This is a genomic window from Gemmatimonadota bacterium (genome assembly GCA_016712265.1).
In the GTDB taxonomy this organism is placed as follows: Bacteria; Gemmatimonadota; Gemmatimonadetes; order Gemmatimonadales; family Gemmatimonadaceae; genus RBC101.
On the sequence record JADJRJ010000031.1, the window covers coordinates 1267317 to 1382659 of the forward strand.

The following is a 115343-nucleotide window of genomic DNA, read 5'->3' on the forward strand; positions in this document are numbered from 1 at the left end:
TCGACGTCGGCGTCCGTCATGATGATGATCTTGTGGTACCGGGTCTTCTCGAGATCGAACTCGTCCTTGATCCCGCTACCGATCGCGGTGATGATCGTACGGATTTCCTCGTTGGAGAGGACCTTGTCGATGCGAGCCTTCTCGACGTTGATGATCTTCCCCCGGAGAGGAAGAATCGCCTGGAACTCACGATTGCGCCCCTGTTTGGCCGAGCCGCCGGCGGAGTCGCCCTCGACGAGGAAGACTTCACAGAGGGCCGGGTCGCTGAGGGAGCAGTCGGCGAGTTTGCCAGGCAACGTGCCGATGTCGAGCGCCGACTTCTTGCGCGTCAGGTCGCGCGCCTTGCGCGCGGCTTCCCGCGCGCGGGCGGCCGACACTGCCTTTTCGACGATGATGTTCGCGACACGCGGATGCTCATCCAGGTAGGTGCCGAGCCAGTCGTTGACCAACGTCTTGACCGCGGATTCGGCCTCGGAGTTCCCCAGCTTGGTCTTCGTCTGTCCCTCGAATTGCGGCTCGCGCACCTTGATCGACAGGACCGCGGTCAGCCCTTCGCGCACGTCCTCGCCGCTCAGGGTAAAGTCCGCCTTCTTGAGGAAGCCTCCTTTCGCCGCGTAGTCGTTGATGCGCCGCGTGAGCGCCGCCTTGAAGCCCGTGAGGTGGGTCCCGCCCTCGTGTGTGTTGATGTTGTTCACGAAGGTGAACACGTTCTCGTTGTAGCCGTCGTTGTACTGGATGGCCACCTCGATCCCGATGTCGTCCCGCTCGGTATCGACATGGAGCACCTCGGTGTGCAGCGGCTTCTTGTTGCTGTTGAGGTGCTGCACCATCTCCTTGAGGCCGCCCTTGGCGTGGAAGGTCTCCACCTTGGCCGGGTCGTCCCGCTCGTCCCGCAGCGTGATGGTGACGCCCTTGTTGAGGAAGGACAGCTCACGCAGGCGGTTCGCAAGGGTAGCGTAGTCGTAGTTGAGCTCGGTGAAGATCTGCGGGTCCGGCTTGAAGTAGACCCGCGTCCCACGTTCCTTCGCCCCGACCTTGCCGGTCACCTTGAGCTTCGTCGTGGTCGTCCCACGCTCGAAGTCCATGTAGTACTCCTTCCCGTCGCGCTTCACCCACACCTTGAGTTGCTCCGACAGCGCATTCACAACCGAGACGCCTACGCCGTGCAGGCCGCCCGACACCTTGTAGCTGTCCTTGTCGAACTTGCCGCCCGCGTGGAGCACCGTCATCGCGACTTCCAGCCCCGGCAACTTCTCGGTGGGGTGGATGTCCACCGGAATCCCGCGACCGTTGTCCGAAACCGTGATCGAGTTATCCGCGTGAATCGTCACCGCGACCGTGTCGCAATGACCGGCCAGCGCCTCATCGATCGAGTTGTCGACCACCTCGTACACGAGATGGTGCAGCCCGCGTGACGACGTGGAGCCGATGTACATCCCGGGCCGCTTCCGCACCGCCTCGAGCCCCTTGAGGACCTGGATATTCTGCGCGTCGTAGTTCTTCGACATGTGTGCCCGGACAAGGAAATGGGGCGAACAGATGCGCCCCGAAGATCCGCCGAAACGAAGGACGGACTGACGGGCGAAAGCTAGTGGAAAACTCCGGAGCAAGCAACCACGGGGCGTGCGGCCTAAATGTCTGGCCGATAACGCTTTAGCGCATGATCGCCCAGCGAATCCGACGCAGTGGTTTGCTCCCACTCACGCGGTTCAGGTTCTCCAGCAGCTCGCGTTCCATGAACGTCAATTCGTTCAGCCAACCAGCAGTCCTGGCCACGGCGAACAGGGTCCCATCTTCCGAGATGGAAACAGCTCGGGTCGCGGCCGCGAGTTCCGGACCCACCAGCTCGGACCAGCGCGAAATAACATCCGATTGCTGCACGCGTTCGCCCAGGCCGCTGCGGCGCAAAAAGGTCGCCAGCGCCTCGCCCAGGCGCTCGGCGTCACCCCCACGCTTCTTACTGTCCGCCATCAATCACACCTTCGCGAATCGTCCACCGTTCCAGCGGTGTGAAGTCGGGTGGAACCTCGTCCGCACGCGGGACCACCAGGATGCGCTGCACACCTTCCATGCGCCGCAACATCGCCAGGATACGCTCCACACGCGAGCGATCGAGCTCGGCGAATGGATCGTCGAGGAGCAGGATCGGGCGCCGGGCCAGGCTCGCGCACAACGTCTCCCAAGCGATGAGTCGCAAGGCCAGCGCCATGGTGCGCTGCTGCCCCGCACTCGCAAAAGCGCGCACCGACCTCCCGCCGTGCAGAAGGCGCACGTCATCCCGATGCGGACCTACCTGCGTCATCCCGCGTCGCACGTCGTCTTCGCGGCCCGCCGCCAGGCTCCCCCGCAGGTGCTCGACCAGGTTGGCCTCCTCGTGCTCCAATGCGTCGCCTTGCCCCGTGTGGTGGCGCATGTTGGCCGCGGCAGTTTCTCCCATCTCCGCGCAGTACTGCGTGAAGGTCTTTGCCCACGCCGAGGTCCAGTCGCGACGCATGACCCACAGGACCGCGCCCGCCGTTGCAAGCGGTCCTTCCCACACGGAGGCCTCGGTTCCCTGGCTCGAGGTCGATGGTCCTCGCAGGACCACGCTCCGTTGCGCCAGGGCGTGCCGGTAGCGCTGCAGGGCCTCCAGGTACCGCGGTGAAGTCGCTGCCAGGAGGGCGTCGAGGAAGTGCCGTCGCTCCCGCGGGGCGCCCTGGACCAGCTCGGCGTCGCGCGGTGAGAGCACGACGGACGGTATTGCCGCGAAGGCATCGGCCAGTCGAGCGACGGGAGCGCCATCCATCACGACACGTTTGGCCCGCGATCCACGTTCGGCGCCAATCCCCAAGGTGTGACAGCGAGCCCCTTCCGCGCTGTAGCCCAGGTGAAACGTGTCCTGATCGAACTGAACCACCTCGCGGTCCGGCCCCCCACGGAGCGGCCGCAGCGCATGGGCGTAGTGGATCGCTTCCAGCAGGTTCGTCTTGCCGTGGCCGTTGGCACCGACGATGACGGCACCGGCGGCGGGCCACGTGAGGTCGGCCGCGCCGATGTTCCGGACGTTGCGCAACGCCAGAGACCGTAGGCGCACCGCAACGCCGGCCGTCGGCGCGTCCTCCGCCATGTGCGCCTAACGACCCGTGAAGGCGGGCGCGCGCTTGTCCAGGAACGCCGCCGTTCCTTCGCGCATGTCCTGCGTCCCCGACAGGATCGCGAAGTGGTTCGCTTCCAGGTTCAGCGCCTCGTCGAGTGGCGCGTCGTACCCGTACTGCACGGCCTCGATGCACATCGCCACGGCCAGCGGGCCGTTCGCCATGATCTGGCGCACCAGTGCGTCGGCCCGCGCCAGGAGGTCAGCGGCGGGTAGCACCTGGTTGACCAGCCCGATCCGGAGCGCCTCGGCGGCATCGATCATGTCGCCGGTCAGAAGCAGCTGCAGCGCGCGTCCCTTGCCGACCAGGCGCGGGAGGCGTTGGGTGCCGCCGTACCCGGGACATATCCCCAGCTTCACCTCGGGCTGCCCGAATTTCGCGAACTCCGAGGCCAGACGAAAATGGCAGGACATCGCCAACTCGCAGCCACCGCCGAGTGCGAACCCGTTCACGGCCGCGATCACCGGCTTTCGGGAGCGCTCGAACATCGCGAAGATGCGCTGGCCGCGGAGGGCGCGACCCTTCGCGGCTACGGGGGTCTGCGTGGCCAGCTCGGAGATGTCGGCCCCAGCTATGAATGCCTTGCCCGCCCCCGTGACGATCATTCCGCCGATATCGTCCCGGGTGGTAACCTCCGTGATCGCCTGCTCGAGTTCGCCAATGGTCGCGGCGTTCAAGGCATTCAGCTTGTCGGGCCGGTTGATCGTGAGTGTGGCGACGCGATCGTTGACCGTGAACGTGCAGTTGGTGTACATGCGGAAGCGCGGCTGGAGTGGAATCCGGTAATCTAGGCGAGCGCCCGGTCGCCGGACCCCCGTCACCGCCGCGCCTGGCCTCTCCTGACGAACCGTGATCACACCCATTGAAGCTGTCCGCTGGAACCCGACCGCCGACGCGGTCCGCATCATCGACCAGCGCCGCCTGCCGGAGCACTACGAGGAACGTGACCTTCGCACCCTCGACGACGTGGTGGAGGCCATCCAGACCCTGAGCGTGCGGGGTGCACCGGCGATTGGGGTGTGCGGTGCCATCGGTCTCGCCGTCGTGGCTTCAACCGCCGCCAGCGGAGCGGCGGCGACCTTTCACGAGGAACTGGGGCGTATGGCCATCGCCATCCGCGACGCACGGCCGACCGCGGTCAACCTCGCATGGGCCGTGGACCGGGTCATGTCGCGAGTCGACGCACAGTCCGACCGAGCCACCGTCCTGGCGGTGTTGCGGGACGAGGCGACCCGGATCCTCGACGAGGATCGCGCGATGTGTCAGGCGATCGGGGAGCATGGGAGTTCGCTGATCCGCGACGGCTCGCGCATTCTCACGCATTGCAACGCCGGCGCCCTCGCGACCGGTGGCATGGGAACCGCACTCGCGCCCATCTATGTAGCGCATGGCCGCGGCCAGCGCGTCGCCGTGTTCGCCGATGAAACGCGCCCCCTGCTCCAGGGAAGTCGCTTGACCGCCTGGGAACTGGCCCGCGCTGGCGTGCCGGTGACGGTGATCTCCGACAACATGGCTGCGAGCATCATGCGGAGTGGGATGATCGACCTGTGCATCGTGGGCGCCGATCGGATCGCCGCGAATGGCGACGTGGCGAACAAGATCGGGACCTACGGCGTGGCGGTCCTCGCGCGCCATCACGGGATCCCGTTCTACGTGGCAGCGCCGACATCCACCATCGATCCCGCCACTGCCACTGGGGCGGATATCGTCATTGAGCAGCGCTCCCCCGATGAGGTCGCGGTGCCCTTTGGCCACCGCATCGCCCCGGTCGGGGCGGCGATCCACAACCCGGCCTTTGACGTTACCCCAGCCGAGCTGGTCAGCGCCATCATCACCGATACCGGGATCTTCCGCGCACCGTACCGCTTCGGCTGATCGGCGCATCGGTCACGCGGCAGCGCTTGCGGTTCGCGCGCGGACCCCGCCGATTTCGCGCGACACTTTGCCGAGCGCCGCATGCGACATGTCCTCGCGATCGACCAGGGAACGACCGGAAGCACCTGCCTCGTCGTGCGCGACGATGGCGCGATCGTTGGGCGCGCGTATCGCGAGATCACACAACACTTTCCCGCGCCGGGTTGGGTGGAGCATGACGCCGACGAGATCTTCGAGCGAACCCGGGATGCGGCACGCGAAGCGATTGCGGCCGCGGGGGTGGTTCCCGATTGCATCGGCATCACCAACCAGCGGGAGACGATCGTCCTCTGGGACCGGGCGTCGGGCCGTCCGGTGGCGCGCGCCATCGTGTGGCAGGACCGGCGGACGGCGGCACGCTGTGCTGAGTTAGCGGATCGCGCCGTCGAGGTCATGCAGGCCACGGGCCTGGTGGTCGATGCCTACTTCTCGGGGAGCAAGCTGGAGTGGCTCCTGCGCGACGTGCCCGCGCGGGCCGCCAGCGCGGCATCTGGCACCCTGGCGGCGGGTACGATCGACGCGTGGCTCATCTGGAAGCTCACCAACGGGGCGGTACACGCGACAGACCCGACCAATGCGTCGCGGACCATGTTGTACGACATCAACACGCATGCGTGGAGTCCGGCCCTCTGTGAGATGTTTGGTGTCTCCCGGCAGCTCCTGCCCGAGGTCCGTCCCTCCTCCGGGGATTTCGGTGTGGCGCACGCCGACCACTTTGGCATGGCGATCCCGATCCGGAGTGCGGTCGGCGACCAGCAGTCCGCATTGTATGGTCAGGGGTGCTGGGCGCCCGGAGAAGGCAAGAACACATATGGAACGGGTGCCTTCCTTCTCTTCAACGCCGGTGCCGCGCGTCCGGCATCCGGAGGCGGATTGCTCACCACGATCGCGTGTGACGAGTGGGGGAAACCCGCGTACGCAGTGGAGGCCTCGATCTTCATCGCCGGCGCCGCCATTCAGTGGCTGCGCGACGGCCTGGGGATCATCCAGACAGCCGCGGAGACCGAGTCGCTGGCACGATCCGTCGAATCCACCGATGGGGTGTACTTCGTCCCCGCCCTCGTGGGGCTTGGTGCCCCCCAGTGGGAGCCAGAGGCCCGTGGAACCATTGTGGGGCTGACGCGCGGCACGACGCGCGCCCATCTCGCTCGCGCGGCCCTGGAGGCCATGGCATGGTCGACGGCGGACGTCGTCGACGCTGTGCGCGAGTTCGCCGGTGTGCGTGTGGACCGTTTGCGCGTGGACGGCGGGGCCTGCGCCAACAACTGGCTCATGCAGTTCCAGTCTGACGTCCTCGGCGTCCCGGTGGAACGCCCGGCGATGCTCGAGACGACCGCGTTAGGTGCGGCCGGACTCGCGGGGATCGCGGCCGGGGTGTGGGCGACACCGGAGGCGTTCCTCGCCGCCAGGGCCTTCACCCGCTTCGCGCCGGCGCACCGTCCGGAGCAAGGGCGGGCGGAGTGGCAGCGCGCCGTTCGGGCCGCGTTAGGGTGGGCGCGGGATCGATCGATCCAGTAGCGGGATGCGCCGCGCCGGTGCATCATTGGCGCTCTCGCCCTTGCCATGACCGACGACACTTCCCGCCCCGAGCGCAAGAACGTCCTGCTCCGCATGCTCATCAACGAGATGCTGGACCAGGTGCGTGAATTGCAGCGGCATGCGGCCGGCCCGTGGGACCCGAACGAGCGGGCGCGCGCCGAAGACACCTTGGAACGCGTGATGATGCAGGTGCGGTCCGAGGCGGTGCGCCGCGGCGGCGATTGAGGCGTTGATCTCCGCGAATTCATGAGTGCGGGAACGCTCGCGACCTGGATCGCGGCGGCGTTTGCTGTGGCGGGGGCAGTCGCCGCCTGGATCGGGCGGGGTGAGGTGGCTCGGCGCTCCGTGGCGATGTGTCTGACCTTCAGCGCGGTCGCGACCACTTGGCTCCTCCGCGCCTTGTGGGACGCCGACCATCGCATGACCTTCGTGGCTCGTCACGTCCTCCTCGCGGACGATCCACTGCCTCGCCTGCTCGCGATCTTCGCTGAACCGGCAGGCGCCGGTTTGGTGGGCTGCGTCGCCGTAGCCTTTGCCGGTTGGTGGAGCAGCCGCGAGGATCCGGGCGCCCGGATCGCGGGCACGGCGTCCGTCGTGGCGTTGGTGCTCCTCGCTGCGCCGCTGACGGGCCGACCCTTGGATCTGCTACCGTATCAGCCGGCGGACGGGGCGGCCACCTGGCCCTTCTTCGCTCACCCCGCGGCGCTGGTGACCGTGCTCGCCCTCGTGGTCCAGGTTGTCCTGGCCACCCTCGCGTGCGCCCTGGCGCTTGCGCAGCTAAACGGAGGGCCGCCTCGCTCCCTGGTGCCCACCCAGCTGGGCGTCCTCATCGCCGCTGGCGTGCAGGCGCTGGCGTGGATGGTGGCGTCCATTGTCACCGGTGGCAGCGACGACCTGGCCCCGCTCACGTCCCGTGGGGGGATATGGCTGGCGGTGGTGCTTGGGAGTGCGCTGGCACTGCGCGTACACGCCCACGGGGCGGCGAGCGCGCTTGGCCGGGCCGAGGCCAGCCTGGCCGCACTGCTCCTCGCGATCGGGTGCGTCCTCGGTACCGGTGGTGGCGCGCAGCCTGCACCCCCCGCGCAGGCACTCGTCTCCTTCGCGCTCGTGGTCCTCACCTCGGCGGTGTGGCGTGGGTTCCCCGGTGATCCGCGCCGTTGGACCGGTCGCGTTGCCCGGATGGGAGTGACGGTCGTGCTCACCTGCACGGTGGTGCTCCTGTGGTATCCCGAGGTGCCAAGCGCCGGCACGCTGCGTTTTGTGAGATCCCTGGGGATGGTGACGGTGTTCAGCTGGTCACTGCTTCCGTGGCGCCGCGCCGTTGGTGCCGCCGGGCTCCTCGCCCTGGCCGGCGGGCTGCTGCTTCCCCTCGGGCGCGGCACGCCCTTTGTCCCCTTCCTCGTGGGGTCGGTGTCGGCCCTGGTCGGAGTGGTCCTGGCGTGGCGGAGCGGCCAGGTTGTGCGGGCCTGGATGGTCGCGTCCCTGGCCTTCGCGTCGGTCGCGGCTGGGATCGGAAGCCTGCAACGCGTGATCGTGGCGACACCGGCAGCCGGTGGCTACCTCACTACCGGCGGCGCGCGACTCGCGCACCAAGGGGTCTCGTCCTACGTGGAGGGCAACGCGACGGTGCTTGCCCTGACGCTGGAGCGCGTGCCTGGCGGCACGGTGGCGCGGGCCGAACAGCGCGAGTACGTCGACGCGCGCGGGGCGGTCCTGCGCCCGGTGTGGCGGCGGCCGGCGCTCTTGGTCTCGGCGGCGTGGATCCATGCCGCCTGGCTTGATCGCGTCGGCACCGACGACGAGGTCACGGTGCGGGTCGCCGCTGTGTCAGGGGCCTGGGGCTGGGTCCTGGCCCTGCTGTGTCTCGCGGCCGCGATCGCACCGGCTGGGATGCGCCGCGCCGCGAACTAACGCTCGAGAGCCTCCAGCCGCTTCCGCGCGAGCGCCAGGGGGACGAAGGTCGCCGTGAGGCAGAGCGCCGCCGCGCCGCCAAATCCCAGGAGGAGGGACGTCGTGTCCGGGGTCTCTCCGGCTGTCCGGGCAAACAGGTAGGCGTAGACCGGTCGGGCCTCGATGGCAATGATCCCGCCGATCAGGCACACCGAGGACATCATGAACATCAACCCGCCGAAAGAGGTCGGGATCTGGGCGGCGTTCTCGGTCTCGAACCGCGGATACAGGGTGCCAAAGCCCACCGCCAGGGACGCGATGGCAAACGTCATGAGCGTGATCGTCCCGATCGAGACGAGGAACATGAACGGTGTGACCTGCAGCAAAGTGTTGGTCACCCCGACGATCAGGAGCGCGAGCACGAGCAGCGGCACGGTGCCGACCCAGTACTTCGCCCACAACAAGTCGTGCATCTCCATCGGGCTGGACCGCACGAGCCACCAGGAGCGCCCTTCGAGGCTCACGCCCGGAAAGAGGAACCGGGCCGCAATCGAGGCCAAGACAAACCCGGCGAGCGCCAGGTTCAGGAAGGGGATCAGGTTCACGATGAAGAAGGTGATCCCGTCGCCGGACAGGGGCAGGAACTTGATGTTCACGACGTAGACCACCAGGAGCACGCCGAGCAGGATCAGCTGCGACCACTGCGTGGTGTCCCGGAAGAACACGCGGAGTTCCTTGGCGACCAGTTCGCGTCGGCGCACGCCAAACGGCCACAGCGCCCGCAGGCGGGACGGGCCGCGCTCCACGGACTTCGCGGCGAGCGTGGCGCCTTCCTGTGCCTTGCTGAACGCGACCGGGTAGAGCGACCGGTGCAGCAACGCTCCCAGGACGACGAGCGCCCCGGCCGTGGTCCACAGCAGATACAGGGCGAGGGGATCCACGTCAAAGGTCAGCCACCCCATCAGCGCCCGCTGCATCCACTCGCTGGGGAGGGCAGGGGAAGTGGGACCGCGCAGCACCGCAATGAACTCCACCAACGAACGGAAACCTTCGGGGCGCGCCAGCTTCTCCGGCCGCATGAGGCGGAACAGCACCACGACCCCGGCGCCCGCCAGGACAGTGATCACGCTAAGGATGTCGCGCGTCCGCCGCGCCGGGAACACGTTGACGAGCAGCAGGGTGACCGCCGTCCCGATCGCCGCCGGGATGACCAGGAACGGCACAAGGGCGGCCAGCACGACTCCGACAAAGCCGATGCCGCCCTCATACACCAGGCCGTAGGCGGCAAAGATCGGCACCGACAGCAGCAGGACCATCCAGCTGGAGTGCACCGTGGTCTCGAGCAATTTCGCGCCATACAGCCGCAACCAGTCCACCGGGGCACTCACCAGCATGTCGAGGTCCCTCGCGAGGAAGAAGCTCGACAGGGCCGTGATCACATTGGACAAGAGCAGGATCGACGAGAACGAGAGCAGCAGGATCCCCAGCAGTTTGCCCGCGAGCAGCGGCCCGATCTCCGGGACGCCCTTGAAATACGACAGGACCCGGTAGGTGGCCCCGAAGGCAAAACTCCAGAACAGCAGCCCAACCAGGGAAAGCAACGTATACCGGGCCACGCGCCCCTTCTCGCCCTGCGCGGCGCGTGCCCGGGCCGTCATCCACTTGGGTGAGAGCAGGTGCCACAGCGACACGTCCCCGCTGGCCCGCGGCGGAACGATGAGCCCGCCGGACGGCGTGTAGCCCGGTCCGCGGGGGCGCACTGTGTCGTGGGCACCGGACAACATGCGGTGGCGCGCGACCAATCCCGGGTCGGGGCCGACCGGCAGCGAGGAGGCCATGGGGTACCTAACCAGCGCAGGCGCCAGAGGCGCGTGAGGAGTCAACCATCGAGGACGCCCACCAGGTCCCGCGCCACCGTGTCCCCGGTAAGCCGCAGGAAGATGTCTTCCAGCCCCTCGTCCCCACGCTCGGCGTTGGCCCGCAACTCGGCCATCGTCCCCTGCGCGCGAATGATGCCCCGCTGGATGATCGCGATGCGGTCGCACATCCCTTCCGCCACCTCCAGGGTGTGCGTCGACATCATGATCGTGTGGCCGCGCCGCGTGTACTCGCGAAACAAGTCCTTCAGCGTCCGTGCCGCCTTGGGATCGAGGCCCACCATCGGTTCGTCCACGACGATCACGTCCGGGCGATGCACGAACGCACTGGAGATGATCAGCTTCTGGCGCATCCCGTGGCTGTACGACTCCACGAGCTCGTCGCGCCACTCCGTCAGGTCAAACGCCTCGAGAAGTTCCGCGGCACGTCGCTCGATCACCGGACCTTCCTGCGCGTACAACCCGGCCACGAACCGCATGAACTCGATCCCCGTCAACTTCTCATAGATGAACGGTCGATCGGGGATGAACCCGAGCCGCGCCTTCGCCGCCACCGCGTCGGTCGCAAGGTCGAGCCCGGCCACGCGAATCGATCCACTGGTCGGGCGGAGGATCCCGGCCACCATCCGCATGGTGGTGGTTTTGCCCGCGCCGTTCGGTCCGAGAAAGCCGAACAGCTCACCCTTGGGGACCACGAGGTCGAGCCGGTCGACCGCCGTGAACGAGCCGTACTTCTTGCTGAGCTGGGAGATCTCGATCATGGCTCCGTGCGGTCGAGGACGGTCAGGGTGGCGCGCGACAACAAACGTTCGAACTCGGGGAGGAGGGTCGGGCTCCCGAACTGCAGGCGCAGGTGAGAGGCATCGGCAGGAACCACCCCGCGCTGGAGGTCCACGGGAATCCACGTGCCGCCGAGCCATGCTTCGGCCCAGGTGTGCGGCACCAGGCCGTCCGCTGTCGCCAGGACGCCCAACACCGGGCGTGCCGGCACCCCGCTCGCCCTCGCGAGGGCAATCCAGAGGTTGACCCGGTGGCCGGCCTGGCCGGCGCGGGAACGCAGCGTGGCCGCCGCACTGGGCGGGGTTGGCGTGACATCGAGTGCGATGGAATCCACCACCCACCGAGCCAGCACCCGCGCCGTCGTCAGGGGATCCGGCTCCCGCGCGCGCAGCTGCCTCGCCGCCGCGATCACCACCGGGGCCTCCACCTCGATGAAGGGCTCCACTTGCAACTCCCGCGAGAAACGCGCGCGATGGTCCCGATGGGGTGGGAGCCAGTATCCGCTGGCCTTCGCACGCACCGGGGCGTCCGCCACGGTGACCGTGTCACCCATGACGTGCTGCCAGTCGTTGGTTGCCTTGAGCCGTTCCAGCGGCAGGCCCCGGGCGAGGACGACCAGTCGCGTGAGCGACACGCCGCGCCGGTCGATGCGCGCGAGCGCGGGGTCGGCGATTGTGCTCGCGCCACTGCGCCAGTTCTCGAAGGCGACCTCGTAGGCCGTGCGTCGTTCCTCCCCCCGTGCGCTCCGCGCCGCCACCAGCTGGCCCGTTTCGTCGACCCAGCTCTCGATCCTCCCGGTAACTGCGGGATCCTCGACCACGTGCCAGGCGGTGACCGTGTCGGCATGGACGCCACGCCACCGGCGGGCGCCGGCATCAAACGCTGCGGAGTCCACGACAACCCAGGAACTCTCCGCCCGAATGTGCGTTGTCGCTCGCCGCACCCTCAGCGTCGCGGGATCAAAGACGTCCCAGGCCTGACGATCACCGACGGACGGGGCCGCGCCGAGCGCAACTACCGTCGGAACCAGGAAGGGGACCAGCAGTGGTGGGCGGAACGTCAGCCTCGTGGTGTCAGATCCGTCCGTGCGGGGGCGCACCACGCGCAGGACCGAGTCGTCGATGACCGTGGCCGTCGCCGTGAGCTCGCCATCCCGAACGGCGATGCTGCGCAGGACGAGGGAGCGCGAGGCGTGCACCACGACCTGCTGCACCCGGCGTCCACCGGGAAGGCTGCTGTCGGTGGTCACGGAGTAGTCGGTCAGCTGCAATCCGGCGGGGACGGTGTCGGTCGTCAGCGACGAGAACCCGACGTGCCGGCCATTGCGCTCCACCATCGAGTAACTCGTCACCGGTGACACCCGAATCGCCGCTTCTGCGAGGCGTTCGACGTCGGATCTCGACAGTTCGCGCTGGGCCAGTGCTCCGAGACCGATCCCCCACGCCGCGAGCACCGAGACGGCGATCAACCCGCGGCCGTTCATGTGCGACCCCCCGTGGGAAAGGCCGCCGCTTCGTCGCTGGTCTCCACGACGAACGTGACCTGCAGGGGTGCTTTGGGTGCGACGCGTGGCCGCCAGCCGGTGATGGCATCTACCATGGCATGGGCGGCGCGGTCGATGTCGAGATTGCCCGCGCCGAGGCCGAACGGCATCACGGCGACGTGGCGCAACCCCCAATCCGCGGCGCGTTGCAGGACGCCGGTCATGGCGCGCTCCACCCCGTGGACGCTCACCGGCTCGTCCTTCGTCATCACGACGGCATGGATCAGCAACTTGGCCTCGAGCGCCCCCGCCGGTGTGACCACGGCAGCGCCGACGTCCAGGCGATCCGCGCTGCCGGAATGGGCGAGGATCTCCGGGCCGGCGCACGTCTCCACCCGGCGACCGAGCGTCGTGGTCGCGCGCAGCGCCTCGTTCACCGGGCGGGCGAGGGCGTCGCACGCGACAAAGGCGGGGTCCTCGACGATGACGGACCAGCTGACGTTAGGCGCGGCGGGGGGGCGCGCCGCAAGTGAAGCACTCACAACGGGTTCGTTGGGTCGGGGGTCCGGATCAAGACCGCTGGCATCCCCCGCGCGTCACGTCGGACGGCTCCCTTGCTGACGGCAGGGGTTTCGGTCACTATTCGGGCCCATGGCAGACGACTCGCTCATCGTTCGCGGCGCCCGCGAGCACAACCTCCGCAACATCGACGTCACCATTCCCCGGGACCGCCTCACGGTGGTCACGGGGCTGTCCGGCTCGGGCAAGTCTTCGCTCGCGTTCGACACGATCTACGCCGAGGGACAGCGGAGGTATGTCGAGTCGCTCTCGGCGTATGCGCGCCAGTTCCTGGGGCTCATGGAAAAGCCCGACGTCGACACGATCGAGGGACTGTCGCCGGCGATCTCCATCGAGCAGAAGACGGCGGGGCACAATCCGCGGTCGACCGTAGGGACGGTCACCGAGATCTACGACTATCTCCGGCTCCTTTATGCGCGCGCGGGCACGCCGCACTGCCCCAATTGTGGTCGTGGCGTGGAGCGCCAATCCCCCGGACAGATCGCCGATAACGTCCTGGCCTGGCCGGAGGGGACGCGCATCGAGATCCTCGCGCCGTTGGTGCGTGGCCGGAAGGGTGAGTTCAAGGACCTGTTCGAGGCCGCACGCAAGCAGGGGTTCATGCGCGCCCTCGTCGACGGTGCACTCATTGAGCTGGCCAAGCCACCCGCGCTCAACCGCCGGCAGAACCACGACGTCTCGATCATCGTGGATCGTGCGATGGTGCGCGCGTCAGATCGCTCCCGGCTGGTCGATTCGCTGGAGACGGCCCTCAAGCTCGCCGAAGGGCTGGTCGAGGTGGTGCGGCACAACGAACCGAAGGAGACGGTGTTGTTCTCGGAGCGGTATGGGTGCCCCACCTGTGGCATCTCACTCCCCGAGCTCGAGCCGCGGCACTTCTCGTTCAACTCGCCCTTTGGCGCGTGCCCGTCGTGCGGCGGACTTGGGACGCGCCGCGAGGTGTCCGAGGAGCTGATCCTCGGCGATCCATCCCTGTCGCTACTGGAGGGGGTCGTGCTTCCCTGGGGCGAACCCGATGGCTACCTGCGTCGTGTGATCCTTCCGGGGCTGGCGAAGGAACTCAAGTTTGACCTCAACGCCCCGTGGGGCAAACTGCCCAAAGCGGTCCAGCGAGTCCTGCTGCATGGCACCGTGCCGGAGGGCGGCCGCAAGGGAACGCGGAAGGCCCCGACGCCGACCGGGTCCGCGTGGGAGGGGATTGTCGCCGCGATCCAGCGTCGATACCTCGAGACCGAGTCCGACGCCATCCGCGTGGAAATGGACGGCTACATGGTCGTCAAGCCGTGCCAGGCCTGTGACGGGCGCCGCCTAAAGCCGGAGTCCCTGGCCGTCACCATCACCGGAAAAAACGTCGGGGACCTGGTCGAGATGTCGATCGCGGAGTCACGGCGGTTCTTTGATGAACTTCCGGTGCGGGGCAACGGCCGCCCGGGGCTCGATCCGGAAATCGCGGGACCCATCCTGAAGGAAGTGCGGGAACGCCTGCGGTTCCTTGACGACGTGGGGCTCGACTACCTCACCCTCGGTCGGTCCGCCGAGTCGCTCTCGGGGGGCGAGGCGCAACGGATTCGGTTGGCCACGCAGATCGGTTCGCGACTGGTCGGGGTCCTCTACATTCTGGACGAACCGTCCATCGGACTGCACCAGCGCGACAACGCGCGACTCCTCGACACGCTCAAACAGCTCCGCGACCTGGGGAACACGGTCATCGTGGTGGAGCACGACGAGGATACGATCCGCGCGGCGGATCACGTCATTGATCTGGGGCCTGGGGCCGGAAAACATGGGGGCCACGTGGTGGCCGAGGGCTCACTGCAGGACATCGAACGCGCACCCACGTCGCTCACCGCGCTGTACCTCACGGGGAAGCGCCGGGTGGAGGTGCCGACGCGGCGGCGTCCGGTGGATCCGCAGCGTGTGTTGCGGGTCCACGGGGCGCGCGAGAACAACTTGCGAGACCTCACGGTGGACTTCCCGTTAGGCACCTTCATCGCCGTGACGGGGGTGTCCGGGTCTGGCAAGTCGACCCTGGTGGAGGAGGTCCTCCAGAAGGCGGTGGCGCGCCACCTGCATCACGCTCGTGTCATCCCCGGTGCGCATGACCGGGTGACCGGGTTGGACCACATCGACAAGGTCATCGACATCGACCAGACGCCCATCGGGCGCACCCCGCGCTCGAATCCTGCGACGTACACCGGGATCTTCACTCCGGTGCGCGAGTTGTTCGCCGAGATGGAAGAGTCGAAGATCCGCGGGTATGGGCCGGGGCGTTTCTCGTTCAACGTGAAGGGCGGGCGGTGCGAGAGCTGTCAGGGCGATGGGCTCGTCAAGATTGAGATGCACTTTCTCCCTGACGTCTACATCCCGTGTGATGTCTGCAAGGGGAAGCGCTACAACCGGGAAACCCTCGAGGTTCGCTTTCGGGGGCTCAATATTTCGGAAGTCCTCGACCTGACAGTGGAGGACGCCCTCGCCTTCTTCGAGAATCAGCCCCGCATTGCGCCGCGGCTCCAGACGCTGAACGACGTCGGGCTCGGGTACATCCACCTGGGCCAGAGCGCCACCACGCTCTCCGGTGGTGAGGCCCAGCGCGTTAAGCTGGCCACGGAGCTGTCCCGTCGCGACACGGGGCGAACCTTGTACATCCTCGATGAGCCCACAACCGGGCTGCATTTCGAGGACGTCCGGTTGTTGCTGGACGTGTTGCATCGCCTCGTGGACCGGGGCAACACCGTCCTGGTGATCGAGCACAACCTGGACGTCATCAAGACGGCGGATTGGATCGTCGACCTCGGCCCGGAGGGCGGGGCACGTGGCGGTGCCGTCGTGGCCGCCGGGACTCCAGAGCAGGTGGCGCGCGTGCGGACGTCGCATACTGGTGCCTTTCTCAAGGCGATCCTTACGCGCAGATAACAGGACGCCTGTGGCGCGTCTTCGTCGTGTGTTTGTTGACGCGGCCCGGTCCGGCCCGCATGCTAGCCCGCGTTTCGCGCGATAGGCGCGGTGTGCAGGCCCCAATCAAACTAACCGGAGGTAACATGTCACGCCGAGCGATCCCGTGGCTCCTTGCTGCGCTCGTGTCGCTGCCAGCGGCCTCGCACGCGCAGGCCACAGGCAGCATTCGTGGGCAGGTCAGAGACTCCGCCAGCCAGCGGCCGCTCGCTGGCGCCGAAGTCGCCCTGACGGCCGAGGGCGCCCAACGTGCCCTCGGTGCCCGGGTGGGCGACGACGGCTCGTTCACGATTGCCAATGTTCCGGCGGGCGCCGTTGTGATCCGGGTCCGGTTGGTCGGCTACGCGCCGATGCAGCGTACCGTGACGGTACGCGCCGGTGAAGCGCTGACGGCGGATTTCGCGATGACCCAACGCCTGCTCCAGCTCGACCAAGTGGTGGTGACGGGCACCGGGGGCGTGACGCAGCGTCGGGCGGTGGGCAACGTCATCGAGTCGATCAGCGCGACCGACGTGCTCCAACTCGCCCCGGCTCGAAGTGTTGAACAGCTCATGGGGTCGCGCACGTCGGGGTTGATCGTCCTGCCCGCCTCGGGGCAGGTCGGTACGGGCGCGCAGCTGCGCGTCCGCGGCGTCTCCAGTCTCTCGCTCTCCAACGAACCGCTGATCTACATCGACGGCGTACGCGTGGACGGCAACGTCTCGCGGGGGCCGACCCAGCGCGGCGGTGGCGGCGCCAGTCGCCTCAACGACATCAACCCGCAGGACATCGAGAGCATCGAGGTGATCAAGGGACCGGCCGCCTCCACCCTCTACGGCACCGAAGCCTCAAACGGCGTCATCCAGATCATTACCAAGCGCGGAAAGTCGGGGAAAACCAACTTCGACTTCACGACGCGCCAGGGCACCAACTGGATGATGGATCCGGAAGGGCGTGCGGGGTTCCTTTACGCGCTCAACGCGACCACCGGGGCGATGGACAGTGTGAACCTGTATGAGTACGAGAAGACCAACGGCAACGGGCCCATCTTCACCAATGGCATGAACCAAGGGTATATCGGGTCGTTGAACGGCGGCACCGACGCCAACCGGTATTACCTCTCCGGTGCCTGGGACCACGACGTCGGGATCGTCAAGCACAATTGGGACAAGAAGTTCACGGCGCGCGCCAACATCGATGTCCTCGCCATGAAGTCGCTGCGCATCCAGGGGACCATCGGGCACATCCGAGACCGCGTCCGGCTCGCCCAACAGGCCATCGACATCGACCCGTTCAGTAACCTGGTCTGGGGGACGCCTCGCTCGTTGAGCACGGTGCGTCGAGGGTTCGGCTTCTCGCCACCGGAAGAATGGGAGACGGCGGAAAGCCACGCGGACAACGATCGCACCACGACGTCCATCACGATGCAGTACACGCCGCGCGAGTGGTTCACCCATCGCCTGGTGACCGGCCTGGACGTCAGCGCGGAGAACAATTGGAACCTGTATCCACGACAGCCCCTGGGGTCGCTCGATCCGCTGGGCCAGAACGGGCTGGGCAGCAAGTCCGTCTCACGCGCCAATCGCACCTTCCTCACCCTGGATTACGCGGGCTCGCTCAAGTACGGGTGGCGTGATGACCTGCGCTTCACCTCCTCGGTGGGGCTGCAGCACTATCGCAATGAGTTGAGCAACATCACGGCGAGCGGCGTCACCTTCCCCGCGGGGCCGATCACCACGGTGTCCGGTGGGGCCACGCGCAGCGGGGATGAGACCTACGTGGCGAATGCCACCGTCGGCGTGTTCGGCCAGCAGGAAGTGGCGTGGAAGAACCGACTCTTCGTGACCGCCGCCCTGCGCGGGGACGACAACAGCGCCTTCGGGCGCGACTTCAAGGCGGCGTATTACCCCAAGCTCAGCGGCTCATGGGTCGTGAGCGAGGAGCCGTGGTTCAAGGTGCCGGCGCTGCAGACATTCCGGCTTCGTGCGGCGATGGGCGCCGCCGGCACACAGCCCGGGACGTTCGATGCGGCTCGGCTCTACGACCCGAGTGTCGGGTACCAGAACCAGCCTGGCCTGGTGCCGGGATCCTTTGGCAATCCACAGCTCAAGCCCGAACGCAGCACCGAGTTGGAGATGGGCTTTGAGGCCACGTTGTTCGACGGGCGGATCGATGCGTCATACACCCACTATGGCCGGGACATCAGCGACGCCATCGTTAACTCGCCGATCGCGCCTTCGGTCGGATTCCCCGGATCCCAGGTGATCAACATTGGCAAGGTGAAGGGATGGGGCGATGAACTCACCATGAACGTGCGTGTGATCGAAGGGCGACGCGTCGCGTGGGAACTGGGGACGCAGCTCGCGTCAAACGGAAATCGCATCGAAGACATGGGTGGGACCACGTTCCTGACGGTCGGTGGGGGTGGCCAGGCGCAGAACCGGGTCGGCTGGTCGATCGCGGACTTCTTCATGTACAAGGTGCGGACGGCGACCCTCAGCTCGACCGGCGCCGTCCTGACCTCCACGTGCGATGGCGGGCGTGGACTTCAAGGCTTGGAACAGGGTGGTGCGGATACGCCGTGTGGCGCCGCGCCTCGGGTCTTCTGGGGGCACTCGCAGCCGACCTGGCAGGCGGGACTCAACTCCACACTCACCCTGTGGGGAAACCTCCGCCTGTATGCGCGGGTCGACGGGAACGGCGGTCATGTCCAGTCGAATACCGAGATCCGCGCCCTGCATAACCAGGGCTCCTCCAAGGCGGTGATCCTGCGCAACGATCCGCTGCTCCAGACCTATCGTGCGATCGAGGCTGATGCGCCGGGCACCTACAAGGCCGGATTCCTCCGACTCCGCGAGCTCTCGGCGGCCTATGCACTCAATCCAAACTGGGTGAAGCGGTTCGGTGCGTCCGGCGGATCGGTCAATGTCGCGGGGCGCAACCTGGCCATGCTGTGGACCGCGCAGCACGGGTGGAGCACGCCGCGCAACGGACGCATCAACGTCGATGTGGCTGAACGTCACACCTGGGATCCGGAGATTCGCGCGGTCGGTCAACTCTCCAATGGATTCCAAACGATCATGCCACCGACCGCCTCGTTCGTCACCACCTTCCGCCTCAGCTTCTGAGGGAGACGCTCCCATGACTGCTCTCATGACCCGGCGCGCCTTCCGCCGCCGCATCACGCGTGTTGGAACCCTCGCCGTCACCGCCCTCGGCCTGGCGTGCGACTCCCTCCTCTCTGTCGAGAATCCCGGGCGCGTCGAAGAGGCGGCGCTGGGTGACCCCGCCATCATGCCCATCCTCTCCGCCGCCGCGCTGCAAACGGCGCAGTGTGCCTTTGCGGAATTCGCCGCCACCGGCGGGGTGCTCTCCGGCGAGTATTGGTCCGCGAACGGCTTTGTGAACAACCACATCTGGGAGTGGCGCGGCGTCGTCGAGATCAAGGGATCGCCCGGCGGCTGTAACAACGGCCGCGCCACGACGTCCCTTGGGTTCTACACCCCGGCCCAGCAGGCCCGCTTCCAGCTCGACGATCTGGCCAAGCGCCTCGCGGATTTCACGGATGCGCAGGTCCCGAATCGACAGCGCATGCTCGCCGAGGCGGCCGCCTACTCCGGTTACATGCACACCCTGCTTGGGGAGGGCATGTGCGAGATGGCGATCGACAATGGCCCTTCGATGACTCCCCAGCAGGTGTGGGCCATCGCCGAAACGAAGTTCGCGACCGCACTCCAGATCGCGACCGCGATCAACGACGCGAGCCTCCGCAACATGGCGACCGTTGGCCGGGCACGGGTGCGACTCGACCTGGGGAACCTCACCGGGGCGGCGGCAGACGCGGCGTTGGTCCCGACCGGGTTCGTCCGGAATGCCGAGTTCTCGGAGACCACCCCCGCGCGCGAGAACCACCTCTACAACCTCACGGTGCGCAACGACTTCCTCTCCGTGGCCCCGGCCTATCGGGGGCTCACGGTCAACGGGGTCGCGGACCCGCGGGTGCGGGCAAACGACATGCGGCGCGTTGGTCCGGACAACTCCACCCCGATCTGGCAACAACAGAAGTTCACCGGGAGCGGCGGGGCCAGCCTGCCAATTGCCTCGTATGCCGAGGCACAGCTCATTCTGGCCGAAGCCGTGGGCGGCCAGGCGGCCATCGATGCCATCAACCGCGTTCGTGCCCTGTCAAACATCGCGCCCATGCCGACGCCGCCAGCAGGGACCAACATCACCGACCTGGTGATCGAGGAGCGCCGTCGCCAGCTCTTTAGCGAGGGCCACCGCTATGTGGACATGTTGCGCAAGCGCATTCCATTCCAGAGTGGGGTGAACCGCAAGGGCCAGACCTACAGCACCCTGACGTGTATTCCGCTCCCCGATGTGGAAACGCGGAACAACCCGAACTTCAAGAACGGCTGATCTCGCACATGGGGCTCGCACGGAGCGAGCCCCGCAACCGGAATGGAATGATGGCGTCACCGCTGCAGTGGATTGGCCGGATCCTCAAGTACGGCGTTCTTGGAATCGGAGGCTTGCTAGCCTGTGTCGCCGTGTGGGCGCGAGTCGCGCGGCGAAGTGACGCGAAGCTCCCTGCTCCCGGCCAACTCGTCGAGGTCGAGCCGGGCCGCCAGATGCACATCACCTGCCTCGGAACTGGGGCGCCCACGGTTGTCCTGGAGGCCGGGCTCGGGGACTACGGCTGGTCCTCATGGTCGACGGTCCAGCCACAGATCGCCGCCACCACACGGACCTGCTCCTATGATCGGGCCGGGACCGGCTGGAGTGACCCACCGCGGCGGGATCCCATGCCCAGCGCCATGGTGGATGACCTGCGGACCTTGCTGACCGCGGCGGGCGAGCGCGGTCCGTATGTGTTGGTCGGGCACTCGCTCGGTGGCCCCCTCGTACGCCACTACGCCAGACGCTTCCCCCGCGAGGTCGCTGGCATGGTGCTGGTGGACGGATCGCACGAGGATCAGTTGACGCGCCTGCCCCCGCTGCCCAAGGCGGCGGAACTGGTGATCGCGGCGCTGCCAGCACTGCACTTCCTGGGCCTCGATCGACTCGCGGGCGCCTTCGCGGCGGACACCGCGGCGAAGACGCAAGTGGCCCGACAGACCTCGGATCTCGCCACCGCGAACACGACCTGGATCTACGAGCACCTGGCCCCCTTCCTGGCCCAGGCGCGGGACTCTGGATCCTCGTTAGGCGACGTCCCGCTCGTCGTCCTCACGGCCAGCACCATGCAAGGACCAGGCATGCCACCGGAGCTGGCCGAGCGGTTCCACGCGGTGTGGGTCACGCTCAACCAGGAGATTGCGACCTACTCCACACGGGGACAGCAGCGGACGGTACCTGGCACCACGCACTACATCCAGCGCGACCAGCCGCACGCGGTGATCGACGCGGTCAACGGGATGGTCCGCGAGCTTCGCGCCGCGACGACCCCGGACACGGCCTCGTCGCCGTCGGCCCGCTAGTCGCATGGCGCGCGCAGTGCCGCAGCTCCCGGCCGACGACCTCGCCGTCGCTCGCTCCTTCTACGTCGCTGGCCTCGGCTTTTCGGTCACGTTCGAAGCCACGGAGGACGACCGGTCCGGCCTGCTTGGCCTTGCCCGGGACGGCATCGTCATCACCGTCGACGCCCCGATGCATGGGCACGGCCGGGAGGCCTGCGTGGTCGTCGAGGTCGAGGACGCAGATGCCTGGTTCGCCGAGTGGAGCGCGCGTGTCCCGGTCCTCCGCCCCCCACGGGACGAGCCATGGGGCGGGCGCACCTTCGATCTCGTCGACCCGTCCGGCAACACGATTTTCGTCATCGGACCCGCGCGCCCATAGCCCGCGCCGGGTCGGTGCCGCTTATCTTGCGGACGGCGGGAGGAAACCCCCGGCCAACTCCGCCCGTAGAGGTCCCACACACCTCCTGTTTCCAACGGCATGGCCACCAAAGACGATATCGAGTCCTTCCTTGACCGGATGTCCGCCAATGGCATCTCGTACTTTGCCGTGGACGACAACACCTGGATCGTCCAGCCCGGCGGGGCGCTGGATGTCGACCTCGTGGTGCACCACAATCCCCCGGTCGTGGTGTTGCGGGTCAAGGTCATGAACGTCCCGGTGAAGAATGGCCGGACGGCGGACCTCAACCGCCGCCTTTTGGAACTCAACGCGTCGGACCTCGTGCATGGCTCGTACGGCATCAGCGACGGATCCATCGTCCTGACCGAAGCCCTTGAGCTGTCGCACCTGGACTATGAGGAGTTCCAGGCCAGCTATGAAAGCATGACCCTCGCGCTCGCTACACACCTGCGCGAACTCACGTCCTACCGCGAGGACGCCTAAGCAATGGGCATTTTCGATCGTCTGGCTTCCCTGCTGAAGTCGAACATCAATGACATGATCTCCTCCGCGGAGAACCCGGAGAAGATGCTCGACCAGATCACGCGGGACATGCGCGATCAGCTGGTGAAGGCCAAGCAGCAAGTGGCCGCCGCCATCGCCGATGAGAAGCGCTTGCGCGACCAGGCCGATGCCGAACAGAAAGCGGCCGCGGATTGGGAACAAAAGGCCATGCTGGCCATCCAGCAGGGGCGCGATGACCTCGCCAAGCAGGCCCTCGTGCGGCAGAGCGAGCACATCGCACACCATGCGCAGCTCGAGCAGACCTGGCAGTCCCATCAACTCGAGACCGAAAAGCTCAAGCACTCCCTCCATGAGCTGAACGACAAGATCGAGGAAGCCAAGCGGAAGAAGAACCTCCTCCTGGCCCGCCAGCGGCGAGCCCAGGCGCAGAAGCGGATCCACGAGACCATGTCCGGGCTCTCGGAGAAATCCGCCTTCGAGGCCTTCGCGCGCATGGAGGAGAAGATCGAGCAGAACGAGCGCATGCTGAAGGCAAGTGTCGATATCGACCAGGAGTTCTCGGGCGACCGACTCCAGGCGGATTTCAAGCAGCTGGAGAAGGCGGCCGGCGGCCTGACCGCCGACGCACAGCTCATGGCGCTCAAGCAGAAGATGGGCATGCTCGGTGCCGGCTCAACAGAGAAGAAGCAGATCGGGGCCGGGAAGCCTGCCGCCGAGGATGTGCACGCCGAGATCGAGGATGGCGACGACAAGGCCTAGCTGGTGATGAGCAGCCGCGACCCGGGGGTCGCAGCGCTACGGATCGCGCCCGCGCGCGCCGCGACGGTCGCGACCGTTTTGCTTTTGTGGCTCCTCGCCCGCGCCGCTGACATCTTCCTGCTGCTCTTCGTCGCGATCATCTTCTCGCTGTACCTCGGCGCGGCAAGCCAGGGCATCGAGCGGCGCACCGGGCTCCCCCGTGGCGTGGCATTCACGGTGGCTTTTGTCGCCACGCTCGCCGCTGCCGTCGGATTGGTGACCCTGCTCGTCCCTCCCGTCGTGGAGCAGACCCAGCAATTGGTCGCGAACTTGCCCACGTATCGCGATGCCTGGCAGGCGTGGGTGGAGCGCCTCCTCGCGCGGTACCCCGTGCTGCGCCAGGTGTGGGCGGACGAGTCGGGCAAGATGGTCGGGACGCTCGTGCAGCAAGCGGAAGCAGCGTTAGGCGGTGTGGTGCCTCGTGTGGTCGGCCTGGGGCATGCGGTCGTGAACATCGTCTCCATTCTCGTGATGTCCATCTTCCTCGCCCTGCATCCCGGGACCTACCGCGAGTGGCTCATCGCGCTGTTCCCGCCCGTGCGGCGTGACCTGGCGCGAGATGTCCTGCGCGACCTCGCCAATACCCTCCGCTCGTGGATCGTCGGGCAGCTCTGGGCCATGGCCATTCTTGCAGTGCTGACGGCGGCTGGGCTCTATGTGCTGGACGTCCCCTATTGGCTCACCTTCGGGGTCTTCACCGGGGCCGTGGCGATCATCCCGTTCTTCGGAACCCTGATCTCCTCGACGATTCCCGCGTTGTTTGTGCTCGGGGGGGAAGGGGTCTTCGGCATGGGACCAGGGGGACACGCCGTGGCCGTGGCCGCGCTCGGGTTCCTCATCCACATCGTCGAGGCCAACCTCGTCATCCCGCTGATTACGCAGAAGCAGGTGGAGATTCCGCCCGTGTTGAGCATGATGGCCGTGCTGCTCGTGGGCCGACTCCTCGGTCCTGCGGGGCTCCCGGTGGCGGTCCCGATGCTCGCGGTGGCCATCGTCCTGGTTCGGCGGATCCTCGTTAACCGCGTCTACGAAGGGGAGAGCCTGCTCCGGCCGGGGCTCGACCGGGTCATGGTCCTCCGCGTCCCCGCCGCGGACAACGGGGTGATCGCCGGGGCGGGGGCCCCAATCGACGTCCTGCGATTCTCACCGACGAGATCTCCCTAGGCCGAGTGGCTTGACCCCCGTACGGGCTTCCCATTCCATTCCGGGATGAGCTTCCGCCTGTACAACACGCTGTCGCGTTCCGTCGAACCCTTCCTGCCGGCTGACGGCCAAACGGTCCGCATGTACACCTGCGGCCCAACGGTCTACGACCCGGCCCATGTCGGGAACTTCCGGACCTTCCTGTTCAACGACCTCATGCGGCGCGCGCTCCGCCTCCAGGGGTGGAACGTCGTCCAGGTGCAAAACCTCACGGACGTGGACGACAAGATCATCCATCGTGCCGCTGCGACCGGAAAGACGATTGTCGAGGTGACGGAGCCGATCACTGAGATCTTCCACCAGGATCGCAGGTACCTTCGCATCGAGGACGCCGAGGTCTATCCCAAGGCGACCACGCACATCCCCGAGATGGTGGCCCTCGTCCAAACGCTCCTGGACAAGGGGGTGGCCTATACCGCCGAGGACGGCTCGGTCTACTTCGGGATTGATCGGTTCCCCGGCTACGGCAAGTTGTCGAGGCTGGACACGCGCGAAATCCGGAGTGGGGCCCGTGTCGCGCAGGATGACTACTCCAAGGAGAACGCCCAGGACTTCGCGCTCTGGAAGGCCGCGAAGCCGGAGGATGAAGCGGCCGGGGCCGCCTGGGATGCGCCGTTCGGCCGCGGTAGGCCTGGCTGGCACCTCGAGTGCTCGGCGATGGCCATGAAGTACCTCGGCGAGACGCTCGACATCCATGGAGGCGGGATCGACCTCGTCTTCCCTCACCATGAGGACGAGATCGCCCAGAGCGAGGCGGCCACAGGAAAGACGTTCTCGCGCTTCTGGTGCCACGGCGAGTTCCTGCAGATCGACGGGACGAAGATGTCCAAGCGGCTGGGGAACATCACGACGGTCAAGGACCTGCGGGAGCGAGGCATTTCGGCTGCGGCGCTTCGGCACTTCGTCTACAGCACCCACTACCGAAAGCAGATGAACCTGTCCGGGGAGGGGCTGGAAGCCTCCCTCGAGGCGGTCCGTCGGGTTGGGGAGCTCGCCCACCGGCTGGAGACGGCCCGGGGCGGGACTGCGGAGTTGGCCGTGGCCGCCGGGGAGGGAGAGGCGGCCTTCAGGGCGGCCCTGTCGGACGACCTCAACGCGCCTGAGGCGGTCGCCGCGCTGTTCGGGTTCCTCCAGAGGGCGAACGCGGAGCTGGATCGGAAGGGATCTGACCCCGCGGCGCTGGCGGCGGCACGCCGGACCTTTCTATTGATGGACGGTGTGCTGGACTTCACGCCGCGGGTTACCCGGGTGGTCGTTGGCGCGGAAACGGTGGAGCCAGCGCTCGACTCCCTGGTCGATCTGGAGGAGGTGGAAAAGGGGGTTCTGGCGTGGGGTGCGGAGCGGCTGCAGGCGCGGCTGGCCGCGCGGAAGGCCCGGGAGTTCGCCACGGCAGACGCCATCCGGGCGGAGGTGGAGGGCCGGGGGCTGGTGGTGAAGGACATGCCACAGGGGACCCAGCTGGAGCGGTGGAGGTAACCCCTTCTACGCCAACGGATTGACACCCTCTGGAATGACAGCTAGCATTCCAAGCTCGCGAAAAATGGGCAGTCTGCTGACGTAGCTCAATTGGCAGAGCAGCTGATTTGTAATCAGCAGGTTGCGAGTTCGATTCTCGCCGTCAGCTCTGCAAGAGGGGTGCGACAGGACGGTCCGTTTGAGCGGTGGGGTACCCAAGTGGCCAACGGGAGCAGACTGTAAATCTGCCGGCTTATGCCTTCGAAGGTTCGAATCCTTCCCCCACCATGCGGGCGACCCACGGGTCGTTAGGTCAGGCGTGGCGATGCGGGAGTAGCTCAGTTGGTAGAGCGCAAGCCTTCCAAGCTTGATGTCGCGGGTTCGAGCCCCGTCTCCCGCTCTTGTGATGTGGTGCAGGTGGCTGAGTAGCGGGGCGGGGTGCTGGTGGCAGGGTGCAAGCGTCGCTGACGTAGCTCAGTTGGTAGAGCACATCCTTGGTAAGGATGAGGTCACCGGTTCAATCCCGGTCGTCAGCTCTGGAAGGGTGGTGAGGATCGGCGCACGCGTGATGGCAGGTGCGCTGGTGGAGGCCTTATCGCAGCAGTCGGTCTTTATTGCCGCCTGCCGTCTACCGTCTGCCGTTTTCAGGAACTGACATGCCCCGCGACAAGATTATCCTCGCGTGTAACGACTGCAAGAATCGCAATTACTTCACCACGAAGAACAAGCGCACGCATCCCGAGCGTGTGGAGTGGAAGAAGTTCTGCCCGCGGTGCAACAAGCACGTCGTCCACAAGGAAACGAAGTAACCGTGACCACTGAAGTCGTCGCATCCCAGAGCTTGCCGCAGCGCGTCGTGCGTTTCTACCACGACGTGATGGCGGAGATGAAGAAGGTGACGTGGCCGGACCAGCCGCAGGTGCGGTCGCTGGCCATCGGCGTCATCGTCCTCTCCCTGTTCATCGGCGCCGTCATCGGCCTGATGGATCTGCTGTTCCAGTCGGTCCTCGTGCGCTGGATTCCCTCCCTGTTCGGAGGTTAGGCGTGGAGGTGCATCGTTGGTACGCCATCCAGACGACGGCAGGGCATGAGAACAAGGTGAAGTCGCTGATCCTGCGGAAGATCGAGCAGGACCCGCGGCCTGCCGAGGACAAGCTCATCCGTCAGGCAGTCGTGCCGACGCAGGAAGTGGTCGAGCTCAAGAACGGCAAGAAGGTGACGGTCGATCGCAAGCTGTACCCCGGGTATGTCCTTGTTGAGATGATGTGGAACCAGGAATCGTCGCACATCATCAACTCGATCCAGGGGGTCATCAAGTTTGTCCAGCACGGCCTCGGGGGCGCCACGCAGGAACCGATGTCGCTGCGGCAGGATGAGGTGCGGCGCCTCCTCGGGTTGGCAGATGAGAAGGAGGAGGAGCTGCCCGTCGAGGAGATTCCATTCCTCATCGGTCAGGCCGTGGCCATTACGGAGGGTCCGTTCACCGACTTCAATGGCACCGTGGAGGAAGTCATCCCGGACAAGGGCAAGGTGCGGGTGTCGGTTTCGCTGTTCGGGCGGCCCACCTCGGTAGAGTTGGACTACCTGCAGTTGAAGGGATACTGAGCAGTCGGTTGGATCAGGCAGTCAGGATAGCGCGCGAGGGGAGCTGCGAGCGCGCTGTCTGGCAGGACCGACGGGAGTCGTGCGGTTTCGTCCCGTCCAGCAGTCACCGGCCTTTGCGCGGGGCGGCCGCATAGCGGCGAGGAGCGCACCGTCGGCAGACCACGACGACGTTAATCACACGGTGGGAGATCACGCGCAGCACGCGCCGGGAATCGCAGTTGTCTGACGAGGGTGTGGCCTGAATGGCCCGCCATCGCGCAGGCCCCGCGTCGTGACGCGCATCATCGTACAGGAGACCAATGGCAAAGAAGGTCACTGGCTTCGTCAAGCTCCAGATCCCAGCGGGGCGTGCGAATCCGGCTCCTCCAGTAGGTACGGCGCTCGGCCCCCAGGGCATCAACATCATGGCGTTCTGCAAGGAGTTCAACTCCCGCACGCAGGCCCAAGATGGACTGATCCTCCCGGTCGAGATCACGATCTACTCGGATAAGTCGTTCACCTTCATCCTCAAGACGCCGCCCGCGGCGATCCTGATCAAGAAGGAGCTCGGCTTGGAAAAGGGGTCGGGGCAGCCCAACCGCGTGAAGGTCGGAACGCTGACGCAGGCCCAGGTCAGGAAGATCGCCGAAGTGAAGATGCCGGACCTCAATTGTGAGTCGATCGAGTCGGCCATGGCCATGGTGGCCGGCGCTGCACGCTCGATGGGCGTCGAGGTAAAGGGCTGATGAAAACTCACGGCAAGAAGTTCAACACCGCCGCGGAGCGCCGGGACCCCGCCGCGACCTTCCAGCCCCGTGCGGCGCTGGAGCTCGTAAAGGGTGCCGCCTTCGCGAAGTTCGATGAGACCGTCGAGGTCGCCGTCCGACTGGGCGTCGATCCGCGACACGCCGACCAGGTGGTGCGCGGGACGGTGGTCCTCCCCGCGGGCACCGGTAAGACGGTGCGCGTGCTCGTGATCGCCGTCGGCGACAAGGCGCGCGAAGCCACGGAGGCCGGGGCCGACTTTGTGGGCAACGAGTATCTCGCGAAGATCAAGGAAGGCTGGCTCGATTTCGACGTCATGATTGCTACGCCGGACCAGATGGGCCAGATCGGCCAGCTGGGCCGCGTGCTCGGTCCTCGCGGCCTCATGCCGAACCCCAAGGCGGGCACCGTCACGATGAACGTCGGCACCGCCGTACGTGAGTCGAAGGCGGGCAAGATCGAGTTCCGCGTCGACAAGGCCGGGAATGTGCACGCGGCCATCGGCAAGGTCTCGTTTGGCCTTGAGGCCCTGGAGCAGAACTTCACGGCCTTCATGGACCAGATCGTCCGCAGCAAGCCCTCGGCGTCCAAGGGCGTTTATGTCCGCAATGTCTCGGTCTCCAGCACCATGGGTCCGGGCGTCAAGGTGGACACCACCCCCTACCGAGGCTGAGCGCGATGAAGAAATCCGAGAAAGAGCAGCTCGTTTCGGAGCTCCGGGAGAAGATCAGCGGCGCGCAAGCGCTGTATTTCACCGACTTCACCGGCCTGAACGTCAAGCGCATGACCGAACTCCGCCGTCGCTTCCGGCGCGCCGGGGTCGAGTACGTCGTCATCAAGAACACCCTCGCCCTGCGCGCGGTCAACGAGAGCGGCCTCACCGGGGCGCGGCTCCGCGGCCCCACCGGGGTCGTGGTCGCGAAGGACCCCATCGCGGCAGCGAAGGTGCTGGTGACCTTCGCCAAGGAGCACGACCAGAAGCCGGCCACGAAGGGCGGCATCTTCGAGGGGAACCTGGTCGACGAGGCCATGGTGAAGCGGCTGGCCGCGCTGCCGAGTCGCGACGAGGCGCTGAGCCTGTTCGCGGGCAGCTTGAACAGCGTGCTGATGATGTTCTCGTTGGCGTTGGATGCCCGCAAGGAGCAGTTGGAGAACGGCTAAACCCGGGCGGCCGGGCCGGAAGGCCCGCCACCATGGAATTGTGATCACAACAATCCCAGGCCCGCCTGGGTTCGACACGGAGATAACACCACAATGGCTAACACCACGATCAGCAAGGAAGACATCCTCGAGGCGATCGGCGCCATGTCCGTCATGGACCTCGTCGACCTCAACGATGCGTTCAAGGCCAAGTTCAATGTGACCATCGCGGTCGCCGTTGGCGGCGGTGGCGGTGGCGGCGCGGCCCCGGCGGCCGCCGTCGAGGAGCAGACGGAGTTCTCGGTCATCCTCAAGGAAGCCGGGGCGAAGAAGATCCAGGTCATCAAGGTGGTGCGCGAGCTCACCGGCCTGGGCCTCAAGGAAGCCAAGGACATGGTCGATGGCGCCCCGAAGGAAGTGAAGGCCGGCGTCTCGAAGGACGAGGCCGCGCAGGTCAAGGCCAAGCTCGAGGCCGAAGGCGCCGTCGTCGAGGTCAAGTAAGCCCGAGACGGCAGACGGCAGACGGCAGTTGGCGGTCCTCCGGGCCCCGACTGCCGCCTCCGCCACCGGTCCCGCGGTCTACTTCCTCCACGCGACGCTAGTGAATCGAACCACACGTACCACTCCCGCAGTTCACACCTCCCACCCGTCTCCGCGGCCCGACGCCGCGGGGACGAGCGGGTTTTCGCCCTTTCCACGGGTGCGTCATGCCTGAACTCCTGAAGCAGATCGTCTTCGGTCAGCACGACGAGGGGATGGAAATGCCTCATCTCCTCGACATCCAGACCCGCGCCTTCGAGTCGCTCCTCCAACTCGACGCCGCCACGCACAACCGCGAAGACATCGGCCTCGAACGCGTCTTCAAGGACCTGTTCCCGATCGCCGACGTCCACGAGAATTTCTCCCTCGAGTTCGTGCGGTATGCCCTCGGCGAGCCGAAGTACTCCGTTGAGGAGTGCATCGAGCGCGACATGACGTACTCCGCGCCGCTCAAGGCCACCCTGCGCCTCATCATCAATGAGGACGTCAATGGCGTGAAGCGGCCCCGAAACATCATCGAGAAGGAAGTCTACCTCGGTGAACTCCCCCTCCTCACCGACCTCGGTACGTTCGTCATCAACGGCGCCGAGCGGGTCATCGTCAGCCAGCTGCACCGCTCGCCTGGCGTCGTCTTCGAGGAATCCACCCACCCCAACGGGCAGCGCCTCATCTCGTCGCGCATCATCCCGTTCCGTGGGTCGTGGGTCGAGTTCACGGTCGACATCCATGACGTGATCTACGTCCACATCGACAAAAAGAAGAAGTTCCCGGCCACCGCGCTGCTCCGCGCCTTTGGCTATGGGGCCAACTCGGACATCCTCCGGCTCTTCTTTGCGGTCAAGGACCTCGACCTCACCCGCAAGCGCGAGGGACGCGCCGAGACGCGTGAAGTGCTGGGCGCCATCATCGCCGAGGACATCACCCTCGCTGGTGAGGAAGCCGCGGCCGACGCTCCCAAGCTCAAGACCAAGAAGGCGCGGGCCGCAGCCGAGCGCGCCGCCGCCGACATCCTGGTCCGTGAGGGCGACGAGATTACCGAGGAAGTGATCAACCGCCTGGCGCGCCAGGGGGTGAAGTCGGTGAAGGTCTTCTGCTCCTACACGACCGTCGACCTCCGCGACGAGCTTGACGCCCACGAACGCGGGGAACGCGAGGTGCCGCGGCAGCTCTCCCACGATGTCGTCGACCCGGAGACGGGCGAGGTCCTCGCGGACGCCGGACAGCCGCTCAAGGAGACCCTGATCAAGCGCCTCCGCAAGGCAGACGTCGTCAAGGTGCAAACGTTCGTGCCATCCGGACGCGCCGAATCGGCGCTGATCCGCAATACGATCGGAAAGGATCCGACCGACCCGAAGCACATCGACCAGAAGGAACGCGACAAGAACAAGTGGGACGCAGACGCCGAAGCGGGCGCCGGCAAGGCCCTGCGTTCCATCTATATGCTCCTCCGTCCCGGCGACGCGCCCAACGACGAGACCGCGAAGCAGGCACTGGATCGCCTCTTCTTCTCGCCCAAGCGCTACGACCTGGGTCGCGTCGGTCGGTACAAGATCAACCAGCGCCTCAACCTCAACACCCACCCCGGCACCACCGTCCTCACCAAGGACGACTTCGTCGCGATCCTGCGCTACCTCGTCGAGTTGCACGAAGGGCGCGGTCACGTGGACGATATCGACCACCTCGGCAACCGCCGCATTCGCTCGGTGGGTGAGCTGATCGCGAACCAGTTCTCCGTCGGTCTTTCGCGCATGGCGCGACTGGTCAAGGAGCGGATGTCGATCAACACGGACCCCGAGAAGATCTCGCTGGACGACCTGGTCAACGCCCGGACAGTCTCGGCGGTAATCCAGGCGTTCTTTGGTTCGTCGCAGTTGTCGCAGTTCATGGACCAGACCAACCCGCTGGCCGAGCTCACGCACAAGCGCCGCCTGTCGGCCCTTGGACCGGGCGGCCTGACGCGCGAGCGTGCAGGCTTCGAGGTCCGCGACGTGCACTACTCGCAGTACGGGCGCATGTGCCCGATCGAAACGCCGGAAGGCCCGAACATCGGGCTCATTACCTCGCTGGCCTGCTTCGCCCGCGTCAACGACCTCGGCTTCGTCGAGACCCCGTATCGCGTGGTCAAGCACGGTAAGGTGACAGGTGATATCGCCTGGCTCGACGCCAACCGCGAAGAAGAGACGATCACCGCGCAGGCCAACGCCAAGCTCAACGAGGACGGCACGTTTGCGGACGAGCTGGTGCTCTGCCGCCAGCGTGGCGACGTGCCGCTCACCGCGCCGGACCGGATCGACTTCATGGACGTGGCGCCGGAGCAGTTGGTCTCCATCGCCGCGGCCCTGATTCCGTTCCTCGAGCACGATGACGCCAATCGAGCGCTCATGGGCTCGAACATGCAGCGCCAGGCGGTGCCACTGCTCAATCCACAGACCCCGCTCGTGGGCACCGGGCTCGAATCGAAGGTGGCCGAGGACTCCGGCGCCGTCGTGATCGCGCGTCGTGGAGGCGTGATCACGCGCGTCACGGCCGACGAGATCATCGTCGACGCCGGTCTCGTGGATCGCAGCCGCAAGGACGATGACACGCCCCTCGCGCGGCTCACGCAGCAGGATCGCTATCGCATCAAGAAGTACTGGCGCACCAACCAGGACACGGCGATCAACCAGCGCCCGATCGTCCGGCTGGGCCAGAAGGTCAAGAAGGGTGACGTGCTCGCGGATGGCGCCGCGACGGAAAAGGGCCAGTTGGCCCTGGGCTCCAACGTGCTGGTCGCGTTCATGCCGTGGTACGGCCACAACTTCGAGGACGCCATCGTGCTGTCCGAGCGACTGGTCAAGGACGACGTGTATTCGTCGATCCACATCCAGGAGCTGGAACTCCACGTGCGCGATACCAAGCGTGGCCAGGAAGAGATCACGCGGGAAATCCCGAACGTGGCCGAGGAGTCGTTGATCGACCTCGATGAGCGCGGCATCGTGCGCATTGGGGCGCATGTCAAGCCGGGCGACATCCTCGTCGGCAAGATCACCCCGAAGGGGGAGACCGAGCTGTCGCCGGAAGAGAAGCTGCTGACCGCCATCTTCGGTGAGAAGGCGAAGGACGTGAAGGATTCGTCCCTCAAGGTCCCGCCGGGTATGGAAGGGGTCGTGATCGACACCAAGATCTTCTCGCGGGTCGAGGATCAGGTGGTCGAGAAGGACCGCGGCGAGCGGATCGGTGAGGTGCGCCGCCTCGAGGGCGAGGACAAGGTGCGCGTCAACGACGTGCGCGACGACGAACTGCGCGACCTGCTCGAGGGCGAGACGGTGGCGCTGGCGCTCAAGGCCGGCACGGTGGAGGAGGGGATCGTCACCGGGACGGTGCTTACGCGCGACGTGTTGCGCGACCTGCGCTTCGCGCAGCTGGACCTCAAGACGTTCCGCGTCGAGAGCAAGAAGACCAACGATCGCGTGCGCGAGATCATCGATGCGGCCAACGAAGAAAAGGCCCGGATCGAGGAGCGCGCCGAGGAACGGATCGACCGCATCCTGCAGCCGGATGAGTTGCCCCCGGGCGTCATCCAGCTCGTGAAGGTCTACCTCGCCGAGAAGCGCAAGGTCTCGGTGGGCGATAAGATGGCCGGACGCCACGGGAACAAGGGTATCGTCGCGCGCGTCGTGCCCGAGGAGGACATGCCGTTCCTCCCCGACGGACGCCCGGTCGATATCGTCCTGAACCCGCTGGGCGTGCCGTCGCGCATGAACGTCGGGCAGATCCTGGAGACGCACCTGGGGTGGGCCGCCCGGATCCTGGGCTTCTACGCCAAGACCCCGGTGTTCCAGGGGGCGAATGAACGCGAGATCGGCCTGCTGCTCAAACTGGCCGGAACCACCTGGGCGCGGGCCACGCTGGCGTTACACACGGCGCCGCTCAACGTGTCCGACACGGACATCAAGGCGATCGTCGCGGACCTCCGCCCGAAGGGCGAGGTGGTGGACCACGTAGCCCTGCTGGCCGACGCGACGCTGAACGACCTGCATGGGCGCAACATGTCCGCCGAGACCAAGGACGTGTTTGGTCGGGTGCGGGAGTGCCTGACGCAGGCGGCCCGGGAGCTCGCCGAGCGCGAGGAAGCCGAGCTTGCCAACCAGAAGGCGCTGCACGTCGCGATCTCGGATGATGAGTCGCGCAGCGCCAGTGACCGTGCCGATGCCAAGGCGGCGCTCAAGGTGATCGAGAAGCGCATCGGCCGGGATCCGGCCGAGGTGCTGAACGACCTCGAGTTGCCCGCGCTGGCCATGATGCTGGGCAAGAAGTCGGAGGCCGATGTGGATCGCGCGGCCTGCGAGCTGATGCACCTCGCCGGCATCACCCCCGCGGGCAAGATGCGCATCCGCGACGGGCGCTCGGGCGAGCGGTTCAACTTCCCGGTGACGGTAGGCGAGATCTACATGCTCAAGCTCTCGCACCTCGTCGACGACAAGATCCACGCGCGGTCCATCGGGCCGTACTCGCTGGTGACGCAACAGCCGCTGGCGGGCAAGGCGCAGTTTGGTGGCCAGCGCTTCGGGGAAATGGAAGTCTGGGCGCTGGAGGCCTACGGCGCGGCGCACACCCTGCAGGAGATCCTGACGGTCAAGTCGGACGACGTGAACGGCCGCAGCCGGGTGTACGAGGCGATCGTGAAGGGCCAGAACCTGCCGGAGCCCGGGACGCCGGAGTCGTTCAACGTGCTCGTGAAGGAACTGCAAGCGCTCGGGATCTACGTGAAGATGGGGTCCAAGCACGAAGGGACCGCTAACGGCGCGCTGCCTGGCGCCACTGGGGAGGAGTAACCCATGATCGACTTTCGTAGCGCGCGCGAAACGCGCGCCTCAGCGTTCGACTTCATCCAGGTCCGCATTGCGTCACCCGAGGAAATCCGGGGACCCAAGGACCCCAAGGAGCGCGAGCGGCAGGAGATGCAGGGCCAGCGCACCTGGTGGTCCTGGGGCGAGGTCACCAAGCCCGAAACCATCAACTACCGCTCGTTCAAGCCGGAAAAGGACGGCCTGTTCTGCGAGCGCATCTTTGGTCCGGTGAAGGACTGGGAGTGCCACTGCGGCAAGTACAAGCGCATTCGCTATCGCGGGGTCATCTGCGATCGCTGCGGCGTGGAAGTGACGCTCTCCAAGGTGCGTCGCGAGCGCATGGGACACATTGAGCTGTCCGTGCCGGTCGCGCACATCTGGTTCTTCAAGACCCTGCCGTCCCCGATGGGCAACCTGCTCGACCTCACGCTCCGTGACCTCGAGAAGGTGATCTATTACTCGAACTACGTCGTCGTCGAGCCAGGCAACCAGGAGGTGCGCACGAACGAGCTCCTGGACGAGGATCGCTACCTCGAGCTCAAGATGAAGGCGAAGGCCGAGGGCGACACGCTGTACCATGCCGACATTGGCGCCCCCGCCGTGCGCGAGTTGCTCAAGCGCATCGACGTCGACAAGGTCGCCGACCAGCTCCGCAAGGCGGTGGCGGTCGAGACCTCGCAGCATCGCAAGAAGCAGCAGCTCAAGCGCCTCAAGATCGTCGACGCCTTCCGGACGTCGGGTGATCAGGGCGGTATTCGGAACAAGCCGGAGTGGATGATCCTGGACGTCGTGCCGGTCATTCCCCCGGATCTCCGCCCGCTGGTCCCGCTGGACGGCGGTCGCTTCGCGACATCCGACCTGAACGACCTGTACCGCCGCGTCATCAACCGCAACAACCGCCTGCAGAAGCTCATTACGCATCGCGCCCCGGAGGTCATCCTCCGGAACGAGAAGCGCATGCTGCAGGAGGCGGTCGACGCCTTGTTCGACAACGGCCGCCGCTCCAAGGCGATTCGCGGCCGCGGCAAGCGCCCCCTCAAGTCCCTGAGCGACATGCTCAAGGGTAAGCAGGGCCGCTTCCGCCAGAACCTGCTCGGCAAGCGCGTGGACTACTCGGGTCGATCGGTCATCGTCGTTGGCCCGGAGCTCAAGCTGCACCAGTGCGGTTTGCCCAAGGCGATGGCGCTCGAACTCTTCAAGCCGTTCATCATCCACAAGCTCGTGGAGAAGGGCATCGCGGAGACGGTGAAGCGCGCCAAGAAGATCGTGGAGCGCGAGAGCCCCGAGGTCTACGAGATCCTGGAAGAGATCATCAAGGACCATCCGGTGCTGCTGAACCGCGCGCCCACGTTGCACCGCCTCGGCATCCAGGCGTTCGAGCCGGTGCTCGTGGAGGGCAAAGCCATCCGTATCCACCCGCTCGTCTGCGCGGCGTTCAACGCCGACTTCGACGGTGACCAGATGGCCGTGCACGTGCCGTTGTCGTTCGAGGCCCAGCTGGAGGCACGCCTCCTCATGATCTCCTCGAACAACATCCTCAAGCCGTCCGACGGGCGCCCGATCGCCGAGCCGTCCCAGGACATCGTGCTGGGATGCTACGTCGCGACCAAGGCCTCCCAGGAACTGGAGAAGATCCAGAAGGACCCCAAGGCGCAGGTGGGCCTCAAGTCCTTCGGCACGGCGGGCCAGGTAGAGATGGCGCTCGCCAATTACCGCGTCGGGTACCACACGGCGATTCGCTACTTCGCCCTGTCCAAGGGCGAGTCGTCGTGGATCATCACGACACCTGGACGCGTGTTGTTCAACGCGATCGTGCCGCCGGAAGTGGGTTTCCAGAATCGCGAGATGAAGAAGAAGGCGCTCGGGGAGCTGGCCTTCGAGACGTTCCGTGCGTGCGGGTTGTCCCGCACGGTGGAGTTCCTCGACCGGCTCAAGGACTTCGGCTTCGCCAATGCGACGCGCGGTGGCGTCTCCATCGGGATCGAAGACCTGCACATCCCCGGGGAGAAGGAGTCGTTGCTGGAGGAGGCGGAGGAGCGCGTCGAGCGCTTCCAGAAGGCGTACGCGACCGGCAACATCACGAACGGTGAGCGCTACAACAAGGTGATCGACACCTGGACGCACGCGAACTCCGACGTGGCGGATGCCATGGTGAAGGCCATGCGTGAGTCCCTGGGCGGGTTCAACCCGGTGTTCATGATGTTCGACTCCGGCTCGCGCGGTAGCCGCGACCAGATCCGCCAGCTGGCGGGGATGCGCGGGCTGATGGCCAAGCCGCAGAAGAAGCTCACCGGTGGCATCGGCGAAATCATCGAAAGCCCGATCAAGTCCAATTTCCGTGAAGGGCTGTCGGTGCTCGAGTACTTCATCTCGACGCACGGTGCACGGAAAGGACTGGCCGACACCGCGCTCAAGACGGCGGACGCCGGATATCTCACGCGCCGGCTCGTCGACGTGGCGCAGGATGTTACGATCGCTGAGGAGGATTGCGGTACGATCCTCGGGCTCGACATCGCGGCGCTGAAGGAAGGCGAAGACGTGATCGAGGCGCTCTCCGAGCGTATCGTCGGAAACGTGGCGGCGGAGGACGTGATGGACCCGCACGCGCGTGATGAGGCGGGGCGCCCGCTCCTCCTGGTCGAGGCCGGCCAAATGATTGATGAGGAGACGGCACACGTCATCGAGGAGTCGGGGATCGAGACCGTGCGTATTCGCACGGTCCTGACCTGCGAAGCCAAGCGCGGGCTGTGCCGCATGTGTTATGGCCGCAACCTGGCCACGATGGGTATGGTGGACTTGGGCGAGGCCGTGGGCATCATCGCGGCACAGTCGATCGGCGAGCCGGGCACGCAGCTCACGCTGCGTACGTTCCACATCGGTGGGACCGCAGCTCGTATTGCTGAGCAGACGGCGCGCAAGTCGAAGGTCGCAGGCACCATCTCGTTTGGAGATCGCCTGGTGGAGGTCACCAATCCGGAGGGACAGCGCATCGTCACCTCCTACGAGGGCGAGATCATGATCCGCACCTCGAAGGACGCCAATGCCGCCATTGGCGCCCGGTTGGCCGTGCCACTCGGCGCGACCCTGTTCGTGAAGGACGGCGAAGAGGTCAAGAAGGACCAGGTCATCTTCACGTGGGATCCGTACACCAACCCCATCATTGCCGACATTGACGGCGAGCTGCGGTTCGTCGAGATCGTCGAAGGGGACTCGGTGTCCGAGGAACTCGATGAGCTCACCGGCTTGCGCCAGCGCGTGATCATCGAGGATCGCGAGAAGAAGCTGCACCCCCACATCGAGATCTGGCAGACCAAGGGCGGAAAGGAGAAGAAGGTCCGCGACTTCGTCATGCCGATCGGCGCTGTGCTGCTGGCGGAGGACGGCCACCAGATTCACGCCGGCGTCACGATCGCGAAGATCTCACGTGAGGCGTACAAGACGCGGGACATCACGGGCGGCTTGCCGCGCGTGGCGGAGTTGTTCGAGGCGCGAAAGCCGAAGGACCCGGCGACCATCTCGGAGATCGACGGCATCGTGAAGTTCGGCGACATCAAGCGCGGCAAGCGCGAAGTGTACGTGACGCCGGCCCGTGTGGACGGCGGGCAGTGGGTCATGGACGAAGCCGCGGAAGCCCAGTTGTACGAGGTCCCGGCGGGCAAGCACTTGCGCGTGCACGAGGGCGATCGGGTCCGGGCGGGCGACCGCCTCACGGAGGGCCCGGTGAACCCGCACGACATCTTGCGGATCAAGGGCCCGCGGGCCGTGCAGGAGTACCTGCTTAATGAAGTGCAGGAGGTCTATCGCCTGCAGGGCGTGAAGATCAACGACAAGCACATTGGCGTCATCGTGAAGCAGATGCTGCAGAAGGTGCGCATCGTCGATCCAGGCGAAACCGAGCACCTCGAGGGCGAGCACGTGGACAAGCAGGAATTCCGCGAGGTGAACGACAAGGCCAAGAAGAAGAAGATCAAGGCTGCCACGGCCGAGCCGCTCCTGCTCGGGATCACCAAGGCGTCGTTGACCACGCAGTCCTTCATCTCTGCGGCCTCCTTCCAGGAGACCACCCGGGTGCTGACCGACGCCGCGATTCGCGGTGCGCGAGACGACTTGATGGGGCTCAAGGAGAACATCATCATCGGCCACCTCATTCCGGCAGGCACCGGGCAGTTCCGGTACAGCAATGTCGAGATCGAGGGGACGGAGATGCCGACGGCGGAGTTGCCAGGCACGGAGGCACCGTTACCCAGCGTCTTCGCGGCGACCTTCGCCGAGGGGAGCACCTTCTCGTTCGGCGGCAACGACGACGAGTAGGGGACGTGCATCGGCAGTGACGAGGGGCCCGGGTAACCGGGCCCCTCGTCACGTTCTGGCGCTTGACGCCTTGCCATGCTCCCCGGAAGTTGCCGTGGTGAACCCCCGATGGTGGCACCTCGCTCTCGCGCTGCTCGCGGCGGGTCTGGCGTGGCGGCTCGCCCGCACCTTCGTCCGCCGGACGACACGGCGTGCGTTGATCCGCTTTCACCCACGGGTGGACCGCTACAAGCTCACGAACAAGCGACTGATCGTCGCGACACTGCGCGCCGACCCGGAGATCGCCGCCGCCGTGGAGCGTCACGCCGCCGACCACGGCGAGGCGGTCACCACGACCTGGGCCCGGGTGGATCGCTACCTCGATGAGATCGTCCCGTTCTTCAGCATCCTGGCGTACTACAAGGTGGGCTACGCCGTCAGTCGGGTGCTGCTCAATGTGTTCTACAAGGTAAGTGTCGAGTACGAGCGACCCGACCCGTTCCGCGGCCTGCCGCGCGATGCCGTCGTCATTTACCTGATGAACCACCGGTCCAACGCCGACTATGTCGTTGTGGCCTACGCGTTGGCTGGCGACGTGTCGTTGTCGTATGCCGTGGGCGAGTGGGCGCGTGCGTTTCCGCTGGAGTACATCTTCAAGTCGTTTGGGTCGTACTTCATCCGGCGACGGTACCGGGAGGTGCTCTACCACACGGTCCTCGCGCGATACGTCCAGCTGATCACCCGGAATGGGGTCACGCAGGGGATATTCCCTGAAGGTGGCCTGACCCGGGATGGGACGTTGCGTCCGGCGAAGGTGGGGTTGCTCGACTATGCGTTCTCGGTCGCCGTGGACCCCGCCCTGGCGGCACGGATGTACGTGATCCCGGTCGGGATCAACTACGACCGGGTGCTGGAGGATCGGTCCCTGCTGGCTGAACTCGGCGCCCGGGAGACGGGGAAGCGGCCGCCGCGTCTGGCCCAGATGCTCGACGTCGCCCGGTACCTCGTGTTCAACCTGGGGCGGCTGCTCACCCGGCGATGGCAGCGATATGGTCGCGCAGCCGTCACGATCGGTACCCCGGTCCCCGTCACTGCGTGGATCAACGACCTGGCAGGACGGGGCACCGACCTGTTCTCGCTGGAGCGAACCGCGCGGCTTGGCGAAGTCCAGCAGTTCTGCGACCGGGTCATGGAACGGGTGGGTGCGCTCATTCCCGTCACCCCCGTCTGTCTCGCCTGCGCCGCGCTCCAGACTTTCGACAGCGAGTTCGTGCGGCGGGCGGATCTGGTCGCCCGGATGGACGACCTGCGGGCCGTCCTTCCGGAATTGAACACGCGCGTGCTGCAGGTCGAGCGGTCCACAGACGAGGTCCTCGACAGGGCCTACCGTATGCTCCGGCTCCGGAGGGTCGTTGCTCGGGTAGGGGAGGGGTACCTGATTCTCGCCCGGGGGCGTCCGTTGATCTCCTACTACGCCAATGCCGTGGCGCACCTCCTGGGGGAGTATGCCGCCGGAATCCGATCCCGGGACGCCCTGCCGTCGCAGGACACTTCGGCAGAACTGGGGGCCGCGAAGCCTTGAATACCCGGGAGGGTGCCGGTATCTTCCCAGACTCTCCGCCCCCAGCGTGGGGGCGCGTTTTTTCGTACTCCCCAGGTATGCCGACGATCAACCAGCTCGTTCGCCGAGCTCGCAAGGACGTCCTGAAGAAGGAGAAGTCGCCTGCACTTAAGGCGAATCCCTTCCGTCGTGGCGTCTGCACGCGTGTCTATACAACCACGCCCAAAAAGCCCAACTCGGCGCTCCGAAAGGTCGCCAAGGTGCGGCTCACCAACGGGATCGAGGTTATCGCTTACATCCCCGGCGAGGGACACAACCTGCAGGAGCACTCGATTGTGCTCGTACGGGGTGGGCGTGTGAAGGATCTTCCGGGAGTGCGTTACCACATCGTACGCGGAACGCTCGACGCTGCCGGTGTCAACGGTCGCAACCGCAGCCGCTCCAAGTACGGGACCAAGAAGCCAAAGGCTGGCGCCGCAGGAGGTAAGAAGTGAGCCGACGCAAGAAGTCCGTAAAGCGACCTGTCCTGCCTGATGCACGCTACGACAGCCAAACGGTCTCGAAGTTCATCAACTCCTTGATGTTTCAGGGGAAGAAGTCCACGGCCGAGCGTATTTTCTACGGCGCCATGGATCTGGTTGAATCCCGCACCGCCCAACCTGGGGTCAACGTCTTCAAGCAGGCGCTGGCGAACCTCAAGCCGGTGATCGAGGTCAAGTCTCGCCGCGTCGGTGGTGCGACGTATCAGGTGCCCGTCGAGGTCCGGCCCGAGCGCCGCACCGCGCTGGCAATGCGCTGGCTGCTCTCCTATTCCCGCGACCGTAACGAGAAGTCCATGGCCGAAAAGCTGGCGGCCGAGGTCGTTGCGGCCTCCAAGGGCGAAGGAAACGCCATCAAGAAGAAGGAGGACACCCACCGCATGGCCGAGGCGAACAAGGCCTTCGCTCACTATCGGTGGTAGTCGGCCGGACACCAAGGCAAGAGGGGATGGGCGCTCGGGATTCCGGGCGCCCATTTTCTTTACTTGGGAAAGCCACGCCGCACCCTAGCGCACAGGCCACCGTGGGTTTCTTTTTCCCCGGGGGCTCGTCTCCCAATGGCTATCCATCGCACCGTTAGTGCAACCACTCCGACAGGCTCTCCTCCTGTGACCTCCGCTGGCACACCAACGCCGCGTCCCTCCCCGAGCGCCATCTTTCGCACGATGGCGGAAGGTGGTGTGCTGTTCTCAAGCGAAACCGAGGTGTACTTCGGGGTGAACACTGTCGGAGCCATCATCTGGGAGCTCCTCCCGAAGGCGACGACGGTGGAGCAACTGTGCGCTACCCTGACCGAACGGTTCCACGACGTCGGGCCGGAGCGCATCCGGCACGATGTCCTCTCGTTCATCTCGGACCTGCGAGCGAACGGACTGGTCGTCGATGGTGCGGAGACGGGCCGTGACCACGCCGCTGCGACAGGCGCTCCGTAAAGCGCATCGACTCTCGTTGGGCGACTGGAAGCGCGTCGCGAGCGGCTTTCGCGCGCTGCGACGCGCTATCCGCGACGTGAGAGACCGGCCGCAGGGCGAGTTCGTCTCCACCAGCACGGCCGCCCTTCAGCCCGACGTCGCGAGGCTTCCCGAAGCGCGGGCCATCGCCCTCGGGGTGAGCCGGGCCGCTGCTTACGGCTTTCTCAATCCAACTTGCCTCGCCCAGTCGCTGGCCATCCAGCGGTGCCTCGCCGATGTCGGTATCACCGGCGGCCGCATCCGGGTTGGCGTCGCGCGCCGTCGTGGCAAGTTCGTCGCCCACGCCTGGGTGGAGTTCGCCGGCGAAGTCATCGGAGACGATCGCGCGTCCGTTGAGCGGTACGAGCCGTTCGATGACCTCCACGTCCGCCCGGCCGGTTCGTGACGGCGATCGGCGCGGCGTTCGGGAGAGTGGGCAACGAACGCGAGGTCGTCACGGAACTGCTCCGACTGATGGGACATCGCGGCGACCAACCCGCCGGGGCTGCGCGGCACCCGCTCGGTGCCTTGGCCGCCACCGCATACGGGTGGGAGGCCGAGGCCGGCGTCGCGGGCGCTACAGCGGTGGCGACGGACCACGACGTTGCAGTCGTGGCTGACGCCAGCCTCTACTATGTGGAAGACCTGCGCCGGAGGCTTGGCCAGGGCACGCAAGAGAGAAATCCGGCGGCGTTGATCCTCGCGGCGTACCGTCAGTGGGGGGAGTGGTTCTGGGAGAGGATCGAAGGTGATTTCTCCTGCGTGGTAGCGGATGCCCGCTCGGGGCTGGTCATCGCCGCGCGAGATCATGTCGGGCGGCGACCGTTGCACTACACGGTGGACCACGACCAGTTGGTGGTCGGCTCCCTTGCGCGTGCCGTCGCGCTCGTGACGGCGAAAGAGCTCAACGCGCTCTCGGTGGCCGCCGCGGTGGGCGGTCTGCTGGGCGGTAGCATGGAGACGGGCTTCGCCGGGGTGCTGCCCGTTCCGGCCGGCGGCGCGATCGTCGCTCGCGGCGGCGTTGTCTCGGTGCGGCCATGGGTGGCCCCGAGGTTCAAGGTCGGTGGCCGCCCAAGGCTGGCGGAGTCGGGAGAGGCACTCCGGGGGCTGCTCGGGGCGGCCGTACGTGAACGGGTAGTCGCCCCCAGGACAGCCGTGTGGCTGAGCGGAGGCGCGGACTCCACCGCGGTTTTTGCCGCCGGCAACGCATCGGCCCAGGTCGGGTCGCTGCTCGCGCCCGTAAGCATCACCTATCCGGAAGGCGATCCGGCCCGAGAGGACGATCACATTCGCGCGACCACCTCGCACTGGAATGCCCGCGTCACCTGGATCGACTCGGAGGGAGTCGAGCTGTTCGAGCACCTGTCCACCAGGGTGGCGGTCCGGGATGACCCATACGCTCACACCTTCGAGGCCATGAACCTCAGGTTGGCGTCCACCAGCGCATCCATTGGGGCTCGCGTCGCGTTTGACGGGTACGGGGGAGACCAGCTGTTTCACGTCTCCGGTGTCTTTCTCGCAGACTACCTGGCGCGACTGAAGTGGCGGGCACTTCGCGATGCGATGCGGGAAATGGAGGTGAACGGAGTGCGGTCGTTCGTCTCCGCGGCGGTCCTCCCGCTGTTTCCGGACCGCATTCGCGAATGGCTGGATGCGCTGCGCGGCCGCGACGCGAATCGGGGCACCATGATCCGTCAGTCTCTGCCCTCGTGGATCTCCGAACCCTGGCGGCGAGACGAGCAGCTCCTGCGCCGCGCGGCCCTGGAGCCGTCCCGACGCCTGTTGGAGAGTCCGTCCGGGTTTGAGTCCCGCTGGTATGTCGAGACGCCCTACTTCCCCAGGGCGGCCGCGTGGGCGGCCGGCCTCGCGCTCCAGGCGGGAGTGGTGGTACGATCTCCTCTCCTCGACCGGAGGGTCCTCGATTTCGCTGCGAGCAGGCCCCTGTCAGAGCGGGTCTCTGCGTCCGACTCCAAGTTGCTGCTCAAGGCGGCCGTGCAGGGGCTCGCTCCCGCTTCCGTGTTGGCTCCGCGGCCGTTCAAGACGGGCATTCCGCGAGGGTACCTCGCGCGGCAAATGGACAGGTCGTTCCTCCCGATGTTCCGCCAGACGTTCTCCTCGCCTTCGAGGCTGGTGCACATGGGGCTCATAGATCAAGGCAAACTGGAAGCGGCGGTGGACCAGGTTGCAAGAGTCCCCGACCACATCACAAGAGTCCAGCTGTTCCTGACGCTTCAGGCCGAACTCTGGCTGCGGTCCATCGAGAAATCTTGCTCAGTTCGGAAATGAATTCTTGCCTGGCTGGGCAGCCGAAGTGGTGTCAGGCAACGACTTACATTGCAGGCCCCGCTCTTGTAAACTTGGCAAGGAAGTTGCATTGTAACTCTGCGTATCCGAACATAGGGAGGAGTGACATGTACCAGGCACCAACGTTGGAGCGGTTCGGGAGCTTCCGGGAGCTGACGCTCCAGCGCAGCACCAAGCGCGTGATCGGAGACGACCTGATTCCGGGCATCGGCTTGGATTGCGATGCGAACGCACCGCCGGGCGACCCGAAGGCTTGCATTCGTTCGTAAGTGCAAGAACCGCAAGTAGTTGAGGGGTCCACCCAACGGTGGGCCCTTCTGCTTTTAGAGGGCTTCTCCTGGCCGTCCAGAGTGTTACACAAGTGGAGTTTGGTAGTCCACCGAATTGGACTTTGCAGCGGAGCGGACATTGCGCCTTACAGCCGTGCGACCGAGCCTACCAACCGACTGTGAGCAAGGTCACATTGTCCACTCCGGCCTCAACAGAGCGTTGCGAGCGGGCATCACCACATTGAGCGGCTTTCGCTGATTTGCCGAACTATCACGCCTTCGGGGGCCTCCTCTCGTCAGAACTCAGCTTCGACGAGTTGCCCCCCGCACCCCCTGATGGGGAGTCCGACTGGTCCCTGCGGATCAGCGCGTCACCGCCTCCCGGTCCGCCCGGGGAGCGGCTCGGAGAGGATGCCGTCTATGGAGCGGTCAGGGTTCGCACGCTGACCTGTGCAGACGGAATCCGGCTGGCATACGACGATACCGGAACGTTCGACGTATCCGGTGATGGCCGGTCGATCACCTGGTATCCGCCGGAAGGATCGCGACCGGAGGAGGCCGCCCGCGCCGACGTGATTGGTCGCGTGTTGGCCGTCGCGATGCACCTGCAGGGAGTCTTTACCCTTCATGCGAGCGCAGTCGCGCCCAGGCCGGGGACGGGAGTCGCCTTGTTGGCTCCCAAGGGGTTCGGCAAATCGACGCTTGCGGCAGCGCTCCTCCGGGCCGGGGCCCGTTTGCTCTCCGATGACGCCGCACCCGTTCGCACCCCCGTAGCAGGAGGGGCACGTCTTTCCCCGGGGATTCACCAGGTCCGATTGTGGGGCGACAGCGCCGTGCGCGTTGGTCTTGCACCGCCAGCGGCTGAGGGCCGCAAAGTCGTGGTCACCGAGTTCAAGGAGCACGAGATCGTTAGGGACGCGGTTGCGTTCGACGCCGCATATGTCCTCCAGCCAGCGGCATCGGAGCTTGGGGCCCGGCCGGTCGAGCGCATCCAACTGGGCGAGATCGAGGGGGCGATGACGCTGGTGGAGCAGGCGAAGGTGGGGGCTTTGCTCGGAGGGCGGGAAGGACCTGCGTTTTTCGGGATGGCGATGTCCGTCGCGCAGCGCGTCCCGGTGTATGCCTTGAGAGTCGTCCGCGACCTCTCGCGCCTCGACGAGGTCGCGTCCACCATGATGGACTGGCACCGCGCTCCGCATGCGTGACTTGCTCGTCGTGCAAGGTGTCTCGAAGGCATTCGTCAAGCGGCGGAGGTGGTCGGAGCTGGTGCGTCGCCCCTTTCACTCGGAACGTGTGGCCGCCCTGCGTGACGTGTCGATGACCGTACGCGAGGGCGAGTTCTTCGGGCTGCTTGGGGCCAACGGCGCGGGCAAGACGACGCTGATGAAGGTGATTGCGACCCTCATGTTGCCGGATGCCGGACGCGTTGCGGTTGATGGTGCGGACGCCGTGGTTGATCCGGTCGCGGTGCGCGGCGCGGTGGCACTATCCCTGGCGAGCGAGCGGGGATTGTACTGGCGCCTGGATGCGCGGGAAAATCTTCGGGTGTTTGCGGTGCTCTCTGGTGTGGCCGAGGGCGAGGTCGCGACGCGAATCGAGGAGGCCCTTGGGGCGGTCGGCCTGGCTGACACCGGACTGCGGATGGTTAGTGAGTTCTCGAGCGGGATGATCCAGCGCCTGCTCATCGCGCGGGCCCTGCTCGCCCGTCCCAGGGTCTTGTTGCTGGATGAGCCGACGCGAAGCCTCGACCCGATCACGGCGCGCGACTTTCGTGCGTTCCTGCGGCGTGAGCTGACGAGTCGCGGATGTGCGGTGCTGCTTGCCACGCACAATGCGGATGAAGCGTTTGACCTCTGCGACCGCGTCGCGGTGCTGGAGCGGGGTCGGGTGCTGGCCACGGGCCGGGCGCACGACCTGGCGGCCGCCATCCACGGGCGCCGCTTTGCGGTGGACACCACCGCGGCGGGTGAGGGTTTCCTTCGAGCGCTGGCTGGCCGTGGTTTGGTGCTCAGCGTGGCACCTGGGGAGGCCACCGCGGCTCCCTTTGAGGGATGGACCCGCGTGGTGGTGTCAGTGGCCGGGGACGACGTGGCCGCCGCGGGGGCAGAACTGGTGAGCGCCCTTGTAGGCGCTGGCCATGCAGTGGCGAGCTGTGCCCCGGAGGGGACGTCGCTGGCCGACCTGATCCAGGCGGTCGTGGCGAAGGCCGGGGGGGAGCCGAGGTGAGTCGAACGGTGTGGGCCCTGGTGCGCGCCGCGTGGCTGACCGCCACGAGTTATCGCCTGCAGACGGTGATGACGGTGCTGACGCTGTGGGTGACCGTCGTGCCGGTGTACTTCCTGGCGACGGCGCTGCAGCCCACGATGGCGGCGGCGATTCAGGACGAAGGGCGGTCCTACTTCCCGTTCATGTTGACCGGGGTGATCGCCATCTCTCTGGTCAGTGTGTGCGTCACGGCGGTGCCGTCGGCGGTGCAGTCCGGGATAGGCAGTGGCTTCTTGGAGTCCCTACTGGCGACACGTGCCCCGCGGTCGGCACTCGTGGTTGGGCTGGGGGCGTACCCGATCCTGTGGGGGGTGCTCCGGGCGGTGCTGATGCTGGCCGCGGGAGTCGCGTTAGGCGCGCGTTGGCACCTCGGGGGCATTCCGCTGGCTGGCGCCATCGCGGTTCTGGTCGTGGTGGTTCATTGGGCGATCGGGTTGGTGGCGGCCGCGATGATTGTCGCCTGGCGCACCGCCGGGCCGCTCACGACCGCGGTGGTCGTCGCATCCACCCTCTTGGGTGGCGCGTACTATCCCACGCAGGTGATCCCGTCGTGGATCCAGCGCCTGTCCGTCGTCGTGCCACTCCAGTATGGGCTTCGGGCGTTCCGGCAAGTCCTCTTTGGTGGTGCGGACCTTGCGGCAGTCTGGAGCGACGTGGCGGTCCTGTTGGCTTTCGCCGTTGCGTTCACGGCGATAGGCTATGGGGCGTTGATCCTCTCCCTGCAGTACGCCCGCCGCCGTGGCTCCCTCAGCCACTTCTGATCCCATGACTTCGCCGATGTGCCACACTGTGTGGTCCCGTGCCGCTGAAGCCTGAGCTGGGCCGGCTCCTCCCTCGCGAGGTGCAGGTGCTCCTCTTGACCGCGGGGGGAAGCGGAAACGACGAGGCGCTGCGTCAGCTCCTCGCCGCTGACCTGGATTGGGGGGAATTGCTTGTTGGGCTGGAGTGGGAGCGTGCCGTCCCCGTGGCCTGGTGGCGGCTCAAGCAGCTTGGGGCGAGTGCGACGTCGCCTGGGGGGGCGGCCCTCGAGCGGCTCAGTCGGGTGACTGAGTTCCGGGCGCTGGCCCTCGAGGACCGGCTGCGGCGGACCTTGGCGGGGCTGCAGGAGGCCGGGATTCCTGCCATCCTCCTGAAGGGCGCCGGGCTCGCTCTGACGGTTTACCCCTCGTTTACGCAGCGCCCAATGGGAGACATCGACTTATTGGTCTCCCCACACCACGCGCGGCGCGCCTGGGACCTGGCACTGGCACAGGGGTGGGTGTGGGACGACTACACGTATCCGGAGGGGCACTATCAGGCGCATCACCATCTGCCGCCGCTGTTCGATGGGGCGCGAACGGGGGCGCGACTCGAGCTGCACACGGCGTTGAGCCTGAACAGCCACCCGTTCGCGATGTCGTTTGAGGAAGCGCAGGCTGCCTCGAAGGCGATTCCGGGGTGGGACGACGGTCGGACACGGACCCTGGATGCGGAGCACACGCTGATTCACATCGCGGTGCACTTTGCGTGGGCGCATTTGGCGTCCTTCGGGATCTGGCGCCTGGCCCGTGACCTCGATGCGCTGGCGCGATCGGGCCTGGACTGGGGCCGTGCCGGGGAGATCGCGCGGCAGTACCGAGCGGAGCCCGCGTTGTATTGGAGCCTGCGCCTGTGTTCCGCACTGAGTGGGGTCGACGTGGCACCTGCCGGCGTGTTGGGGTCTTTGGCGCCTCGGCGGTCAGAGTGGCTGCTGGCCATGTTGGAACGCCACCTCGCCATGCACGTGGTATCGCGCATCACCCCGTGCCCCAGTGAGAAGTTGCGTCGACTGATGTGGAGCCTGGCCTTGTCCCCAGCCCGTACCGCGACGTCATCAGCTCGGCCGTGGGACTCGGAGCCGTCCCGTCTACCCGCGGTGTATACCGGCGAGATGGGGGTGCTCAACCGGGTGCGATCCCAGTGGTCACATGCCCGGGATTGGCGGCGCTATCTGGGTGCTTTGCGGGGTAGTTCCCCTACCTGAGACGTTTCGGTGCGACGGAGCGCGAAAGTTCTGCTCTGGCATTGACTTCGGTGGCGGGGCGGGTGACATTTGTCGGCTCTCGCGGCAGATCGTTGTCACGGGGTGTTTGGCCGACGTACTGCGCGTCGGCGCCTGATGGGCCCGCACTGGGCGGGGGAGCTGCAGCGTCCGATCGGTCCTCTGTGGAGAAACCGATTCCCGAAAAGCGACGCAGGACAATTCAACGTCGAGCGCAGGATGGCTCGGCGCGCCATGGGTCCCCACACGTGCGGCAGCGGCGTGCGCACCCGGCGACGGCGGATGGATACCGGCCTCTGGGACGAGGGGCGTCAGGTCCACCCGCGTTTTTGCTGGTGACGTTTTCTGGTGTGGCCGAGGCCGCGCCTTGACGAGATAAACGACCGACAATGCCACGTACGACTCCGCTCGAGCATTACCGCAACATCGGCATCATGGCCCACATTGATGCCGGGAAAACGACCACGACCGAGCGCGTCCTCTATTACACGGGGAAGAGCCACAAGATCGGCGAGGTCCATGATGGTGCGGCGACCATGGACTGGATGGAGCAGGAGCAGGAGCGTGGGATCACGATTACGTCGGCAGCCACGACCTGTTTCTGGAAGCGGCATGGATCGAGCCAGGACAAGGGTGAAGGGCCGGAGTATCGCATCAACATCATTGATACGCCCGGGCACGTGGACTTCACGGTAGAAGTCGAGCGATCGCTGCGCGTGCTGGACGGTGCGGTGGCCCTGCTGGATTCGGTGGCTGGTGTCGAGCCCCAGACGGAGACGGTGTGGCGTCAGGCCGACCGCTACCGCGTTCCGCGGATGATCTTTGCCAACAAGATGGATCGCGTGGGGGCGAACTTTGAGCGGTGCGTGGAGATGATCCGCGACCGCCTGACGAAGGCCGCGTGCCCGATCCAGCTGCCGGTGGGCTCTGGTGAGTTGTTCACCGGGCACATCGATATCGTGGAGCGGAAGGAGTACATCTTCCACAACGAGACGCTGGGCAAGACGTTCGACGTGGTGGACGTCTCCGACGAGTTCAAGGCAGCAGTGGAGCAGGCGCGCCATGATCTCATCGAGGCCGTGGTCGAGCACGATGAGGCGTTGATGGAGAAGTACCTGGCCGGCGAGGAGCTGTCGGTGGACGAGATCCGGTTGTTGATCCGTCGGGCGACGTGCTCGATGAAGTTCACGCCGATTCTGTGTGGCGCGTCATTCAAGAACAAGGGTGTGCAGGCGCTGCTGGATGCCGTGATCGACTACCTGCCGGCACCGGTTGATGTCGAGGCGATCCAGGGTCACCTCCCGCACCACGACGAGACGTTTGATACCCGCGCGGTCAGCGACGAGGCGCCGTTCGCCGCGTTGGCATTCAAGATTGCGACGGATCCGTTCGTCGGAAAGCTGACCTTCTTCCGCGTGTACTCCGGCATGCTGGTCTCGGGCAGCCACGTGTACAACTCGACGAAGGACAAGCGCGAGCGCATCGGGCGCCTGCTGCAGATGCATGCGAACAAGCGCGAGGAGATTCCGGAGGTGCGCGCCGGCGATATTGCTGCGGCGATCGGGCTCCGCGATACCCGAACGGGTGACACGCTGTGTGATGATGATCATCCGATCATCCTCGAAGCGATGAAGTTCCCGATGCCGGTTATCGAAGTTGCGATCGAGCCGAAGACCAAGGCCGACCAGGACAAGCTGGGCATCGCCCTGAACAAGCTGTCCGAAGAAGATCCGACGTTCCGCGTGCACACGGACACGGAAACCGGGCAGACGATCATCGCGGGGATGGGAGAGTTGCACCTCGAGATCATCGTCGACCGCATGATGCGCGAGTTCAAGGTCGAGGCGAACGTGGGCCGGCCGCAGGTGGCCTATCGCGAGACGATCAAGAAGCGCGTCGACAAGGTCGAGGGGAAGTTCATCCGGCAGTCCGGCGGCAAGGGCCAATACGGGCACGTGGTCATCAACGTGATGCCGGGCGAAGTGGGGCACGGATTCGTGTTCGAAGACAAGATCGTCGGCGGCACGATCCCGCGGGAATACATCGGCCCGGTGGAGCAGGGGATCAAGGAGGCGCTGGAGAACGGCGTCCTGGCCGGGTATCCGATGGTGGACGTGAAGGTCGAGCTGGTGTACGGCTCGTACCACGACGTCGACTCGTCGGAAATGGCGTTCAAGATTGCGGGTTCGATGGCAGTGAAGGAGGGGGCCGCCAAGGCCCAGCCCATCCTGCTCGAGCCCATGATGAAGGTCGAGGTGGTGTCGCCGGAGCAGTACATGGGCGACGTCCTCGGTGACCTGTCGTCGCGGCGGGGCAAGATTGGTGGAATGATGCAGCGGGGCGAGGCCCAGGTCATCGCCTCGACGGTCCCGTTAGGCGAGATGTTCGGGTACTCGACGAAGCTCCGGTCGATGACGCAGGGGCGCGCGGTGTACTCGATGGAGTTTTCGCATTACGAGGAAGTGCCGAAGAGCAAGGCGGAAGAGATCGTCTCGAAGAGCAAGTAACCGCAGTCCAGTCCACTTCACCGGAACGCAGCAATGGCAAAGGCAAAATTCGAGCGGAACAAGCCGCACGTAAACGTGGGAACGATCGGCCACGTCGATCACGGGAAGACGACGCTCACCGCCGCCCTGACGAAGATCTCGTCGGACAAGGGCTACGGGACGAAGTACGTCGCCTACGACCAGGTCGCCAAGGCCTCCGAGTCGCAGGGCCGTCGTGACCCGACGAAGATCCTGACCATCGCGACGTCCCATGTGGAGTACGAGACGGATGCGCGCCACTACGCGCACGTCGACTGCCCGGGGCACGCCGACTATGTGAAGAACATGATCACCGGCGCCGCGCAGATGGATGGCGCGATCCTGGTGGTCTCCGCGGTCGACGGCCCGATGCCGCAGACGCGCGAGCACATCCTGCTCGCCCGTCAGGTCAACGTGCCGAACATCGTGGTCTTCCTGAACAAGTGCGACCTCGTCGAGGACGCCGAGCTGCTCGACCTCGTGGAACTCGAGGTGCGCGAGCTGCTCAACAAGTACGGCTACCCGGGCGACGACGCCCCGGTCATCCGTGGCGCCGCGATCCGCGCGATCGAAGGCGACCCGGCGTGGGTGGCGAAGATCCAGGAGTTGTACGATGCCTTGGACTCGTTCATCGCCGAGCCGACGCGCGACATCGACAAGCCGTTCCAGATGCCGGTCGAGGACGTGTTCTCCATCACGGGTCGCGGTACGGTGGCCACGGGGCGCATCGAGAAGGGGAAGGTGAAGGTCGGCGACGAACTCTCGCTCGTGGGCTTCGGCTCCGACAAGAAGACGACCGTCACCGGCGTTGAGATGTTCCGCAAGCTGCTGGACGACGGCCAGGCGGGCGATAACGTCGGCTTGCTGCTCCGCGGCGTCGACAAGAAGGAAATCGAGCGCGGGATGGTGCTGGCGAAGACGGGTTCCATCACGCCGCACACGAAGTTCCTGGCCGAGGTGTACGTCCTCACGAAGGAAGAAGGGGGCCGTCACACGCCGTTCTTCAAGGGCTATCGCCCGCAGTTCTACCTCCGCACGACGGACGTGACGGGCTCGATCGAGCTGCCGGCCGGCACGGAGATGGTGATGCCGGGTGACAACACGCAGATGACCATTGAGCTGATCACGCCCGTGGCGCTCGAGGAGCAGCTGCGTTTCGCGATCCGCGAGGGTGGCCGGACGGTCGGTTCTGGCGTGGTCACGAAGATCCTGACGTAATTCGGGGCGGCGGTCGCGTTGATCACGCGATCGCCGCTTTCCACGTTTAACGGGGAAGAGCAATGGCAGGTCGCATTCGAATTCGGTTGAAGGCGTTCGATCACGCCGTGATCGACCAGGCGGCGTCGGACATCGTCCGGACGGCGGAGAAGACGGGGGCGCAGGTCTCCGGTCCGATCCCGCTGCCGACGAAGACGCGCCGCTGGACCGTGCTGCGGTCCCCGCACGTTGACAAGAAGTCGCGGGAGCAGTTCGAGCTGAAGACCCACAAGCGCGTGATCGACATTCTGGATTCCCGCTCGCAGACGGTGGACGCGCTGACGAAGCTCGACCTGCCGGCCGGAGTGGACGTCGAGATCAAGGTTCAGTAGGGAGACGGCAGGCGGCAGATGGCGGACCGCAGCGACGGTCGGCCGGGCGCCCGGTGTCTTGAGTCCAACGGCAGGAGTCCGGCGCGCGATGGCGGCCGGTGCCGTGACTATTCGACTTTATAGGGGCAACATCATGTTAGGTATGATCGGGAAGAAGCTGGGGATGACCCAGATCTTCAATGAACAGGGGCAGCAGATCCCCTGCACGGTGGTTGAGGTCAAGCCGAACCCCGTCGTGCAGGTGCTGGCCAACGAGGCGGACAAGCCCGGCTACAAGGCCGTGCAGGTCGGGTATGGCAGCGCGCGCACCGCGCGTGCGCCGCGAAAGGGTGAAGCCAAGAGCCCGAAGGGGCACCGGGCCTCCAAGGCGGCCGTGGGCCATGCGTCAAAGGCCGGCTTGCAGGCGCCGCCGCGGGTGCTGCGCGTCTTCCGCTTGGATGACATGGCGAGTGCACCGGAGTACAAGGCGGGCGACGTGATCGACGCGTCGATCTTCCAGGCCGGCGAGATGGTGAAGGTGACGGGCACGACGAAGGGTCGCGGCTTCCAGGGCGTCGTGAAGCGCTATGGCATCGGCGGCGGTCCGAATACGCACGGCAACACCAAGCATCGTCGGCCTGGATCCATTGGCGCCGGCACGGATCCATCGCGGGTCATCAAGGGAAAGCGCATGCCGGGGCACTACGGCTCGGATCGCCACACGACCATCAACCTCCGCGTCGAGAAGGTCGATGCCGAGCGTCACTTGCTGTACATCCGTGGTGCAGTGGCCGGCGCGGCCAATGGCATCGTGCTTGTGCGGAAGCAGGGGTAACCGATGTCTGATACGACCAACTTCGACGCCGCGGTGTTTACCGCGTTAGGCACCGCCCGGGAACGGGTGTCGCTGCCCGCGGCCACGTTCGACGGCACCGTGAACATGCCGGCCATGCACCTGGCCGTGAAGGCGTACCTCGCCAACCAGCGACAGGGAACGGCGTCCACGAAGACGCGCGGCCTGGTCATCGGTGGCAACGCGAAGCCCTGGAAGCAGAAGGGGACCGGCCGCGCACGACAGGGATCGACGCGGGCTCCCCACTGGCCAGGCGGTGGTACCGTCTTCGGTCCGCACGGTGATCGCAACTACGAGCAGTCGCTGCCGAAGAAGGTCAAGCAGCTGGCCCGCCGCAGCGCACTCAATGCACGTGCGAGAGAAGCCGCGGTGTATGTCATCGACAGCTTCACATACACCACGCCGAGCACGAAGACACTTCTGGCCCTGCTGGAACGGATGGGTGTGTCGGGGCAGAAGGCGCTCGTCCTGACCGACGGGAACAAGCCGAATGTCCACCTGAGTGGCCGCAACCTGCCCAAGGTGCACGTGATGGCGTACGCCGACGTGACGACCTACCATGTGTTGTGGTCGGATGTCGTCCTGATCGAAGCGGGCGCCATTGGACATACGTTGGCACCGGTGGCCGAGAAGGCCGCGGCGCCTGCGGTGAAGAAGGCGAAGGCCCCGACGGCGGCCAAGCCGGCGGCGAAGGTCGCCACCAAGAAGCCCGCCGCGAAGAAGGCGGCGTCGGCCAGTGACAAGAAGCCGGCCGCGAAGAAGGCCGCCAAGAAGAAGGAGGACTAAGCGATGGCAACGCTACATCGTACCATCGTGCGTCCGGTGGTCACCGAGAAGACGTCCGCGGCCTATCAGGCGCGCGGGGAGTACACCTTCCAGGTGGCGAACGACGCAACGAAGCCGGCGATCCGCCAGGCGATTGAACGCCTGTTTGGAGTGAAGGTGACCGGGGTCTGGACCATGAACACGCGCGGGAAGCCGCGGCGGAACATGGGGAAGGCCGCTGGGCTCCGGCCGAGCTGGAAAAAGGCGATCGTGACGCTGAAGTCCGGCGACAAGATCGACATCTTCGAGGGCTGAGCCGATCATGGGAATCCGTCAGTTCAAGCCGGTGACGAAGGGCACCCGGTTCCGTTCGGTGCCTGACTTCGCGGAGATCACGCGAAGCACCCCTGAGAAGTCGCTGCTGGAGCCGCTCAAGAAGAGCGGCGGTCGCGACAACCACGGTCACATCGCCATGCGACGTCGTGGCGGTGGACACAAGCGCATGTATCGCATCATCGACTTCAAGCGCCAGCGGTTTGGCGACGTGGCGACGGTGCGCGAGATCGAATATGACCCGAACCGCACGGCGCGCATTGCGCTGGTGGAGTACGCGGACGGGGAGAAGCGCTACATCCTCCACCCGAAGGGGTTGTCGGTGGGCGACACGGTGGTGTCCGGGCCTGGCTCGGACATCCGGACGGGGAACGCGCTTCCGTTGGGTGAGGTACCGCTCGGCACCTCGGTGCACAACATCGAGCTGGTGCCCGGGAAGGGCGGCCAGGTGGCCCGGTCGGCGGGGATGTCGGCCGAGGTCGTGGCGAAGGAAGGTGAGTACGTGACGCTGCGGATGGGGTCGACGGAAATGCGGCGCCTGCACATGCGCTGCCTGGCGACGATCGGCGAGGTCGGCAATGCCGAGCATGAGCTGTTGTCGTGGGGCAAGGCGGGGAAGACGCGCTGGATGGGGCGTCGCCCGAAGGTGCGCGGTGAAGTGATGAACCCGGTGGACCATCCGCACGGTGGCCGCACGCGCGGTGGCCGGAACGTGGTGAGTCCGTGGGGCAAGAAGGAAGGCGTCAAGACGCGCAACATGAAGAAGCCGTCGACGAAGCTGATCGTCCGCGGCCGCAAGCGCGGCAAGGCGACGCAGTCCGGGTTCTAACGATCAACGACTGAGATCCTATGGCTCGCAGTGTCAAGAAGGGACCGTTCGTGCAGGAGGCGCTGATGAAGAAGGTGCTCCTCATGAACTCCAGGAACGAGAAGAAGGTGATGAAGACGTGGTCGCGGGCGAGCACGGTGCTCCCCGACTTCGTGGGTCACACCTTCGCGGTGCACAACGGGAACAAGTTCATCCCGGTGTACGTGACCGAGAACATGGTGGGACACAAGCTCGGGGAGTTTTCGCCGACGCGCCTGTTCCGCGGCCACTCGGGGAACCGTCCGACCGACAAGAAGGCGCCCACGCCCTCGGCGCCGAAGGGAGGCAAGTAAGCCATGAGTCGCAAGAGCCGGGCGCGCACGGCGCGTTATGAGGCGGAGCGCAAGGCGGCGCCCGCGTCGGCCACGCAGCGCGCCACGCGGCAGTCGCCATACAAGATGCGGCTGGTCGCCGACCAGATCCGCGGCGTGAGCGTCAATCAGGCGCTGTCGTTGCTGAAGTTTTCGAAGAAGAAGGCGGCCGTTGAGATCGCCAAGGTGCTGGAGTCGGCGGTGGCGAACGCGGAGCAGACCGCCCGCGCGAACAACGAGTCGGTGGACGTCGACGCGTTGTACGTGAAGACGGCGATCATCAATGAAGGACCGAAGCTCAAGCGGTGGATGCCGGCAGCCCAGGGCCGGGCGACGCCGATTCATAAGCGAACCAGCCACGTCGAGATCGAAGTGGCGGAGAAGGCAGGCCGTTAATGGGACAGAAGACCAATCCGATCGGATTCCGCCTTGGAATCACGAAGCAGTGGCGCTCTCGCTGGTTTGCGAACCGCGACTTTCCGCAGCTCCTGAAAGAGGATGCGATGTTGCGGAAGTACATCAAGACGCGCCTGGGCCACGCGGCGATTTCCGACGTGCACATCGAGCGGAAGCCGGGGAAGGTCGTCGTGACGATCCATACCGGTCGCCCCGGGGTGGTGATCGGGAAGAAGGGTGCCGAGGTCGACAAGCTGCGTGAGGAAATCGCGCGATTGTCCGGCAAGGAAGTGGGGGTGAATGTCGAGGAGATCAAGCGCCCGGAGTTGGATTCCCAGTTGGTGGCCGACAACATCGCGAACCAGCTGTCGCAGCGTATCTCGTTCCGTCGCGCGATGAAGCGGGCGGTGCAGAGCGCGATGCGGATGGGGGCACTCGGCATCAAGGTGAAGGCGGGCGGCCGTCTGGGTGGTGCCGAGATCGCGCGCGTGGAGGGGTACCATGAGGGCCGGGTGCCACTGCACACGCTGCGCGCCGACATCGACTATGCGACGTCCACGGCGAAGACGACGTTCGGGACGATCGGGGTGAAGGTGTGGATCTTCCGCGGGGAGGTCGTTGAGGATCGTCGGGGGAAGACCTACTCCACGGGATCGTAAGGAACACCACTAAAAGGCGAAGCACGGGCAGCACGAGCGGCCCGGGCAGCACGAGAGCCAGCGTCCTCGCGGCGCATAACGATACAGGGCAATGCTAAGTCCGAAGCGAGTCAAATTCCGCAAGATGTTCAAGGGCCGCACGAAGGGCCTGGCGACGCGTGGGGCCGAGGTGTCGTTCGGCCACTACGGGTTGCAGGCGCTCGAGCCGGCGTGGGTCACGAACCGGCAGATCGAGGCCGCGCGCGTGGCGCTGACGCGTCACATCAAGCGTGGTGGCAAGGTCTGGATCCGCATCTTCCCGGACAAGCCGATTACGAAGAAGCCTGCCGAGACCCGCATGGGAAAGGGCAAGGGATCGCCGGAAGGGTGGGTCGCGGTGGTCCGGCCCGGTCGCGTGATGTTCGAGCTGGAAGGCGTGACACTGGATATCGCGCAGAAGGCGATGGCCCTGGCGGCGGCCAAGCTGGGCGTGAAGACGAAGTTCGTGGTACGCGAGGAGGCGCACACGGATGCGAGCTGAAGAGATTCGCGAGATGAGCGTGGCGGATATCGGCGCCCGCATTGCCGAGATGCAGGAGGAGCAGTTCCGCCTGGAGTTCCGGGCGGCGACTGAACCGCTGGAGGATCCGCTGCGCCTGCGCGCGATCCGCAAGGACATTGCGCGCATGCAGACGGTACTGCGTGAGCGCCAGCTGGCCGCTGCGGCCACGCGATAAGGGGCACCGAACATGGCCGAGATGACCAACAACGGGCAGCCAGCCGACCGAGCCGCACGCAAGGTACGCGTGGGGCTGGTGGTGAGCGACAAGATGCAGAAGACGGTGGTTGTGCGCCTGGACCGGCGCGTCCCACACCCGGTGTACGGGAAGATGGTGACGCGTTCGCTGAAGGTGAAAGCGCACGATGAGGAGAACGCAGCCAAGCGCGGGGACACGGTCCGGATCATGGAGACGCGTCCCCTGTCGAAGGACAAGCGCTGGCGCGTGGTCGAGATCGTTACTCGCGCGCAATAGGAGGGCGGACCGATGATCCAGCAGGAATCGATGGTTCGCGTGGCGGACAACTCGGGCGCCAAGAAGGCGCTGGTGATCCGCGTGCTTGGCGGGACGCGCCGCCGCTACGCCGGCCTTGGCGACAAGGTGGTGATTGCGGTGAAGGACGCGCTGCCGAGCGGGACGGTGAAGAAGTCGGCCGTGGCGAAGGCCGTGGTTGTCCGGACGGTGAAGGAGACCCGCCGCAAGGACGGGACGTACATCCGCTTCGACGAGAATGCGGTCGTGATCATCAATGATGCGGGCGAGCCGGTGGGCACGCGCATCTTCGGCCCGGTGGCGCGCGAGCTGCGCGACAAGCGGTACATGAAGATCGTGTCGCTGGCGCCGGAGGTGTTGTAGCATGCGAGTCCTCAAGTACCGGAAGAACGACGGGAAGCGCCTCGGCGCGGGCCGTCACGCGATCAAGGCGGAGCGGGTCAAGCTGCCGATCACGAAGGGTGACACCGTGCGGGTGATGCGCGGCGAGGATGAAGGGAAGGAAGGCAAGGTGCTGCGCGTCTTCACCAAGACCGGCCGGATCACGGTGGAAGGGGTGAAGATGGTCAAGCGTCACCGGAAGGCCCGGCGCGCGGAGGAGCAGAGCCAGATCATTGAGATGCCGGCGCCGATCCACCATTCGAACGTGATGTTGCTCGACCCCAAGTCGGGAAAGCCGACGCGTGTGAAGCACCGCATCGACGCCGACGGGACCAAGGAGCGGATCGCGGCGAAGAGCGGGGACGCGATTCCCCGTTCGCGCTAACGTCCGAGGACTCAAGACATGGCAACCAAGGAAAAGAAGAGTGGCGCTGGGACGCCCAAGGGCGGCTCGGGTGGCGGCAAGGGCGGTGAGCGCAAGTCGATGCTGCCCAAGGGGCCGCACGCGGGCGCGAAGATCCCGACCCCGGCGCCCCGCCTCCGCGAGCACTACAAGGCCACAGTGCGTGCGCGCCTCATGGCGCAGTTCAAGCTGACGAACCCCCACCAGGTGCCGCAGCTCGAGAAGATCGTGATCAACGTCGGGATGGGCGAGGCGATCAAGACCCCGAAGGTGCTCGATTCGGTGGTAGAAGAGATCGCCCTGGTCACCGGCCAGCGCCCGGTCCGCAAGAAGGCGAAGAAGTCGATCGCCAACTACGGGTTGCGCGAGGGGCAGGAGATCGGCGTCGCCGTCACGCTGCGCGGGACGACGATGTGGGAGTTCCTCGACCGGTTCGTCAACGCGGCGCTGCCACGCGTCCGCGACTTCCGCGGACTCGGCACGCGGTCGTTTGACGGCCGCGGGAACTACTCGATGGGGATCAAGGAGCAGATGATCTTCCCCGAGATCAACTACGACATGATCGAACAGATCCACGGGATGGACATCACCTTCGTCACGACGACGAACAAGGACGACCAGGCCTTCGCGTTGCTGCGCGAGCTCGGGATGCCGTTCCGCGGTGACGACCGTCCGATCCAGGTGCAGTTCCAGGGAGGCGCGTAAATGGCCAAGACGAGCAAGATCGTGAAGAACGACGAGCGCAAGGCGCTGGTCGCCCGGTACCGCGAGCGGCGCAAGGCGTTGCTCGCCATCGTGAAGAGCCCGAAGTCGACGGATGCCCAGAAGGCCGCGGCGTACGCGAAGCTGCGCAAGCTGCCGCGCAACTCGTCGGCCGTGCGGATCCGCAATCGGTGCAGCATGACCGGGCGCTCGCGCGGGTACGAGGGCTTCTTCGGCCTCGGGCGCATGGCGTTCCGCGAAATGGCATTGAACGGGCTGATCCCTGGCGTTCGCAAGGCGTCCTGGTAGGCTGGTGGCAGGTCGAAGGCTGCAGGCGACAGGCAAGCGACCACACGTTGAACACTGATTCCTCCGCGTCCGCAGGGATACGGGAGGAGAGAGAGAAACCGAATGAGCATGACCGACCCGATCGCCGATATGCTCACGCGCATCCGCAATGCTTGCGGATCGAAGCACCGTCGCGTGGACATGCCGGCGTCGAAGATGAAGGCGGAGATCGCCCGCATCCTCAAGGAGAACAACTTCATCCAGGACTACCGCCTGGTGGAGTCTGAAGAGGGGCACAAGTTGCTGCGCGTCATCCTGCGGTACGCCGGCGGGCAGTCGGTGATCCGCGAGATGCGTCGCGTGTCGACCCCGGGGCTCCGGAAGTACGTCGGATCGACGGAGATTCCGCGCGTGCGCAACGGCTTGGGCATGGCGATCTTGAGCACGTCACGTGGTGTGATGTCGGACGGCGACGCGCGCCGGACGCACACCGGGGGCGAGTTGCTCGCCCTGGTCTGGTAAGGAGCGCGCGAACATGTCTCGTATTGGCAAGCGGCCGGTGAGTGTGCCTGGCGGCGTGACGGTGAAGGTCGATGGATCGGTGGTGTCGGTGAAGGGCCCGAAGGGCGAGCTGACGCGTCGGTTTCACCCGGATGTCCTGGTGAGCCTGGCGGACAGCACGATCACGGTGGCGCGTCCGTCGGACGAGCCGCGGCACAAGGCCCTGCATGGACTGTCGCGGACCCTGGTCGCCAACATGGTCGAAGGGGTCACGAAGGGGTACTCGAAGCAGCTCGAGATCACGGGTGTGGGTTACAAGGCTGAAGTGAAGCCCTACGGCTTGCTGATGTCGCTGGGCTACTCGCACACGATCGAGGTGAAGGCCCCGGCGGGCATCAAGCTGACGGCGCCGCAGCCGACGACGGTGATCATTGAAGGGGCGGACAAGGAAGTGGTCGGCCGCGTCGCGGCCGAGATCCGCAAGCTGCGCAAGCCGGAGCCCTACAAGGGGAAGGGTGTGCGCTACTCGAACGAAGTGGTCCGCCGCAAGGCGGGCAAGGCCGGAGGCAAGTAATGCGTCGTATTCCGATTCCGCGTACGGCGGAAGAGCAGCGGTATCGTCGGCACCTGCGAGTGCGCAAGAAGGTGACGGGGACGGGCGAGCGCCCGCGTCTCGTGGTCTTCCGGTCGCTGAAGCACATCTATGCGCAGTTGGTCGACGATGTGTCGCACCAGACGCTGGTCACTGTTGGCGACAACGGGTTGACCGGAAAGAAGGCGGAGAAGGCGACGCAGGTGGGCAAGACCCTCGCCGAAAAGGCGAAGGCCGCGGGGATCTCGAAGGTGACCTTCGACCGCGCTGGTTATCGCTATCACGGCCGCGTCAAGGCGCTGGCCGATGGGGCCCGCGAAGGCGGGCTGGAGTTCTAATATGACTGAGCCGAGAACGACGGGAGATCAGCCAGCCGTTTCGCCGGGCCGTGGGCCGGGCGGTGGCGGTGGCCGCGGGCGCGGAGGCGCTGGTGGCGGCCGTGGTCGTGGCGGTCCCGGTGGTGGCGGCGGTGGCCGCGGCCGTGGGGGCCAGGCTGGCGGTCGCGAGGGCGGCGGACCCGGTGGGCGCGATGGTGGCCGCGATCGTCGCGGCGGCGAGTCGCAGTCCCGCGAGGGCGGTTCCGACCTGATCGAGAACGTGGTCGCGATCAACCGCGTCGCCAAGGTCGTGAAGGGTGGTCGGCGCTTCTCGTTCAACGCGTTGGTCGCGGTGGGCGATGGGCAGGGCAAGGTCGGCTTCTCCACGGGCAAGGCCAACGAAGTCTCTGAGGCCGTGCGCAAGGCGGTGGAAGGGGCTCGCAAGCGGATGGTGTCGATCCCGTTGACCGGGGCGACGATTCCGCACGAGGTCGTCGGGCATCATGGGGCCGGCAAGGTCCTGATGAAGCCGGCGGCGCCGGGTGCTGGCGTGATCGCCGGCGGCGCGGTGCGTGCGGTGATGGAGTGCGTGGGGATCTCGGACATCCTCACGAAGTCGTTAGGCTCGACGAATCCGCACAACATGGTGCGCGCGGCGTTCGACGGGTTGCAGCAGCTGACGACGGTGGAACAGATCGCCCGCGAGCGCGGCATCGAAGTTTCGGCGCTGCGGTACAAGCCCCGCCACAAGGCGAAGGAGGGCGCGCATGCCTAGGACATTCGTGTGGCACCGCAGTCGCGGGCCGCAACACACGCCAAAAGAGACGGCCCCCACGGGTGAGCTGGTCAAGGTGACCCAGGTCCGGAGTGGGATCGGCCATTCGTGGAAGATGCGTCTGGTGCTGGAGTCGCTCGGTTTGCGACACCACCAGGATACCGTGATCCAGAAGGACACCCCGCAGTTGCGCGGGGCGATCAAGAAAGTGCGGCACCTGGTTCAGGTGTCGCCGATCAAGGAGTAAGTGACAGTGGCTACCCAGGAGAAGATCGGGCTCCATAACCTGAAGCCAGCGCCCGGTTCGCATCGCGACCGCAAGCGTCTGGGACGCGGCCCCGGATCCGGGACCGGCAAGACCTCAGGCAAGGGGCATAAGGGCTCGATGGCCCGCGCGGGCCATGGCGGACCGGGTGGCGGCAAGCCCGGCTTTGAGGGTGGGCAGATGCCGCTCTCACGTCGCATCCCGAAGCGCGGGTTCAACAACGCGCGCTTTCGCACCAGCTACCAGATCATCGGGCTCGATGACCTGGCGCGGGTAGAGGGCAGTGACGTGACAGTGGAAGCGCTCTTGAAGGCAGGACTGGTGAAGGCGCGCTCAGGCCCGGTGAAGTTGCTGGCCAATGGCGCGGTGACGTCGGCGTACACCATTCGCGGTCTCAAGGTCAGCGGCGCGGCTCGGGAACAGATCGTCGCTGCTGGCGGCCGCATCGAGGAGTAAATGGCGCAGTCCAATCCCGCCCAGGCGCTGGCGAACATTCGCAATACGCCGGAGTTATGGGAGAAGATCGTCTTCACGTTCTGGTGCCTGGTGCTGTATCGGCTGGGCTCCCACATCACGGCACCCGGTGTCGATGCCGTCGCGCTGCTGGACTTCTTCAACAACCAGCAGACCAACGGACTCCTCGGCCTCTACGACCTGTTCGTGGGTGGCGGGCTGTCGCGTGCGACGGTGTTTGCCCTGGGCATCATGCCGTACATCTCCGCGAGTATCTTTGCGCAGATCGGCACCCAGCTCATCCCGTCGCTCGACAAGCTCAACAAGGATGAAGAAGGGCGGAAGAAGATCACCCAGTGGACCCGCTACTTCACCGTCGGGCTCGCGTTGGTGCAGGCGTGGGGTTTCGCGCTGTTCACCGAGTCGCTCCAGGGCGCGGTGACTACGCCGGGCTTCGGCTTCCGCCTCCAGATGTCGGTCATCCTCACGGCGGGCGCCGTGTTCGTGATGTGGCTCGGTGAGCAGATCACCGAGCGCGGCCTGGGCAACGGGGCGTCGCTCATCATCTTCTTCTCGATCGTCGAACGGTTCTGGAGTGCCATCTTCCAGACCTTCAACTTCGTGAGCACGGGAGCGGTCGGCGCGTTCTCGCTCGTCGTCCTCGCCCTCGTAATGGTGGGTGTGGTCGCTGGGGTCGTGGCCCTGACCTTGGCGGCGCGCCGGGTGCTGATCCAGATCCCGCAACGCACCATGGCCCGTGGCCGCATGCGCGAGGCCGCACGGAACTTCATCCCGCTGCGTATCAACTCGGCCGGCGTCATGCCGATCGTGTTCGCGCAGTCGGTGATCGTGGTCCCGGGCGCGCTGGCCCAGTTCAGCGGCAACCCCGGATTGCAACGCGCTGCGGACTTCTTCGCAGAAGGGTCGTGGCCCTACCTGATCGCGTCGGCGCTCTTGATCCTGTTCTTCACGTACTTCTACACGTCGATCATCTTCAACCCGATCGACATCGCGGAGAACCTCAAGAAGCAGGGCGGGTTCATCCCAGGGGTCAAGCCCGGAGCCAAGACGGCCGAGTACATCGAACAGGTCGTCACGCGGATCACCTTGCCGGGCGCGTTGTTCCTGACGGCCATCGCCCTGTTCCCGGTGATCATTGCGAAGTGGATCAACGTCCCCTTCCGGTTCGGCGGGACCTCGCTGCTCATCGTGGTCGGTGTGGCCCTCGATACCATGGCCCAGATGCAGCAGCATCTCCTCCTGCGAAAGTACGACGGCTTCATGAAGAAGGGTCGTGTGCGCTTCCGTGGGCGGCAGGGCGCCACAGGCGGCTTCTAGACGGCGGCCTTGGGTCTGTCGGTGCGGTACCGGAGTGGACGGCGCCCAGCGTGCCGTCCACTTTCCATAAGGGGGCGGGGGGATGCCCTCTGGCGCCCTGCTGGCTGTGACGCAATCATCGGTCTGCCGTCTGCCGTCTGCCGTCTGCCGTCTGCCGTCTGCCGTCTGCCGTCTGCCGTCTGCCGTCTGCCGTCTGCCGTCTGCCGTCTGCCGTCTGCCGTCTGACTGAACTCCAATTCCAGCATCCATGATCCTCGTCCTCCTTGGTCCTCCTGGCGCAGGCAAGGGCACCCAGGGCGAAAAACTCGCCGAGCAGCTTGGCATCCCGAAGGTTGCGACTGGCGATGTGTTGCGCGCCGCCGTTCGGGAGCAGACCCCACTCGGCCTCGCGGCAAAGGCGGCGATGGACCGTGGGGACCTTGTCCCGGACGAGGTGATCCTGGGGATCATGAAGGAGGCGCTGGCGTCTCCCACGGCGTCCCGCGGGGCGATCCTCGACGGCGTTGTTCGGACCGTCCCGCAGGCTGAAGGATTGAGCCGCGTGCTTTCTGAATTGGGGCGCCCGCTCGACGCCGTGCTTCTGTTCGAGATCGATGACGAAGAGCTGGTGGGCCGCTTGTCCGGCCGGACGGTCTGCGAGAGCTGCCAGACGCCTTATGCAGGACAGGCGCCGGGGGCGAGCTGTGCCAAGTGCGGGGGCACCCTCGTGCGTCGCAAGGACGATGAACCCGAAGCGGTGCGGAATCGCCTGCGGACGTACCATGCGCAGACGGCCCCCGTGATCGGGTGGTACGAACAGACCGGCGGTCCGCTCCGGCGGATCGATGCCTTGGGCGCCATGGACGAGGTGCTGTCGCGTGCTCGGCAGGCGCTGGCGCTGTGATCCACCTCAAGTCGGATCGTGAGCTGGAGATCATGGCCCGGGGTGGGCACGTGTTGGCCATGACGCACGCCCATTTGCGTCCGCTCGTTAGCCCCGGAGTGTCGACTCAGGAACTGGACGAGGCCGCGGAAGCCTTCATTCGGTCGCATGCCGGTGCGACGCCGGCGTTCAAGGGACTCTACGGGTTTCCTGGGGCGATTTGCATTTCGGTGAACGAGGAGATCGTCCACGGCATTCCCTCACCCCGGCGAGTGCTCAAGGGGGGGGACATCGTCAAGTTGGACGTCGGGGTCAAGCTTGAGGGCTACTTCACGGACGCGTCGATCACCGTCCCGGTTGGGACGGTCTCCCCGGAGATCGAACGCCTGATGGATGTCACGCGTCGTTCCCTGGATGCCGGAATCGCTGCCGCCGTGGTGGGCAACCACATTGGCGATATCGGAGCGGCGATCTGGGCCGTGGTTGGCCCCGCGGGCTACACGGTTGCCGACGACCTGGTGGGCCACTATGTGGGGACCAAGCCCCATGGGGATCCACAGGTGCCCAACAAGGGAAAGCCGAAGCGAGGGATGAAGCTGCTCCCCGGCTTGACCATCGCGATCGAGCCCATGGTCAACATGGGCGGCTCGGCGACGCGCACCCTGTCGGACAAGTGGACCATCGTGACGGCGGACGGATCTCCGTCGGCGCACTTCGAGCACACGATCGCCGTAACCGCCGACGGGCCACGCGTGCTCACGCGAGTCGCGTGACGGTGCCGCGGCGGCGCGCCAGTCGTCCGGGGGGGATGAGCCCCTGCCTGCCATGAACCACCGCTGGAGTCACCTCGTCGCTGCGCTGGCGATTGCCCTTGGGGTGATGCGCATCGTAGCGACATATGAGGTCTTCGGCGAGACGTTCGACGAAGGGGTGCACATCGCCGCCGGGATGGAACTGCTCGATCAGGGGCGATTCACCTACGAACCCAAGCACCCCCCGCTCGCCCGGACCGCCGTGGCGCTCGGCCCCTGGTTGTCTGGTATCGGGTCCCAGCATGTCCCGAACATCTGGGGAGAGGGTCGCGCCATCATTCATGCGGAGAACGCCGACCGCACGTTGTTCCTCGCGCGCCTCGGCATCCTCCCGTTCTTCATCCTGGCGTGCCTGATGCTCTGGGTGTGGACGGCACGCCTCGCCGGGCCAGCTGAGGCGGCGGTGGCCGTCGTCTTGTTCACCCTGACACCGATTGTCCTGGCGCACGCCAGCGTGGCGACCACGGACATGGCGTTGCTGGGGACGTTGACCGCATTGCTGTATGTGGCATCCCGGTGGCTCGACAGCCCCACGCGTGCGCACAGTGTCCTGCTCGGGGTGGCCGGTGCGGCCACCCTCACGGCGAAGATGTCCTCGGTGGTCTTCTTCGGCGGCACGGTCGGCCTGGTGCTCGCCCTGCGCCACTGGTGGGGACGTGGGGCCACGACCCCCGAGCGCACGGCGGGTGGCGTCCTCACGCTGTCGAAGGCGCATTGGCGAAGCCTGCTGGTGACGGCGTCCGTGGCGTTTATCTGTGTGTGGGCGATCTACCGCTTCCAGGTGGGGAGCCTACGGGGCGTGCCGTTCCCGTTGACCACCCTCATCCAGGGGGTGCGCGACATGCTCAATCACAACTCCCTGGGGCATGCCTCCTTCCTGCTCGGGACGGCGTACAGCGACGGGAAGCTCCTGTTCTTCCCGGTGGGCATTGGGGTCAAGGCCCCGCTCACGCTGTTGGCCTTTGGCCTGACTGGGGTTGTGATGCTCGCCGGGCGCGCCCGGACGGCACGCGATTGGCGCCTGGCGGTTCCCTTGTTGCTCGCGGTGGCCGTGCTGGCCCCGTCGATCCCGGCTCGGATCAACATCGGGGTGCGGCACGTGCTGCCGGTCTTCATGGTCCTGGCGCTCTGTGCAGGCATTGCGCTGGTGGCTGCATGGCGACGCGCGGCGTCAGTGGGGCGCGTGCTGTTGGCCGGGGTGACGCTGGCCGGGCTTTGGTCCACGGCGCGCATTCACCCGGACTACCTGGCGTACTTCAACGAACTGGCCGGGCCCCATCCCGAGCGCGTGCTCGTCGACAGCGACCTGGACTGGGGACAGGACCTGCGACGTCTGCGCGATACGCTGCGGACGCGGGGGATCGACAGTGTGACGACGGCCTACTTCGGGAGCGCGGTCCCCGAGATGTACGGCATTCCGGTACGCGCCAAGTGGGTGCGCGGCGAGCCGGTCCATGGCTGGTTCGTGATCAGTCAGACGCTGCGCCAGCGCGGTGATGCCGTCCTCAGGAACCGGCAATGGACGCTGTACCCTGACGCGTTCGCCTTCCTCGACGGGCTGGAGCCGGAGGCGCGCGTGGGGCGCAGCCTCCTGCTCTATCGCCTTCCCTAGTTGCCGATAGCAGCCTCCACGGCCGCCGTGGCCGTGGCCACGTGTCCGGACGCTTCGTGCGTAACCTGGGCTAGCTCGGCCAGGAGGGACGCACCCAGCTCGCGTCGCGCAAGCGAACTCACGTTGATCCGCACGTTGTAGGCGGCGCCTTTGCACCCGGCGTCGGCGAGGAGGGCCGCGACCCCAGCGTCGGAGACGGCGTTGCTGTTGCCCCGCGTCGCCGCGATGGCCGCGAGGCGGGCCACACTGGCACACGCGCGCGCGGTATCCAGGGGAATCTGGGCCGCGTGGAGCAGTGCGGTGTCGATGGCGGCGGTCCGGGCCGCAACCTGTTCGTCGGTGTCCTTGGGGAGTTTGTAGGCGTTCATCACGCCGTCGTACGCGGCGGCATCGCGGGCGACCAGGGCTGTGAGGGTTGCGCCGAGCGCAGCGGCCTCGAGGGCGAGGGCTTTCATGTCCGCGTCCACGGCCGCGTACTTTTTCTTGCCGATCGTGAGCCCGGCGACCATCTGGGTGAGCGCGGCGCCTAACGCTGCGACGTGGGCCGCGACCGAACCGCCGCCGGGGGCTGGGGTGGGTGCCGCGACCGAGGCAACGAAGCCGGACAGGGATTCCCCACCCGCGACGGCCGCGCGCACCTTCCGCTCGAGCACGAGGTCCGGGGAGAAGTGACGCAGCTGCAGGTGGCGCGCGGCCGTCTCGAACAGGGCGCGTTCCGGGACCAGGCCGACGACCTCGCTCCACGTGGGGGAAACGCCGTGCGCCTGCGCTTCCATCTTGACCATGTCAAAGGCCCGATAGAGCGGGGTCTTCTCGATGTCGGTGAGGTTTATGGAGACCTGCGCCTGACCGTCGACCTCGAGGCCCAGCCCCTTCACGTACCGCAGCCCGCCGGAGGAGTGGCGCAGCGCCTTGGCGACGTCCTTGGCGACGGGCAGGTTGGCGGCAGGGCCGAGGTAGACGTTGTAGGCGACGAGGAACGGGCGGGCGCCGACGGCCGTGGCCCCCGCCGTCGGATGTACCGCGGGCGCGCCGAAGTCGGGGCGCCGGTTCGTGTTGGTGCCGATCTCGTCGCGCAGGAGCTCAAACTCGCCGCGGCGCACATCGGCGAGGTTTTCGCGATCCGCCCGGGTGGCGGCCCGCTCGTACAGGAAGACCGGGATGCCGAGTTCCGCCGCCGCGCGTCCGCCTAACGTGCGCGCGAGGGCGATACAGTCCTCCATGGTCGCGCCCTCGAGCGGGATGAACGGGACCACGTCGGTCGCCCCGATGCGGGGATGCTCGCCCTGGTGTCGCGTGAGGTCGATGCGCTGCGCCGCCTCGCGCATCCCCCGAAACGCGGCCTCCACCGCCACGTCGGCCGGGGCGACGAAGGTGATGACCGAGCGGTGGTGCGACGGGTCGCTGGAGACGTCCAGCACGACCGCGCCCTCGACCGAGGCGATGGCATCACGGATCGCGGCCACGACGGTGGCATCGCGACCTTCACTGAAGTTGGGCACACACTCAACGAGGCGCGTCATTCGGACGGGAGCTGAGGGGGAGGTGCTGGCGTCAGGGGGCGTCGTGCAGTTGCGCGAGCATCCATGGATGCATCGCTCCGTTGGAGGCCACGAGGCCGCTGTGGGAGGGGGCGAGGGGGCCGCCGCGGAGGTCGGTCACGAGGCCGCCGGCCTCGCGCACGAGGAGGATGCCGGCGGCCATATCCCACGGTGCCAGCATCAGCTCCCAGAACGCATCGAATCGCCCGCAGGCGACATCGGCAAGGTCCAACGCAGCGGCACCCGCACGGCGCACGCCCGCCGTGGCTTGGATCAGGCGGGCGAACTGGGGCAGGTAGGTCGGGATCTGTTCCGGGTGCTTGAACGGAAAACCGGTACCCACCAGGGCCCGCCCTGGGTCGGTCAGCGAGGAGACGCGCATGGGCGTCCCGTCCCGATGTGCTCCCCGGCCGAGGGTCGCGGTGAAGGCCACGTTGCGCGAGACGTCGAGGACCACTCCCGCGCGCAGCTCCCCGTCCACGGCCGCGCCGATCGACACGGCGAAGTTGGGGTACCCGTGCAGGAAGTTCGTCGTGCCGTCCAGCGGGTCGACGATGAAGGTGAGGCCACCGGCAACGGCGGAGCCCGGGCTCAACTCCTCCCCAACGATGGAAGCATCGGGAAATGCGCGGGCGAGGACTTCGGCAATGCGCCCCTCAGCTTCCTGGTCCACGACGCTCACGAAGTCAGCCCGTGACTTGACCTGCCAGTCAATCACCGACACGTCCCGGGCGTGTTCGAGGATCCCGGCCGCGGCCAGACGGGCGGCACGAAGGGAAACCTCGAGTAGCGACGCATTGTCGCGCCTGTCGCGTTGCAAGCGGAAAGCCCTCGGCCTTAGGTTCCCGACATGCCACGCATCTTCAGCGGCATCCAGCCGTCCGGTGAACTGCACATCGGGAATTACCTCGGGGCCGTCCGGAACTGGGTGAACCTGCAACACGAGATCGAGTCGTTCATCTGCGTGGTGGACTACCACGCCATCACCCTGCCGTATGCGCCGGACGACCTGCGCCGACGCACCGGGGAAATGGGGGTGACCTTGCTGGCGGCCGGCATCGATCCGAATCGGGCCACCATCTTCGTCCAGTCTCGCGTGCCGGAACATACCGAGCTCGCGTGGATCTTCAACACGGTCACGCCGCTGGGGGAGCTGGAGCGGCAGACCCAGTTCAAGGAGAAGTCGGCGCGACAGGAGAGTGTGCCGGCAGGGATTCTGAACTACCCGGTCCTGCAGGCGGCAGACATCCTCCTGTATCACGCGGACACCGTGCCGGTGGGAGAGGACCAGATCCAGCACCTGGAGCTCACCCGGGAGGTGGCGCGGCGATGGAATGCGCGGTTTGGGGAGGGGTACTTCCCGGAGCCGCAGCCGCGCCTGACGCCGACCCGTCGCATCATGGGCCTCGACGGGCAGGCCAAGATGTCCAAGTCGCTGGGCAATACCGTGGGGTTGCTCGAGGAGAGCGGCGCGATCTGGGACAAACTCCGTCCTGCGGTCACCGACCCGGCCCGGGTGCGCAAGACCGACCCCGGCAATCCCGATGTCTGCAACATCTACCAGCTGCACCGGGCGTTCAGTCCTGCCGACACTATCGAGCACGTGGCCACCCAGTGCCGGAGCGCGGGGTGGGGGTGTATCGAGTGCAAAAAGGTGCTCCACGGGCACCTCGACGCGGAATTGGCCCCCATCCGGGGGCGGGCCGCGGAGCTCCAGGCCCAGCCTGGACGGGTGCAGGAGATCCTCGGCGACGGTGCCGAACGGGCCCGGAATGTGGCGCAGGTCACAATGCGCGAGGTGCGGGGGGCGATGGGACTCGACTGACCCTCCCACCTGACGCCCGTGCTTCGGGTCACGGTTGGATCGTCTGGAGGGCAGGACTGGCCGGAGCGGGCGGTCGCGGGGGTGGAGTCACCATTCGACGTTTGGACGGGCGATGGAAACGATCATCAAGGCAGCAGTGGAGCGGGGGGCCTCGGACCTCCACATCAAGGCGGGCGACGTCTTCCGCGCCCGCATCGACGGCAAGCTCGTCCCGTTGACCAAGCAGGCGCTGACCCCGGAGCAGACGCGGGCGATCGCGCTCAAGCTCATCTCCAACGAAAAGGTCAAGGCCAACATCGACTCGCTGTTGGACCATGACTGCTCCTGGGGGGCGCCGGGGATTGGGCGCTTCCGCGTGAATATCCTGCGTCAGCGATCGAGCTTCATGATCGTGATGCGGGTAATCCCGTTCCGCGTGCCGACCATCGAGCAGCTCAACCTGCCGCCGGTGATCGAGCGCATCGCCGCGACCGAACGCGGCATGGTCCTCGTCACCGGGGTCACCGGGTCCGGCAAGAGTTCGTCGATGGCCGCCATGATGGGACACATCAACAGCAACATGGAGCGCCACATCGTGACGCTCGAGGAGCCGATCGAGTTCCTCCACCGCGACCTGAAGAGCTCCATCACGCAGCGAGAGATCGGGGTCGACACGGAGAACTTTCGCGTGGGCCTCAAGGCTGCCCTGCGACAGGACCCGGACGTCATTGTGCTGGGAGAACTGCGCGACACGGAGACGATCGACACCGCGATGAAGGCCGCGGAGACGGGGCACCTGCTCCTCGCGACCGTGCATACGCCCGATGCCCAGGCGACCATCATGCGCATTGTCTCGATGTTCCCACCGGAGGAACAGGAGGTGATCAGGATCCGCTTGTCGGAATCCCTGGCGGCGGTGGTGTCGCAGCGCCTCCTCCCACGCGCCGATGGCCGCGGGCGTGCCGTCGCGTGCGAGATCATGATCAACACGCCGCTGATCGCCGACCTCATTCTCAACCAGCGCGTCGGCGAGATTCGCGACTACATGGCCGACGGGCGCGACCAGTACGGCATGCAGACGTTCGACCAGCACCTCGCGGACCTGGTGGCGCAGGGGGTGGTGACCTTCCCGACGGCACTCGCCGCCTCGACGCGGCCGGCGGATTTCGAGCTGCAGATGAGTATGTTTCAGGCCGCCGCGCGGCGCGGGTCAGACGCCCCTGCTGATCCCTTTGCCGCGGGAGCGACCACCCTCACCTGAGCGCGGAGTCGGCCGTGAAACTGTCGTTGCGTGGAGTCTTTGGCCCGGTTATCACCACCTTCGACGCACGCGGCGAGCTGGATCTCGACGCCTTCGGGGCAAACGCCGCGGCGCATCTCGGGGCCGGGTTGCATGGCCTGGTGGTTGCGGGATCGACGGGCGAAGCGGCGCTTCTGGAAGAGGGCGAGCGCCAACGATTGGTCGAGATGGCGCGCAGCGTGACACCGGCCGACAAGCGGCTGATTGTTGGCACCGGCGCCGAGTCGACGAAGGCGTGCGTGCGGCGCTGCCGGGAGGCCGCCGAGCGCGGGGCCGACGCGGTGCTCGTGGTGGCGCCTCACTACTACGCCAACGCGATGACGAGCGCCTGTTTGCAGGCGCACTACGAGCGGGTCGCGGATGAGTCGCCGATCCCGGTCCTGCTCTACAACATCCCGAAGTACATGCATTTCAAGCTCGAGGGCGAGCTGGTCGCACGTCTCGCAGAGCATGACAATGTCATCGGGATGAAGGATTCCTCGGGAGACCTGGCGTACCTGCCGCAGTACCTCGCGGCCCAGTCGGATGCGTTCACCGTCATTACTGGTCATGGCGGCTCGTTCCACCAAGCGCTGCAGCTCGGAGTTGGGGGCGGTATCCTGGCGGTGGCCCTCTTCGCTCCCGCGTTGTCCCTGGAGGTGTTCGATGCCTTCCAGGGCGGAAACGTCGCGGCGAGCAAGGCGGCCCAGGATCGCATGACTCCCATGGCGCTGGAGATCGTGGGGCGCATGGGAATTCCCGCGGTCAAGGCCGCGCTGGGGCGCGTCGGCTATCGCGGGGGGCCGGTGCGACTCCCGCTGCTCGACGCGTCTGCGGCCGATCTGGCGGACGTGGAGCGTCTGTTGCGTGAGGCGAGCCTCGCCCGCGTTGCCTGACGAGGCTCCGCTCCCGCCCGCGGCGCGTCACCTGCACGCCGTCGGGCGCGCGCCACGGCCGGCAGGGAGTGCGGCCGAGGCAGAGGCACGGGCGTGGTGCCGCCGCGTCCTCGAACAACACGGCTTCTCCGTCACGGAGGAGCCGTTCGCGTATTCGGCCGCGGTGGCCCGCTGGATGGTGCCGGTGGTCTCCGCGATGGTCGCCGTTTCCCTGGCGGCCACCGCCGCGAGTTGGCGGGCCGGGGGCGATGGGGCGAGCATCCTGGTCGTTAGGCGTCCTGGGCCTGGTCGATCGTGCTGGCGGCGCGCTGGGCCGCGCGGACGGGTGTGCTGTCCCTCCCTTTGGCGCGGCGTGCGGGGATCAACCTGGTGGGCACCCGTGGGTCGCCGACGGTCTGGCTCGTGGCCCATCTCGACACCAAGTCGCAACCGATGCCGACCCTGGTGCGCGCCGCCCTCCTGGTCATCCTGGGCCTCGTCCTCGTCGGGACGGTGCTCGTGGGGTTCTCGTGGCCGGCACGCGCGGAGGCACCCTGGGTGATCCCGCTGGTCGGGACCGTGGCCGGGATCGTGTTGTCCTTCGCGACCGTGGGGGAGGATTCCCCGGGGGCCCGGGACAACGGGACGGGAGTCGCCGCGGTGCTGGCCACGATCGAGCGCCTGCCGCCGACCGCGTCGTTAGGCGTGGTGTTCCCCAGCGCCGAGGAGTTGGGGCTAGCCGGGATGCGCGCGTGGGTCCGCGGGCGGCCACGGGGCACCGCGATCAACGTGGACACGGTGGACGATGACGGCGCGCTGCGATGCATGGTGCATGGTGCACAGTCCCGCCCGCTGGCGGGCGCGGTGGCTCGCGCCGGGCAGGTCCGGGTGTCCGGGGTGATCCCGGGGCTGCTGACCGACGGTGTGGCGCTCGCGGACGCCGGGTGGCAGGCCGTGACGGTGAGCGGGGGGACCTGGCGGACCCTCGCGCGAATCCACCGACCTGGCGACACCGTAGTTGGGCTCACCGGTCGCGGTGCGGACGACGTTGCCCGGCTCCTCACCACGCTGCTGACCACACGCCCCTGACGACATGGCCCTGCTTGCGCTCGCCGCGGTCTTCACGCTGTCGCTGTTCCTTGTCCCCTGGGCCTCCCCGGCCTGTGGTTCATGGTTGGCGCGGCCTTCGTCTACAACTGGATCGTCCCAGCCGCAGGAATCTCGGGACTCGCGATTGGAGTTGCCGCGGCGCTCGCGCTACTCGCGGAAGTACTGGAGTGGACGCTGTCGACGAAGTACACGGCCAAGTACGGCGGGTCGTCGCGCGCGGGGTGGGGAGCGATTCTCGGAGGGATCGCCGGCGCCATGCTGGGCGTTCCCGTGCCCATCATCGGATCGGTGATCGGTGCGTTCGCGGGGGCCTTTGCCGGGGCCCTGGTCATGGAGTACACGCGCAAGGAAGCCACGGGGAGCTCGGCCACGCGGGTGGCCACCGGCGCCCTGATTGGCCGCGTGATGGCCGCGGCGGCCAAGACGGGGCTTGGGTGTGCCGTGGCGATCATCTTGTGGTTCAGCGCGTGGCGCGGTTAGCTAACGTATCCCCCAGTCGCACGCTCCACCTACTTCACTGCCGCCAGCCATGACCGTCCCTCCGCCGCCAGCACCAGTCTCCAAGAAGATCATTGTCGCCTCGTACCCGTCGACAACCGGGGCGAAGGCCGGCCTCGATCGCCTCAAGAATGCCGGCGCGCGCCTGGGGAACGTTGCCCTCGTACAGCGGTTGATCGACGGGCGCGTGGAGTTCACCGAGACGCAGGATTGGGGGTTGGGAAAGAGCGCTGCGGTGGGAGCGCTCGCCGCGATGCTCCTGCCCGGGATCGGGCTGATCACGGGGGCTCTGCTGGGCGGGGCCGCCGCGCATTTCATCGATGCGGGATTCCCTGACGCGTTACTCAAGCAGATGGGGAGCGGCATCCCGGAGGGGACGTCCCTGCTGATCGCGCTGACCGAGGAGGCCGATCTGGTGCACGCCGAGCGTGTGGTGGCCGACACCGGGCGGGACGATGATCGGATCTGGCCTGGAGGCGGACCTAGAGCGAGCGATGGGCAAGCTGAGGTGACCGTCCGCGGTTGATTCCCCTCGGGCCCAGCCGTAGCTTTCCCCAACGCCCCGCCGACTCCCGCCGGGGCGTCTTTTTTTGCCCGGTACCCATGTTCGATTCGAAGACCAGGACGGTCGTGATAGTCGGCGCCCAGTGGGGCGACGAGGGGAAGGGCAAGCTGGTGGATGTGCTTGCCGAGCGTGCCGATTGGGTGGTCCGCTACCAGGGCGGAGCCAACGCCGGCCATACGGTGCACATCGGCGATGAGTCGTTTGTGCTGCACCAGATCCCCAGTGGTATCCTGCACCCCGGTGTGCGCTGCGCGATTGGCAACGGCGTGGTGCTCGATCCGGAGACGCTGTTCACCGAGGTCGACGAGCTGGTGCGCGACGGGATCGACGTCGAGGGACGTCTCTACGTGAGCGATCGGGCGCACCTGGTGATGCCCTACCACAAGCTCGTGGACCAGGAGAGCCAGGCGAGTCGTGCGATCGGGACGACCGGGCGTGGCATCGGCCCGGCGTACGAGGACAAGGCTGGTCGACGGGGCATTCGCGTCGTTGACCTCAAGCATCCGGACCGGCTGCGCGAGTTGGTGCAACGAGGCTGCGACCACGCCAACATGCGGCTCGCGGCATTCGGCTCCTCGCAGCGGGCGAATGCGGACGAGGTGCTCGCGAGCCTGGGCCGGGTCTCGGCGCGCCTGCTGGCCCTCTCGGACGACCTGAGCGTTGCGCTGCACCGGGCCCTCGGCCATGGCGCCTCGGTCCTGATGGAGGGGGCGCAGGGATCGTTGCTGGACGTGGACCACGGGACGTACCCGTTTGTGACCAGCAGCAGCACGACGGTTGGTGGGGCGGCGACCGGCGCGGGCATTGCGCCGACGGCGATTCACGCGGCGTTAGGCATCGTCAAGGCGTACACGACGCGGGTGGGGAACGGTCCCCTGCCGACGGAGCTTGACGCCGAGCTGGGGGAGCGGGTGCGCCAGCTGGGCAACGAATTCGGGGCGACGACCGGCCGGCCCCGCCGCTGTGGCTGGTTCGACGCCGTGGTCGTGCGGTACGCGTCGCGCGTGAACGGGCTGACCGGGCTGGCCGTGACCAAGCTGGACGTGCTCGATACGCTCGATCGGGTGGCCCTGTGCACGGGCTACCGTCATGGCGACGAGGTGCTCCGGGAGTTTCCGGCGGATATCACCGCGCTGGAGCAGCTGGAGCCGGTATACGAGTGGATGGACGGCTGGCAGCAGTCGACCGGTGACTGTCGGTCGATGGCGGAGCTGCCGGCAGCGGCGCGGGCGTACCTGGCGCGACTGGAGGCACTGGTGGAGACCCCTGTCCGGTACGTGAGTGTCGGGACGCGCCGCGACCAGATCATCGACGTCGCACCGGGGACGGGCTGACACCGTGCATGATCGCGCCGACGTCGTGGTCATTGGGGCTGGGCCGTGCGGCCTGGCGGCCGCGATCTCGGCGCAGCGAGCCGGGTTGGGCACCATCGTGGTGGAAGCGGGCTGCGTGGTGCACGCCATCACGCAATACCCGCTGCAGGCCACCTTCTTCTCCACCGCGGAGAAGTTGTCGTTAGGTGGGTTGCCGTTCGTGATCGCGGAGCCAAAGCCGACGCGGCGCGATGCCCTGGTGTACTACCGCGCGGTCGTGCAGCACTTTGGGCTCACCGTCCGCCAGTACGAGTCCGTGCTCGCGATCGAGGGCGCGTCTCCGGCGCTGCAGGTGTTGACGGACCGGCGCGGAACGGGGCGGCGGATCACCGCCCGCGCGGTCGTGGTGGCCACCGGGTACTGGGGATCACCGAACCTGCTGCAAGTCCCCGGCGAAACGCTGCCTCATGTGAGCCACGTGTATCGTGAGGGCCACCAGGCGTTCCAGCAGGACGTGGTCGTGGTGGGCGGGGGGAACTCGGCCGCCGAGGCCGCGCTGGACCTGTGGCGCTGCGGGGCGCGCGTGACGCTCGTGCACTTCGGGACCACCTTCGACAAGAAGATCAAGCCGTGGGTCCTGCCGGACTTCACCAACCGGGTGGCGGAGGGGAGCATTGCCGTCCGGTGGGAGCGGCGGGTCGCGGCGATCGACGCGGATCACGTGGCCCTCATGGACGCGAGCGGCGCGTCCGAACGCCTGCCGGCCGACCATGTCTTCCTGCTGACGGGGTACGCCCCGGATACCGAGCTGCTGCGTGCAGTTGGTGTCACGATCGACGCGGCGAGCGGCATCCCGACCCATGACCCGACGACCATGGAGACCAATGTGCCAGGAATCTTCGTCGCGGGAGTAGTGACCGCCGGGTATGACGCGAACAAGGTCTTCATCGAGAATGGGCGGTACCACGGCGACCGGATCGTCGCCCGGTTGCAGGGCGCCTCGCCGCCGGAGCTGCCGGGGGTGAGCCGGGACCTCGACGGCGGCTAGGCCGCCCCAACACCGGAGAGTCGATGACGGGTCGTCGCGCGTTTCTGCATGATGCATTGAGCTGTGCCGGGCACCTGGCGCTGGCGTCCGCGGCCATGCCGATGCTGGCGCGACGGGCCTGGGCCGCGCCGCGCGGGGCGCGCGTCGTGGCGCTCGAGCCGTTCGGACGCCTCGAGCGGGTGGCCGACGGCGTCTGGGCGCTGGTGTCGACGCCGTTGGCCGGGGACATGACGACCGTGGCCAACGGCGGGATCGTGGCAGGGCGCGCGGGCGTATTGGTGATCGAGGGGTTCATGACGCCGGCTGGCGCTCGTTGGCTCGGCGAGCAGGCACGCACGCTCACGGGTCGTTGGCCCACGCACGTCGTGTGCACGCACTACCACAGCGATCATGTGAACGGCCTAGCGGGGTACGCCGGCGACGCGGGCCACGCGATCGTCCACCTCACGGCCGCGTCACGCGACCTTGCCGCACGCAACACCCCGGCCGATGCCATTCGCGCCTCGGCGCTCGCGACGGCGATGGTGGTCGACCCGGCCGCGCCGACGACGCTGGACCTTGGTGGGCGCATCGTGCGTCTGGTGCCGCGGGCAGGACACACCGCCAGCGACGTTACGATTGAGTTGGATGACCCAGCGGTGACGTTTTGTGGGGACCTGGTGTGGAACGCCATGTTCCCCAACTATGTCGACGCGCGTCCCGGGACCCTCGCGGCGAGTGTGCGCGCGTTGCGCCGGGCCGGTTCCGTGCACTATGTGCCCGGGCATGGGCCGGTGGCCTCTGGCGACGACCTGGCGCGCTACCTCGAGGTGCTCGGGGAGGTGGAGGTGGCCGCCCGGGCCGCGTTCGCGCGGGGGGTCGCCTCAGCGGACGCTGCCGCAACCTTCCGGATCTCTCCCTCCCTCGGGGAATGGGCGATGTTCAGCCCGACCTTCCTCCCGCGCGCGTTCGAGGCCTGGCGGCGCGAGCTGCAGTCGTCGCGCGGATAGTGCCTGCTCGGCCGCCGACGAGGCTACGAGGGCCTGTTGACCCTGCCTGTCGCCGGCCGCGCGTTTCGATCACCTTTGCGCACGGCGCGGCCGCCGGGGTGCTCAGGCGCCGTCTGCCCCTTCCAACTCGCGGAGCACGCTATCGTGGGCGGCTGACACATGGTGGCTTGGGCCGAACGACATCCAACCGTCCATCTTTGCGTCGCCCGATTGGACGTCTCTGCCGGACAATCCAATGGCCAGGGCACTACCGGGGGCCACTGTGTCGTTGACCAGCACCCACGACGTTTCGAACGATGTCCCGGCGCAGACCATTCCTCCCGGGATTGCCTCGCCTCCGACAAGTCGACTCCTGATCCCCCGGATTACCTCGCTCCCCCCGTCTCGTGGGCTTTCGGTGAACACGAACAGGTGTCGCAGGTCGGGTGCGTCGAGCTGGGAGGCGATGTGTTGGCCATTGGCAAAGTGGTCCGCCGAGTCGGGCATTCCGATGGCGACCTGCACCCCTGAGCGCTCAAACCGAAGCGCGGTCACGATCAACCCCTGCCCGATGGTGCCACCGCTGTCGGCGCGGTCGACCGAGGCGCACCCCACAAGCGGGGCCGTGCCTCGCAGGACCTCGAGGATGTGCTGGAGATCAGGATCCTCCAACCGAGGGCGAGTCCCAAACGCGAGCACCAGGTGGCAGCCGGAGATCGGGATCGTGGGATCGCTCCAACCTGTGCCTGGGTACCACCGCCACTGTTTGACCAGCACCGTGGGTCTCCACATGCGGATTTCCGGGGAACCTAACACGCCATACGGCCAGCGATACCCCGCTTGTCCAAAAGATCAACAGTTGGTAGCCGGAAGCGAGGGGCGTGGCTCGGACTCAGCGTCCGAACATTGGGGATTCGTCATCGTCTGGAACGATTCGTGACAGGAGAAGCGCGCGAGTTGACGTGTGAGGTGCTGGTGGTCGGTGGGGGCCCGGCCGCGGCCGCGGCGGCCGCGCTGCTCGCCAAGTGGGGGCACCAGGTGGTCGTTCTCGACCGCCCGGCCGTCCGCCCGGCACTGGCCGAGTCGTTGCCGCCGAGCTGCCGACGGTTGCTGGAGGTGATCGGTGTCCTGCCCGCGGTCGCGTCGGCCGGGTTCCTCGAGGCGACCGGGAACACCGTGTGGTGGGGCGGGAGCGAGCGACGTGTTGAGTTGTTCCCTGCAGGAGCGACGGGGTGGCAGGTGGACCGTGCGCGCTTTGATGAGGTGCTCCGCGCCCACGCCATCGCCTGCGGCGTGCGCTGGCACCGGCCCGCGATGGCGCGGTCGCTCGTGACGGTTGACGACGGGGTGGTCTGTACGGCCGAGGTCAACGGTGAGGAGCGGACGCTGCGTGCGCACTGGGCGATTGACGCCTCGGGCCGGACCGGGCTGGTCGCGCGACACCAGCGCATCGGCGCGGGGGTCGCTTGGCGGACCATGGCGCTCGCGGCAGAGTGGCGTCGCACGGGCGGTTGGGGGCTTCCGGAGGAAAGCCATACGCTTGTGGAGAGTGTCGAGAACGGATGGGGCTGGTCCGTCCCCGTGGACCGCGAACGTCGGTACTTCACGGTGATGTTCAATCCCGCGTCGGGGTCGCCTTCTGGCGGGGCGCTCGGCGCCGACTATCATCGGCGCCTCGCCCAGGTGCCTGCCTTGTCGGCGATCCTGGCGGGCGGGGAGTGTATCGGGGAGCCGTTTGCGTGTGATGCCTCGACCTACAGTACCGAGTCTCCAGTGGACGGGCGGGTGCTTGCCGTGGGAGACGCCGCCTCGTTCCTGGACCCGCTTTCCTCGTTTGGCGTGAAGAAGGCGCTCGCCTCGGCATGGATGGGGGCCGTGGCTATTCACACCGCCCTGGTGTCACCCGGTGCGCAAGAGGCGGCCCTCAACCTGTTTGTGCAACGCGAGGCGGAATACGTGCGTGCGGCGCGCGCGCCTCTCGGCGCCCTGTCGCGCGACGCCGTCCCGGGTGGGAGCGCGGGATTTTGGGCCGCGCGTGCGGCGATGGCGGTGGATGATGAGCAGGGGGACCTGGTGGGGACGATGCGGCAGCACCCGGGTGTCCTCCGCGCGTTTGAGGCGCTGCGCCAGCGTGACCCTGCCGTGTTGCGCCGTGGAGGGCCGGTGGTCGCGTCTGCTCCCCTGGTGCGGGAGAACCAGGTGGTGATCGCGCCTCACCTCGTGCTCGAGGGCATCCAGGCGCCAGTCCGGTTCCTGCGAAATGTCGACTTGATCGCACTGTCCGAGCTGGCCGGGGAGGGAGCGGAGATGGGCGCGTTATGCGCGGCGTACGAGCGCGCGCACGGCGTTCATCCCCTGTCAGACCTGATCGGCGCGATTTCGGTCCTGCTCGCCCATGAAGTGCTCGTGTTTGCTTGACAGGCGGTCCGGCAACGCGTAGAACTGGCGGGTTCGCGCGACGAGATTACCGATGCGAGTTTGGAGAGCCCTAACGACAGTCGTCATCTGGAGCACCCCGGCGGGTGTGGCCTTGGCACAGGGCGGCGCAACGGCGCCAGACACGGGTGGCTTCGTGGTCCGCGACCCGCTCGTCTTGCGCAAGTGCGGTGGGTGCCACAAGGCGGACAGCACCGGTCGAGTGGCCCGACTGTCATGGATCCGTAAGGCGCCGGAAGGCTGGGAGGCGTCGATCCGACGCATGGCCAGCCTGAACGGGGTGAAGATGGAAGCGGCGGAGGCGCGGGCGGTCGTGAAGTACTTCGCGAACACGCAGGGGCTCGCGCCAGCCGAGGTGAAGCCCGCCCGGTTCGAGACCGAGCGTCGCTTGATCGACTACACGTACAGCGATGGTCCGACGGACCGGACGTGCCGTGCCTGTCACTCGGTCGGTCGGGTCCTTTTGCAGCGCCGGACGCGCGCCGAGTGGGAGTTGTTGATCGCCACCCATCGCGGCTACTACCCGAACTCGGATTTTCAGGCGTTTCGGCGCGGCGGGCCTTCGCCGCGGGATTCTGCGCCGGCCCCTCATCCGATGGACCAGGCGATCGCGCACCTCTCGCGGGCCTTCCCGCTGCACACGACCGAGTGGGCCGCATGGTCCGCGACGATGCGTCCGGCGCCACTCGAGGGCACGTGGGTGCTGTCCGGGAATGAGCCGGGGCGCGGTGCATTCTACGGCAAGCTGGTCGCGACGAAGGTCCCTGGGACTGACGATGAGTTCACCACGCGGGCGACGTATCGATATGCGCGCGATGGCCGGACCGTGACGCGAGACGGCCGCTCCATTGTTTACACCGGCCACCAGTGGCGCGGCCGATCCACGCCCACTGGGGCGACGCCAGATAGCGCGTGGCGCGAAGTCGTGTCGGTAGAGCCCGGCTGGCAGGAGATGAGCGGTCGCTGGTTTCGCGGTGGTTACGACGAATTCGGGATGGACGTGACGATGCGTCGGAGCGCCGGGAGCGTGGCATTGCTCGGGGTGGAGCCGCGGGGGCTGCGGGCGGGAACCAAGGACGCCGACGTCACCGTATTCGGTTCCAACCTGCCGCGCGTTGCCGCCGCAACCGGGGTCGACTTCGGCCCTGGGGTCACCGTGTCGCGCATTGTACGCTCGACGCCGGATGAGTTGGTGCTCAAGGTGTCGGTGGACGACGCGGTGCGTCCCGGAGCGCGCGACCTGTTTGTCGGCGGCGCGTCGTTGCGGGGGGCGGTGGTCGCGTATCGCACCGTCGACCGGGTGCGCGTGACCCCGCAGTGGGGAATGGCCCGCGCCGGTGGTGTGCGCTTTCCCAAGCAGTTCGCGCAATTCGAGGCCATCGGGATGGCGAATGGTCCCGACGGCAAGCCGGAGACCGCGGACGACCTCGACCTCGGCGTGGTTCCCGTGACGTGGGCGCTTGAGGAGTATGGGGTGACCTACAAGGATGACGACATCCAGTACGTCGGGACGCTGGACCAGAAGGGGTTCTTCACGCCGAACCTTGACGGGCCCAACCCCCAACGCAGCGGGAGCCGCAACAATATCGGTGACGTGTGGGTGGTGGCGACCCACACGCCCGCAGCCCCGGGGGCACGTCCCCTCAAGGGGCGGGCGCACATGATCGTGACCGTGCCCTTGTACATGCGTTGGGAACCGACCCGGACCTCCCCATGATGTTGCTCCGGCGAGGCGAGTATCACGCGTTCGAGGCCGACGGAGCCCCGCACGTCTACCTCGTGCCATCGGCCGCGGTGTTCCGCCTCGATGGGGCGTCGGAGGCCGTGCTCGACGCGTTAGGCGCCGAGGACCTCACCCCCGAGGCGCTGTCGGCACGGCTGGCCGACCGCTTTTCCGCACCGGTGGTGCAGGAGACGGTGCACGAGTTGATGGGGGCCCAGGCGATCAAGACGGTGCAGGCGCCCGCGCCGCGCCCTGCCGTGCCGGGGCCCCGCCGACGGATTCCGCTGACCACGCTCGTCCTGAACGTGACGAGCAAGTGCAACCTGAGCTGCAAGTATTGCTACGAATACGGTGAGGACCGGCTCGTGGAGCCGTCCACCAAGCCGCGGTTCATGAGCGAGGAGACGGCGCGCGAAAGCGTCGACTTCATGTTTGCCGAGGCCGGCGATGCCCCCCGCGTGCACCTGACGTTCTTTGGCGGCGAGACGCTGCTGAACTTCAAGGTGTTGCGCTTCGCGATGTCGTACGCGAAGGAGAAAGCGGTCGCCCTCGGTAAGGAAGTGGATGCCAGCCTGACGACCAACGCCACGCTGTTGCGCGACGAGATCATCGACTGGATGGTCGAGCACAACATCGGGGTCACCGTCTCGATGGACGGTGCGCGGGAGCAGCAGGACGCCAACCGCGTCTTCGCCAACGGGATGGGGAGCTACGACAGCGTGATTCCCCGCGTGCAGGAGTTGCTGCGGCGTCATCGCCGTCGGCCGATCGGTGCGCGCGTGACGCTGACGAAGGGGAACCTCAAGGTGCGCGAGATCTACCAGCACCTGAAGCACGACGTCGGCTTCTACGAGGTCGGCTTTGCCCCGGTGACCACCAGCTGGCAGCGCGACTACGCGATTCAGGATGACGGGTTCGAGCAGATGTTGCAGGAATTCCAGTTGCTGGCTCGCGAATTCCTGGAGACGTCACTCGACGGCCGTCATCATGGGTTCAGCAATGTGCGCGATACCCTTGAAGAGATCCACAAGGGCGTGGCCAAGGCCTATCCCTGTGGGGCAGGACTTGGATTGTTAGGTGTTGCGACCGACGGCGACGTGGCCCTCTGCCACCGCTTTGCCGGCTCCGACTCGCACAAGCTGGGCACAGTGCGAGACGGGATCGACCACGGGCGGCAGGACGAGTACCTGCGGTCGCATCACATTGACCACAAGACCGACTGCCGGACGTGCTGGGCGCGGTCACTGTGCGCTGGCGGGTGTTACCATGAGGCGCACACCCGGTACGGGTCGACGGCCCAGCCCAACCTGCACTATTGCGAATGGATCCGTCGCTGGAGCGCGACGTGCCTGGAAGTGTACGCAACGCTGGCCGCGCGGCGGCCAGAGTTCCTGAGACAGTTCGACGCCTGAGGAGAGGAGGCCGATGCGCCACCTGAGTGCCATCAATCGCAAGGCCCACGCCATCGACGGCGTGCTCGCCGCCGACGCGGCGCGCGCCGCAGCGACCGGCGACGCACACGATGTCGCGGACGTCGTGGCCCTGCAGCAGCGACAAGACGGGCCACACATCCCGCTCGGCTGCTCGTTTGTCTTTGCCCCCGGGTGGGAAGTCGATAGTTCCGGGTCGACGGCCGGACTCTGTGCGCCGGTCGAGCGCGACCTGTATGACTGCTATGTCACCTGCTTCTGGCCGATCCACGTGCCAGACCTGTACAATCACGCGCCCGACTGGACCGCGAAGTGTGCCGCGGCCCAACAGGATTGGCGCAAGATTGACCTGATCTTCCCATGAGCTTGCCCAACTCCGTCGTGCAGCTCGCCGCCTCCGCGGCGTGGCTGTTCCTGGTTGCGCAGGGCGCCGCGGCCCAGCCCGTCAGTGGCGGCACCGGCACGGTGTATTACGCGACCTACGCCAAGAAGATCTTCGTCATCGACGAAGCGTCGCTCGCGGTGAAGGACTCCATGCCGGTGTCGATCGGCATCCCGTTCGGGATGACGCTTTCCGGTGATCGGCAGCACCTGTACACGACCGAGCCCACGCGGCAGTGGTTCGAGGTCTTCGACCTCAAGACGCGCAAGGCGATCTCGAAGTTCACGCTCTCTGACGATACGCGAGAGGTGCGCATCTCGGGGTTCAACGTGGACCCGAAAGAGCGGTATGCCGTGTTGCTCGTGAAGACCGCGACCAAGAAGTCTGATCGATTTGAGATCGGCAAGCCGACGTTGCTCAAGTACGACCTGCAGAAGAAGGTGGTCACGGACACGATCAAGTGGCCAGCGGGAGAGGAGCGCGACTTCGCGCAGATCGTGCTCTCGCCAGACGGCAACCTGATGTACTTCTTTACGTCCGAGGACATCCTCATCTACGATGCGCTCACCCTCAAGCAGGTCGATCGGTGGGACCTGCAGCGCAGTGTGGACGATGGCCTGGGGCGATGGAACTTCGGATTCCCCGAGAGCCTGTACGAAGAGCCGGGGTTCTTCACCGGGCTCTTTCGTTCGACGGACCCGATCAATAACCGAACGCTGATGGGGGTGGCGCGCGTCGACCTGGCACAGAAGGCTGTGGAGTTCTACTCACTCGGCCCCAGTGACGGTGTGGGATTCTCGCTGGCGCCGGGGCGCCGCCGGGCCTACGGGCTCAAGCAGCAGGTGGGGAACTACCAGTTCTGGATGTATGACCTCGAGAATCGCCGCGTCGCGCAACGCGTGGAATTCGCTGGCCGGCCCCGCATGGGGCTCGACGTATCGACCAACGGTCGTTTGCTCTACGTGCACACGGCGGGTCCGACGATTGACCTGTACGACGCCGAGACACTGCGGTTCGTGCGCACGGTCGAGTATCCCGCGGACATGACGGACTTCCTCCTCGTGCCGTAAGGACATGGAGAGCGGCCACGGGGGCGAATGGCTCCCCGTGGCCTGGTGTGTACCTCGCGATGCTGCCCCCTGACCTTCTTCGGGCCCTCGGGTTCGTGCGTCGCCATGCGTGGCGCCTGGTGCCGGTCGTTGGGCTCACCCTGTTCGCGACCGCTCTCTCGCTATCTCAGCCCTTCCTGTCGCGCATCCTGGTTGATCGGGCCCTGCTCGGGCGGGATGTGCGCATCCTCGCATGGACGGTCCTCGGCTTCCTGGGGCTCACGGCGCTGAGCCTGGCCTGCAATGCCATCGCCGGGTTGCGCTACACACGGGTCTCCGCCGACATCCTGTTCGAGATGCGCCTCGAGGTCCTGGCGCACCTGCAGCGGCTTTCGCCGCGCTACTTCACTGCGACTCCCCTCGGGCAGATCGCATCGCGGATCAACAGCGACATCGCCGAGATCCAGCGCGTGGTGAGTGAGGTGGCCCTCGCCTGGATCGGGCAGGTGGTGTTTCTCGTGGGGAGTGTCGTGATGCTGGTCGTGCTGGACGTGCGCCTCTTTCTGTTGACGCTGGTGGCCTTTCCGCCGGCGCTCGTCTCGCTGGTCTGGTATCGCCGCCGGTTGGAAGGGTCCGTGACCGAGGTGCGGGAGCACAGTGCGGGGGTGGGCACGTTCTTGATCGAGGCGTTGCAAGGGATGCGGCTGCTGGTGGCGCACAACGCCGAGTTCCGCTCGCGCGAGGAGTTCGCGCGTCGCAACGAGGGATTCGTCGGTGCGCTGATGTCGATGCGACGTCTCACCTACCTCGCGGGTGGGCTCCCAGGGGTTGTCCTCTCGGTCGGGAGTGCGGCGGTGTTTTTTTACGGCGGGTGGCGCGTGATCACGGGCGAGATCTCGATGGGGACGATGGTGGCCTTCGTGGCGTACCAGATGCGCCTGCTGTCGCCGGTGCAGGGATTGATGGGTATCTACACGAGTGTTGCAGCTGCCCGGGTGTCCCTGCGACGGGTCCAGGAGATCCTGGACACCCCGGTGGCCGTGCCCGACGGCGCGGTGTCCAGCCCGGTCCCGGAGGTGCGTGGGGCGATCGCCGTGCGGGGGGTGAGCTACCAGTACGATCGCGGGGCCGTACTGCGTGATGTCTCGTTCGACGTCGCGGCGGGGGAATGGGTGGCGATCGTCGGGGCCAGCGGCGGCGGCAAGTCGAGCCTGGCAGACCTGCTGGTGCGGTACGCGGACCCAGACCGGGGCCAGCTGACGCTGGACGGCCACGACTTGCGGCAGTTCCCGCTCACCGATGTGCGTCGTGCGGTGTTGGTCGTTGACGGCGAGCCGTTCGTCCTTCATGCATCGGTACGCGACAACCTGCGCCTTGCGTCCCCGGATGCCCCGGATGAACGCCTGGTCGACGCGTTGGCGCAGGCAGGGATGGGGGCATGGCTCGCGGCCGCTCCCGAGGGGCTGGCGACGGTCCTTGGTGAACGCGGCCGCGCGCTGTCGTCCGGCGAGCGCCAGCGACTGGCGATTGCGCGCGCCATCCTCGCGGATCCCCCGGTGCTGATTCTCGATGAAGCGACCGGGGCGCTCGACGTGGCGACGGAAGGTGCCCTGCTCGACGCGCTGCGTCCCTGGCTCGCGCGGCGCACGGTCCTCTGCATTACGCACCGACCGTCGGTAGCGGCGATGGCGGCCCGGACGATCAGCCTGCGAGATGGCACCGTCGCTCCCGCCGAAGGAGCCGTGGCATGACGGGCCACGGGCGAGCTCCAGTCCGGGTGGCGGTGATCGACAGCGGGATCGCGGCAGGCCATCCTCACGTCGGCCGGGTGGTCGGGGGGACGGCACTCGTGGGCGAGGACCCGAGTGCATGGCAGGACCGACTTGGGCACGGGACGGCGGTTGCGGGGGCGATCAGCGACTTGGCGCCAGGGGTGGAGCTGTTGTCGGTACGCGTGTTCGACACGACGCTCGCGACCACCGCGCGCTTGCTCTGTCAGGCGATCGACTGGGCCGCGGATCAGGGTGCCGACCTCATCAACCTGAGTGTCGGGACGACGAACGAGGCGCACCGGCCCCTGTTTGAGGCGGCGGTTTCCCGTGCCAGGGAACGGGGTGCATGGGTCGTCGCGGCGGCGATGGATCGTTCGGTGGGTCTTCTGCCCGGCATGCTCAATGGGGTCGTCGGCGTCGTGGCCGATCCCTCGTGCCCGAGGGGCGAGGTGCGCCAGGTCATGGGGACCGTCGGCGTTCAGCTGGGGGCCTCGCCTCGCCCGCGTCCCATCCCCGGGGTGCCGCCGGAGCGCAACCTGAGCGGCGTCTCCTTTGCTGTCGCGAACGCGACGGGAGTCCTCGCCGCTATGCGGGGGAGCGCTCACCCCATCGACCTGGCCGTGTGGCCCGGCGATCGGTAGAAGTGATGGCACCCCTGCGAAAGCGGGGGACTGACCGGCTATCTTGCCGTGCCGATCCACTGTCCCAAGCCTGAGCCCCGATGTCCCATCCCGACGTCATGGAGAAACTCGTGTCGCTGTGTAAGCGACGCGGCTTCATCTTCCAGTCCTCCGAGATCTATGGAGGCGCGGGCTCGGTGTGGGACTACGGGCCGCTCGGCGTGGAGCTCAAGAAGAACCTGAAGGACCGCTGGTGGCACGCGATGGTCCGCTCCCGAGACGATATCGAGGGGCTGGATGCGGCCATCCTGATGCATCCCCGTGTCTGGGAGGCTTCCGGTCACGTCGCGGGCTTCACCGATCCCATGGTGGACTGCAAGGCATGCAAGGCGCGTTTTCGGGCCGACAAGCTCGAGGATGCCCAGTGCCCGCGGAAACCGAGCAAGACCCCTGGCGCACACGGGGACTGCCAGTTGACCGAGCCGCGCCTGTTCAACCTGATGTTCAAGACGCACATCGGGCCGATGGAAGACACGGCGAGCGTCGCCTACCTGCGGCCGGAGACGGCACAGGGGATCTACGTGAACTTCCTCAATGTGCAGCAGGCGTCACGCCAGAAGATCCCCTTCGGCATCGCGCAGATTGGCAAGGCGTTCCGCAACGAGATCACGCCCGGGAATTTCATCTTCCGCACGCGTGAGTTCGAGCAGATGGAGATGCAGTTCTTCGTTGATCCCCAGGCGGACCACATGGAGTGGTTCGAGTACTGGAAGGCGCAGCGCATGGCGTGGCATCGGTCGCTGGGCCTCGACGAGGGCCGCTTGCTCTTCCACCAGCACACCGACAAGGAGCTGGCCCACTACGCACGGGCGGCGTTCGACATCCAGTTCGACTTTGGCGGGACCCTCGGCTTCCAGGAGATCGAGGGGGTGCACCACCGCGGGGATTTTGACCTCGGACGACACCAGGAGTATTCGTCCAAGCGGCTGGAGTATGTGGACCAGGTGTCCAATCGCCGCTACATACCGTTTGTCGTCGAGACGTCGGTGGGGGCGGACCGGACCACGTTGGCTGTGCTCGTGAACGGCTACCGTGAAGAAGAGGTCCCCGGGGAGAGCGAGGGTCGGGTGGTGCTCAAGCTCGACCCGCGCGTCGCGCCGGTGAAGGCCGGCATTTTCCCGCTGGTCAAGAAGGATGGGATGCCGGAGTTCGCCGACAAGCTGGCGAAGGAGCTGCGCGTGCGTTTCCCCGTCTTCCTCGACGAGAGTGGAGCCATTGGACGGCGCTACCGTCGGCAGGATGAGGTCGGGACCCCATTCTGCCTTACCGTCGATGGACAAACGATGCAGGACGGGTCGGTGACCGTCCGGGACCGCGACACCCTGGCGCAGGAGCGGGTGGCCGCGGACCAGGTGGCCGCCTACCTCGCCGCGCGCGTCTCCTGAGTGTTGGTGTTGGCGCGCACCCAGCGCGCCAACATCTCCTCCATGTCCCGCGGGATGATCGGCTTCGCCAGGTAGTCGTCCATTCCGGCGGCGATGCAGCGCTCGCGGTCCCCGACGAGCGCATTCGCCGTCAAGGCGATGATGGGGACGCGACGACCCATCGCGCCTTCGTCCTCGCGAATGCGCGCCGTGGCCTCGAAGCCGTCCATCTCCGGCATGTCGCAGTCCATAAAGACACAGTCGTAGTGTTCGGCGAGCACCATCTCCAGCGCCTGCCGCCCGTCCGCCGCACATGCCACGGTGCAGCCGAGGTTTTGAAGCATCGCTTCAGCGACGAGCCGGTTGACGTCATTGTCTTCGGCGATGAGGACGCGGACCCCTTCGAATGTCGGGCGCACCTCGTGCTGCTCTCCCGTGAGTCGACCTTGGAGTCGGACGGGTTCCAAGGCACTGTCGGGGCCATCGCGCAGCTCAGCCACGCAGTCGAGAAGCGCCTGGGTGAACACCGGGATCCGCGCCAGGGGCTTCGCGAGGATACGGGCGCGAGATCCGGAGAGGAGCTCCTGCAACGTCTGCCGTCGGCGCGCCCCGGTGATGGCTATGCATCGACACCGACTCACGGAGGCGCGGGATTCAGTCACCCGAATGGCGGTGGCGGTGTCCCACTCAGCCGGTTGGTCGTCGATGACCACGATCGCGTGGGTGCCTGCCGGCAGCCCGTCAAGAGCGATCGGAATGTCGCGCGGGTGATTCACCTGGGAATGGCCAACGCCGAGGTGACCAAGGAGCGCGGATGCGGCCGCCGCGAGGATGGCGCAATCCGCGACCAGGATCACGTGTGCTCCAGCGAGTTCGTCCACGGCGGCCGGAACATCCGGAGTGTTCGGGACGGGCAGCGAAAACCAGAAGGTGGAGCCTTCGCCCGGTTGGGACGTGACCCCGATCTGGCCGCCCATCGCCTCGACGAGGCGCCGGGAGATCGCCAGGCCGAGCCCCGTCCCGCCGAATCGCCGTGTGGTGCTGCTGTCGGCCTGCGAGAACTTCTCAAAGATGAGTTGCTGTTTGTCTGCCGGAATGCCGATGCCGGTATCGCGCACGCTGAACCGCAGGACATCTGGCGCGGGACGCTCGATGCGCACGGTCACCCCGCCGCGTTCCGTGAACTTTGCGGCGTTTCCGCAGAGGTTGATGAGCACCTGCCGCAAACGCTTGGGGTCGCCGACGAAGTGCGGGATCGGGGGACAGTCCCAGTGTACCACCAACTCCAGTCCCTTTTCGTCAATGCGCGGGTTGACGAAGTCGGTAACCTCGGCCACGGTGGTCCGGAGATCGAAGTCAATCGACTCCAACTCGAGCTTGCCGGCCTCGATCTTGGAGAAGTCGAGGATGTCGTCAATGAGTGTGAGGAGGATCTCGCCGGAGCGGCGGATGGTCTGCGCGTACTCTTCCTGCTGCGCCGTGAGCCCCGTGCCGAGGAGGAGGTGGGCGACGCCGATCACCCCGTTCATGGGCGTGCGAATCTCGTGGCTCATCGCGGCGAGGAACTCGCTCTTGGCGCGATTCGCCCGATCGGAGAGGTCGCGGGAATGGGCGAGCTCGGCCTCGACTTCCTTCTGGCGGGTGATGTCGACGTGGATGCCGACCATGCGCGCGGGTAGCCCGTGTGCGTCGTGCTCGATCAAGCGACCGAGGGCAAGGATCCAGACCCAGCGCCCGGCCTTGTGCTTCATGCGAAACTCCACGCGGTACAGTCGCGTCTGTCCCGCGAGGTGCGCCTTCAGGGCTTCGTCAATTGCCGTCAGGTCTTCGTTGTGCACGAGGGAGAGCCACCGGCTTCCGGATCCCTCGATTTCGCTTTCTGCATAACCGACCAGGTGACACCACTGCCGGTCGAAGACGGCGGCATCGGTGGTGGGGTTCCAGTCCCAGCGACCAATCCCGGTCGCGTCGAGGATCAGGTCGTGCCGTTCCTCGGCCGCCCGGAGGTCCTCGATGGCCCGTCGTCGCTCGCGGTCGACGCGAATCGCGGAGAGGATCTGTCCGCAGGTGGCGACGGTCAGTCCGCAGTCTGCGGCGACATCGGCATCGTAGTCCATGCCACGATTGGCCAGGCCCACCATGCCAATCGTGGCGCCGCCGACCATGATCGGGATCGCGGCGATGTTGCGAAGGGTCGGTGCGTCCGGCAAGTGACCGTGGGCGAGGTCCTCGCGAGTCGCGGGGTTCGCGAACCGCGGCACGGTCCCTTCGGCGGCCGCCTCGAAAAACGCGCCCGGGCGCAGAAATTCCATTCCGAGGCCGGCGCTGGCCTCGTAGTACGACAGTTCCTCCTCGCTCCAGGAATCTGACAAGACCGCGTGCAGCTGGAAGAATCGCGTCCCGGCCTCCTCTCGCAGCTCGGCGATGAACCCGTACTCGGAGCCGGATGCCTCCAGAAAGAGCGCGACGAGGGCCTGACACACGCGTTCTGTAGGCGCCCCTCCGATGAACAGCGCCTGGATCTCGCGGAGCTGATTCAGTGCTTCCTTCGCCCGGACGACCTCTGCCTCGGCGTTCCGCTGCGCCGTGACATCCACAAAGGTGGAGACGACACCGTTACGCTGGCTGCCCTGCTCGACGCGTGCGGTATTGATGGAGATCCAGTTCAGGCTCCCGTCAGGGCGGTGGACCCCCATGATGACCCCACGCTGGGGTTCCCCGGTGCGCAGGGTCACCATGGCGGGGTGGTCACTCCCCGGGAAGTCAGTCCCATCCACGCGGACCGCGCGCCAGCGGGCGTCCACCGAGGAGCGACCGAGAAGCTGGTCGTTGGTCAGCCCGAGGAGCTGGGAGGCGGCGGGGTTGGCTTCCACGATGGCGCCGGCCTCGTCCTGGAGGACGATTCCCTCAGCAACCGTTTCGAATACCGTTTGGAGCCGGGCGAACATGGGCTTTGATTTCAGGCGGGAAGCCGGGGCATTCCGGAGTGTCGGGCGGGTGGGGGCTGCAGTTGAGTCCTCGCTTCCCTGACAACGTCACCGTATTTGCATTTTTTCACTTGTCCTAACATGAGAAGCCTCCGGCCATCGGCCGTTGGACTTGAGTCCATCCTGTGGGATACCGTCAAGGACCTGCAGGCCGTGATCCGCTTGGAGTCGGTCAACCCGCCAGGGAACGAGCTGGCGGTAGCCCGATACGTGCACGACATCCTGCACCGGCACGGGGTGAGCTCGCAGCTGTACGAGCCGGCCCCCGGGCGGGGGATCGTGATCGGGCGGGTGCGCGGTCGTGGCACCAGTCCCCCCTTGCTCCTGATGGCCCACATGGACGTGGTCGGCGTGGAGCGGGACAAGTGGAGCACGCCCCCGTTTGGGGGTGAGGTGCTTGACGGGTACGTCTACGGGCGGGGCGCGATCGACGACAAGGGAATGTTGGTCACCAACCTGCACGCGGTGCTCTGGTTGCAGTCCCTGGTCAATGACGGGGTGGTCCCGGAACGGGACGTGATCTTCCTGGCGACGGCCGACGAGGAGGCCGGTGGCGACCACGGGATCGATTGGGTGATGGCGCACCATCGAGACGACATCCAGGCCGGGGTGGCGCTCAACGAGGGGGGGCGCGTGCGGGTGATCAATGGCGAGGTCGCCTACGCCGCGATTCAGTGCGCAGAAAAGGTCCCGCACAACGTGATCATCACCGCCCGCGGGAGTGGGGGCCACGCGGCGATCCCGCACGACGGCAACGCGATTTCGCGCCTGGCGCTGGCCCTGTCCCGGATCACCGCGCACCGCGAGCCGCTGGAGCTGTTCGACGTGACGCGCGGATTCTTTGCCCAGCTAGCCGGGGTCTGGCCCGACGAGGCGCTTCGTGTCGCGATGGCCGACCTGGCGAGCGGAGATGCGGTGCGCGAGGCACGCGGGGCAGGGGCGCTGGGTGGGATTCCGTCGCTTGATGCCGTGCTTCGCACCGGCATCTCTCCGACCCTCATTTCGGGGGGCATCCGCTCCAACGTGATCCCCACCGAGGCGGAAGCGACCTTGAACATTCGGGTGATGCCGGGGCGTTCGCTGGCTGAGCTGCTGGACCGGCTCCGGGCCGTCGTGAATGACCCGGCGGTGGAGTTCCGGCTCAAGTCGTCGGGACTGGATGCGCCGGCCTCCAGCCCGGCGGCGCCGGAATACCAGGCGATTGTCGACGCCTTGCAGGCGGTGCATCCCGGGCTGCCGGTGGCGCCTTACCTGAGCACCGGAGCGACCGACTCCGCCACCCTTCGGCACGCCGGCATTCCGTGTTACGGCCTGCTGCCGTTCCCCCTGACCCAGGACGATGAGGACCGGATGCACGGACACGACGAACGTGTGCGAGTCGACGCCCTGTCGTTTGGCCTGGCAGTGACCTGCGGCATTGTGTCACGACTGGCCGTGGAGGGCGCCTGATGCGTCCCACGGTCCTTGTTACGGGTGCGTCGAAGGGGATCGGCCGAGCGATCGCCCTGCGCCTCGCTCCGGCCTGGCACGTGATTGGCCTCGCGCGATCGGAGGCCGACCTGCGCTCGCTGGGTGAGGTCATCGCCGGACGCGGAGGAACTTTCACGGGGTTGTCGGCGGACCTGCGTGACCCGCACGCCGTGGCCCTGGCGCTCGACGGCGTCTCGTGTGACGTCCTGGTGAACAATGCGGGCGTGATGTTCAAGAAGCCCTTCATTGACCTCACGCCGGACGAGTGGCATGCGATGGTCGATGTGAACCTCAACGCGATCTACCATGTGACACATGCCGTGTTACCAGGGATGCTGCAACGCGGGCATGGGCACATCGTGAACGTGGCCTCCATCGCCGGCCGCAGTGCCTTTCCCGGAGGGACCTGCTACGCTGCGACAAAGCACGCCGTGCTGGGGTTCAGCGAATGCCTCATGCTCGAGGTGCGGGACGCTGGTGTGAAGGTGTCGGTGGTGATGCCGGGGTCGGTCGCGACCGAACTCTCGCCAGGGGGGTCGCAGGTTGCCTGGGCCTTGCGGCCAGACGACGTGGCCCAGTGTGTGGAGGCGTTGCTGGCCCTGCCGGAGCACGCGTTGGTGTACACCGTTGAGGTGCGCGCGGCGCGCCCCGCGAGGTCCACATGACAAAACGCGGGACGAAGGTGCTGTCGCACGAGCGCTTTGCGCGGGTTCGCCAGCCCGATGCCACGGTCCGGGAACTGTCGGCGGTGCGGGAGATTGCCCATGCGCTCGCCCATGCCGACCGACCGGACGAAGTGTTCCAGTTCGCCCTCGACCGGACGTCGGCCCTCATCGGGGCTTCTTTCGCCTCGGTCTATCTGGTGGAAGGGGTCTCCGAGCTGATGCGACTGGTCGCTGCCAGCAACTGGCCCGAGCGGCACCGGCCGTGGCTCAGCGAGATGCGGGTTCGGTTGGGGTTCGGGCCGTCCGGCGAGGCGGCTGCCGAGCGACGGATCATCGAGGTCCCGGACGTGCAGGCGGACGGCGGCCTGGAGGACTGGGCCGAAGTCGGTCGGGAACTGGGTTTCCGGTCGCTCGTCGCGCTCCCTTTGCAGGATGCGCGGTCGGCGCTCGGCGCGGTGACCTTCTACTTTGCCGAGCCCGGGGTGCCGGCGCCCGAGCGTCGGCAACTGATGCGATTGGTGGCGGACCAGATGGCCGCGGCGGCAGTACGGTCGCAGCTCGTGGCGGACCTGCGCCGCACCGCGGCTGCGTTGTCCGAGGCCAGGGACGAAATAGAAGCGCTCATGCAGCCGCGCGCGTCGCACCCGCTAGACGAAACGGGGATGGTGGAGGCGGTCGTCAGTGCGCTGGGGCCTGCGGTCTCCGCGGCGGCCACTGCCGCCAGAAGTCTCCGTGTGGGTGGAGCCGTTGGCGAGGGCGAGCACCGGGCCGTGACGCGTCCGCTCGAACAGGCGCAGGGAATGCTCGACGACTGGCAGGAGACCTTCGCGCTTCGGAGCGGGGCCAGGGCGGCGGGCACCGACGTTGTTTCGCCGCGGGAGCTGGCGCTGGCCGCGACGGGGCTCGCCGACGAGTGGGCAGGTGGGGCGGGGGTCTCCGTGAAGTTGATCCCTGGTGATATCGCGCCGATCCCCACCGACCGGAGGAAAATCACGCGCCTGCTCGCTACCTTGCTGCTGTTCGCAGAAACCCGGGCGCCGGCCGAGCCGGTCACTCTGGCAATTGTTGCGGACGACGGCGGGGGGACGGTGCACTTCCAGGTGCGCGATAGCGGACCGGACTTGGGGCGGGAGCAGGTGGAGGGGTTGTTCGACCCACTGGCCCCGGCGAGGGTCATGGGGCGGCACCGAATCAACCTCGCGCTGCTCCGCGCGATGGCCGCACACCTGGGTGGAACCCTGGTGGCGGCGGCCCTCCCCGGGCAGGGGTTGCAGATGACGTGTAGTCTCCCGAGTACGACCAGGTCCTGACCACCCATCCAGCCATGTCGCTCCAGCGTCGCACGTTGCAGGAAACCACCACGGCCATGTCCCCGGCGGACGTCCTGGCGGCCGCCCGGACCTTTTTCTCTCGTCGGCATTCCATCTATGCTGCGTACACGGAACAGGAGAGTGCGCATCACCTGTCCATGCGCGGGCAGGGGGGTGAGGAGCTCGTGATCGGCGTCCTTCCCGCGGGCTCCGGGACGCGCGTGACCGGCGGGTCCTACATGTTCGACGGCCCACTCGGCCGGTTCTTCGCCTCACTTCCGCCGGCGGAGGTCGGCTGACCATGACCGATCTCATCAACTCCCTGCGGACAGGCCCGGGCGTCCTGCGGCTTGGCGCCGACGGGGAGACGCGGCTCGCCTTCCGCGTGCAGCTGCTCGACGCCTGGGAAACGCTCGCCGTCGAGGCGCCCGCAGACATGCCGGTGCGTGTGGTCAAGGAGCGCGTGGTCGAAGCCATCATGACGGCGGTTGAGGATCCCGAGGACTACATGGTCAAGCTCGGCGGATGGGAGGTGCTGGACGAGAACGAGTCGATCGCCGCGTGTGGGGCGACGCATGGCTCGACCTTCCTGGTCAGCGGCCGTCGGCGCCGCCCGGTCCGCTGACCTCGTCGTCCCCGGCCACCGCGGTGCGCACCCCTTCCGGCGATACGTCGCTGGCGGGGGTGATTCGTCTGCGGGAGGCCCTGGCGCAACGGATCGTTGGTCAAGGGCCCGTGATCGACGGACTCCTGATGGCGCTGCTCGCCGGTGGCCACGCCCTGCTCGTCGGTGTGCCGGGGCTCGCCAAGACCCTGATGATCCGGTCACTGGCCGAGGCGATGGAGTTGGAGTTCCGGCGCGTGCAGTTCACCCCGGACCTGGTGCCGAGCGACATCACCGGGGCGGAGGTCCTGGACGAGGATGCGTCGGGCCACCGGCATTTCCGGTTTGTGAAGGGGCCGATCTTTGCGCATCTGGTCCTCGCGGACGAGGTGAACCGCGCACCGCCACGCACCCAGTCGGCCCTGCTGGAGGCGATGCAGGAGCATCGCGTGACGGTGGCCGGGACCACGATGCCGTTGCCGGACCCGTTCTTCGTGCTCGCCACGCAGAACCCGATCGAGCAGGAGGGGACCTATCCCTTGCCCGAAGCGCAGCTCGATCGCTTCCTGTTCGACATTCGCGTGGGGTATCCGAGTGCCGCCGACGAGGTGGCGATCCTGCGGGCCACCACGGGGGGCGCGGAGATGCCCATCGCGCCGGTGATCCATGGCGATGACCTTCGCAGGTTGCAGCGACGGGTCCGCGCGGTCGTCGCGCCCGAAGCGGCGCTCGAGTATGCGGCCGCCCTGGTGCGCGCGACCCGCCCGGAGGCTGGCGGACGGGGACCGGTGAAGCAATACGTGCGGTGGGGAGCCGGCCCGCGCGCCGGGCAGGCCCTGATCCTCGGCGCCAAGGCGCACGCGCTCCTGAATGACCGTGACGCGGTGTCCCCGGCGGATATCCGGCGAGTCGCCCTGCCCGTGCTTCGGCACCGCATCCTGACAAACTATGCGGCACAGGCGGAGGGCGTGGAGGTGGCCCAGGTTGTGGACGCGGTGTTGCGTGAGGTGCCCGAGCCGCGCAGCGGCATCACACCCTGACCGCGGCGGGGCCTCCGGATGCGGGTTTCCCTCGATGCCCTCCAGTCGCTCGCCTGGCCGGCGCGGCGCCTGGCGGTTGGGGGGCGGAGCGGCACCCAGCGGTCGACGCTGCGCGGGCGCGCTCCCGAACTGAGCGCCTATCGCGCCTATCGCGCCGGGGATGACGTGCGCGACATGGATTGGAAGCTGCTGGCCCGCAGCGACCGGTCCTGGATCCGGTTGTCGGAGGACCGGGCCATCCACCCCACCTGGTTCGTGCTCGATGCGACGGCGTCGATGGCGTTTCCGGTGGGGACCCTGGCGAAGTGGCGGGCGGTTTGTGCCCTCGCGGAGGGACTGGCGTTCCTGGCGCACAAGGTGGGCGATCCGGTGGGTGGCTCTGTGGTCGGTGGAGACCCTGGCGAGGGCGCCCTCATGCCGGTGAGCACCCGACGCGACATCGTGCCCACCTGGCGGGCGCTGCTCGATGGGGTGGTCCCGGGAGGCACCGCCCCGCTGGCCCCGGCCGTGGCATCAGCTCCCGTGCGCGGCCGCCTGGTCATCCTGTCAGACCTGTTGGGTGATGCGGCGGCGTGTCGCGATGCAGCCAATCGTTGGCTGGTGTCCGGGAGTGAGGTGATCGTGCTCCACGTCCTGTCGCAGGCGGAGTGGATGCCGGCCGGAGGCAGTGTGGTCGATCCGGAGGACGCGACTCGCGAGCGCGTGTTGGGCCCCGAGGGCATCCCGGCCTATGCGGCGGCGCTCGCGCAGTGGGTGCGCGACGAGGAGGACTGGTGGGTCGGTCGCGGGGCTGCCTTTCATCGGATTGTTGCGGAAGAGGACGTGATCGGTGCGATCCGTCGGGTGGTCGGTGGACCGCGCGCGGTGGGGGCTCGTTAGGCGATGTGGGCGTGGTGGCTGGCGGCCACGGCCGGGATCGTGGTCACCGGCGCCCATTGGTTGGCCTGGCGCCGGTCGTCGTCCGCCGTCCTCCCCACGGCGCGATTTGTGCCCGCCGGCGCGCGCCCCCAGCACGTACGACGCGTCGCCCTCGACGAGCCGCTGCTCTGGATGCTCCGGTTGCTGGTCGTTGGATGCCTGGGGGCCGCCGTGGCGCCGGGACTGTTTCAGCTGCCACGCTCGGGCCGTGCCAGCATCCTCCTCGTCGATGCCACGCGCGCCGTGGGGTCGGCGAGCGAACGTACCGACTCCGTGACCGCTCGACTGGCCAGCAGGTCGCGTGTTGAGCTGATCGCCTTCGATAGCGGCGTCCGTGCGCTGGCCATGAGCGACCTCGCGTCGCTCCCGCGATCCGACGTGGCGGGCGCGCTCGATGTCGCGCTGGTGCGCGCCGCGCGCCGGGCCACCGAGCTCCTGACGCGTGTGCGTGAGGTCGAGATTGCCGTGGTGTCGCCAGTGGTGGAGGAGGAGTGGACACCCGCGATCCCGGAGATCGTGCGTGCAGCCGGTGTCCCGGTGCGCTGGGTACGACTCGCGCCGGCGAGCGACGGCGCGCCGACGGATGACCCGCGCGGTTTCGGCCGGGTGCCAGCCCTGATGACCGCGCCCGTCGCGGCGGTGATGAACGCTGTTGGACGCCTCCCCGCTGGGGCCCGCCTCGCCGCCGTGCCGTATACCTCGGACGATTCCGCCTTCGCGGCGGGGGGGGGCGTGGTGGTGTCGTTCCCCGAGCCGCAGGACGCCGCCCCGGTGCGTGCCATCCTGGCCGGTGGGGCTGGGGCGATCGGTCCCTGGGGACTGGCACCGGTCAGCGGGGGAACGCCGGTGGCCTGGTGGGACGATGGCACCGTGGCCGCGGCGCAGACGACCATTGGTCGTGGCTGCTTTCGAACGGTAGGTGTCCGGGTGCCAGTGCGTGGCGACGATGCCCTTCGCCCATCGATGGCCGCCGTCGTGCGCCATCTCGTCCAACCCTGCGCCACGGCTCGGCTGACCCCGGTTCCGGCCGCGCGCCTCGTGGGGGATGCTGCCCCGCCGGGGCCGAAGGCCGCAGCGTCGGATGGCACGGCCCACCGACGGTGGTGGCTTGCGCTCGCGCTGGTGTTGCTCGCCGTCGAGTGGGGTGTGCGGGTGCGCCGCGCGCGGATGGTGTCATGACGACCGCCGTGCTCGTCGCTCGCTGGAGGTCGCGCCTCGCCGGGATCGGCGTGGTGTCCGCGCTGCTGTACGGAGTTGGGGCGCTCGCGGTGACGCTCCGGGCCGCCGGATGGCTGGGGGGAAGTCGCGCGCAGGGTTGGGCGCTCGCCGCGATGGTCGGGTTGGCTGTGACGGTGTGGCGTGGATGGAGGGCCGGGCTCGGGCGATTGGACCCGCAGCGGGTGGGGCTCTGGTTGGAGGAGCGCGAACCCACCCTCCACTACGCCGTGCTCGGGGCGTTGGCCGGGTCCGCCGTGTGCGATGCGCGCGTTCATCGCTCGCCCGTCGGCACCGCGGCATGGCGCTGGGCCGGTCGCGCATTGCTGCGCGCGTTTGGTGCGGCCGGGCTGGGGGTGGCGAGCTACGCAGGGACGCCGACTCGTGCGCCGGACGTGGGACCTAACGCCCAGCGGCTCCGCGTCCCCGAGGGCGTCACGTCGCTCGGTGCCGTGCGGGTGCGCGTCGTGCCACCGGCGTACGCGCGACGGCCGGCGGAAGAGTTCACGGCACCGGACGTCCTGCATCCCCTCGTTGGCAGCCGCCTTGAGCTGTCGGGTGAGGGGCCAGCGCCCGGGGTCCGTGCCGACACGCAGGCCGTGGCGGCGACGCGGCGCGGGACCGGATGGGTCGCGTCGTACATCGCGGATACGCTCCCGGCCCTCGTCACCGTCAGCCGGGATGGTGACGCGTTCCTCCTGGCGGTGGACCCCGTGCGCGACGCGCTGCCGCAGGTGGCCCTGGAGCTTCCGGCTCGCGACACGGTGGTACGCGCCGTACCCGCGTCCCTCGCGGTGCGCGCCACGTTTCAGGATGACCTGCGGCTCGACAGCACGCGGTTCGAGTACATCGTGACGTCGGGCGACGGGGAGCGCTTCACTTTTCGGCGGGGTGAGCTCGACGCCCAAGCCGAGCAGGGGCCGCGCGCGATGCGCACCATGCGGTGGGACCTTGCGGCGCTCGCGCTGTTGCCGGGCGACGTGGTTCACCTGCGCGCGCTGGCGCGCGATAGCCGTGGTCAGGAAGGCGCATCCGATACGCGTGCCCTGCGCGTGGCGCGCCCCGGCGAGGCGGACTCGCTGGCGGTGGATGCGGCGCCCCCGCCTGAGGTCGAAGCGTCCGTGTTGAGCCAGCGCATGTTGATCAACCTGGCGGAGGCGCTGGTGAGACGGGAACGTGGGATGGCGCCGTCCGCGCTGCGCACCGAGTCTGTGCGGATCGGGCGGGACCAGGCGCGGCTGCGTCGCCAGGTGAGTGACCTGATCTTTGCCCGCCTCGGTGATGATCCGGCGGGCGAGCATTTTCACGGCGACGGGCACGAGCACGGGGCGGAACCTACCCTGCGGCGTGCGCTCACCCCCGAGGAGCTCCTCCAGGCTGCGGACCGAGCCACGGGCGCCCGTGGTGCGCTCGTGGAGGCCGCGCATGACGAGGCGCCCCTCGTGGCGGTGAGTCGGCCGTTGCTGGAGGCGTACAACGCCATGTGGGACGCCGGGCGCGAACTGGAGTCGGGGGCCCCGCGCGCGGCGTTGCCCTCTATGTATGCCGCGTTGGCGGCGATCCAGAAGGCACGCGCAGCGGAGCGTTTGTACCTGCGAGGGGCGACGCGGGCTGTGGTGGTCGACCTTGCACGCGTGCGACTCGCCGGCCGCGACCGCGGCCTCGATCATGTGCGTGAGGCCCAGGCACCGCTGGCGCCTCCTGGCCAGGCGCTCTGGCAGCGCGTCGTTGGCGCCGTGGCTCGCCCAGGGGCCGGTGAGGCCGTGGACTCGCTCCTGGTGCTCCGCGTGGCTTCGGCTGGAAACGCCCCCGTGGCGGCCGCGTTGGACTCCCTGGTGGCGGGGATACGCGCCGGTCGGGACGTGACCATGGCCGTGGTGGTGGTGCGGGAGCGGTTGGGCGGTGCCGGTGCCGCGCGTCCACCCACGGGGTGGCGGCCCATCCCATGAGCGTCTTCACCTTTGTCACCCTGCAGTACGACTCGGGCGATTGGGATAGCGCGCCCCTCGTGGCAGCCAACGTCATCGACTCGCTCGCCCGGTACACCAGCCTCGAGGTGGCGCCCGCGGGTCGCGTCGTGGCGTTGGGCTCGCCCGAGCTGCTCTCGTATCCCTTCGCCTTCCTCACCGGGCACCTCCCGGTGCGGTTCACCGCGCAGGAGCGGGCCGGACTGCGGACCTGGCTGGATCGCGGAGGCTTCCTCTTTGTCGACGACCACAACCACGACGTGGACGGGATGTTCCACCGGACCGCGATTGAGGAGCTGACGACGGTGGTTGGCCCGTTACCGAAGCTTCCCCCAAACCACTCGCTGTATCGGGCGCACTTCCCGTGGCCGGACGGCCCGCCGAATACCAGCCACGAGCTCAATGGGTGGGGGGACAACCTCGTGCACGACTACCTGCGGGGGGCATCGCGTGGCGGACGGCTCGTGGTGTGCTACAGCAACAAGGACTACAGCTCCGAGTGGAATTTCCACCCGGACAACAAGCGCTTCTACGCCATAGACAACACGCGGTTTGCTGTGAACCTGGTGGTGTATGCCCTCACGCATTGAGCGTCGCTGGCTGGAGCGTTTGGCGCTCGGCACGGCGCTGTTGGCGATCACCCTCCTCGCGTTCAGCGGTCCGGAGGGGCAAACCACGACGGTGCGCGACGAGGCGCTGACGGATGCGCTGTCGGCGGCGACCCGTCATGCAGTGCCAGGGCTTGACCTGGAGCTGGACGCGATCCCCGGGCCCGCCGAACGGGCCTGGGCGGTGGCCGTGCGTGGTGCAGGGACCCAGGTGCGCTGGAGCACGCGCCGCGCGGTGTCCCCGTGGGCGATCGTCCTCGACCCGTTGGGTACCCCGGGTGGCGGCTTCACCTGGCGGGCCCTCGCCCCGCCCGGGGCCACGGTGCGTGACGCGGCGGGCGAGGTGTGGCGGGCCGCGGAGGCGGGGGCCGCGGAGGCGACGGTCCTGTCGGCTTCCGGGGTGGCGCTGGTCACTCCACACGGGACGGCACGACCCCAGTCCTTCGCCCCAACTCCCATGAAGCGCGTCAGGGTTGCGGGGCGTGCGGGCTGGGAGGCGCGATTTGTGGCTGAGGCGCTTCGCGCGGCTGGTTGGGACGTGGAAGCTGAATTCACGGTTACGTTGTCGCCCGCGCCCGTTGGGGTTCGCACCCCCGGGGCTCGTGCCGGACTCGACACCGCGACCCATGCGGCCGTCGTCCTGGTTGGCCGGGATGCGGTCGCCCCTCCGCGCCTCAGCGAGTTCGTTCGCGGCGGGGGTGGCCTCATCCTGGTCGGTGACGCCGTTCAGCACCTGGCGACGACCGCCATCGCGCCGGCCTCGGTGCTTGGCGTCGCTCAGCCTGTGCCCGGAACACTGGCCACGGCGCTGCCACGGCGCGCCCTGGGGGGCTGGCGACTGCGGCCCCGATCCGACGCAGTGGTGATCGAGCGTCGTGGGGACGACGCGATGGTGGTCGCCAGGCGCGAGGCGCTGGGTCGGGTCGTGGCGGTGGGGTATGACGAGACGTGGCGCTGGCAACTCGAAGGACCGGAAGGGAGCGCCGCCCGCTATGCGGCCTGGTGGTCCGCGCTGGTGGGCTCGGTGAGTCGCGTGGCCGGAGCGCCGCTCGCGCCTGGCGGCGACCCCGTACCCCTGGCGGCGTGGACCGCCGCGTTAGGTGCCGCCGCTCCGGGGCCAGGGACGCCTGTCCTTGCCCGTCTCGATGAGCGGTGGTTGCTTGCCATGGCGCTGCTGTCCCTCGCGGTGGCGTGGCTCTCGCGGCGCTTGCGCGGACTCCCATGACCCTGGCCTTCATTTCACATCCGGACGGCGGACGACACGATACCGGGTGGAATCACCCGGAGCATGTCGGTCGCCTGCGGGCCATCCCGCGGGCCTTGAAGCACGACGTGGAGCTGTTCCAGGCGCTGCTGCACCACGAGCCACGGCATGCCACCCCGGACGAGCTGGCCCTCGCGCACGATTCCGGGTACGTCGAGGCGGTGCGCCGCCACGTGGCAGCGGGCGGCGGCCGCCTGGATGCGGATACGGTGACGTCCGAGGGCTCGTGGGACGCGGCGCGTGCCGCGACCGGAGCCGTTCTCGACGGCGTCGACATGGCGCTCGACGGGCGGGCCGAACGAGCCTTCTGCGCTGTCCGTCCACCGGGCCACCATGCCCTGCGCGATCGCGCGATGGGTTTTTGCCTCTTCGGGAGCGTGGCCATTGGCGCCAGGTACGCGCTGGCCGCGTCGGGGGCGGAGCGGGTTCTGATCATCGATTGGGATGTCCACCATGGCAATGGCACCGAGGCTCTGGTACGCGATGAGTCGCGGATTCGCTTTGTCTCGATGCATCAGTATCCCTGGTACCCGGGGACTGGCGACGCGAGCGACGTGGGGCCGCACCGGACCCTGTTCAATGTTCCCATGGCCGCGGGGTTGGCGCCGCAGGCCTATGTGGATGCCCTGCTGGGTGGGATCGACCGGGCGACCACGCGCTGGACCCCCGACCTGGTCTTGATCTCGGCCGGGTTCGATTCCTTGCGCGGCGATCCGCTCGGCGGCTTCACCCTGGAGATGGAGCACGTCGACCTGCTGACGCGCGAGGTGGCGTCGCGCGCGGCGTTGTGGTGTGGCGGCCGGGTGGTCAGCGTCCTGGAGGGCGGGTACGATCCCACGCGGCTGGGCGAGGCGTCGGTGGTGCACATGCGCGCCTTGGCGGGACTCGGGTGAGACGGTGGCATCATGGCCAATCCCCGGATCGTTACGCCCCCGGAACGTGCGGTAAGTCCTTGTGAATACAGGGGGATCTGGCGAGGTTCGCGCGTGACGCGGGACACGGGGTTGGTCGTCCAACGAGTACCGTCCGATACCTCCAGTTTGCGGGGCCGCGACGGGGGCGGCGGGGGTCTGGGACCGCAGGACATCGGCGACAGCGGAGCAACGTGATTCGGACACGCAGCGGGCGTCAGGGAGCGGTGGGCAGCGAGTCGCTGCTCCTGTTTGGTCTCGTCCTCGATGACGGGACGTCGGCGACGCGCGCCGATGGGATTGAGTCGATGGTGCTGCGCGAGCTGGTCGCCTTGGTGCAGCGCGTCCCGGCGCGTCGCGTCGATCCGTCGACCCAGGCCATCACCGAGTATCGCGGGATTGTGGAGGGGGTCCAGCGCGACCGGAGCATCCTGCCCGCGCCGTTTGGCACCGTGTTCCGCACGCGTGAGGCCCTGGTGCGCTGGCTCGAACTCCACTACGTCACCCTGCGCGAAGGCGTGGCGTTTGTGCAGGGTCGGCAGGCGGCCCGCCTCCTGCTCGCTGCGTTGCCCAACACCTCGACGCCCGACTACGAGGCGACGGTCTTCGAGTCGATGAAATTCCTCAAGCGGCACGCCGTGGCGAGTGTCGTGCTGCCTGACGAGTCCGATGGTCGTCCGCGCACGACGGAGGCGGCGTTCCTAGTGGAGCGCGACAAGTGGGGCACCTTTGCCGACGCCGTCCGCGACGAGCAGGAGCGCGTGGGCGGGGTGACGATCGAGCAGAGCGGACCCTGGCCGGCGTACGACTTCGTTCGCCTGCAGTTCGGGAGCTGAGCCATGTTCTGTCCCGACTGTGGTACGTGGAATCGGACGCGCGCGGTGAGCTGTGCGCGGTGCAAGGGCGACCTCCCGGAAGTGTCTGGGGCGCCGGTGGAGCAGCCGGATACGGAGGTGACGGCCCTGCGCAAGGCGTGTGGGGGCCGGTACCAGGTAATGCGCCGCATGGGGAGTGGCGGGATGGCCCACGTGTATTACGCGCTCCACGCCCAACTGGAGCGGCCGCTGGTCGTGAAGGTGCTGCATGCGCACCTGGCGAAGGATACGGAGATGCGGGAACGGTTCCGTCGCGAAGCCGAGGCGTCGGCGCAGCTGTATCATCCGCACATCTGTCCGATTATCGACTTCGCCGAGTTAGGTGACCTGGTGTTCCTGGTCATGCCCTACCTCGCCGGTGGGTCCCTCGCCGACGTGCTCGTGCGGGACAAGACGGTGGCGCCGGGTATTGCCGTCTCGATCTGTGCGCAGGTGGCCGTGGCGCTGGACTACGCGCACCGTCGGGGGATCGTGCACCGGGACGTGAAGCCGGACAATGTGTTGTTCGACGAAGACGGTCACGCCCAGCTCACCGACTTCGGCATCGCCACGGCGCGCTTTCATGGTCGGCTCACCCGGACCGGGCGCGCGATGGGCACGCCCCACTACATGTCGCCCGAACAGGCAATGGGGAAGATGGTCGATGGGCGCAGCGACCTCTACGCCGTCGGGGTGATGCTCTACGAGATGTTACTCGGCTTTCCCCCGTTTGACGGCGCGGACAGCTACAGCGTCGGGTACAAGCAGGTCCATGAACAAGCTGTCGCACCGGACATGGTGGATTCGCGGGTCCCGCGCAGCCTGTCGACCCTGGTCATGAAGTGCCTGGCCAAGGGGGTGGACGACCGGTTCCAGACCGGGTTCGAGCTCGCGGACGCCCTCGTGGCCTGGCTCGGCGAGCACGGGGCCGCGACGCCGGCGGAGCAGCGCTCCGCCGTCCTGAGCCGACGGACGGCCAGCGCGGCTGTTGCTTCGCTTTAGCGGGGCAGGCGGGCGATGAAGCCCCAGTAGGTGTCGGGGCCGGCCTCGGTGCCGAAGTTCACCTCGAGCGTGTCGACGATCTCGAAACCGCTGCGCAGGATCAGGCTCCCCAGCATCGAGCGGCCAAGGACCGAGTAGTGATTGCCGTTGGTCTGGTGGCGGCACGCGGTGTCTGGCGCCGGGACCTCGACGTACAAGCATCCCCCTGGGGCCAGAATCTGGCGGAACCCATCGAGCGTGAAGTACGGGAAGATGCTGTGCTCCAGGCAGTGCCGACACCACACCAGGTCGAACTGCCCGTCCTCGAACTCCAGGAACGACTGGTCCATCTGGCGCACGTCGTACCCGGCCGCCTGGCAGGCCGCGACGTCGACCGCATTCAAGGTGATGCCGATGGGCTGGTACCCTCGGGCGACGAATCGTTTGAGGGCGACCCCCTGGCCACACCCCACGTCGAGGACGCGCGCGCCGTCGGGCAGGTTGAAGAGCTGCAGCGCCCGTTCCATCACGTCCCCGGTGATGGCATCATGCAATGCGGAGACCGGTTCCGGGTAGGTCTCGGTGGCAATGCGGTCGAGAAAGGTCTCGAGTCGGGCGAGGCTGGTGGCGGCGAGGGTCATTGAAACCGGGGGCTATGGGATCTCAATGGAGGATCGGCGTCGCCCGGTGATCCTGCAGCCGCCGTCAGTCGAGGAAGCGCCGCCGCGTGCCTGGGGCAGGGAGGGGGCAGGCGTCCAGCTTGCCGAAGATGCGATAGCGTGTCGCGGCAACACGGTCATAGACCCAGTCACGCAGCGGACGAGGCACCAGGTAGGCGATGGCCGCCAGGTTCCAGACGCCGCCCAGGTAGCGCGCCACCTGCAGGGCGGCGGTCGAGCGCACCCACGCCCCGTCTTTGTAGAGGAGCACCACGGAGTCCACTGCGGCGAGTTGCGGAAGGAGGCGTCGCGCTTCGTCTCCGATCGGCCCCTGCAGCGTGGCGAAGCGCATGGCGCCCTCGGGGTCTCGCTTCAGGATGAACTGCACGAACCGGTTGCAGAGGCCGCAGACGCCGTCGTACAACAGGACGTAGCCGTGCGCATCGATCGCTCGTCGCAGCGGGGAGGCCGCGGGGACCGACATGCGGGCGAGTGGGAGCTTCGGGCGCGCGCGAGCCATCACACGCAAGCTAGTGGGCCGGCGTGGTGGTGTGCACGCCATTTTCGACCGGCCAATGCGCGCGCGTGAGCGATTCGGCGCGTCGCCCGGTTCGGTCCGGGGATCGCCCTAGATTTGCGTGATGCCACGCGTCGTGGACGTCGCCCTCGCACTTCCGCTCTTTCGGACCTTTTCGTACCTCCCGCCCACGGATGGGGTGGAGGTCGCGCCGGGGAGCCGCGTCGTGGTGCCGTTCCGGAATCGTCGTGAGGTAGGTGTGGCCCTTGGCAGCCGCGAGGTTCCCGAAGGCGAGCGCGCCTGGAAGCGGATCGTGAGTGTGCCGGACCCGGACCCCGCCGTCGGGCCGGCCCTGCTCGCGACAGCGCAGTGGATCTCGTCGCACTACGTCGCGCCGATGGGCGTGGTGCTGCGCGCGGCCCTCCCCGTGCAGCTCACCTCCGCGGCGGCGCCAACCCCGCCCGGAAAGCGGCAGCGCGTCGTGGTACTGCACCGCCGCCTGGACTCCCTGATGGAGCGTGACGCCCTGTTCAAGCGGACGCCGAAACAGCGCGTGGTGTACGAGCACCTCGAGGCCAACAACGATCGAGCCACGGCGGCCGCCCTCCATGAGCGGCTCGGCATTGGCGACGGGGTCCTGCGCGCCATGGCGCAGCGTGGCCTGGTACGACTGGAACAGGAGGGCGTGCTGCGTGATCCGTTCGCCACGCGTGCCGTTGCGCCGGCGTCCGCCTACCAGCCAACCGAAGCGCAGCAGGCGGCGATCGACCAGATCTCGCAGGCGCCGCCCGGGACCGTGACCCTCCTGCACGGGGTAACCGGGAGTGGCAAGACGCTCGTGTACCTGGAAGTGCTGCGCCGCGCCCTCGTCGATCCGACGGCAACCGCCATCGTGCTCGTCCCGGAAATTGCCCTCACGCCGCAGACCGTCGCGCGCTTCCGGGCGTGGTTTGGTGACCAGGTGGCGGTGCTGCACAGCGCGTTGTCGGACGGCGAGCGACTGGACGCCTGGCGAGTGCTCCAGCGCCGCGAACGCCGGATCGCGGTCGGTGCACGGTCGGCGATCTTTGCGCCGTTGGCCAACGTGCGGGTCATCGTGGTCGACGAGGAGCACGAGGCGAGCTACAAGCAGGCCGAATCGCCGCGGTATCACGCGCGCGATGTGGCGATTGTCCGTGCGCGGCACGAGGGGGCGGTGGTCGTCCTTGGGAGCGCGACGCCCTCCCTCGAGAGCTGGCACCACGCGCAGGAGGGACGGCACACCCTCGTGTCGCTCCCGGACCGCGTGGGGGGCGGCGTCCTGCCGTCGGTGTCGGTGGTGGACCTTCGGGGGCCGCGTCCCTCGGTGGCCCAGCTCCCCGATGGGGCGCGGGTCCCTGCGCCGCCACAGGAGCCGGCAGAGCGGGATCCCTTTCGTCGGGTGATCTGCCAGTCGTTGGAGTCGGCGTTGCGGGAACGGATCGCCCGTGGTGAGCAGTCCATCGTGTTGCTCAACCGACGCGGCTACGCCTCGTTTCTGCAGTGCGCGAGCTGCGGGGAGGTCGCGGCGTGTCCCAATTGCTCAATCTCGCTCACGCTGCACCGGACCCCGGAGCGGCTGGCGTGTCACTACTGCGGACATCATGAGGAGGTGCACCAGGCCTGCCGGCGGTGCCGGGCGCCGACCGTCCGCCACAAGGGGCTCGGCACCCAACAGGTGGAACGCTTGTTAGGCGAGCGCCTGCCCACGGCACGCATCGCCCGCATGGACCTGGACACGACGAGCGGCAAATGGGCCCATGCCGACATATTGGATCGCGTGGGACGCGGCGAGGTGGACATTCTCCTCGGTACGCAGATGATCGCCAAGGGCTTGGACTTTCCCGGCGTGACCCTGGTCGGTGTGATCGATGCCGATGTGGGAATGAACCTGCCCGATTTTCGCGCCGCCGAACGGACGTTTCAGCTGCTCGCCCAGGTGGCCGGTCGGGCCGGTCGCAGCGTCAAGGCCGGGCATGTCATCGTGCAGACGCGCATGCCGGACCACCACGCGGTCACCTGTGCGGTGACCCACGATTATCACAGCTTCGTGGCCCGTGAGCTGGCCGACCGGCGGGCGCCCGCCTATCCCCCGATGGTGCGCCTGGCCAACGTCGTGTTCAGTGGCATCGAAGAGGTCGCCGTTGCCGAGGTGGCGCAGGCGGCGGCGTCCTGGCTCCAGCGCCTTGTGGAAAACCGCCAGCTCACGGGGGTCCGCCTGATCGGGCCTGCGCCGTCGCCGATCACCCGCATCAAGACGCGCTACAGGTGGCACCTGCTGCTCAAATCGGTCGACGGTCGTATGCTCACAAATGTGTTGCGGTTCTTCGCCGAACGATTCGACGTGCCCGCCCGCCATGAACTGCGGGTCAGCATCGATCGTGATCCGGTCACTTTGCTCTAGGTGCGGTGACTCGCGTTATGATCGCGCGTGTCACCCGTGTATCTTGCGGAGTGCCCAACGCACCGGACTCGATGAACCTGCCTCGTCTGCATTCGCCCGCCGCGATCGCTCCCTCCTGCCGTCCTCCATTCGTGGGGGTCGTGCGATGAATGACGTGACGCGCCGCTTTCTCAACGGAGTGCTCGAGCGAGTACCCGAGTCCCGCATCGTGGAGGTGCGGGTGTTTCCCGCCATGCGGCAAGGCGGGGTCGAATCGGGGATCGCCGTCCTCGCCGTCGAGCAGGGGTTCGATTCCATCCCGGATGCAACAGCGGCGCTCGAGATGGACGAGCTGGTCGAGGACGCCGTAGATGGTGCGGTGGTCCCGGCCGATCACGAGATGGTCATGACCCTCGCGATCGCCGAAGTTGATGACGCCGAGTCCGACGACCTGGGCGACGCTGGCAGCGGTCTCGGGGACTCGTGGCCGGTGACGGTGACGTCTGACGAAGCGGCCGTCGAGCGCGAGCGGGCCCTCTTGGTCACATCCGATGGGGTGCACGTCGCGGACCTTCCGTTGCACGAGATGGCCGATGCCACGGTGGGCGACGTGGAGCGGGAACTCGACACCGACGTCGCGCTGGCCGACGTGGGCGTGGCCGAACCGGAAGAATCGATCGCGTTAGGCGATATCCTCGCCCTCCCGGCGCCGGAGCGGACCGTCCCCGTGCGTGACCCGCAGGAACGACTCGCCATCCTTTGTGCACGTTATCGTCTCGTGCTCAAGGGACCGGATCGCGGGAAGTGGGAGCTTGAGGTCGTGCACCAGGCCGATGCGCCGCTGGCGACCCTGGACCGGGTGATCGCCGGTGTGGTGCGCCGGTCGGGGGAGACGGCCGAACCGGAGCGCTTGAGTGGCGAGTCCCTTCGCACGCGGCTCGACGCGCCCCCGTGGGTCGAGGGGGCCGCGGCCTGACATGGAGGTCGCGAGCGTCGGCTGGTTTGTCGCCTTTACGGCGGGACTGCTGTCCTTCCTCTCGCCCTGCGTCCTGCCGCTCGTCCCCACCTACATCACGTTCATCAGTGGTGTCTCGCTGGAGGACGCGCAGTCAACGGCGACGCGACGGACGGCCCTCATCCATGGCCTGCTTTTCACCTTTGGCTTCTCGCTGATCTTTGTCGCCATCGGCGCAATTGCCTCGGGGATCGGCCAGGTCGCCGTCGCCAACCGCGGGTGGATCAGCAAGGCCGGCGGCGTGATGATCATCATCTTCGGGCTGTACCTGATGGGGATCCTGCGCAGCCAGATGCTCTCCACCGAGAAGCGGGTGCACCTGGCCGACAAGCCCGCCGGGTACCTCGGCACGGTGTTCGTTGGCATCGCGTTCGGCGCAGGGTGGACGCCCTGCATCGGCCCGATCCTCGCGTCGATCTACGCGTACGCGTCCGCGCAGGAGACGATGGGGGAGGCCCTTGGGCTGCTCGTGGCGTACTCGCTCGGGTTGGCGGTTCCCTTCATCATCTCGGCCGTGGCGGTCGATCGCTTCATGGCCTTTTTCCACCGCATCAAGCGACACATGGCCTGGTTGCAGCGGGGAACCGGGGTGATCATGGTGGCGATCGGGGTGCTGATGGTCACGGGGCGTTTCACAATCCTCGCGTCCTACCTGAACCGGTTCACTCCGGAGTTCCTCCTGGACCGGTTGTAGACGACCTCGCCTGGCACCACCCCGGCCGGTCATGGGTCACGGCACCTTTCGCCCCGGCGGTGGTATCTTGGAGGGACCCCATCCACCCGGACCCCGATGCGCACTCCACTGCTCGTTGCCGCGCTGGCCGCTATCGCCTTGGCCTGCGGCGACCGCACGAATGACGGCTTGGCGCAGGACTCGACCCTGACGCGCGACCTGGCTCGCGCGGGCGAGGATTCAATGGCGCAGCCGCAATTGCAGGATGTGCCGGACACCGCGGTGCTCGCGGAAGCCCCGCCTCCACCTCCGCCGGCCGCGACACCCAAGTCGACGCCGCGGCCGAAGCAGAGCCTGCCGCCCGCGAAGTCCAACCCAACCCCCACGCCGACCCCAACTCCACCACCGGCGCCAGCACCCACCACGACGCCGAGTGGGAACACGATCGACAAGGGGAGTGGTGCGGCGGAGAAGGCGACCGGGAGTGTCGCGGCTGGGAGCATCCTCAAGTTGGACGCGCTCAACCAGGTGTGCACCAACACCAACAAGGTGGGCGACCGATTTACCGCCACAGTGACGGAAGCGGTCAGTGGCTCGAACGGGGTGATGATCCCGTCTGGTGCCGACGTGACGCTCGAACTGACGGAGCTCAAGCGCTCGGACAACACCAATGACAACATCGTGATGGGGTTCCGGGTGATCAACGTGACCTTCGGCGGGCGCACCTACCCGTTGGATGCGGATGTGCAGACGGCGACCATTGATCGTGTGCGTGCGTCGAGCAAGGGGAATGACGCGAAGAAGGTGGCGGGCGGCGCGGCGGTCGGCGCGATCGTCGGTCAGGTCCTCGGCAAGGGGAAGAAGGGGACGCTGATCGGTGCGGCTGCCGGTGCGGCGGCGGGTGCGGCCGCGGCGGCGGCGACGGCGAATTACGAAGGCTGCGTGAATGCCGGGGCGGACATCGTGGTGAAGCTGAACACTTCAGTGGTGATCGCCGCGACCTGAGCTGTGCCGGGGTTGCGATGAAGGGGCGCGGCTGACGGACCAGCGGCGCCCCTTCGTACGAGCGATCACGGGGCGAGCAGCAACACGCGCACGGGTGTCGACACGATCGCCGTCGTGGTGCCGTCGCCGCGCTGCCCGAAGGTTCCTGGGCCCCAGCACCAGACTTCCCCCAGGGTGTTCACAGCACAGACGAGTGAGCCGTTAGGCCCGGAAGCCGGACCGACGTCGATGCGGGGCAGTGCCAGCGCCGGGCCCGGAACCGCGAGGTTGGTGGCGATCGTGGGCACCGGCTGGCTGCCTGTGGTGGTGCCGTCGCCGAGCGATCCGAGGTCACCACGCCCCCAACAGTAAACTGTGTGGGTCGCGGAGACCGCGATGCCGCAGGTGGTCTCACCGCCAACGCTCAGCCGCAGGAATTGCACGCCTGGGGCGACCATGGTCGGGGGAGCGATCGTCGCATCGACGAGTCCATCGCCCACCTGTCCACGCGTGCGATCACCCCAGCACCACGCGCGCGAGGTGGAGTCGAGCGCGCATGTGTGCACGAGGCCCCCATCGATGCGGGCGAAGGTTGTCCCTCCGGGGACCGCGAGCGGGGTCGGTACCATGGCTCCGACGATCGCGGGGTCGGACCCCAGCTCGCCGCGGGCGTTCCCGCCCCAGCAGAAGGCGGCGCCTGCAGCGGTCAGGGCACAGGTGTGGCTTTCTCCCGCGGCGATGTCAGTGAAGCGCAGGCCGCCATCCTGCACGCGCTGTGGCAGGATCACGGGTGACCCCGCCGATCCGATGCCGGTCTGGCCTTCGGCGTTCCAGCCCCAGCACCACGCCTCCCCCTGCGCCGTGAGCCCGCAGGTATGGTATCCCCCGGCGGCGATCTTCGAGAACGACACCCCACCCGATTGCGGTGGGAGTGGGGTGGACTGCACCCCGCCGATCGCCCCGTTGCCTAACGCGGCGAACGCGTTGAGCCCCCAGCAGAAGGCCGTGCCGCCCGCGAGTCCACACGTGTGGGCGTACCCCGACGTGAGGTCGGAAATCGGGAACGGCGTGACCACTCGAAGCGGGACCGAGGACAGGGGTGGGACGGTCGTGCCGATACCGAGGGCGCCGTTGGCATTCTCACCCCAACACTGGATGGTGGTGGTCATCGTGGCGCACCCATGCGACGTGGCAGCGGTGACTCCTTCGATGACGGCGCAATTGACCGCCAGGTCTGCGGTCACGCTCCCACCGCTCGGGACGGCCACGTGGCTCGGCGTCACGCCACACCCCGGCGGGAGTCCGGTCACCCCCAGCGTGTGGTCACCGGCCGGAAGCGACAAGGCATACATCCCGGATGCGTTCGTGGCGCCGGTAGTCCCAACGTTGGAGGACACCGTCGCGGCACCGAACGGCCCACGGGTCGTGCTGGCCACGATGCCGGATACGCCTCCAGGCGCCGGAGGCAGCGGCGCCGCAATCGTCCAGCCCGCGTGCCAGGGAATATTCGTGGCGATGAGGCCGGCCGGGGCTACTGCGCCGATGTAGGGTGCGGAAACGAAGAATGGGTCGGCGGGTGTTGCGGCTGGCGGTAGTGTGACCGCGTCGGTCCCGGGCCGGGGGCGCGCATCGGGTGTGATGAGGTTCTCCGCGCCAATGAGCAGCTGCTGCACCTGCGTCGGGCTGGTGACGATGCGGCTCGCGTTCGCCGGGTCAGCGAGCCACTGGGCCTCGACGTCCGGCGATGTGTAGCCGAGGCAGGTGGGATCGGCGTCGGGGTCACCCGGGGTCGTCGCGCCGGCTACGAGGACGTGGGTCAGGACCGGCGGGTCGATGCTGAAGGGGATGCAGGTGGAGGCGTCGGCGAGCCCGAAAGCGACGGGAGGCCGGAAGGCGAGAACGTTGCGGAGCTCGCCGGACGTGCCGCGGGCGAGGACGATGGCCGTGGCGGTTGCGTGGAAGGGATTGGCCGGGAGCGAGGGTGCGACGATTGTGACATTGTGCAGGACGGGAGCAGAGCGGGGGACGCCCTGCGTATTCGCGCTGTCGTCGGCGGCGGCGTTGCTTGCAAGCATCCCGCCATGCTGCCAGGCGGCGTCCTGCTGAATGGCGACAAACTGTGCGTTGCCACGCCATCCGCCGAGCCAGGTGAGGCCGTACTCTCGGTTGGCGGTGAGGAAGGCATGGCGCAGCCCCACCGTGCCCCCGACGATCCGGAGTCCGTCGCGGCGGCTGCGGTTGACCTGCACGAAGTCGATGGTGGTGCCACGCCCGACGCCCAACAGCTGCAGTCCGTCGCGGGCATGTTCCACCCGGACGTAGCGAAGGACCCCCGAGGAATCGGCGTCATCGCAGCCGCCGTAGGCCAGGGCGCCGGCCTGGGTCTCCCGACAGCCGGAGGGGCCGGTGCCGCGCGCGGCGGGACTGGTCAGGGCCCCGAAGTTGATCCGGGCGTTGCCCCGGATGCTCAGGCCGTCCCAGCATCCCTCATACGTGGGACGCGAATTGCAGCTGAACACAATGGGCTGGAGGGGCGTCCCGATGGCGATCACACGGGCATCGCGGCTGATGGACAGGGAGGCGCCCGGAGCGGCCTCGATGCGGGTCCCGGGGGCGATCACGAGCTCGGCGTCCGCGGCGAGCGTCACCGGGCCGTCGAGGGCGACGACCGCACGCCAGGTCAGTCTCCCATGGATGGTGCCACTGGCCACATGAGTGATCGGGCCGCGCGCGGCGGACGCGGTCGTGAGGAGGCAGAAGACGAGGGGAAGCAACCGACGGGACATGGGCACCGGGAGGACGTGGGGACGGGGCCGAATCTGCGGGATCTCGGCGGCGGTGCCGTCACGCG

110 protein-coding genes and 4 tRNA genes (2 of these 114 cut by a window edge) are annotated in these 115343 nt (G+C 67.2%); 99 read left to right on the top strand and 15 right to left on the bottom strand.

Annotation, left to right across the window (positions count from 1 at the left end):
* The 4 genes from gyrB to IPK85_26325 all read right to left on the bottom strand — a co-directional run.
* A protein-coding gene (gene gyrB / locus IPK85_26310) for a DNA topoisomerase (ATP-hydrolyzing) subunit B (protein ID MBK8250881.1) crosses the window boundary here: on the bottom strand, positions 1-1508 show its 5' portion. It extends 409 nt beyond the left edge of the window; the window shows 1508 of its 1917 coding nt (coding positions 1-1508); the start codon lies at positions 1506-1508; the stop codon falls past the left edge of the window.
* Positions 1509-1653: 145 nt separating this feature from the next.
* The gene (locus IPK85_26315) at positions 1654-1971 is read right to left on the bottom strand and encodes a DUF721 domain-containing protein (protein ID MBK8250882.1); all 318 of its coding nucleotides are present in this window, start codon (positions 1969-1971) and stop codon (positions 1654-1656) included.
* Positions 1958-3106, bottom strand: coding sequence for a DNA replication and repair protein RecF (gene recF / locus IPK85_26320; protein MBK8250883.1), 1149 nt, complete (start codon positions 3104-3106; stop codon positions 1958-1960). Before recF ends, IPK85_26315 begins: the two co-directional genes overlap by 14 nt.
* A gap of 6 nt (positions 3107-3112) precedes the next feature.
* Entirely contained in the window at positions 3113-3889 is a 777-nt protein-coding gene (locus IPK85_26325; protein ID MBK8250884.1) for an enoyl-CoA hydratase/isomerase family protein, read from the bottom strand.
* A 94-nt stretch (positions 3890-3983) separates the two neighbouring features.
* On the opposite strand from IPK85_26325, the gene mtnA reads away from it, so the two are divergent.
* The 4 genes from mtnA (at position 3984) to IPK85_26345 (ending at position 8498) form a co-directional block, all read left to right on the top strand.
* Positions 3984-5009: an S-methyl-5-thioribose-1-phosphate isomerase gene (gene mtnA / locus IPK85_26330; GenBank protein ID MBK8250885.1), complete on the top strand. Its 1026-nt coding sequence runs from the start codon at positions 3984-3986 to the stop codon at positions 5007-5009.
* 81 nt (positions 5010-5090) lie between these two features.
* Entirely contained in the window at positions 5091-6566 is a 1476-nt protein-coding gene (glpK, locus tag IPK85_26335; protein ID MBK8250886.1) for a glycerol kinase GlpK, read from the top strand.
* A gap of 45 nt (positions 6567-6611) precedes the next feature.
* Positions 6612-6812, top strand: a complete 201-nt coding sequence (locus IPK85_26340) for a hypothetical protein (GenBank protein MBK8250887.1) — start codon at positions 6612-6614, stop codon at positions 6810-6812.
* Between the two features lie 21 nt (positions 6813-6833).
* Positions 6834-8498, top strand: coding sequence for a hypothetical protein (locus tag IPK85_26345; GenBank protein MBK8250888.1), 1665 nt, complete (start codon positions 6834-6836; stop codon positions 8496-8498).
* On the opposite strand, the gene IPK85_26350 is transcribed toward IPK85_26345, so the two are convergent.
* The 4 genes from IPK85_26350 to IPK85_26365 are packed head-to-tail and all read right to left on the bottom strand — an operon-like array spanning position 8495 to position 13159.
* Complete coding sequence (locus IPK85_26350; protein ID MBK8250889.1) at positions 8495-10315, bottom strand: hypothetical protein; 1821 nt, start codon at positions 10313-10315, stop codon at positions 8495-8497. The two genes, IPK85_26345 and IPK85_26350, sit on opposite strands and share 4 nt — an antisense overlap.
* A gap of 41 nt (positions 10316-10356) precedes the next feature.
* On the bottom strand, positions 10357-11115 hold the full coding sequence (locus tag IPK85_26355; GenBank protein MBK8250890.1) for an ABC transporter ATP-binding protein: 759 nt from the start codon (positions 11113-11115) through the stop codon (positions 10357-10359).
* Positions 11112-12617: a transglutaminase domain-containing protein gene (locus IPK85_26360; GenBank protein MBK8250891.1), complete on the bottom strand. Its 1506-nt coding sequence runs from the start codon at positions 12615-12617 to the stop codon at positions 11112-11114. The genes IPK85_26355 and IPK85_26360 overlap by 4 nt, the downstream gene beginning before the upstream one ends.
* The gene (locus tag IPK85_26365; protein ID MBK8250892.1) at positions 12614-13159 is read right to left on the bottom strand and encodes a macro domain-containing protein; all 546 of its coding nucleotides are present in this window, start codon (positions 13157-13159) and stop codon (positions 12614-12616) included. Before IPK85_26365 ends, IPK85_26360 begins: the two co-directional genes overlap by 4 nt.
* A gap of 109 nt (positions 13160-13268) precedes the next feature.
* Here IPK85_26365 and uvrA point away from each other — a divergent pair, with 109 nt between their 5' ends.
* The 60 genes from uvrA to IPK85_26665 all read left to right on the top strand — a co-directional run bounded on the left by uvrA (position 13269) and on the right by IPK85_26665 (position 67612).
* Positions 13269-16109 carry an excinuclease ABC subunit UvrA gene (uvrA, locus tag IPK85_26370; GenBank protein ID MBK8250893.1) on the top strand — a complete coding sequence of 947 codons (2841 nt, stop codon included), beginning with the start codon at positions 13269-13271 and terminating at the stop codon, positions 16107-16109.
* Positions 16110-16234: 125 nt separating this feature from the next.
* Positions 16235-19255 (top strand): SusC/RagA family TonB-linked outer membrane protein, encoded by a 3021-nt coding sequence (locus IPK85_26375; protein ID MBK8250894.1) that lies wholly within the window; start codon positions 16235-16237, stop codon positions 19253-19255.
* Positions 19256-19268: 13 nt separating this feature from the next.
* Positions 19269-20546, top strand: coding sequence for a RagB/SusD family nutrient uptake outer membrane protein (locus IPK85_26380; protein ID MBK8250895.1), 1278 nt, complete (start codon positions 19269-19271; stop codon positions 20544-20546).
* 47 nt (positions 20547-20593) lie between these two features.
* On the top strand, positions 20594-21607 hold the full coding sequence (locus tag IPK85_26385) for an alpha/beta fold hydrolase (GenBank protein ID MBK8250896.1): 1014 nt from the start codon (positions 20594-20596) through the stop codon (positions 21605-21607).
* 4 nt (positions 21608-21611) lie between these two features.
* Positions 21612-21965, top strand: coding sequence for a VOC family protein (locus tag IPK85_26390; GenBank protein MBK8250897.1), 354 nt, complete (start codon positions 21612-21614; stop codon positions 21963-21965).
* A gap of 99 nt (positions 21966-22064) precedes the next feature.
* Entirely contained in the window at positions 22065-22469 is a 405-nt protein-coding gene (locus IPK85_26395; protein MBK8250898.1) for a hypothetical protein, read from the top strand.
* Between the two features lie 3 nt (positions 22470-22472).
* Positions 22473-23249 (top strand): PspA/IM30 family protein, encoded by a 777-nt coding sequence (locus IPK85_26400; GenBank protein MBK8250899.1) that lies wholly within the window; start codon positions 22473-22475, stop codon positions 23247-23249.
* Positions 23250-23255: 6 nt separating this feature from the next.
* A complete protein-coding gene (locus tag IPK85_26405) occupies positions 23256-24452 on the top strand; it encodes an AI-2E family transporter (GenBank protein ID MBK8250900.1) in 1197 nt (398 codons plus the stop codon).
* 45 nt (positions 24453-24497) lie between these two features.
* The gene (locus tag IPK85_26410) at positions 24498-25967 is read left to right on the top strand and encodes a cysteine--tRNA ligase (GenBank protein ID MBK8250901.1); all 1470 of its coding nucleotides are present in this window, start codon (positions 24498-24500) and stop codon (positions 25965-25967) included.
* A 75-nt stretch (positions 25968-26042) separates the two neighbouring features.
* A tRNA-Thr gene (locus tag IPK85_26415) sits at positions 26043-26115 on the top strand.
* A 36-nt stretch (positions 26116-26151) separates the two neighbouring features.
* Positions 26152-26234: transfer RNA gene (locus tag IPK85_26420), tRNA-Tyr, on the top strand.
* A gap of 39 nt (positions 26235-26273) precedes the next feature.
* Positions 26274-26346: transfer RNA gene (locus tag IPK85_26425), tRNA-Gly, on the top strand.
* A 63-nt stretch (positions 26347-26409) separates the two neighbouring features.
* Positions 26410-26482: transfer RNA gene (locus IPK85_26430), tRNA-Thr, on the top strand.
* A 120-nt stretch (positions 26483-26602) separates the two neighbouring features.
* Complete coding sequence (gene rpmG, locus IPK85_26435; GenBank protein MBK8250902.1) at positions 26603-26755, top strand: 50S ribosomal protein L33; 153 nt, start codon at positions 26603-26605, stop codon at positions 26753-26755.
* 2 nt (positions 26756-26757) lie between these two features.
* Positions 26758-26988: a preprotein translocase subunit SecE gene (gene secE, locus IPK85_26440; protein MBK8250903.1), complete on the top strand. Its 231-nt coding sequence runs from the start codon at positions 26758-26760 to the stop codon at positions 26986-26988.
* Positions 26989-26990: 2 nt separating this feature from the next.
* Positions 26991-27551: a transcription termination/antitermination factor NusG gene (gene nusG, locus IPK85_26445; protein MBK8250904.1), complete on the top strand. Its 561-nt coding sequence runs from the start codon at positions 26991-26993 to the stop codon at positions 27549-27551.
* A gap of 299 nt (positions 27552-27850) precedes the next feature.
* Positions 27851-28276, top strand: coding sequence for a 50S ribosomal protein L11 (gene rplK / locus IPK85_26450; protein MBK8250905.1), 426 nt, complete (start codon positions 27851-27853; stop codon positions 28274-28276).
* Positions 28276-28968 (top strand): 50S ribosomal protein L1, encoded by a 693-nt coding sequence (locus tag IPK85_26455; GenBank protein MBK8250906.1) that lies wholly within the window; start codon positions 28276-28278, stop codon positions 28966-28968. The genes rplK and IPK85_26455 overlap by 1 nt, the downstream gene beginning before the upstream one ends.
* 5 nt (positions 28969-28973) lie before the next feature.
* Complete coding sequence (locus tag IPK85_26460) at positions 28974-29456, top strand: 50S ribosomal protein L10 (GenBank protein ID MBK8250907.1); 483 nt, start codon at positions 28974-28976, stop codon at positions 29454-29456.
* A gap of 108 nt (positions 29457-29564) precedes the next feature.
* Positions 29565-29936, top strand: coding sequence for a 50S ribosomal protein L7/L12 (rplL, locus tag IPK85_26465; GenBank protein ID MBK8250908.1), 372 nt, complete (start codon positions 29565-29567; stop codon positions 29934-29936).
* Positions 29937-30142: 206 nt separating this feature from the next.
* Entirely contained in the window at positions 30143-34789 is a 4647-nt protein-coding gene (rpoB, locus tag IPK85_26470) for a DNA-directed RNA polymerase subunit beta (protein MBK8250909.1), read from the top strand.
* 3 nt (positions 34790-34792) lie between these two features.
* Positions 34793-39115 (top strand): DNA-directed RNA polymerase subunit beta', encoded by a 4323-nt coding sequence (gene rpoC, locus IPK85_26475; GenBank protein ID MBK8250910.1) that lies wholly within the window; start codon positions 34793-34795, stop codon positions 39113-39115.
* Positions 39116-39212: 97 nt separating this feature from the next.
* Positions 39213-40676 (top strand): 1-acyl-sn-glycerol-3-phosphate acyltransferase, encoded by a 1464-nt coding sequence (locus IPK85_26480; GenBank protein ID MBK8250911.1) that lies wholly within the window; start codon positions 39213-39215, stop codon positions 40674-40676.
* A gap of 77 nt (positions 40677-40753) precedes the next feature.
* Entirely contained in the window at positions 40754-41149 is a 396-nt protein-coding gene (locus IPK85_26485; GenBank protein ID MBK8250912.1) for a 30S ribosomal protein S12, read from the top strand.
* Positions 41146-41616, top strand: coding sequence for a 30S ribosomal protein S7 (rpsG, locus tag IPK85_26490; protein MBK8250913.1), 471 nt, complete (start codon positions 41146-41148; stop codon positions 41614-41616). Before IPK85_26485 ends, rpsG begins: the two co-directional genes overlap by 4 nt.
* A 186-nt stretch (positions 41617-41802) precedes the next feature.
* The gene (locus IPK85_26495; GenBank protein MBK8250914.1) at positions 41803-42126 is read left to right on the top strand and encodes a PqqD family protein; all 324 of its coding nucleotides are present in this window, start codon (positions 41803-41805) and stop codon (positions 42124-42126) included.
* The gene (locus IPK85_26500; GenBank protein ID MBK8250915.1) at positions 42095-42550 is read left to right on the top strand and encodes a lasso peptide biosynthesis B2 protein; all 456 of its coding nucleotides are present in this window, start codon (positions 42095-42097) and stop codon (positions 42548-42550) included. Before IPK85_26495 ends, IPK85_26500 begins: the two co-directional genes overlap by 32 nt.
* Positions 42547-44430, top strand: coding sequence for a hypothetical protein (locus IPK85_26505; GenBank protein ID MBK8250916.1), 1884 nt, complete (start codon positions 42547-42549; stop codon positions 44428-44430). The genes IPK85_26500 and IPK85_26505 overlap by 4 nt, the downstream gene beginning before the upstream one ends.
* Positions 44431-44555: 125 nt before the next feature.
* Entirely contained in the window at positions 44556-44717 is a 162-nt protein-coding gene (locus IPK85_26510) for a lasso RiPP family leader peptide-containing protein (GenBank protein MBK8250917.1), read from the top strand.
* A 317-nt stretch (positions 44718-45034) separates the two neighbouring features.
* Positions 45035-45922, top strand: coding sequence for a hypothetical protein (locus IPK85_26515; GenBank protein MBK8250918.1), 888 nt, complete (start codon positions 45035-45037; stop codon positions 45920-45922).
* Complete coding sequence (locus IPK85_26520) at positions 45915-46943, top strand: ABC transporter ATP-binding protein (protein ID MBK8250919.1); 1029 nt, start codon at positions 45915-45917, stop codon at positions 46941-46943. Before IPK85_26515 ends, IPK85_26520 begins: the two co-directional genes overlap by 8 nt.
* Entirely contained in the window at positions 46940-47743 is an 804-nt protein-coding gene (locus IPK85_26525) for an ABC transporter permease (protein ID MBK8250920.1), read from the top strand. The genes IPK85_26520 and IPK85_26525 overlap by 4 nt, the downstream gene beginning before the upstream one ends.
* Positions 47744-47781: 38 nt before the next feature.
* Complete coding sequence (locus tag IPK85_26530; GenBank protein MBK8250921.1) at positions 47782-48984, top strand: nucleotidyltransferase family protein; 1203 nt, start codon at positions 47782-47784, stop codon at positions 48982-48984.
* Between the two features lie 407 nt (positions 48985-49391).
* Positions 49392-51509 carry an elongation factor G gene (fusA, locus tag IPK85_26535; GenBank protein ID MBK8250922.1) on the top strand — a complete coding sequence of 706 codons (2118 nt, stop codon included), beginning with the start codon at positions 49392-49394 and terminating at the stop codon, positions 51507-51509.
* A gap of 33 nt (positions 51510-51542) precedes the next feature.
* Positions 51543-52745, top strand: a complete 1203-nt coding sequence (tuf, locus tag IPK85_26540; protein ID MBK8250923.1) for an elongation factor Tu — start codon at positions 51543-51545, stop codon at positions 52743-52745.
* Positions 52746-52807: 62 nt separating this feature from the next.
* Complete coding sequence (gene rpsJ, locus IPK85_26545; GenBank protein MBK8250924.1) at positions 52808-53116, top strand: 30S ribosomal protein S10; 309 nt, start codon at positions 52808-52810, stop codon at positions 53114-53116.
* 130 nt (positions 53117-53246) lie between these two features.
* On the top strand, positions 53247-53930 hold the full coding sequence (gene rplC, locus IPK85_26550) for a 50S ribosomal protein L3 (protein MBK8250925.1): 684 nt from the start codon (positions 53247-53249) through the stop codon (positions 53928-53930).
* Positions 53931-53933: 3 nt separating this feature from the next.
* Positions 53934-54734 (top strand): 50S ribosomal protein L4, encoded by an 801-nt coding sequence (gene rplD / locus IPK85_26555; GenBank protein ID MBK8250926.1) that lies wholly within the window; start codon positions 53934-53936, stop codon positions 54732-54734.
* Positions 54735-54737: 3 nt separating this feature from the next.
* On the top strand, positions 54738-55028 hold the full coding sequence (gene rplW, locus IPK85_26560; protein MBK8250927.1) for a 50S ribosomal protein L23: 291 nt from the start codon (positions 54738-54740) through the stop codon (positions 55026-55028).
* Positions 55029-55035: 7 nt separating this feature from the next.
* On the top strand, positions 55036-55875 hold the full coding sequence (gene rplB, locus IPK85_26565; GenBank protein ID MBK8250928.1) for a 50S ribosomal protein L2: 840 nt from the start codon (positions 55036-55038) through the stop codon (positions 55873-55875).
* 20 nt (positions 55876-55895) lie between these two features.
* Complete coding sequence (gene rpsS, locus IPK85_26570; protein ID MBK8250929.1) at positions 55896-56207, top strand: 30S ribosomal protein S19; 312 nt, start codon at positions 55896-55898, stop codon at positions 56205-56207.
* 3 nt (positions 56208-56210) lie between these two features.
* On the top strand, positions 56211-56621 hold the full coding sequence (rplV, locus tag IPK85_26575) for a 50S ribosomal protein L22 (protein ID MBK8250930.1): 411 nt from the start codon (positions 56211-56213) through the stop codon (positions 56619-56621).
* The gene (gene rpsC / locus IPK85_26580) at positions 56621-57280 is read left to right on the top strand and encodes a 30S ribosomal protein S3 (protein MBK8250931.1); all 660 of its coding nucleotides are present in this window, start codon (positions 56621-56623) and stop codon (positions 57278-57280) included. The genes rplV and rpsC overlap by 1 nt, the downstream gene beginning before the upstream one ends.
* A gap of 91 nt (positions 57281-57371) precedes the next feature.
* Positions 57372-57800, top strand: a complete 429-nt coding sequence (gene rplP / locus IPK85_26585; GenBank protein MBK8250932.1) for a 50S ribosomal protein L16 — start codon at positions 57372-57374, stop codon at positions 57798-57800.
* Positions 57790-57996: a 50S ribosomal protein L29 gene (rpmC, locus tag IPK85_26590; GenBank protein MBK8250933.1), complete on the top strand. Its 207-nt coding sequence runs from the start codon at positions 57790-57792 to the stop codon at positions 57994-57996. Before rplP ends, rpmC begins: the two co-directional genes overlap by 11 nt.
* Before the next feature lie 21 nt (positions 57997-58017).
* On the top strand, positions 58018-58293 hold the full coding sequence (rpsQ, locus tag IPK85_26595; protein MBK8250934.1) for a 30S ribosomal protein S17: 276 nt from the start codon (positions 58018-58020) through the stop codon (positions 58291-58293).
* Positions 58294-58305: 12 nt separating this feature from the next.
* Positions 58306-58674, top strand: coding sequence for a 50S ribosomal protein L14 (gene rplN, locus IPK85_26600; protein ID MBK8250935.1), 369 nt, complete (start codon positions 58306-58308; stop codon positions 58672-58674).
* Between the two features lie 82 nt (positions 58675-58756).
* Positions 58757-59077: a 50S ribosomal protein L24 gene (gene rplX, locus IPK85_26605; GenBank protein ID MBK8250936.1), complete on the top strand. Its 321-nt coding sequence runs from the start codon at positions 58757-58759 to the stop codon at positions 59075-59077.
* Between the two features lie 99 nt (positions 59078-59176).
* Positions 59177-59800, top strand: coding sequence for a 50S ribosomal protein L5 (gene rplE / locus IPK85_26610; GenBank protein MBK8250937.1), 624 nt, complete (start codon positions 59177-59179; stop codon positions 59798-59800).
* Positions 59801-60106, top strand: coding sequence for a 30S ribosomal protein S14 (gene rpsN, locus IPK85_26615; protein ID MBK8250938.1), 306 nt, complete (start codon positions 59801-59803; stop codon positions 60104-60106).
* A 102-nt stretch (positions 60107-60208) separates the two neighbouring features.
* Positions 60209-60607 (top strand): 30S ribosomal protein S8, encoded by a 399-nt coding sequence (gene rpsH / locus IPK85_26620; GenBank protein ID MBK8250939.1) that lies wholly within the window; start codon positions 60209-60211, stop codon positions 60605-60607.
* 13 nt (positions 60608-60620) lie between these two features.
* Complete coding sequence (gene rplF / locus IPK85_26625; protein MBK8250940.1) at positions 60621-61160, top strand: 50S ribosomal protein L6; 540 nt, start codon at positions 60621-60623, stop codon at positions 61158-61160.
* Entirely contained in the window at positions 61160-61516 is a 357-nt protein-coding gene (locus IPK85_26630) for a 50S ribosomal protein L18 (GenBank protein MBK8250941.1), read from the top strand. Before rplF ends, IPK85_26630 begins: the two co-directional genes overlap by 1 nt.
* Position 61517: 1 nt before the next feature.
* Positions 61518-62270, top strand: a complete 753-nt coding sequence (rpsE, locus tag IPK85_26635; GenBank protein ID MBK8250942.1) for a 30S ribosomal protein S5 — start codon at positions 61518-61520, stop codon at positions 62268-62270.
* Positions 62263-62517 (top strand): 50S ribosomal protein L30, encoded by a 255-nt coding sequence (rpmD, locus tag IPK85_26640; GenBank protein ID MBK8250943.1) that lies wholly within the window; start codon positions 62263-62265, stop codon positions 62515-62517. The genes rpsE and rpmD overlap by 8 nt, the downstream gene beginning before the upstream one ends.
* A 24-nt stretch (positions 62518-62541) precedes the next feature.
* On the top strand, positions 62542-62991 hold the full coding sequence (gene rplO, locus IPK85_26645; GenBank protein MBK8250944.1) for a 50S ribosomal protein L15: 450 nt from the start codon (positions 62542-62544) through the stop codon (positions 62989-62991).
* Positions 62992-64326, top strand: coding sequence for a preprotein translocase subunit SecY (gene secY, locus IPK85_26650; GenBank protein ID MBK8250945.1), 1335 nt, complete (start codon positions 62992-62994; stop codon positions 64324-64326).
* Positions 64327-64573: 247 nt separating this feature from the next.
* Positions 64574-65209, top strand: a complete 636-nt coding sequence (locus IPK85_26655; GenBank protein ID MBK8250946.1) for an adenylate kinase — start codon at positions 64574-64576, stop codon at positions 65207-65209.
* A complete protein-coding gene (gene map, locus IPK85_26660) occupies positions 65206-65961 on the top strand; it encodes a type I methionyl aminopeptidase (GenBank protein ID MBK8250947.1) in 756 nt (251 codons plus the stop codon). The genes IPK85_26655 and map overlap by 4 nt, the downstream gene beginning before the upstream one ends.
* Before the next feature lie 52 nt (positions 65962-66013).
* The gene (locus tag IPK85_26665; protein ID MBK8250948.1) at positions 66014-67612 is read left to right on the top strand and encodes a hypothetical protein; all 1599 of its coding nucleotides are present in this window, start codon (positions 66014-66016) and stop codon (positions 67610-67612) included.
* On the opposite strand, the gene ftcD is transcribed toward IPK85_26665, so the two are convergent.
* Both ftcD and IPK85_26675 read right to left on the bottom strand, forming a co-directional pair.
* The gene (gene ftcD / locus IPK85_26670; protein MBK8250949.1) at positions 67609-69135 is read right to left on the bottom strand and encodes a glutamate formimidoyltransferase; all 1527 of its coding nucleotides are present in this window, start codon (positions 69133-69135) and stop codon (positions 67609-67611) included. The genes IPK85_26665 and ftcD overlap by 4 nt on opposite strands.
* Positions 69136-69166: 31 nt before the next feature.
* Positions 69167-69973, bottom strand: a complete 807-nt coding sequence (locus IPK85_26675; protein ID MBK8250950.1) for an inositol monophosphatase — start codon at positions 69971-69973, stop codon at positions 69167-69169.
* A 30-nt stretch (positions 69974-70003) separates the two neighbouring features.
* Here IPK85_26675 and trpS point away from each other — a divergent pair, with 30 nt between their 5' ends.
* From trpS to IPK85_26720, 9 genes are all read left to right on the top strand, one after another.
* Positions 70004-70978, top strand: a complete 975-nt coding sequence (gene trpS, locus IPK85_26680; GenBank protein ID MBK8250951.1) for a tryptophan--tRNA ligase — start codon at positions 70004-70006, stop codon at positions 70976-70978.
* A gap of 112 nt (positions 70979-71090) precedes the next feature.
* The gene (locus IPK85_26685; GenBank protein MBK8250952.1) at positions 71091-72218 is read left to right on the top strand and encodes a PilT/PilU family type 4a pilus ATPase; all 1128 of its coding nucleotides are present in this window, start codon (positions 71091-71093) and stop codon (positions 72216-72218) included.
* Between the two features lie 14 nt (positions 72219-72232).
* Positions 72233-73132 (top strand): dihydrodipicolinate synthase family protein, encoded by a 900-nt coding sequence (locus tag IPK85_26690; protein ID MBK8250953.1) that lies wholly within the window; start codon positions 72233-72235, stop codon positions 73130-73132.
* A 327-nt stretch (positions 73133-73459) separates the two neighbouring features.
* The gene (locus IPK85_26695; protein ID MBK8250954.1) at positions 73460-74200 is read left to right on the top strand and encodes a M28 family peptidase; all 741 of its coding nucleotides are present in this window, start codon (positions 73460-73462) and stop codon (positions 74198-74200) included.
* An 81-nt stretch (positions 74201-74281) separates the two neighbouring features.
* Positions 74282-74701: a DUF456 family protein gene (locus tag IPK85_26700; protein ID MBK8250955.1), complete on the top strand. Its 420-nt coding sequence runs from the start codon at positions 74282-74284 to the stop codon at positions 74699-74701.
* A 49-nt stretch (positions 74702-74750) separates the two neighbouring features.
* On the top strand, positions 74751-75245 hold the full coding sequence (locus tag IPK85_26705; protein MBK8250956.1) for a DUF1269 domain-containing protein: 495 nt from the start codon (positions 74751-74753) through the stop codon (positions 75243-75245).
* A 77-nt stretch (positions 75246-75322) separates the two neighbouring features.
* Positions 75323-76618 carry an adenylosuccinate synthase gene (locus tag IPK85_26710; protein ID MBK8250957.1) on the top strand — a complete coding sequence of 432 codons (1296 nt, stop codon included), beginning with the start codon at positions 75323-75325 and terminating at the stop codon, positions 76616-76618.
* A 4-nt stretch (positions 76619-76622) separates the two neighbouring features.
* Positions 76623-77645: a YpdA family putative bacillithiol disulfide reductase gene (gene ypdA / locus IPK85_26715; protein MBK8250958.1), complete on the top strand. Its 1023-nt coding sequence runs from the start codon at positions 76623-76625 to the stop codon at positions 77643-77645.
* 23 nt (positions 77646-77668) lie between these two features.
* Positions 77669-78634, top strand: coding sequence for an MBL fold metallo-hydrolase (locus IPK85_26720; GenBank protein MBK8250959.1), 966 nt, complete (start codon positions 77669-77671; stop codon positions 78632-78634).
* A gap of 102 nt (positions 78635-78736) precedes the next feature.
* Here the strand turns inward: IPK85_26720 and IPK85_26725 are convergent, their stop codons facing one another.
* Positions 78737-79405: a hypothetical protein gene (locus IPK85_26725; GenBank protein ID MBK8250960.1), complete on the bottom strand. Its 669-nt coding sequence runs from the start codon at positions 79403-79405 to the stop codon at positions 78737-78739.
* Between the two features lie 144 nt (positions 79406-79549).
* On the opposite strand from IPK85_26725, the gene IPK85_26730 reads away from it, so the two are divergent.
* The 8 genes from IPK85_26730 (at position 79550) to IPK85_26765 (ending at position 89470) form a co-directional block, all read left to right on the top strand.
* Entirely contained in the window at positions 79550-81031 is a 1482-nt protein-coding gene (locus tag IPK85_26730) for a tryptophan 7-halogenase (protein MBK8250961.1), read from the top strand.
* Positions 81032-81083: 52 nt separating this feature from the next.
* Complete coding sequence (peaA, locus tag IPK85_26735) at positions 81084-82766, top strand: quinohemoprotein amine dehydrogenase subunit alpha (protein ID MBK8250962.1); 1683 nt, start codon at positions 81084-81086, stop codon at positions 82764-82766.
* On the top strand, positions 82763-84184 hold the full coding sequence (gene peaB / locus IPK85_26740; GenBank protein MBK8250963.1) for a quinohemoprotein amine dehydrogenase maturation protein: 1422 nt from the start codon (positions 82763-82765) through the stop codon (positions 84182-84184). The genes peaA and peaB overlap by 4 nt, the downstream gene beginning before the upstream one ends.
* 13 nt (positions 84185-84197) lie before the next feature.
* On the top strand, positions 84198-84566 hold the full coding sequence (gene qhpC / locus IPK85_26745) for a quinohemoprotein amine dehydrogenase subunit gamma (protein ID MBK8250964.1): 369 nt from the start codon (positions 84198-84200) through the stop codon (positions 84564-84566).
* On the top strand, positions 84563-85654 hold the full coding sequence (locus tag IPK85_26750) for a hypothetical protein (protein ID MBK8250965.1): 1092 nt from the start codon (positions 84563-84565) through the stop codon (positions 85652-85654). Before qhpC ends, IPK85_26750 begins: the two co-directional genes overlap by 4 nt.
* A 59-nt stretch (positions 85655-85713) precedes the next feature.
* Positions 85714-87384: an ABC transporter ATP-binding protein gene (locus IPK85_26755; protein ID MBK8250966.1), complete on the top strand. Its 1671-nt coding sequence runs from the start codon at positions 85714-85716 to the stop codon at positions 87382-87384.
* Positions 87381-88046, top strand: coding sequence for a S8 family serine peptidase (locus IPK85_26760; GenBank protein ID MBK8250967.1), 666 nt, complete (start codon positions 87381-87383; stop codon positions 88044-88046). Before IPK85_26755 ends, IPK85_26760 begins: the two co-directional genes overlap by 4 nt.
* A gap of 80 nt (positions 88047-88126) precedes the next feature.
* Positions 88127-89470 (top strand): glycine--tRNA ligase, encoded by a 1344-nt coding sequence (locus tag IPK85_26765; protein MBK8250968.1) that lies wholly within the window; start codon positions 88127-88129, stop codon positions 89468-89470.
* Here the strand turns inward: IPK85_26765 and IPK85_26770 are convergent.
* Positions 89446-92397, bottom strand: a complete 2952-nt coding sequence (locus tag IPK85_26770; GenBank protein MBK8250969.1) for a PAS domain S-box protein — start codon at positions 92395-92397, stop codon at positions 89446-89448. The two genes, IPK85_26765 and IPK85_26770, sit on opposite strands and share 25 nt — an antisense overlap.
* 120 nt (positions 92398-92517) lie before the next feature.
* Between IPK85_26770 and IPK85_26775 the strand changes: the two genes are divergently transcribed.
* The 14 genes from IPK85_26775 (at position 92518) to IPK85_26840 (ending at position 106264) form a co-directional block, all read left to right on the top strand.
* Positions 92518-93885: a M20/M25/M40 family metallo-hydrolase gene (locus tag IPK85_26775; protein ID MBK8250970.1), complete on the top strand. Its 1368-nt coding sequence runs from the start codon at positions 92518-92520 to the stop codon at positions 93883-93885.
* Complete coding sequence (locus tag IPK85_26780; protein ID MBK8250971.1) at positions 93885-94571, top strand: SDR family NAD(P)-dependent oxidoreductase; 687 nt, start codon at positions 93885-93887, stop codon at positions 94569-94571. The genes IPK85_26775 and IPK85_26780 overlap by 1 nt, the downstream gene beginning before the upstream one ends.
* A complete protein-coding gene (locus tag IPK85_26785; protein ID MBK8250972.1) occupies positions 94568-95881 on the top strand; it encodes a GAF domain-containing protein in 1314 nt (437 codons plus the stop codon). The genes IPK85_26780 and IPK85_26785 overlap by 4 nt, the downstream gene beginning before the upstream one ends.
* 14 nt (positions 95882-95895) lie before the next feature.
* Entirely contained in the window at positions 95896-96180 is a 285-nt protein-coding gene (locus IPK85_26790) for a hypothetical protein (GenBank protein ID MBK8250973.1), read from the top strand.
* Between the two features lie 2 nt (positions 96181-96182).
* Complete coding sequence (locus IPK85_26795; GenBank protein MBK8250974.1) at positions 96183-96506, top strand: hypothetical protein; 324 nt, start codon at positions 96183-96185, stop codon at positions 96504-96506.
* A complete protein-coding gene (locus IPK85_26800) occupies positions 96407-97525 on the top strand; it encodes a MoxR family ATPase (protein ID MBK8250975.1) in 1119 nt (372 codons plus the stop codon). The genes IPK85_26795 and IPK85_26800 overlap by 100 nt, the downstream gene beginning before the upstream one ends.
* 18 nt (positions 97526-97543) lie before the next feature.
* Positions 97544-98404, top strand: coding sequence for a DUF58 domain-containing protein (locus IPK85_26805; protein MBK8250976.1), 861 nt, complete (start codon positions 97544-97546; stop codon positions 98402-98404).
* A gap of 3 nt (positions 98405-98407) precedes the next feature.
* Positions 98408-99622 carry a hypothetical protein gene (locus tag IPK85_26810; GenBank protein ID MBK8250977.1) on the top strand — a complete coding sequence of 405 codons (1215 nt, stop codon included), beginning with the start codon at positions 98408-98410 and terminating at the stop codon, positions 99620-99622.
* A complete protein-coding gene (locus IPK85_26815) occupies positions 99619-101607 on the top strand; it encodes a hypothetical protein (GenBank protein MBK8250978.1) in 1989 nt (662 codons plus the stop codon). The genes IPK85_26810 and IPK85_26815 overlap by 4 nt, the downstream gene beginning before the upstream one ends.
* Complete coding sequence (locus tag IPK85_26820) at positions 101604-102215, top strand: DUF4159 domain-containing protein (protein MBK8250979.1); 612 nt, start codon at positions 101604-101606, stop codon at positions 102213-102215. Before IPK85_26815 ends, IPK85_26820 begins: the two co-directional genes overlap by 4 nt.
* Positions 102199-103458, top strand: a complete 1260-nt coding sequence (locus tag IPK85_26825) for a hypothetical protein (protein MBK8250980.1) — start codon at positions 102199-102201, stop codon at positions 103456-103458. Before IPK85_26820 ends, IPK85_26825 begins: the two co-directional genes overlap by 17 nt.
* Entirely contained in the window at positions 103455-104390 is a 936-nt protein-coding gene (locus IPK85_26830; GenBank protein ID MBK8250981.1) for a histone deacetylase, read from the top strand. The genes IPK85_26825 and IPK85_26830 overlap by 4 nt, the downstream gene beginning before the upstream one ends.
* Before the next feature lie 212 nt (positions 104391-104602).
* A complete protein-coding gene (locus IPK85_26835; GenBank protein MBK8250982.1) occupies positions 104603-105244 on the top strand; it encodes a GvpL/GvpF family gas vesicle protein in 642 nt (213 codons plus the stop codon).
* A gap of 3 nt (positions 105245-105247) precedes the next feature.
* Positions 105248-106264, top strand: coding sequence for a serine/threonine protein kinase (locus IPK85_26840; GenBank protein ID MBK8250983.1), 1017 nt, complete (start codon positions 105248-105250; stop codon positions 106262-106264).
* On the opposite strand, the gene IPK85_26845 is transcribed toward IPK85_26840, so the two are convergent.
* Complete coding sequence (locus IPK85_26845; GenBank protein ID MBK8250984.1) at positions 106261-106884, bottom strand: class I SAM-dependent methyltransferase; 624 nt, start codon at positions 106882-106884, stop codon at positions 106261-106263. The two genes, IPK85_26840 and IPK85_26845, sit on opposite strands and share 4 nt — an antisense overlap.
* 64 nt (positions 106885-106948) lie before the next feature.
* On the bottom strand, positions 106949-107386 hold the full coding sequence (locus IPK85_26850; protein MBK8250985.1) for a DUF393 domain-containing protein: 438 nt from the start codon (positions 107384-107386) through the stop codon (positions 106949-106951).
* A 157-nt stretch (positions 107387-107543) separates the two neighbouring features.
* Between IPK85_26850 and priA the strand changes: the two genes are divergently transcribed.
* The 4 genes from priA (at position 107544) to IPK85_26870 (ending at position 112513) form a co-directional block, all read left to right on the top strand.
* Entirely contained in the window at positions 107544-109841 is a 2298-nt protein-coding gene (priA, locus tag IPK85_26855; protein ID MBK8250986.1) for a primosomal protein N', read from the top strand.
* Between the two features lie 145 nt (positions 109842-109986).
* Positions 109987-110796 carry a hypothetical protein gene (locus IPK85_26860; protein MBK8250987.1) on the top strand — a complete coding sequence of 270 codons (810 nt, stop codon included), beginning with the start codon at positions 109987-109989 and terminating at the stop codon, positions 110794-110796.
* Between the two features lies 1 nt (position 110797).
* Positions 110798-111529 (top strand): cytochrome c biogenesis protein CcdA, encoded by a 732-nt coding sequence (locus IPK85_26865; GenBank protein ID MBK8250988.1) that lies wholly within the window; start codon positions 110798-110800, stop codon positions 111527-111529.
* A 96-nt stretch (positions 111530-111625) separates the two neighbouring features.
* Positions 111626-112513 (top strand): hypothetical protein, encoded by an 888-nt coding sequence (locus tag IPK85_26870; protein ID MBK8250989.1) that lies wholly within the window; start codon positions 111626-111628, stop codon positions 112511-112513.
* Positions 112514-112578: 65 nt separating this feature from the next.
* Here IPK85_26870 and IPK85_26875 read toward each other — a convergent pair whose 3' ends face one another.
* Positions 112579-115343, bottom strand: partial view of a hypothetical protein gene (locus IPK85_26875; GenBank protein MBK8250990.1) — the 3' portion only. The gene runs 16 nt beyond the window's last position; 2765 of the gene's 2781 nt are visible here — the last part of the coding sequence; its start codon lies beyond the right edge, outside the window — the gene reads right to left on this strand; the stop codon is at positions 112579-112581.

What these genes read in the sequence shown, in the direction of transcription:
- rplW (MBK8250927.1), top strand. Translation starts at nt 54,738, where the DNA reads ATGGCAACGCTACATCGTACCATCGTGCGTCCGGTGGTCACCGAGAAG.
- rpmG (MBK8250902.1), top strand. Translation starts at nt 26,603, where the DNA reads ATGCCCCGCGACAAGATTATCCTCGCGTGTAACGACTGCAAGAATCGC.
- IPK85_26460 (MBK8250907.1), top strand. Translation starts at nt 28,974, where the DNA reads ATGAAGAAATCCGAGAAAGAGCAGCTCGTTTCGGAGCTCCGGGAGAAG.
- IPK85_26805 (MBK8250976.1), top strand. Translation starts at nt 97,544, where the DNA reads ATGCGGGTTTCCCTCGATGCCCTCCAGTCGCTCGCCTGGCCGGCGCGG.
- rplD (MBK8250926.1), top strand. Translation starts at nt 53,934, where the DNA reads ATGTCTGATACGACCAACTTCGACGCCGCGGTGTTTACCGCGTTAGGC.
- IPK85_26665 (MBK8250948.1), top strand. Translation starts at nt 66,014, where the DNA reads ATGAACCACCGCTGGAGTCACCTCGTCGCTGCGCTGGCGATTGCCCTT.
- IPK85_26655 (MBK8250946.1), top strand. Translation starts at nt 64,574, where the DNA reads ATGATCCTCGTCCTCCTTGGTCCTCCTGGCGCAGGCAAGGGCACCCAG.
- rpmD (MBK8250943.1), top strand. Translation starts at nt 62,263, where the DNA reads ATGCCTAGGACATTCGTGTGGCACCGCAGTCGCGGGCCGCAACACACG.
- IPK85_26770 (MBK8250969.1), bottom strand. Translation starts at nt 92,397, where the DNA reads ATGTTCGCCCGGCTCCAAACGGTATTCGAAACGGTTGCTGAGGGAATC.
- rplE (MBK8250937.1), top strand. Translation starts at nt 59,177, where the DNA reads ATGCTGCCCAAGGGGCCGCACGCGGGCGCGAAGATCCCGACCCCGGCG.
- IPK85_26340 (MBK8250887.1), top strand. Translation starts at nt 6,612, where the DNA reads ATGACCGACGACACTTCCCGCCCCGAGCGCAAGAACGTCCTGCTCCGC.
- IPK85_26345 (MBK8250888.1), top strand. Translation starts at nt 6,834, where the DNA reads ATGAGTGCGGGAACGCTCGCGACCTGGATCGCGGCGGCGTTTGCTGTG.
- IPK85_26720 (MBK8250959.1), top strand. Translation starts at nt 77,669, where the DNA reads ATGACGGGTCGTCGCGCGTTTCTGCATGATGCATTGAGCTGTGCCGGG.
- IPK85_26810 (MBK8250977.1), top strand. Translation starts at nt 98,408, where the DNA reads ATGTGGGCGTGGTGGCTGGCGGCCACGGCCGGGATCGTGGTCACCGGC.
- IPK85_26315 (MBK8250882.1), bottom strand. Translation starts at nt 1,971, where the DNA reads ATGGCGGACAGTAAGAAGCGTGGGGGTGACGCCGAGCGCCTGGGCGAG.
- IPK85_26455 (MBK8250906.1), top strand. Translation starts at nt 28,276, where the DNA reads ATGAAAACTCACGGCAAGAAGTTCAACACCGCCGCGGAGCGCCGGGAC.
- IPK85_26375 (MBK8250894.1), top strand. Translation starts at nt 16,235, where the DNA reads ATGTCACGCCGAGCGATCCCGTGGCTCCTTGCTGCGCTCGTGTCGCTG.
- IPK85_26685 (MBK8250952.1), top strand. Translation starts at nt 71,091, where the DNA reads ATGGAAACGATCATCAAGGCAGCAGTGGAGCGGGGGGCCTCGGACCTC.
- IPK85_26800 (MBK8250975.1), top strand. Translation starts at nt 96,407, where the DNA reads ATGGGAGGTGCTGGACGAGAACGAGTCGATCGCCGCGTGTGGGGCGAC.
- peaB (MBK8250963.1), top strand. Translation starts at nt 82,763, where the DNA reads ATGATGTTGCTCCGGCGAGGCGAGTATCACGCGTTCGAGGCCGACGGA.
- rplN (MBK8250935.1), top strand. Translation starts at nt 58,306, where the DNA reads ATGATCCAGCAGGAATCGATGGTTCGCGTGGCGGACAACTCGGGCGCC.
- rpsE (MBK8250942.1), top strand. Translation starts at nt 61,518, where the DNA reads ATGACTGAGCCGAGAACGACGGGAGATCAGCCAGCCGTTTCGCCGGGC.
- IPK85_26795 (MBK8250974.1), top strand. Translation starts at nt 96,183, where the DNA reads ATGACCGATCTCATCAACTCCCTGCGGACAGGCCCGGGCGTCCTGCGG.
- recF (MBK8250883.1), bottom strand. Translation starts at nt 3,106, where the DNA reads ATGGCGGAGGACGCGCCGACGGCCGGCGTTGCGGTGCGCCTACGGTCT.
- IPK85_26405 (MBK8250900.1), top strand. Translation starts at nt 23,256, where the DNA reads ATGAGCAGCCGCGACCCGGGGGTCGCAGCGCTACGGATCGCGCCCGCG.
- IPK85_26520 (MBK8250919.1), top strand. Translation starts at nt 45,915, where the DNA reads ATGCGTGACTTGCTCGTCGTGCAAGGTGTCTCGAAGGCATTCGTCAAG.
- secY (MBK8250945.1), top strand. Translation starts at nt 62,992, where the DNA reads ATGGCGCAGTCCAATCCCGCCCAGGCGCTGGCGAACATTCGCAATACG.
- IPK85_26325 (MBK8250884.1), bottom strand. Translation starts at nt 3,889, where the DNA reads ATGTACACCAACTGCACGTTCACGGTCAACGATCGCGTCGCCACACTC.
- IPK85_26760 (MBK8250967.1), top strand. Translation starts at nt 87,381, where the DNA reads ATGACGGGCCACGGGCGAGCTCCAGTCCGGGTGGCGGTGATCGACAGC.
- IPK85_26830 (MBK8250981.1), top strand. Translation starts at nt 103,455, where the DNA reads ATGACCCTGGCCTTCATTTCACATCCGGACGGCGGACGACACGATACC.
- IPK85_26710 (MBK8250957.1), top strand. Translation starts at nt 75,323, where the DNA reads ATGTTCGATTCGAAGACCAGGACGGTCGTGATAGTCGGCGCCCAGTGG.
- IPK85_26410 (MBK8250901.1), top strand. Translation starts at nt 24,498, where the DNA reads ATGAGCTTCCGCCTGTACAACACGCTGTCGCGTTCCGTCGAACCCTTC.
- IPK85_26350 (MBK8250889.1), bottom strand. Translation starts at nt 10,315, where the DNA reads ATGGCCTCCTCGCTGCCGGTCGGCCCCGACCCGGGATTGGTCGCGCGC.
- IPK85_26850 (MBK8250985.1), bottom strand. Translation starts at nt 107,386, where the DNA reads ATGTCGGTCCCCGCGGCCTCCCCGCTGCGACGAGCGATCGATGCGCAC.
- peaA (MBK8250962.1), top strand. Translation starts at nt 81,084, where the DNA reads ATGCGAGTTTGGAGAGCCCTAACGACAGTCGTCATCTGGAGCACCCCG.
- rpsQ (MBK8250934.1), top strand. Translation starts at nt 58,018, where the DNA reads ATGACCAACAACGGGCAGCCAGCCGACCGAGCCGCACGCAAGGTACGC.
- IPK85_26815 (MBK8250978.1), top strand. Translation starts at nt 99,619, where the DNA reads ATGACGACCGCCGTGCTCGTCGCTCGCTGGAGGTCGCGCCTCGCCGGG.
- rpoC (MBK8250910.1), top strand. Translation starts at nt 34,793, where the DNA reads ATGATCGACTTTCGTAGCGCGCGCGAAACGCGCGCCTCAGCGTTCGAC.
- IPK85_26865 (MBK8250988.1), top strand. Translation starts at nt 110,798, where the DNA reads ATGGAGGTCGCGAGCGTCGGCTGGTTTGTCGCCTTTACGGCGGGACTG.
- IPK85_26790 (MBK8250973.1), top strand. Translation starts at nt 95,896, where the DNA reads ATGTCGCTCCAGCGTCGCACGTTGCAGGAAACCACCACGGCCATGTCC.
- rpsC (MBK8250931.1), top strand. Translation starts at nt 56,621, where the DNA reads ATGGGACAGAAGACCAATCCGATCGGATTCCGCCTTGGAATCACGAAG.
- uvrA (MBK8250893.1), top strand. Translation starts at nt 13,269, where the DNA reads ATGGCAGACGACTCGCTCATCGTTCGCGGCGCCCGCGAGCACAACCTC.
- qhpC (MBK8250964.1), top strand. Translation starts at nt 84,198, where the DNA reads ATGCGCCACCTGAGTGCCATCAATCGCAAGGCCCACGCCATCGACGGC.
- rplV (MBK8250930.1), top strand. Translation starts at nt 56,211, where the DNA reads ATGAGTCGCAAGAGCCGGGCGCGCACGGCGCGTTATGAGGCGGAGCGC.
- IPK85_26630 (MBK8250941.1), top strand. Translation starts at nt 61,160, where the DNA reads ATGCGTCGTATTCCGATTCCGCGTACGGCGGAAGAGCAGCGGTATCGT.
- ftcD (MBK8250949.1), bottom strand. Translation starts at nt 69,135, where the DNA reads ATGACGCGCCTCGTTGAGTGTGTGCCCAACTTCAGTGAAGGTCGCGAT.
- IPK85_26780 (MBK8250971.1), top strand. Translation starts at nt 93,885, where the DNA reads ATGCGTCCCACGGTCCTTGTTACGGGTGCGTCGAAGGGGATCGGCCGA.
- IPK85_26485 (MBK8250912.1), top strand. Translation starts at nt 40,754, where the DNA reads ATGCCGACGATCAACCAGCTCGTTCGCCGAGCTCGCAAGGACGTCCTG.
- IPK85_26750 (MBK8250965.1), top strand. Translation starts at nt 84,563, where the DNA reads ATGAGCTTGCCCAACTCCGTCGTGCAGCTCGCCGCCTCCGCGGCGTGG.
- tuf (MBK8250923.1), top strand. Translation starts at nt 51,543, where the DNA reads ATGGCAAAGGCAAAATTCGAGCGGAACAAGCCGCACGTAAACGTGGGA.
- IPK85_26385 (MBK8250896.1), top strand. Translation starts at nt 20,594, where the DNA reads ATGATGGCGTCACCGCTGCAGTGGATTGGCCGGATCCTCAAGTACGGC.
- rplB (MBK8250928.1), top strand. Translation starts at nt 55,036, where the DNA reads ATGGGAATCCGTCAGTTCAAGCCGGTGACGAAGGGCACCCGGTTCCGT.
- IPK85_26860 (MBK8250987.1), top strand. Translation starts at nt 109,987, where the DNA reads ATGAATGACGTGACGCGCCGCTTTCTCAACGGAGTGCTCGAGCGAGTA.
- glpK (MBK8250886.1), top strand. Translation starts at nt 5,091, where the DNA reads ATGCGACATGTCCTCGCGATCGACCAGGGAACGACCGGAAGCACCTGC.
- rpsH (MBK8250939.1), top strand. Translation starts at nt 60,209, where the DNA reads ATGAGCATGACCGACCCGATCGCCGATATGCTCACGCGCATCCGCAAT.
- priA (MBK8250986.1), top strand. Translation starts at nt 107,544, where the DNA reads ATGCCACGCGTCGTGGACGTCGCCCTCGCACTTCCGCTCTTTCGGACC.
- IPK85_26380 (MBK8250895.1), top strand. Translation starts at nt 19,269, where the DNA reads ATGACTGCTCTCATGACCCGGCGCGCCTTCCGCCGCCGCATCACGCGT.
- IPK85_26725 (MBK8250960.1), bottom strand. Translation starts at nt 79,405, where the DNA reads ATGTGGAGACCCACGGTGCTGGTCAAACAGTGGCGGTGGTACCCAGGC.
- IPK85_26785 (MBK8250972.1), top strand. Translation starts at nt 94,568, where the DNA reads ATGACAAAACGCGGGACGAAGGTGCTGTCGCACGAGCGCTTTGCGCGG.
- IPK85_26820 (MBK8250979.1), top strand. Translation starts at nt 101,604, where the DNA reads ATGAGCGTCTTCACCTTTGTCACCCTGCAGTACGACTCGGGCGATTGG.
- IPK85_26825 (MBK8250980.1), top strand. Translation starts at nt 102,199, where the DNA reads ATGCCCTCACGCATTGAGCGTCGCTGGCTGGAGCGTTTGGCGCTCGGC.
- rpsJ (MBK8250924.1), top strand. Translation starts at nt 52,808, where the DNA reads ATGGCAGGTCGCATTCGAATTCGGTTGAAGGCGTTCGATCACGCCGTG.
- fusA (MBK8250922.1), top strand. Translation starts at nt 49,392, where the DNA reads ATGCCACGTACGACTCCGCTCGAGCATTACCGCAACATCGGCATCATG.
- rplK (MBK8250905.1), top strand. Translation starts at nt 27,851, where the DNA reads ATGGCAAAGAAGGTCACTGGCTTCGTCAAGCTCCAGATCCCAGCGGGG.
- IPK85_26870 (MBK8250989.1), top strand. Translation starts at nt 111,626, where the DNA reads ATGCGCACTCCACTGCTCGTTGCCGCGCTGGCCGCTATCGCCTTGGCC.
- IPK85_26400 (MBK8250899.1), top strand. Translation starts at nt 22,473, where the DNA reads ATGGGCATTTTCGATCGTCTGGCTTCCCTGCTGAAGTCGAACATCAAT.
- IPK85_26845 (MBK8250984.1), bottom strand. Translation starts at nt 106,884, where the DNA reads ATGACCCTCGCCGCCACCAGCCTCGCCCGACTCGAGACCTTTCTCGAC.
- IPK85_26700 (MBK8250955.1), top strand. Translation starts at nt 74,282, where the DNA reads ATGGTTGGCGCGGCCTTCGTCTACAACTGGATCGTCCCAGCCGCAGGA.
- IPK85_26705 (MBK8250956.1), top strand. Translation starts at nt 74,751, where the DNA reads ATGACCGTCCCTCCGCCGCCAGCACCAGTCTCCAAGAAGATCATTGTC.
- IPK85_26765 (MBK8250968.1), top strand. Translation starts at nt 88,127, where the DNA reads ATGTCCCATCCCGACGTCATGGAGAAACTCGTGTCGCTGTGTAAGCGA.
- rpmC (MBK8250933.1), top strand. Translation starts at nt 57,790, where the DNA reads ATGCGAGCTGAAGAGATTCGCGAGATGAGCGTGGCGGATATCGGCGCC.
- rpsN (MBK8250938.1), top strand. Translation starts at nt 59,801, where the DNA reads ATGGCCAAGACGAGCAAGATCGTGAAGAACGACGAGCGCAAGGCGCTG.
- IPK85_26840 (MBK8250983.1), top strand. Translation starts at nt 105,248, where the DNA reads ATGTTCTGTCCCGACTGTGGTACGTGGAATCGGACGCGCGCGGTGAGC.
- IPK85_26360 (MBK8250891.1), bottom strand. Translation starts at nt 12,617, where the DNA reads ATGAACGGCCGCGGGTTGATCGCCGTCTCGGTGCTCGCGGCGTGGGGG.
- IPK85_26390 (MBK8250897.1), top strand. Translation starts at nt 21,612, where the DNA reads ATGGCGCGCGCAGTGCCGCAGCTCCCGGCCGACGACCTCGCCGTCGCT.
- rpoB (MBK8250909.1), top strand. Translation starts at nt 30,143, where the DNA reads ATGCCTGAACTCCTGAAGCAGATCGTCTTCGGTCAGCACGACGAGGGG.
- IPK85_26775 (MBK8250970.1), top strand. Translation starts at nt 92,518, where the DNA reads ATGAGAAGCCTCCGGCCATCGGCCGTTGGACTTGAGTCCATCCTGTGG.
- rpsS (MBK8250929.1), top strand. Translation starts at nt 55,896, where the DNA reads ATGGCTCGCAGTGTCAAGAAGGGACCGTTCGTGCAGGAGGCGCTGATG.
- IPK85_26355 (MBK8250890.1), bottom strand. Translation starts at nt 11,115, where the DNA reads ATGATCGAGATCTCCCAGCTCAGCAAGAAGTACGGCTCGTTCACGGCG.
- rplF (MBK8250940.1), top strand. Translation starts at nt 60,621, where the DNA reads ATGTCTCGTATTGGCAAGCGGCCGGTGAGTGTGCCTGGCGGCGTGACG.
- IPK85_26755 (MBK8250966.1), top strand. Translation starts at nt 85,714, where the DNA reads ATGCTGCCCCCTGACCTTCTTCGGGCCCTCGGGTTCGTGCGTCGCCAT.
- IPK85_26510 (MBK8250917.1), top strand. Translation starts at nt 44,556, where the DNA reads ATGTACCAGGCACCAACGTTGGAGCGGTTCGGGAGCTTCCGGGAGCTG.
- trpS (MBK8250951.1), top strand. Translation starts at nt 70,004, where the DNA reads ATGCCACGCATCTTCAGCGGCATCCAGCCGTCCGGTGAACTGCACATC.
- IPK85_26395 (MBK8250898.1), top strand. Translation starts at nt 22,065, where the DNA reads ATGGCCACCAAAGACGATATCGAGTCCTTCCTTGACCGGATGTCCGCC.
- rplP (MBK8250932.1), top strand. Translation starts at nt 57,372, where the DNA reads ATGCTAAGTCCGAAGCGAGTCAAATTCCGCAAGATGTTCAAGGGCCGC.